The organism is Peribacillus sp. QJM3NY_7 (genome assembly GCF_056173225.1).
The window spans coordinates 650,686-766,028 of record NZ_CM149663.1 but is presented as its reverse complement, the minus strand read 5'-3'; the positions used below and the strand labels follow the sequence as shown (position 1 = coordinate 766,028).

Annotated in this window: 94 protein-coding genes, 2 pseudogenes and 1 riboswitch (1 of these 97 running past the window's edge); of the genes and pseudogenes, 33 read left to right on the top strand and 63 right to left on the bottom strand. The window is 39.5% G+C overall.

Translation table 11 applies throughout. The annotated features are described in order from the left end of the window. Nucleotides 1-11 precede the first annotated feature (11 nt). Entirely contained in the window at nucleotides 12-290 is a 279-nt protein-coding gene (locus tag AC0VX1_RS03610; RefSeq protein WP_214809348.1) for a gamma-type small acid-soluble spore protein, read from the bottom strand. Between the two features lie 82 nt (nucleotides 291-372). Continuing rightward, nucleotides 373-1,122 carry an enoyl-[acyl-carrier-protein] reductase FabL gene (gene fabL, locus AC0VX1_RS03605; protein WP_048685448.1) on the bottom strand — a complete coding sequence of 250 codons (750 nt, stop codon included), beginning with the start codon at nucleotides 1,120-1,122 and terminating at the stop codon, nucleotides 373-375. Nucleotides 1,123-1,188: 66 nt separating this feature from the next. On the opposite strand from fabL, the gene AC0VX1_RS03600 reads away from it, so the two are divergent. Both AC0VX1_RS03600 and AC0VX1_RS03595 read left to right on the top strand, forming a co-directional pair. Next, the gene (locus AC0VX1_RS03600) at nucleotides 1,189-1,413 is read left to right on the top strand and encodes a hypothetical protein (RefSeq protein ID WP_475469919.1); all 225 of its coding nucleotides are present in this window, start codon (nucleotides 1,189-1,191) and stop codon (nucleotides 1,411-1,413) included. 336 nt (nucleotides 1,414-1,749) lie between these two features. Next, a complete protein-coding gene (locus AC0VX1_RS03595) occupies nucleotides 1,750-3,108 on the top strand; it encodes an IS1182 family transposase (RefSeq protein WP_475469917.1) in 1,359 nt (452 codons plus the stop codon). A 163-nt stretch (nucleotides 3,109-3,271) separates the two neighbouring features. Here AC0VX1_RS03595 and mutY read toward each other — a convergent pair whose 3' ends face one another. After that, nucleotides 3,272-4,390: an A/G-specific adenine glycosylase gene (gene mutY, locus AC0VX1_RS03590; protein ID WP_413023116.1), complete on the bottom strand. Its 1,119-nt coding sequence runs from the start codon at nucleotides 4,388-4,390 to the stop codon at nucleotides 3,272-3,274. A gap of 207 nt (nucleotides 4,391-4,597) precedes the next feature. Between mutY and AC0VX1_RS03585 the strand changes: the two genes are divergently transcribed. Continuing rightward, nucleotides 4,598-5,575, top strand: coding sequence for a metal-dependent hydrolase (locus AC0VX1_RS03585; protein WP_475469915.1), 978 nt, complete (start codon nucleotides 4,598-4,600; stop codon nucleotides 5,573-5,575). Between the two features lie 49 nt (nucleotides 5,576-5,624). Here AC0VX1_RS03585 and AC0VX1_RS03580 read toward each other — a convergent pair whose 3' ends face one another. Beyond that, nucleotides 5,625-5,891 carry a YfhJ family protein gene (locus AC0VX1_RS03580; protein WP_034305384.1) on the bottom strand — a complete coding sequence of 89 codons (267 nt, stop codon included), beginning with the start codon at nucleotides 5,889-5,891 and terminating at the stop codon, nucleotides 5,625-5,627. 113 nt (nucleotides 5,892-6,004) lie between these two features. Here AC0VX1_RS03580 and AC0VX1_RS03575 point away from each other — a divergent pair, with 113 nt between their 5' ends. Continuing rightward, nucleotides 6,005-6,160: a small, acid-soluble spore protein K gene (locus tag AC0VX1_RS03575; RefSeq protein ID WP_034305387.1), complete on the top strand. Its 156-nt coding sequence runs from the start codon at nucleotides 6,005-6,007 to the stop codon at nucleotides 6,158-6,160. 41 nt (nucleotides 6,161-6,201) lie between these two features. On the opposite strand, the gene AC0VX1_RS03570 is transcribed toward AC0VX1_RS03575, so the two are convergent. Together AC0VX1_RS03570 and recX are read right to left on the bottom strand one after the other, a co-directional pair. Next, entirely contained in the window at nucleotides 6,202-6,513 is a 312-nt protein-coding gene (locus AC0VX1_RS03570) for a YfhH family protein (RefSeq protein WP_034305394.1), read from the bottom strand. A 76-nt stretch (nucleotides 6,514-6,589) separates the two neighbouring features. After that, a complete protein-coding gene (gene recX, locus AC0VX1_RS03565) occupies nucleotides 6,590-7,387 on the bottom strand; it encodes a recombination regulator RecX (RefSeq protein ID WP_323602302.1) in 798 nt (265 codons plus the stop codon). 126 nt (nucleotides 7,388-7,513) lie between these two features. On the opposite strand from recX, the gene AC0VX1_RS03560 reads away from it, so the two are divergent. The 3 genes from AC0VX1_RS03560 (at nucleotide 7,514) to AC0VX1_RS03550 (ending at nucleotide 8,900) form a co-directional block, all read left to right on the top strand. Next, complete coding sequence (locus AC0VX1_RS03560; RefSeq protein WP_475471691.1) at nucleotides 7,514-8,434, top strand: TIGR01777 family oxidoreductase; 921 nt, start codon at nucleotides 7,514-7,516, stop codon at nucleotides 8,432-8,434. 52 nt (nucleotides 8,435-8,486) lie between these two features. Then, a complete protein-coding gene (locus AC0VX1_RS03555; RefSeq protein ID WP_081088510.1) occupies nucleotides 8,487-8,609 on the top strand; it encodes a YfhE family protein in 123 nt (40 codons plus the stop codon). Nucleotides 8,610-8,717: 108 nt separating this feature from the next. Next, nucleotides 8,718-8,900 carry a YfhD family protein gene (locus AC0VX1_RS03550; RefSeq protein WP_057278714.1) on the top strand — a complete coding sequence of 61 codons (183 nt, stop codon included), beginning with the start codon at nucleotides 8,718-8,720 and terminating at the stop codon, nucleotides 8,898-8,900. 349 nt (nucleotides 8,901-9,249) lie between these two features. Here the strand turns inward: AC0VX1_RS03550 and AC0VX1_RS03545 are convergent, their stop codons facing one another. The 5 genes from AC0VX1_RS03545 to AC0VX1_RS03525 all read right to left on the bottom strand — a co-directional run bounded on the left by AC0VX1_RS03545 (nucleotide 9,250) and on the right by AC0VX1_RS03525 (nucleotide 14,591). Then, a complete protein-coding gene (locus AC0VX1_RS03545) occupies nucleotides 9,250-10,830 on the bottom strand; it encodes a fatty acid--CoA ligase (RefSeq protein ID WP_475469910.1) in 1,581 nt (526 codons plus the stop codon). A gap of 131 nt (nucleotides 10,831-10,961) precedes the next feature. Then, complete coding sequence (locus AC0VX1_RS03540; RefSeq protein ID WP_475469908.1) at nucleotides 10,962-12,113, bottom strand: thiolase family protein; 1,152 nt, start codon at nucleotides 12,111-12,113, stop codon at nucleotides 10,962-10,964. Between the two features lie 25 nt (nucleotides 12,114-12,138). Beyond that, complete coding sequence (locus tag AC0VX1_RS03535) at nucleotides 12,139-13,284, bottom strand: acyl-CoA dehydrogenase family protein (RefSeq protein WP_057278711.1); 1,146 nt, start codon at nucleotides 13,282-13,284, stop codon at nucleotides 12,139-12,141. 70 nt (nucleotides 13,285-13,354) lie between these two features. Next, nucleotides 13,355-14,122, bottom strand: coding sequence for a 3-hydroxyacyl-CoA dehydrogenase (locus AC0VX1_RS03530; RefSeq protein WP_475469906.1), 768 nt, complete (start codon nucleotides 14,120-14,122; stop codon nucleotides 13,355-13,357). 73 nt (nucleotides 14,123-14,195) lie between these two features. Next, nucleotides 14,196-14,591, bottom strand: coding sequence for a MerR family transcriptional regulator (locus tag AC0VX1_RS03525; protein WP_098187153.1), 396 nt, complete (start codon nucleotides 14,589-14,591; stop codon nucleotides 14,196-14,198). Nucleotides 14,592-14,709: 118 nt separating this feature from the next. On the opposite strand from AC0VX1_RS03525, the gene AC0VX1_RS03520 reads away from it, so the two are divergent. From AC0VX1_RS03520 to AC0VX1_RS03510, 3 genes are all read left to right on the top strand, one after another. Further along, nucleotides 14,710-15,183: a universal stress protein gene (locus AC0VX1_RS03520; protein ID WP_475469904.1), complete on the top strand. Its 474-nt coding sequence runs from the start codon at nucleotides 14,710-14,712 to the stop codon at nucleotides 15,181-15,183. A 159-nt stretch (nucleotides 15,184-15,342) separates the two neighbouring features. Beyond that, nucleotides 15,343-16,224: a cidABC operon transcriptional activator CidR gene (gene cidR, locus AC0VX1_RS03515; protein WP_328176573.1), complete on the top strand. Its 882-nt coding sequence runs from the start codon at nucleotides 15,343-15,345 to the stop codon at nucleotides 16,222-16,224. A gap of 162 nt (nucleotides 16,225-16,386) precedes the next feature. Continuing rightward, nucleotides 16,387-16,758 (top strand): hypothetical protein, encoded by a 372-nt coding sequence (locus AC0VX1_RS03510; protein ID WP_034305408.1) that lies wholly within the window; start codon nucleotides 16,387-16,389, stop codon nucleotides 16,756-16,758. A gap of 62 nt (nucleotides 16,759-16,820) precedes the next feature. On the opposite strand, the gene AC0VX1_RS03505 is transcribed toward AC0VX1_RS03510, so the two are convergent. From AC0VX1_RS03505 to AC0VX1_RS03485, 5 genes are all read right to left on the bottom strand, one after another. Beyond that, nucleotides 16,821-17,543: an amino acid ABC transporter ATP-binding protein gene (locus tag AC0VX1_RS03505; protein WP_048685484.1), complete on the bottom strand. Its 723-nt coding sequence runs from the start codon at nucleotides 17,541-17,543 to the stop codon at nucleotides 16,821-16,823. After that, complete coding sequence (locus tag AC0VX1_RS03500; RefSeq protein ID WP_054397812.1) at nucleotides 17,540-18,196, bottom strand: amino acid ABC transporter permease; 657 nt, start codon at nucleotides 18,194-18,196, stop codon at nucleotides 17,540-17,542. The genes AC0VX1_RS03505 and AC0VX1_RS03500 overlap by 4 nt, the downstream gene beginning before the upstream one ends. 78 nt (nucleotides 18,197-18,274) lie before the next feature. After that, nucleotides 18,275-19,096, bottom strand: coding sequence for a basic amino acid ABC transporter substrate-binding protein (locus AC0VX1_RS03495; RefSeq protein ID WP_413009713.1), 822 nt, complete (start codon nucleotides 19,094-19,096; stop codon nucleotides 18,275-18,277). A gap of 338 nt (nucleotides 19,097-19,434) precedes the next feature. Continuing rightward, entirely contained in the window at nucleotides 19,435-20,454 is a 1,020-nt protein-coding gene (locus AC0VX1_RS03490) for an AI-2E family transporter (RefSeq protein ID WP_413009711.1), read from the bottom strand. 998 nt (nucleotides 20,455-21,452) lie between these two features. After that, entirely contained in the window at nucleotides 21,453-21,683 is a 231-nt protein-coding gene (locus AC0VX1_RS03485; RefSeq protein ID WP_034305425.1) for an excisionase family DNA-binding protein, read from the bottom strand. Nucleotides 21,684-21,934: 251 nt separating this feature from the next. Between AC0VX1_RS03485 and AC0VX1_RS03480 the strand changes: the two genes are divergently transcribed. Together AC0VX1_RS03480 and AC0VX1_RS03475 are read left to right on the top strand one after the other, a co-directional pair. Further along, nucleotides 21,935-22,861 carry a glycine-rich domain-containing protein gene (locus AC0VX1_RS03480; RefSeq protein ID WP_475469899.1) on the top strand — a complete coding sequence of 309 codons (927 nt, stop codon included), beginning with the start codon at nucleotides 21,935-21,937 and terminating at the stop codon, nucleotides 22,859-22,861. A gap of 106 nt (nucleotides 22,862-22,967) precedes the next feature. Beyond that, the gene (locus AC0VX1_RS03475; protein ID WP_413023125.1) at nucleotides 22,968-23,216 is read left to right on the top strand and encodes a hypothetical protein; all 249 of its coding nucleotides are present in this window, start codon (nucleotides 22,968-22,970) and stop codon (nucleotides 23,214-23,216) included. A gap of 113 nt (nucleotides 23,217-23,329) precedes the next feature. Here AC0VX1_RS03475 and AC0VX1_RS03470 read toward each other — a convergent pair whose 3' ends face one another. From AC0VX1_RS03470 to AC0VX1_RS03450, 5 genes are all read right to left on the bottom strand, one after another. Continuing rightward, the gene (locus tag AC0VX1_RS03470) at nucleotides 23,330-27,979 is read right to left on the bottom strand and encodes a hypothetical protein (RefSeq protein ID WP_475469897.1); all 4,650 of its coding nucleotides are present in this window, start codon (nucleotides 27,977-27,979) and stop codon (nucleotides 23,330-23,332) included. A 165-nt stretch (nucleotides 27,980-28,144) separates the two neighbouring features. Continuing rightward, nucleotides 28,145-29,341 (bottom strand): MFS transporter, encoded by a 1,197-nt coding sequence (locus AC0VX1_RS03465; protein WP_475469895.1) that lies wholly within the window; start codon nucleotides 29,339-29,341, stop codon nucleotides 28,145-28,147. 477 nt (nucleotides 29,342-29,818) lie between these two features. Further along, the gene (locus AC0VX1_RS03460) at nucleotides 29,819-30,613 is read right to left on the bottom strand and encodes a DUF4097 family beta strand repeat-containing protein (RefSeq protein WP_063595111.1); all 795 of its coding nucleotides are present in this window, start codon (nucleotides 30,611-30,613) and stop codon (nucleotides 29,819-29,821) included. Beyond that, nucleotides 30,606-31,160: an HAAS signaling domain-containing protein gene (locus AC0VX1_RS03455; protein WP_475469893.1), complete on the bottom strand. Its 555-nt coding sequence runs from the start codon at nucleotides 31,158-31,160 to the stop codon at nucleotides 30,606-30,608. The genes AC0VX1_RS03460 and AC0VX1_RS03455 overlap by 8 nt, the downstream gene beginning before the upstream one ends. After that, nucleotides 31,157-31,477 carry a PadR family transcriptional regulator gene (locus AC0VX1_RS03450; RefSeq protein WP_034305446.1) on the bottom strand — a complete coding sequence of 107 codons (321 nt, stop codon included), beginning with the start codon at nucleotides 31,475-31,477 and terminating at the stop codon, nucleotides 31,157-31,159. Before AC0VX1_RS03450 ends, AC0VX1_RS03455 begins: the two co-directional genes overlap by 4 nt. A 232-nt stretch (nucleotides 31,478-31,709) precedes the next feature. Here AC0VX1_RS03450 and AC0VX1_RS03445 point away from each other — a divergent pair, with 232 nt between their 5' ends. Together AC0VX1_RS03445 and AC0VX1_RS03440 are read left to right on the top strand one after the other, a co-directional pair. Further along, nucleotides 31,710-32,768, top strand: coding sequence for a DUF2157 domain-containing protein (locus AC0VX1_RS03445; protein WP_475469890.1), 1,059 nt, complete (start codon nucleotides 31,710-31,712; stop codon nucleotides 32,766-32,768). Continuing rightward, on the top strand, nucleotides 32,761-33,297 hold the full coding sequence (locus tag AC0VX1_RS03440) for a GDYXXLXY domain-containing protein (RefSeq protein ID WP_475469888.1): 537 nt from the start codon (nucleotides 32,761-32,763) through the stop codon (nucleotides 33,295-33,297). The genes AC0VX1_RS03445 and AC0VX1_RS03440 overlap by 8 nt, the downstream gene beginning before the upstream one ends. An 88-nt stretch (nucleotides 33,298-33,385) precedes the next feature. Here the strand turns inward: AC0VX1_RS03440 and AC0VX1_RS03435 are convergent, their stop codons facing one another. The 4 genes from AC0VX1_RS03435 to AC0VX1_RS03420 form a co-directional block, all read right to left on the bottom strand. After that, the gene (locus AC0VX1_RS03435; RefSeq protein WP_034305456.1) at nucleotides 33,386-33,865 is read right to left on the bottom strand and encodes a C40 family peptidase; all 480 of its coding nucleotides are present in this window, start codon (nucleotides 33,863-33,865) and stop codon (nucleotides 33,386-33,388) included. A 186-nt stretch (nucleotides 33,866-34,051) separates the two neighbouring features. Then, a complete protein-coding gene (locus AC0VX1_RS03430; RefSeq protein WP_063577356.1) occupies nucleotides 34,052-34,324 on the bottom strand; it encodes a phage holin in 273 nt (90 codons plus the stop codon). A 281-nt stretch (nucleotides 34,325-34,605) separates the two neighbouring features. Next, a complete protein-coding gene (locus AC0VX1_RS03425; RefSeq protein WP_475469885.1) occupies nucleotides 34,606-35,799 on the bottom strand; it encodes an LL-diaminopimelate aminotransferase in 1,194 nt (397 codons plus the stop codon). A gap of 62 nt (nucleotides 35,800-35,861) precedes the next feature. Continuing rightward, nucleotides 35,862-35,972 carry a DUF1731 domain-containing protein gene (locus tag AC0VX1_RS03420; protein WP_328176583.1) on the bottom strand — a complete coding sequence of 37 codons (111 nt, stop codon included), beginning with the start codon at nucleotides 35,970-35,972 and terminating at the stop codon, nucleotides 35,862-35,864. Between the two features lie 790 nt (nucleotides 35,973-36,762). On the opposite strand from AC0VX1_RS03420, the gene AC0VX1_RS03415 reads away from it, so the two are divergent. The 7 genes from AC0VX1_RS03415 (at nucleotide 36,763) to AC0VX1_RS03385 (ending at nucleotide 42,545) form a co-directional block, all read left to right on the top strand. Then, a complete protein-coding gene (locus AC0VX1_RS03415; protein ID WP_475469883.1) occupies nucleotides 36,763-37,176 on the top strand; it encodes an N-acetyltransferase family protein in 414 nt (137 codons plus the stop codon). Between the two features lie 545 nt (nucleotides 37,177-37,721). Next, the gene (locus AC0VX1_RS03410) at nucleotides 37,722-38,192 is read left to right on the top strand and encodes a DinB family protein (protein WP_095679880.1); all 471 of its coding nucleotides are present in this window, start codon (nucleotides 37,722-37,724) and stop codon (nucleotides 38,190-38,192) included. Nucleotides 38,193-38,809: 617 nt separating this feature from the next. Continuing rightward, the gene (locus AC0VX1_RS03405) at nucleotides 38,810-39,394 is read left to right on the top strand and encodes a YjgB family protein (RefSeq protein ID WP_106027994.1); all 585 of its coding nucleotides are present in this window, start codon (nucleotides 38,810-38,812) and stop codon (nucleotides 39,392-39,394) included. A gap of 233 nt (nucleotides 39,395-39,627) precedes the next feature. Next, nucleotides 39,628-39,990, top strand: a complete 363-nt coding sequence (locus AC0VX1_RS03400) for a hypothetical protein (protein ID WP_413023136.1) — start codon at nucleotides 39,628-39,630, stop codon at nucleotides 39,988-39,990. A 275-nt stretch (nucleotides 39,991-40,265) separates the two neighbouring features. Then, on the top strand, nucleotides 40,266-41,090 hold the full coding sequence (locus tag AC0VX1_RS03395) for an amino acid ABC transporter substrate-binding protein (RefSeq protein ID WP_098370580.1): 825 nt from the start codon (nucleotides 40,266-40,268) through the stop codon (nucleotides 41,088-41,090). After that, a complete protein-coding gene (locus tag AC0VX1_RS03390; protein WP_191929834.1) occupies nucleotides 41,074-41,778 on the top strand; it encodes an amino acid ABC transporter permease in 705 nt (234 codons plus the stop codon). Before AC0VX1_RS03395 ends, AC0VX1_RS03390 begins: the two co-directional genes overlap by 17 nt. A gap of 29 nt (nucleotides 41,779-41,807) precedes the next feature. Then, nucleotides 41,808-42,545: an amino acid ABC transporter ATP-binding protein gene (locus AC0VX1_RS03385; protein ID WP_475469880.1), complete on the top strand. Its 738-nt coding sequence runs from the start codon at nucleotides 41,808-41,810 to the stop codon at nucleotides 42,543-42,545. A gap of 74 nt (nucleotides 42,546-42,619) precedes the next feature. On the opposite strand, the gene AC0VX1_RS03380 is transcribed toward AC0VX1_RS03385, so the two are convergent. Next, the gene (locus AC0VX1_RS03380; protein WP_413009688.1) at nucleotides 42,620-43,795 is read right to left on the bottom strand and encodes an MFS transporter; all 1,176 of its coding nucleotides are present in this window, start codon (nucleotides 43,793-43,795) and stop codon (nucleotides 42,620-42,622) included. Between the two features lie 350 nt (nucleotides 43,796-44,145). On the opposite strand from AC0VX1_RS03380, the gene AC0VX1_RS03375 reads away from it, so the two are divergent. Continuing rightward, nucleotides 44,146-44,856 carry a response regulator transcription factor gene (locus AC0VX1_RS03375; RefSeq protein ID WP_106027989.1) on the top strand — a complete coding sequence of 237 codons (711 nt, stop codon included), beginning with the start codon at nucleotides 44,146-44,148 and terminating at the stop codon, nucleotides 44,854-44,856. After that, entirely contained in the window at nucleotides 44,853-46,241 is a 1,389-nt protein-coding gene (locus AC0VX1_RS03370) for a sensor histidine kinase (protein WP_475469878.1), read from the top strand. The genes AC0VX1_RS03375 and AC0VX1_RS03370 overlap by 4 nt, the downstream gene beginning before the upstream one ends. Before the next feature lie 55 nt (nucleotides 46,242-46,296). Here AC0VX1_RS03370 and AC0VX1_RS03365 read toward each other — a convergent pair whose 3' ends face one another. The 11 genes from AC0VX1_RS03365 to AC0VX1_RS03315 all read right to left on the bottom strand — a co-directional run bounded on the left by AC0VX1_RS03365 (nucleotide 46,297) and on the right by AC0VX1_RS03315 (nucleotide 58,501). Next, nucleotides 46,297-46,650 carry a YxeA family protein gene (locus tag AC0VX1_RS03365; RefSeq protein WP_063577369.1) on the bottom strand — a complete coding sequence of 118 codons (354 nt, stop codon included), beginning with the start codon at nucleotides 46,648-46,650 and terminating at the stop codon, nucleotides 46,297-46,299. A gap of 5 nt (nucleotides 46,651-46,655) precedes the next feature. Beyond that, a complete protein-coding gene (locus tag AC0VX1_RS03360) occupies nucleotides 46,656-48,575 on the bottom strand; it encodes an ABC transporter permease (protein ID WP_413009685.1) in 1,920 nt (639 codons plus the stop codon). Then, nucleotides 48,562-49,329, bottom strand: a complete 768-nt coding sequence (locus AC0VX1_RS03355; protein ID WP_413009683.1) for an ABC transporter ATP-binding protein — start codon at nucleotides 49,327-49,329, stop codon at nucleotides 48,562-48,564. The genes AC0VX1_RS03360 and AC0VX1_RS03355 overlap by 14 nt, the downstream gene beginning before the upstream one ends. A gap of 138 nt (nucleotides 49,330-49,467) precedes the next feature. Beyond that, the gene (locus AC0VX1_RS03350; protein WP_034305497.1) at nucleotides 49,468-49,758 is read right to left on the bottom strand and encodes a DUF3817 domain-containing protein; all 291 of its coding nucleotides are present in this window, start codon (nucleotides 49,756-49,758) and stop codon (nucleotides 49,468-49,470) included. Between the two features lie 239 nt (nucleotides 49,759-49,997). Beyond that, nucleotides 49,998-50,693 carry an RraA family protein gene (locus tag AC0VX1_RS03345; RefSeq protein WP_475469876.1) on the bottom strand — a complete coding sequence of 232 codons (696 nt, stop codon included), beginning with the start codon at nucleotides 50,691-50,693 and terminating at the stop codon, nucleotides 49,998-50,000. Nucleotides 50,694-50,751: 58 nt separating this feature from the next. Then, the gene (locus AC0VX1_RS03340; RefSeq protein WP_106027985.1) at nucleotides 50,752-52,050 is read right to left on the bottom strand and encodes a CitMHS family transporter; all 1,299 of its coding nucleotides are present in this window, start codon (nucleotides 52,048-52,050) and stop codon (nucleotides 50,752-50,754) included. A gap of 75 nt (nucleotides 52,051-52,125) precedes the next feature. Further along, nucleotides 52,126-53,079: a hydroxymethylglutaryl-CoA lyase gene (locus AC0VX1_RS03335; RefSeq protein ID WP_475469873.1), complete on the bottom strand. Its 954-nt coding sequence runs from the start codon at nucleotides 53,077-53,079 to the stop codon at nucleotides 52,126-52,128. Between the two features lies 1 nt (nucleotide 53,080). Continuing rightward, nucleotides 53,081-54,289, bottom strand: a complete 1,209-nt coding sequence (locus AC0VX1_RS03330) for a CaiB/BaiF CoA transferase family protein (RefSeq protein ID WP_106027983.1) — start codon at nucleotides 54,287-54,289, stop codon at nucleotides 53,081-53,083. A 259-nt stretch (nucleotides 54,290-54,548) separates the two neighbouring features. Next, complete coding sequence (locus tag AC0VX1_RS03325) at nucleotides 54,549-55,313, bottom strand: IclR family transcriptional regulator (RefSeq protein ID WP_413023143.1); 765 nt, start codon at nucleotides 55,311-55,313, stop codon at nucleotides 54,549-54,551. Nucleotides 55,314-55,427: 114 nt separating this feature from the next. Next, nucleotides 55,428-56,492 carry a C45 family autoproteolytic acyltransferase/hydolase gene (locus AC0VX1_RS03320; RefSeq protein ID WP_268563734.1) on the bottom strand — a complete coding sequence of 355 codons (1,065 nt, stop codon included), beginning with the start codon at nucleotides 56,490-56,492 and terminating at the stop codon, nucleotides 55,428-55,430. 1,031 nt (nucleotides 56,493-57,523) lie between these two features. Continuing rightward, on the bottom strand, nucleotides 57,524-58,501 hold the full coding sequence (locus AC0VX1_RS03315; RefSeq protein ID WP_475469871.1) for a hypothetical protein: 978 nt from the start codon (nucleotides 58,499-58,501) through the stop codon (nucleotides 57,524-57,526). Nucleotides 58,502-59,343: 842 nt separating this feature from the next. Between AC0VX1_RS03315 and AC0VX1_RS03310 the strand changes: the two genes are divergently transcribed. Further along, a complete protein-coding gene (locus AC0VX1_RS03310; RefSeq protein WP_475469869.1) occupies nucleotides 59,344-60,732 on the top strand; it encodes a hypothetical protein in 1,389 nt (462 codons plus the stop codon). Nucleotides 60,733-61,098: 366 nt separating this feature from the next. On the opposite strand, the gene AC0VX1_RS03305 is transcribed toward AC0VX1_RS03310, so the two are convergent. From AC0VX1_RS03305 to AC0VX1_RS03240, 14 genes are all read right to left on the bottom strand, one after another. Next, nucleotides 61,099-61,830 carry a thioesterase II family protein gene (locus AC0VX1_RS03305; RefSeq protein WP_369316014.1) on the bottom strand — a complete coding sequence of 244 codons (732 nt, stop codon included), beginning with the start codon at nucleotides 61,828-61,830 and terminating at the stop codon, nucleotides 61,099-61,101. 19 nt (nucleotides 61,831-61,849) lie between these two features. Further along, nucleotides 61,850-64,753, bottom strand: a complete 2,904-nt coding sequence (locus tag AC0VX1_RS03300; RefSeq protein ID WP_475469868.1) for a non-ribosomal peptide synthetase — start codon at nucleotides 64,751-64,753, stop codon at nucleotides 61,850-61,852. Continuing rightward, nucleotides 64,750-72,435: an amino acid adenylation domain-containing protein gene (locus tag AC0VX1_RS03295; RefSeq protein WP_475469866.1), complete on the bottom strand. Its 7,686-nt coding sequence runs from the start codon at nucleotides 72,433-72,435 to the stop codon at nucleotides 64,750-64,752. The genes AC0VX1_RS03300 and AC0VX1_RS03295 overlap by 4 nt, the downstream gene beginning before the upstream one ends. A gap of 78 nt (nucleotides 72,436-72,513) precedes the next feature. Then, the gene (locus AC0VX1_RS03290) at nucleotides 72,514-77,232 is read right to left on the bottom strand and encodes an amino acid adenylation domain-containing protein (protein WP_475469864.1); all 4,719 of its coding nucleotides are present in this window, start codon (nucleotides 77,230-77,232) and stop codon (nucleotides 72,514-72,516) included. A gap of 26 nt (nucleotides 77,233-77,258) precedes the next feature. Further along, a complete protein-coding gene (locus AC0VX1_RS03285; protein WP_053533736.1) occupies nucleotides 77,259-77,525 on the bottom strand; it encodes a phosphopantetheine-binding protein in 267 nt (88 codons plus the stop codon). Nucleotides 77,526-77,535: 10 nt separating this feature from the next. Further along, nucleotides 77,536-85,071: an amino acid adenylation domain-containing protein gene (locus AC0VX1_RS03280; protein ID WP_475469862.1), complete on the bottom strand. Its 7,536-nt coding sequence runs from the start codon at nucleotides 85,069-85,071 to the stop codon at nucleotides 77,536-77,538. Between the two features lie 12 nt (nucleotides 85,072-85,083). Further along, the gene (locus AC0VX1_RS03275; RefSeq protein ID WP_475469860.1) at nucleotides 85,084-85,743 is read right to left on the bottom strand and encodes a hypothetical protein; all 660 of its coding nucleotides are present in this window, start codon (nucleotides 85,741-85,743) and stop codon (nucleotides 85,084-85,086) included. Beyond that, nucleotides 85,734-86,444, bottom strand: coding sequence for a 4'-phosphopantetheinyl transferase family protein (locus AC0VX1_RS03270; RefSeq protein WP_475469859.1), 711 nt, complete (start codon nucleotides 86,442-86,444; stop codon nucleotides 85,734-85,736). The genes AC0VX1_RS03275 and AC0VX1_RS03270 overlap by 10 nt, the downstream gene beginning before the upstream one ends. Nucleotides 86,445-86,804: 360 nt before the next feature. Continuing rightward, nucleotides 86,805-87,092, bottom strand: a complete 288-nt coding sequence (locus tag AC0VX1_RS03265) for a transposase (RefSeq protein ID WP_034305533.1) — start codon at nucleotides 87,090-87,092, stop codon at nucleotides 86,805-86,807. Nucleotides 87,093-87,180: 88 nt separating this feature from the next. Beyond that, nucleotides 87,181-88,773 (bottom strand): hypothetical protein, encoded by a 1,593-nt coding sequence (locus AC0VX1_RS03260; RefSeq protein WP_475469857.1) that lies wholly within the window; start codon nucleotides 88,771-88,773, stop codon nucleotides 87,181-87,183. Next, the gene (locus tag AC0VX1_RS03255) at nucleotides 88,748-89,464 is read right to left on the bottom strand and encodes an ABC transporter ATP-binding protein (protein ID WP_170946889.1); all 717 of its coding nucleotides are present in this window, start codon (nucleotides 89,462-89,464) and stop codon (nucleotides 88,748-88,750) included. Before AC0VX1_RS03255 ends, AC0VX1_RS03260 begins: the two co-directional genes overlap by 26 nt. Nucleotides 89,465-89,513: 49 nt before the next feature. Then, complete coding sequence (locus tag AC0VX1_RS03250; protein WP_475469855.1) at nucleotides 89,514-90,302, bottom strand: ABC transporter permease; 789 nt, start codon at nucleotides 90,300-90,302, stop codon at nucleotides 89,514-89,516. Next, complete coding sequence (locus tag AC0VX1_RS03245) at nucleotides 90,299-91,204, bottom strand: ABC transporter ATP-binding protein (RefSeq protein WP_475469853.1); 906 nt, start codon at nucleotides 91,202-91,204, stop codon at nucleotides 90,299-90,301. Before AC0VX1_RS03245 ends, AC0VX1_RS03250 begins: the two co-directional genes overlap by 4 nt. After that, complete coding sequence (locus AC0VX1_RS03240) at nucleotides 91,201-91,440, bottom strand: PLD nuclease N-terminal domain-containing protein (protein ID WP_034305547.1); 240 nt, start codon at nucleotides 91,438-91,440, stop codon at nucleotides 91,201-91,203. The genes AC0VX1_RS03245 and AC0VX1_RS03240 overlap by 4 nt, the downstream gene beginning before the upstream one ends. A gap of 403 nt (nucleotides 91,441-91,843) precedes the next feature. Here AC0VX1_RS03240 and AC0VX1_RS03235 point away from each other — a divergent pair, with 403 nt between their 5' ends. Then, the gene (locus AC0VX1_RS03235) at nucleotides 91,844-92,389 is read left to right on the top strand and encodes a helix-turn-helix domain-containing protein (RefSeq protein ID WP_034305549.1); all 546 of its coding nucleotides are present in this window, start codon (nucleotides 91,844-91,846) and stop codon (nucleotides 92,387-92,389) included. Between the two features lie 185 nt (nucleotides 92,390-92,574). On the opposite strand, the gene AC0VX1_RS03230 is transcribed toward AC0VX1_RS03235, so the two are convergent. After that, nucleotides 92,575-93,135 (bottom strand): thioredoxin family protein, encoded by a 561-nt coding sequence (locus tag AC0VX1_RS03230; protein WP_063595196.1) that lies wholly within the window; start codon nucleotides 93,133-93,135, stop codon nucleotides 92,575-92,577. A 210-nt stretch (nucleotides 93,136-93,345) separates the two neighbouring features. Here AC0VX1_RS03230 and AC0VX1_RS03225 point away from each other — a divergent pair, with 210 nt between their 5' ends. Both AC0VX1_RS03225 and AC0VX1_RS03220 read left to right on the top strand, forming a co-directional pair. Further along, a complete protein-coding gene (locus AC0VX1_RS03225) occupies nucleotides 93,346-94,197 on the top strand; it encodes a GRP family sugar transporter (protein WP_063592162.1) in 852 nt (283 codons plus the stop codon). An 18-nt stretch (nucleotides 94,198-94,215) separates the two neighbouring features. Beyond that, entirely contained in the window at nucleotides 94,216-95,001 is a 786-nt protein-coding gene (locus tag AC0VX1_RS03220) for a glucose-1-dehydrogenase (RefSeq protein ID WP_106028103.1), read from the top strand. A gap of 443 nt (nucleotides 95,002-95,444) precedes the next feature. Here AC0VX1_RS03220 and AC0VX1_RS03215 read toward each other — a convergent pair whose 3' ends face one another. Then, nucleotides 95,445-96,833, bottom strand: coding sequence for an amino acid permease (locus AC0VX1_RS03215; RefSeq protein ID WP_063577410.1), 1,389 nt, complete (start codon nucleotides 96,831-96,833; stop codon nucleotides 95,445-95,447). 507 nt (nucleotides 96,834-97,340) lie between these two features. Then, a riboswitch (glycine riboswitch) is annotated at nucleotides 97,341-97,419 on the top strand. Between the two features lie 188 nt (nucleotides 97,420-97,607). Between AC0VX1_RS03215 and AC0VX1_RS03210 the strand changes: the two genes are divergently transcribed. From AC0VX1_RS03210 to AC0VX1_RS03200, 3 genes are all read left to right on the top strand, one after another. After that, nucleotides 97,608-98,948, top strand: coding sequence for an amino acid permease (locus tag AC0VX1_RS03210; protein ID WP_413021839.1), 1,341 nt, complete (start codon nucleotides 97,608-97,610; stop codon nucleotides 98,946-98,948). A gap of 276 nt (nucleotides 98,949-99,224) precedes the next feature. Next, the gene (locus AC0VX1_RS03205) at nucleotides 99,225-99,425 is read left to right on the top strand and encodes a DUF3311 domain-containing protein (protein WP_048685209.1); all 201 of its coding nucleotides are present in this window, start codon (nucleotides 99,225-99,227) and stop codon (nucleotides 99,423-99,425) included. Further along, complete coding sequence (locus AC0VX1_RS03200) at nucleotides 99,422-100,900, top strand: sodium:solute symporter family protein (RefSeq protein WP_475469849.1); 1,479 nt, start codon at nucleotides 99,422-99,424, stop codon at nucleotides 100,898-100,900. The genes AC0VX1_RS03205 and AC0VX1_RS03200 overlap by 4 nt, the downstream gene beginning before the upstream one ends. A gap of 135 nt (nucleotides 100,901-101,035) precedes the next feature. On the opposite strand, the gene AC0VX1_RS03195 is transcribed toward AC0VX1_RS03200, so the two are convergent. The 6 genes from AC0VX1_RS03195 to AC0VX1_RS03170 all read right to left on the bottom strand — a co-directional run bounded on the left by AC0VX1_RS03195 (nucleotide 101,036) and on the right by AC0VX1_RS03170 (nucleotide 108,183). Continuing rightward, nucleotides 101,036-101,242, bottom strand: coding sequence for a hypothetical protein (locus AC0VX1_RS03195; protein ID WP_250161119.1), 207 nt, complete (start codon nucleotides 101,240-101,242; stop codon nucleotides 101,036-101,038). Nucleotides 101,243-101,564: 322 nt separating this feature from the next. Continuing rightward, nucleotides 101,565-103,049, bottom strand: coding sequence for an argininosuccinate lyase (gene argH / locus AC0VX1_RS03190; RefSeq protein ID WP_336059757.1), 1,485 nt, complete (start codon nucleotides 103,047-103,049; stop codon nucleotides 101,565-101,567). 15 nt (nucleotides 103,050-103,064) lie between these two features. After that, on the bottom strand, nucleotides 103,065-104,753 hold the full coding sequence (locus AC0VX1_RS03185) for an ABC transporter permease (protein ID WP_475469846.1): 1,689 nt from the start codon (nucleotides 104,751-104,753) through the stop codon (nucleotides 103,065-103,067). Next, nucleotides 104,750-105,862 (bottom strand): ABC transporter ATP-binding protein, encoded by a 1,113-nt coding sequence (locus tag AC0VX1_RS03180; protein ID WP_475469844.1) that lies wholly within the window; start codon nucleotides 105,860-105,862, stop codon nucleotides 104,750-104,752. The genes AC0VX1_RS03185 and AC0VX1_RS03180 overlap by 4 nt, the downstream gene beginning before the upstream one ends. A 15-nt stretch (nucleotides 105,863-105,877) precedes the next feature. Next, nucleotides 105,878-106,957 (bottom strand): extracellular solute-binding protein, encoded by a 1,080-nt coding sequence (locus AC0VX1_RS03175; protein ID WP_475469842.1) that lies wholly within the window; start codon nucleotides 106,955-106,957, stop codon nucleotides 105,878-105,880. Continuing rightward, entirely contained in the window at nucleotides 106,957-108,183 is a 1,227-nt protein-coding gene (locus tag AC0VX1_RS03170; RefSeq protein ID WP_063577417.1) for an ROK family transcriptional regulator, read from the bottom strand. The genes AC0VX1_RS03175 and AC0VX1_RS03170 overlap by 1 nt, the downstream gene beginning before the upstream one ends. A gap of 244 nt (nucleotides 108,184-108,427) precedes the next feature. Between AC0VX1_RS03170 and AC0VX1_RS03165 the strand changes: the two genes are divergently transcribed. After that, the gene (locus AC0VX1_RS03165) at nucleotides 108,428-110,935 is read left to right on the top strand and encodes an NEW3 domain-containing protein (protein ID WP_475469840.1); all 2,508 of its coding nucleotides are present in this window, start codon (nucleotides 108,428-108,430) and stop codon (nucleotides 110,933-110,935) included. A 244-nt stretch (nucleotides 110,936-111,179) separates the two neighbouring features. Here AC0VX1_RS03165 and AC0VX1_RS03160 read toward each other — a convergent pair whose 3' ends face one another. The 4 genes and pseudogenes from AC0VX1_RS03160 to AC0VX1_RS03145 all read right to left on the bottom strand — a co-directional run. Then, nucleotides 111,180-111,914, bottom strand: coding sequence for an amino acid ABC transporter ATP-binding protein (locus tag AC0VX1_RS03160; RefSeq protein ID WP_475469839.1), 735 nt, complete (start codon nucleotides 111,912-111,914; stop codon nucleotides 111,180-111,182). After that, nucleotides 111,911-112,555 carry an amino acid ABC transporter permease gene (locus tag AC0VX1_RS03155; protein WP_034305627.1) on the bottom strand — a complete coding sequence of 215 codons (645 nt, stop codon included), beginning with the start codon at nucleotides 112,553-112,555 and terminating at the stop codon, nucleotides 111,911-111,913. Before AC0VX1_RS03155 ends, AC0VX1_RS03160 begins: the two co-directional genes overlap by 4 nt. Before the next feature lie 73 nt (nucleotides 112,556-112,628). Then, the gene (locus tag AC0VX1_RS03150; protein WP_413009623.1) at nucleotides 112,629-113,405 is read right to left on the bottom strand and encodes a transporter substrate-binding domain-containing protein; all 777 of its coding nucleotides are present in this window, start codon (nucleotides 113,403-113,405) and stop codon (nucleotides 112,629-112,631) included. Nucleotides 113,406-113,903: 498 nt separating this feature from the next. Then, nucleotides 113,904-114,696: pseudogene (locus AC0VX1_RS03145) on the bottom strand (YjiH family protein); the annotation flags it as partial. A 17-nt stretch (nucleotides 114,697-114,713) separates the two neighbouring features. Here AC0VX1_RS03145 and AC0VX1_RS03140 point away from each other — a divergent pair. Together AC0VX1_RS03140 and AC0VX1_RS03135 are read left to right on the top strand one after the other, a co-directional pair. Next, nucleotides 114,714-114,877: pseudogene (locus AC0VX1_RS03140) on the top strand (nucleoside recognition domain-containing protein); the annotation flags it as partial. A gap of 151 nt (nucleotides 114,878-115,028) precedes the next feature. Next, nucleotides 115,029-115,343, top strand: the 5' portion of a protein-coding gene (locus tag AC0VX1_RS03135) for a potassium channel family protein (protein ID WP_475469837.1). Its footprint extends 738 nt past the window's final position; only the first 315 of its 1,053 coding nucleotides appear in the window; the start codon lies at nucleotides 115,029-115,031; the stop codon falls past the right edge of the window.

Here is a 115,343-nt window from a genome sequence, read left to right as displayed (position 1 = left end):
TTCATCGGCAATTAGCCTTGGTTTTTGTTGCTTTGAGATTTTTGGTTTTGTTGTTTCACTTCTTGAACGTTAGTTTCAGAAGCAAACTCTGTACCGAATTGGCCTTGTGCTTGACCTTGGCCTTTTTTCTGTTGAGATTGCGCGTTTTGTTGTCTCACTTCTTGAACGTTAGTTTCAGAAGCAAATTCTGTACCGAATTGGCCTTGACCTTGTTGAGATTGCGCGTTTTGTTGTCTCACTTGTTGAACGTCAGTACCTGCTTGTGATTTATTCATGTTGTTTTTAGCCATTGATATCACCTCCACAAATAATAAGATAACCATTATCCAGGAGTGCTATCCAACAAAAATCATTTAAATTTTTCCAGTTACATTAAACAAGCAATGAAATGCCCCCATCGACTATTACGGTTTGTCCACGTATCATCCTGGCTCCATCGGAAATTAAAAACAGGATGGTATTCACCATATCTTCCACCTCGACCATCCGTCCAGCGGGAGTCTGTTCTGCCGCCTCAGCAAGCATTTCATCCCGATTCGGGAAAGACTTCAGGGCATCCGTATCGATCACACCGCCTGAAACGGCATTGACACAAATATTTTTAGCAGCCAGTTCGACCGCTAAATATCTTGTCAGGGCTTCAAGCGCAGCTTTGGAAACTCCAACAGCTGTATAATTTTTCAAATAGCGAATGGATCCTAGTGAACTGATGCTGACGATTTTCCCTCCGCCGTTCCTCTCCATTAATTTCGCCGCTTCCTGTGCGCAGAAAAGGAGGGCTTTTGTATTGATATCCATGGTCCAGTTCCAATGGGATTCCTCCAGCTCCATCAATGGGCGCTGCACGCCAGAGGCCGCATTATTGATGAAAATATCCAAACGTCCGTAATAAGCATCGATTTCCTCGAACATGCTTTTCACTTTCGCAACATCACCGACATTTGCCTTGACTACAAGGGCTTTTCGCCCCAACGCTTCAATTTCGGCTGCCACTTCTAATGCTTTCGACTTGCTCCGGGCATAATTAATAACGAGGTCGTAACCCTCCTCTGCAAGCCTTATTGCCGTGCTTCTGCCTAAACCTTTACTGCTACCTGTAACGAGTGCCACTTTTTGTTCCATTCGTTTATTCATCCTTTCTGAGTAAACACCGAGTAATAAAAATCTTTTTTAAGGAGTGTTACTGTTATGTATGTTGGACGTGATATGACTGAGTTGTCGATGATGAAAAAATCGGATTGGGAAAATAGTGAACTTGCCTATTTTCATCACTCCCTTCAACAAATGGTACCTTATTTAAACCAAGAAGGACAGAGTATCCATAGCGAAATCGTCAAAGAAGTTGAAAATAGAGGCGGACTTAACAGGCAAGAAGCCGATTATACTCATGGAACGAAAACCAGTTACGAATGATTTTATACGGATATTGCTTTGAAAATCAACAAAAGGAAGAGGATATCTTATCGGATATCCTCTCAGACTGTAGACAAACTCGATGAAAATCGAGTTTGTCTATTTTTATGGCTTGTACAATTTGGACGTTGATTTCCACTCCAGGCACTCGCTTTCCGCGGGCGGTCGGGGAGCCTCCTCGGCTTTCGCCTGCGGGGTCTCCCCTAGACGCGCTTTTCCCGCAGGAGTCTCGTACCTTCCGTTCCAATCAACTTTGTCTTACTTTTTAGATAGAACACTTTTGCCTGGGGTCATTTTTGTTTTAAAATAGAAGTATTAAAACTTGAGGTGATGAGGATGCTTTCTAAACATGATTCTATTCAGCGAGATCAACTTGAAATGATTACTTTAGATCAACTGGTGCCACTGAACCATTTGGTTCGTAAAATGGAGGCTGCCATTGACTTTACTTTCATTTATGACTTGGTGAAAGATATGTATTCAGAGGTAGGACGCCCAAGTATTGATCCAGTTATTTTAGTTAAACTGACTTTCATTCAATATACCTTCGGTATTCGTTCCATGCGTAAAACGATTGAAGAAGTTGAAACCAATATGGCTTACCGTTGGTTCTTAGGCTATGGTTTCCATGATAAAGTACCTCATTTTTCTACGTTCGGGAAAAATTATGAGCGACGCTTTAAAGATACAGACCTGTTTGAACAGATTTTCTATCGCATTTTAATGACAGCTGCTAATAAAAAGTTAATAAGTGCTGAACACGTTTTCGTGGATTCCACACATGTGAAAGCCAGTGCGAATAAACGGAAATTTGAAAAGAAAATCGTTCGTAAAGAAACACGAGCGTATCAAGGACGTCTTCAAGAAGAAATCAATCAAGATCGTGAAAACCATGGAAAAAAGCCTTTTCCACCAGATAAATTTGATAAAGAAGAGACCAAAGAGATTAAAGAAAGTACAACGGATTCTGAGAGTGGCTACTATGTGAAAGATGAACGAACAAAACAGTTTGCCTATTCATTCCACGCGGCCGCAGACCGCAACGGTTTTGTATTGGGAACGATTGTAACACCTGGAAATACACATGACAGTCAGATCTTAGAGCCACTAGTTGAACAAGTGATTGAGAAAGTTGGAAAACCGGAAGCCGTTGCCGCAGATGCAGCTTATAAAACACCAGCGATTACAAGCTACCTATTTAACAAAGAAATCATACCGGCTTTACCTTATACACGTCCTCGCACCAAGGAAGGATTTTTCCGCAAACAGGACTATGTATACGATGAATATTTTGATTGTTACCTTTGCCCTTCGGGCGAAACTTTAAAGTACTCAACAACAAATAAAGAGGGCTATCGCGAGTACAAATCGCCAAAACAAATTTGTACAACATGCTCACTTTTATCTCGGTGTACAGAAAGCAAAGACTGTCAAAAAGTGGTGACACGGCATATCTGGCAAACACATGTGGAAGAAGCAGATCATCTGCGTCATCATCAAGATGTAAAACCTATATATGCTAAACGTAAAGAAACGATTGAGCGTGTATTCGCAGATGCAAAAGAAAAGCATGGTATGCGTTGGACTACTTTAAGGGGACTTAAAAAATTGTCGATGCAGGCGATGCTTACTTTCGCTGCCATTAATTTAAAGAAGATGGCCAATTGGACATGGCGAGGTCCAAAAATAGCCTAACATAGTGGGCTCGTAGAGCCCCAATCTCTAAACTTTAGGCGAAAATTCAAAGGGAATTTCAAAAGGGGTTCGGAATTTTTTAATTCCGAACCCCTTTTGTCTACAAACTGAAAGGATATCTTATCGGATATCCTCTTTTATGCATATATCTGATTTCATTCGCTTATTCAATGTACTCTTTTTCTTTATACGCCTTCATCATTTTTTGGTGGGAGACCGGAAATGCCAACTCCTCCATCTCTGCTTCACTCACCCACTTAAGTTGCTGTTCTTTTAGCGTCTCTTCACCGATGTCCTCTTTGATCACACCGATATACGTGTCCACTTTCCAAACGAGATGAGAGAAAACATGTTCAATTCTCACAAGTGATTCAGTGATTTCCGGTTTGACGCCATACATTTCCTTAAACCGACTCTCGAAGAATTCCCTCTTATGCAAGAGGGATGTATGGTTTTCGAAATTCGGATATTCCCAAAGATTAGCTAGCAATCCTTCTGACGCTCTCTTGTGAATTAAAAATTCACCTTTTTCATTCGTTAAAACGGCGGCTACAATTGGTACATCCCTTGTTTTTTTCTTTTGGATTTTTACCGGCAATTCCGACTGAACCCCTGCTTCAAATGCTAGACAATGACTTTGAACGGGGCATAATAGGCAGGCAGGCTTACCAGGTGTGCAGATTAATGCTCCAAGTTCCATCAAGGCTTGATTGAAGGCAGAGGTATGTTCATGATCGATCAGCTTCCTGACGGCAGCTTCGAATGTTTTTCTTGTCTTTGGCTTTGCTATGTCTTCATATATCATTAATATCCTTGATAAAACACGCATGACGTTTCCATCAACGGCTGGCTCCGGCTTGCCGTATGCGATACTTAGAATCGCACCGGCAGTATATGGGCCTACACCTTTCAATTTGGAGATTTCCTCGGGATCATCCGGTACAATCCCATTGTAGGATGCCTTCACTTCCTGAACGGCACTATGCAGATTCCTTACACGCGAGTAATATCCCAGCCCTTCCCAAGCTTTCAGGACCTTCTCTTCATCTGCATTGGCAAAGTCCTCGAGTGTCGGGAACCATTCGATGAACCGGTTGAAATAAGGAATCACCGTATCCACTCTCGTTTGCTGCAGCATTATTTCAGAAACCCAAACGCGGTAAGGGTCCTTATTTTCCCTCCATGGCAATTCTCTTTGTTCTTCGAGAAACCAGGAAACCAAATCTTTTTGAAATTCATCGATTTTTATTTTTTCTATTGTCGGGATCGTTATTTCTTTCACATCAGTTCCTCCAAAGATGTTACACTCTAATCAAAATTGGGAATACCTATAGTAGGCCATTCTTTTTTTAATATCATGTTCATATCCATTTATTTGTAACGGGTCACTTGAAATAAATCAAAATTATATTCATTTGATGGTTAATATATAAATACGGTATGATGAAAGAAGACCATTTTTTCAAATTGTGGCAGGGAGGTTAGTTTTTTGGATACAGGTACTCACTTTGTCATGGGAATTGCTCTTGGAGGTCTTGCCACATTAGATCCCGTCATTGCGCAGAGCCCAGTTACTGCAAGTGCAGTCATAGCAGGTACGATATTGGGATCACAAGCCCCGGACATTGACACCGTTTTAAAATTAAGGAATAACGCTGTATATATACGTAACCACCGTGGAATCACGCATTCCATTCCCGCTGTTTTACTTTGGCCCTTGATTATCAGCGGAGCAATTTTCGCCATCATACCTGAAGCAAATTACCTTCATCTTTGGCTTTGGACCTTTTTAGCCGTATTCCTTCACGTATTCGTGGATATATTCAATGCTTATGGGACCCAGGCTCTTAGGCCGATTTCGTCAAAATGGGTAGCTTTAGGGGTCATCAATACATTCGATCCATTCATTTTTGGAATACATGTTGCAGGCCTGATATTATGGGGCTTCGGATTTCCTCCAGGCTATTTATTTCTTTCCATTTACGGGATACTCATCATTTATTACATTTCCAGGTTCAGGGAACAGGCTTTTATAAAAAAAGTGGTCAAACAGCAAATTCCTGGAGCAAGGAAAATTCTTTTATCACCGACGATGCGTTTTCACCGCTGGAAAATTGCGGTGATTACCGAAAAGAATTATTATGTGGCACGAGCCGATAATGGATATGTGAAGATTCTTGATACGTTCGATCGGGTGCCATTGCCTGAAAGTGAAATTCTCGAAGCCGCCAAGAAGGATATCAACTTGGCAGCCTTTCTGTCCTTTTCTCCGGTTTACCGATTCGAAATCGAACAGATAAAAGAATATTACGAAGTCCGTTTTATCGATCTAAGATATCGCAGCAATGGATATTACCCGTTTGTGGCAGTGGTCCATTTAGACAGCGAATTGAATATCTTGAATTCTTATACCGGCTGGATCTTTAGTGAAGCGAAGCTGCAGAAGAAATTGAATATTATTTTATAGTATATTGAAAAAGAGCTGATTCCAGGGAACTCCTCTGGAATCAGCTTTTTTAATGCAGTCGATTCTGCTGATTTAATAACTGCTGATATTTAGGGTTCTTTGCAATGAATTCGTGGAATTGCTCACCGTAGTTATCAATCCAGGTCCTTACAACGCGCGATGTCATTTCTTCACCGGCATATTCATGCCCAGCCTTTGCATAGGTCGCTTCGAAATCTTCCCATAATAATTCCACCCAAGTCAAAGCTTGCTCATACGTGATGTGTTCATTTTTCTCAAGCAGTATCTTGGTTAATCTTTCATGGTAATCATTCATTAGAACCACCTCATTGCCAATATTTTTACAGAATGAACTATACTGTCCCATACCCATACTAGTTGTAAGCGGAAACGCTTCTTTCTTAATCTGATGCTTGGAGGAGAAAAAATTTGCGAAATAAACAAAAAGGATTCCCCAACCAAAACAATAACAAATTCCAAGGCGAGCCTCGTGCAAAGGCAAGATATGCTTCAAAGCGTGCAGATGGAAGTATTAATACACACCCTCAAGAAAGAATGAAAGCTTCAAACGAGCGATCGAATTAAAAGGTACATCAGAAGGAACCGGGTACTTCCCCGGTTCCTTTTTATTTCAGCATTGAAATCGGGAGTGCTTCTTCCTTACCGCTACCGCCCAAGCGGTAACCCCAAGCGAATACGCCGTTCATATAATCAATTTTGAAATAGACACCGGGATCTCCGTCAATTTGATATATTTCACCTTTTTTGAAATCATCAGGATTTAACAAATAGGCCTTGGCCATCGTCACTTTTCGTTCCAATACTGAATATTCATTAACCATTCCCAATTGCTCTGCTTTTCTCGCTTTTTCAGTCAACGCTGCGATTTCCTGTTGCAGTTCATAGGCAGACAGCTTGCTGTATCTTACGTCGCTCATATATATGACTCCTCAAATGAAATAATTAATTTACTTATATATTAAACAAAATTTTGTGATTTGGCTATTGATGCACTTAATCACCATCAGGATTGGAAAGATAACGCTCAATCAATTCTATTGGAAAACCTTTTCGGTATAATGCCTGCTTCATTTTTTGTTCATATTCGAAGCCTTCATGGTTTTTATATCGGCGTTGCATTTTTTCGGCATGGTGGCAAAGGGAATCCCATTGTTCATCCTCATCCTTTTCCACCGTCACATCTTCAAGTGCTTCATGGATGATATCTCTTGGGAAACCTTTCCGTAACAAGGTTTGTTCAACCTTCAGCCTTAAAGCTCGTTCGGAAATGTTTTTTTCCTTTTTGACCGCTTTTCCAGCCAGATTCCTTGCATGTTCAATTTGAATGTCATAAGGGTATTCCTTCAATGCCTCGACAATCAACTTATCTTGCACCCCTTTTTCCTTAAGCTCAAGCTTAAGGGTAGTGGGCCCTTTATTCCCTCCATTCACATGGGTCCGCACGTAAGCCTTGGAAAATTCAAGGTCGTCTAAATAGTTAAAACTGTATAGTTTATGTATCGCTTCCTTAATGATCGGCTCTTCCGTTTCCTTCTTTTTTAAATAAAGGCGAATTTCCGATTCCGAGCGCATCCGGTATGATAAATAATTAAGTGCATCGGTAAATGCTTTTTGGATTTCATCATGGAATTGTATTTCGGCCAAAAGCAGGTCATCAAGTTCCATACCCTTTTTCAACTGAAATTTCAATAGTACTTCTTCGTCTACACTGAAGGCATATTTTTCGTCAACGAAGATGTTATAACGATCTTTACGTTTCTTTTGGGTTGTTATTTTTGTTATGTTTGGCATAAATCCACCCCCCACACCTACTTTACCCCTTTACGTTTATCATTTCTATATATAGCATGCCTAAAAATGAAAAAAGAACATGGGCATGTTAAAGTGAAGGAAAGACAGGGAAAGGAAGTGGTTTTCATGAAAATAGCCATTGCTGGTGGAAGCGGTTTTATCGGCACAGCCCTAATTGATGAATTATCAAAAGAAAATCATGATATATATATTTTGACCCGTCATCCCGAAAAATTTAAGAAACAGACTAATTTGACATATATCGGCTGGTTGACCGAGGAGGCAACGCCGGAAATGCACTTGGAGGGGCTCGATGTGTTCATTAACCTTGCTGGTGAATCTCTGAACAGCGGCCGTTGGACACCTGAACGAAAGCGCAGGATTGTCGAAAGCAGGATCGAGGCTTCCAAAGAGATGAACCGGATCATTTCCATACTGCCCTCCAAAGTGTCCGTCATCATTAATGCAAGTGCAATCGGATATTATGGTATTTCGGACGATGAGACCTTTACCGAAACCTCTGAATCCATTGGTGATGATTTCTTGGCCCGTACAGTTCAACTATGGGAAAAGGAAGCGGCTAAATCACGCTCTTACAGTAAAAGGTTAATCTTAACAAGATTCGGGGTGATCCTTGGAGAAAAAGACGGAGCACTGCCAATGATGGCCTTCCCCTATAAACTATTTGGCGGAGGAAAGATTGGCAAAGGGAATCAGTGGCTTTCCTGGATTCATATCCATGACGCGGTCCGTGCAATCATCTTTAGCATGAATGATGCTAGGATAGAAGGTCCAGTCAATTTTACGGCACCGAACCCCGTCCAGATGGATACATTCGGTAAAACGATAGGAACTGTCCTGCACCGGCCCCATTGGTTAACTGTCCCCCCTTTCTTCCTCAAGAAATTGTTGGGGGAAATGAGCATCCTTGTACTTGAAGGGCAAAATGTCCTTCCCACTAAACTTAAAGAAGAAGGATTCACCTTCTCCTTTCCAACCCTTAAAGAAGCCTTACAAAATATCTTAAAAGAAGATTCCCACGTATGAAAGGGTCATTTTAGGAAAAAATAGGGATATTAAGTGAATGGAGATGATCTAATTGCTCAAAAAACACGATAAAGAAAAAAGTAACTTAACTAGTACACAAGCGATTCTTTATGCTCGCGAATTTAAAAAAGCAGATCGAGCTGGTGGATATACCGAGAAGAAATCCCGTCGTTAGGTTTGGAGTTTTTTCCCTTACATTTTGAACAGCCACTCAACACAAAATAAGCTGGAGATGATTAGTGAAATTCATCTCCAGCTTATTTATATTCCAGGGGGCGATAACATGGGACGAAATAACATACACCATAATCGAGATAAGAACACACAGAAACTTCCTCAGGTTCCCAAAAACCTGAAAAGTGACGGACTTGACGTTGAATATTCTTCCGAACTGGCTGACCAGGAAGATATCGAGGCACAAGCCCGTGCAAATGCGGCTGACCGCCGTGCTCATAATCGCCGATAAGCAGAATAAACCAACCCAAGGGGCTGTAAGTTCGCCCCTTGGTCCTCTTTATTTACATAGCTTATCCACAACCCTGTGTATATTGTGGATATATTCTGAAAATACTGACAAAAAACAAGTCCATTAACTCACCTTATCAACATGAAAATAATGTTATTTCTGGATAACCCTGTGGATTATGTGGATAAAGGAGAGATTGGGCTAACCACGCTGCATTTTCGTTGTGGATAACTATTCTCTCTCCTTCATTTGTTCCACAAGGTTATTATTTATAAAATAATTTATCCAAATCTTTTTCCAGCAATTCTAAACCCTATCTTGGTATTTCATCGGCTGCTGCCCCCGGCATTTAAAGAAGGTTCCCCAAACCTTTGCCATCAACATTTTCTTCCAACTGTTTACGAAGCAAGAACTTTTGTATCTTCCCACTTGCGTTCCGAGGCAGCTCATTACAGAAGATATATCTCCTTGGACGTTTATAGTTCGCCAAACTATTACTGTTCTTACACCAAGTTTCTAAATCGCTTTCGGCAAGCATTGGGTCTTTGGCTACGATGAATGCCGTTACCGTTTCCCCCCATTGATCATCTGGCTGACCAAGTACCGCACAGTCGAGGACTCCTTGATTCTCATATAGTGTATCTTCCACTTCACGCGGATAAATATTTTCCCCTCCAGAAATAATCATGTCGTCCACACGGTCCTTGACCCACAGATATCCATCTTCATCTAGGAAACCGATGTCACCGGAATGGTACCAGCCTTTGTAAAGCGCCTTTTCGGTCTCTCTATCTTTTTGAAAGTAACCCTGCATGATACACGGACCCTTTACAAGGATTTCCCCTGTTTCCCCAGGTTCCAGCATATCCTCGGGATCTGATGGCCCATCGTCATTCGGACGGGCAATGATGATTTCATGTTCGGAACATCCCTTGCCGGCAGAACCCGCTTTCCTAATTTGATCTTCCTCCAATAGGAGAGTTATGGCCGGCCCCATTTCAGTCATTCCATAGGCCTGGATGAACTGGATGCCGAGTTTCTCCTGACAGGCACGTACAAGGGATGGAGCCATCGGGGCTGCTCCATAAAGCCCTAACTTCAAGCTCTGGAATTTATACTCCTCCAATTTTTCCTGAATGAGCATGTTCCACATCGTAGGTGCAGCAAAAAACTTGGTGACCCCCTCGGATTCAATCAGTTCCATGACCTTTTTGGGATGAAACTGATGTAATATGACATTAGCTGCACCGACCTGTACACGAGGTAAAAAAGAGCAGTGCAATTCAGCACAATGAAACATCGGTGCAGTAATCAAACCGATATCAGAGCGTTCATACTTCATGGCCTCTATTAAAATCTCGGCTTGTTTGACCATGTCTTTATGAAGGTGAATGACACCTTTGGGACGTCCGGTAGTTCCGCTCGTATACATGATGGCATAAATGTCATCTTCGTGAACTTCAACTTCATCTGGCTTTGAGGAGATACTGGCCAATTTTTGGCGGTAACCTTTGGCATACCCAGGCACATCCTCATCTATATACCAGAAGGCCGTTTCCGGAAATCGCTTTTCAACCGCGGCGACGTTCGTTTCCAATTCGCGTTCGAATAGAACGACCTTTGGAGCAGCGTCGTTCAAAATGAAGGCCAACTCTTCCGGCATTAAACGGAAGTTGATCGGATTGAAGATTGCACCGATTTTTGCACAGGCAAAGAACGCTGTTGCAAGCTCTTCATTGTTGTAAAGGTAAGTAGATACCCTGTCCCCTTTTCGCACCCCTTCCGCTTGAAGGGCCGCCGCCAACCTATTCACCTGTTCATTCCATTGGATGTACGTATAGCGGATATTTCTTCTCACGTCGTAGATAGCTTCTTTAATGGGGAATTTCTGAACCGTCTGATCAAAGATATTTTTAATCGTTACTGACAAATCATTCTCCTCCTCAAGTAACCACCATCAACAGGAAGAATTCAGCAAAGCCTGCCGATGGTCGACTTCATCCCTTTTTCAGCTTTTACTTTCGTGCGAATTACGAATATTCATAAATGGATAGTCCAGCTTCAGTCCATTCTTTCAATGATGGTGGCATTCGCCATGCCGTGGCCTTCACACATCGTTTGCAGCCCATAACGGCCGCCCGTCCTTTCTAATTCATGGATCATGGACACCATCAAACGGGCCCCGCTGCCGCCAAGAGGATGCCCCAATGCAATCGCCCCGCCATTTGGATTCAGCTTCTTTGGGTCTGCCCCCGTTTCTTTTATCCATGCAATCGGTACAGGAGCGAAAGCCTCGTTCACTTCAAAGATATCGATATCATCAATTGTAAGACCCGCTTTTTCCAAAGCTTTTTGGGTGGCGGGAATCGGTCCCGTTAGCATCAGGGTGGGATCCGACCCGACAACAACCCGTGTATGCACTTTAAAGCGCGGTTTCAATCCAAGTTCTTCTGCTTTACTGCGTTCCATCAATAATAAAGCGGCAGCACCGTCACTGATCTGACTAGAATTCCCTGCATGGATTAAACCGCCTTCTTGAAATGCCGGTTTCAATCCAGCCAGCACTTCAAGCGTAGTTCCGCCCCTTGGGCCTTGATCTTCCGTAACTTCGATTTGATTTCCTTCTTTATCAGTACCCATTACTGATATCAGTTCACGGTTAAAATGTCCTTCTTTTTGAGCACGTATTGCCTTGGCATGACTTTCAACGGAAAACCGATCACAATCTTCACGTGTTATTCCCCACTTGTCTGCGATTCTTTCAGCTGATAAACCTTGGTTGATCACCTCGTAAAGGTCCATATACTTTTGGCTTGTTACAGCACCTTGAAGATTTGACCCCATGGGAACTCGTGACATGTTTTCCACTCCACCTGCCACTACCACATCCATATCACCCGACAGGATAGCCTGGGAAGCAAAATGGACTGCCTGCTGACTTGATCCGCATTGACGGTCAATCGTCGTTCCCGGCACTTCAATCGGAAATCCGGCTATCAGTGCGGCAACCCTTGCTATATCACCGGCCTGTTCGCCCGACTGTGAAACACAACCTAAAATGACATCATCGACAATAGCAGGATCGATGCCCGCCTTTTCAATCAGCTTCTTCAATACTTCTCCTGCCAGATCATCAGGGCGAACGTCTTTCAAGACACCGTTCCTTCTGCCTACCGGCGTGCGAATTCCTTCAACGATAACCACTTCCCGCATATACTCTCTTCCCTTCTCATCTTTACTATAGGCCCAGATTCTTAGCGATGATTTTCTTCATGATTTCATTTGTGCCGGCATAGATGCTTGCTACCGGAACATCCCGATACCTTCTGGCAATTTTGTATTCCTCCATATATCCATAGCCGCCATGGAGCTGCATGCATTCAATGGATATTTTTCTGGCAGTCTCCGTCAAACGCCATTTCGCCATCGAAACTTCCGTTACAACCTGTTCACCAGCCATATGTTTGGTGATCAATTGATCTAGAAAAGCACGCCCCATTTTTATCTCCGTAGCCATTTCCGCGATTTTGAATTGAGTATTTTGAAACTGACTTACAGACTTTCCGAACGCTTCCCTGCCCTTCACATACTCAATCGTATCGGCCAGCATATCCTCAGACGCGGTTTGAGCACAAATTGCCACCACAAGGCGTTCCTGCTGCAGTTTTTCCATTAAATAAATAAACCCCTTGCCTTCTTCACCAAGCAGGTTTTCCTTTGGAACACGGCAATCCTCGAAGATTAGTTCTGCTGTATCCTGACTGTGCAAGCCAAGTTTCTTCAGTTTTCTCCCCCTGGAAAATCCGGGTGTATCCCTTTCGACCACGACTAAGCTAACGCCTTTATGTTTCGGAACGGCGCTGGGATCCGTTTTACAGGCAACAATGATCAAATCCGAATGAATGCCATTTGTGATGAATGTCTTTTGACCATTTAATATGTAATGATCTCCATCCAAAATGGCAGTCGTTTTAATATTGGCCAAATCCGAACCTGTACCAGGCTCTGTCATGGCAATGGCAGTAATGATTTCCCCTGTCGTACATTTTCGAAGCCAGCGCTGTTTCTGCGACTCATTTCCGTAGGCGGAAATATACGGTACGGTGATATCACTGTGAAGTCCGAAACCAATGAACCCAGAACCAACTCTTTCCAATTCTTCATTAATGATAACGGCAAAGCCCCAATCTACCCCGGAACCCCCATAATCTTCTTCAAGGTCCGGACATAAAAAACCCTGTTCCCCCATTTTCACCCAAAAAGACCGGGGAATGATCCTCTCTTCTTCCCAACGTTCATAGTGGGGAACTGCTTCTTTCTCTAAAAACTTTCGGAAGGACATACGGAAAATTTCATGTTCTTCACTTAGGTACGGATGCTTCATCTGTTTTATCTCCTCTCCATTCCTTTGTCGGAGGCTCTTTTTCTAGATTTACAATGGTTTGATTGACAACTTACCTTGGTGACATTCTAATGGCCCCATCCAGTCTGATTGTTTCCCCATTCAGCATTGGATTCGTTATGATGCTTTCCGTTAGTTTAGCGTACTCTTCTGGATACCCGAGCCTTGATGGGAATGGCACGGTTTTCCCTAATGACGTCCTGGCTTCTTCAGGTAATGAATCGAACATCGGTGTATGGAATAGACCCGGTGCAATCGATACGACACGTATCCCTTTGATGGCAAGCTCCCTTGCGATTGGCAGAGTCATACCGACAATCCCTCCCTTGGAGGCACTATATGCGGCTTGTCCGATTTGTCCTTCAAAGGCAGCGACCGAAGCTGTATTGATGATGACTCCACGCTCCCCCTCTTGATTCGGTTCATTTTCGACCATTTTTTCAGCCGCAAGCCGGATTACGTTAAATGTACCGACCAAATTGATTTGCACGACTTTTGAGAACGCTTTCAATTCATGTATGCCTTTCCTGCCTATGACCTTCTCTGCAATGGCAATGCCTGCACAGTTGATGACAGTATTGATGCTGCCGAATTTTTTTAATCCTTCATCCAATGCTACAGATACGCTATCTTCACTAGTTACATCCGTTTTAATAAACAGGACCGAATCGCCCAACTCCTGAGCCATTTTATCGCCATTTTCTTCCGAGAGGTCGAATATGACCGCTTTTCCACCTTTTTTATTGATGTTTCTTACTGTCGCCGCTCCCAGACCTGAAGCCCCGCCTGTCACAACTGCAATGGTTTCTTGAATTTCCAAATTCTCACCCCATCTGTTTCTAGAATATATATTCATCTTTCACTATCATCAAAACCTATTTTCAAGATTAATTTCACCGCTTGCCTGTTTTATCGTTCATTTTCAACTCAAGAAGGGTTTCGGTAAAGCCTTTGATTACCTGTTCAAAATCCTGCTTCAACCCATCCAGCTCTTTAATTCGTTCATTAAGTTCGTTTAACTTCTGTCCTGCAGTTTCAATCGTTTTTTCCAATTGCTTAATGCCTGTCCTATCCTTATCGAATAAAAGGACTATATCCTTTATTTCCACTAACGAAAAACCATACTTCTTACCGCGCATTATGATTTTGAGCTGTGCATATTCTTTCTTTCCATAAACTCTTTTTCCCGTTTCGGTACGCATTGGCCTAAGCATACCCAGTTCCTCATAATAACGGAGGGTCCTTGTCGTCAATTCGAATTCTTTTGCTAACTCAGAAATGGTGTACATGTTAAAACCACACTTTGCAAAGGGATTATTTACCTTTATTCTAACATTAACGTTAACGTAAACTTCAATGAAATATTCACAAAATTTATAATATATGAATCTGCATGGAAGATTTATATTGATATACTACGGGTATATTCTTTTTATAGAAGGGAATGATCGATCAATGCTATGTTCAAAAATATTAGTTGCTTATGATGAATCTGAGTTGGCACTAAAGTCTTTAGAAAAAGCGATTGAATTAGCAAAACTGGATCCCGCTATCGAAATCCAGGTGCTTCACGCTGTTACACTGCCAATCAAGCCAAATATATATGGCAGTGCTTTTCAGGAAATTGAAGAATCCATGCTTAAGCATGGCAAGGAAGTGATTAAAAAAGCGGAAGCCCTTTTATCCGAAATCCCGAATGCATCCCAACCATTTGTCGTAGAAGGTTCAGCCATCACGACTTTATTGGAACATGCAAAATCCGAGAATTGTGACCTTATTATCATGGGCAGCCGCGGATTGAGCGGCTTCAAGGAATTCCTGGGCAGCGTGAGCCACTATATCGTTCAACATTCTCCAGTTCCTGTCTTGTTGGTCAAATGAAATTTACGGCAGATATGGCCAGCCCCTTCATAGGCTGGGTTCCCCTTTGGAATCCAGCTTATTTATGCGTGCATGAACTCCAAACTTATCATGTTTTACAAACACTTCCGTTTACGGGTAAAATGAAACTAATTTCAAACGAGGATAACAGGTGACGCAATGGATATTAAACATTTGCAATACTTTATAGAGGTTGCCAATTTCAATAGCTTCACTCGGGCTGCCGATCATTTATTCATTACACAGCCGACCATCAGCAAGATGATTAAAAACCTGGAAACCGAGCTAGGTGTTGAGCTTTTTGATCGTTCACGTAAGCAACTGATCTTGACCGATGCAGGCAGGGTTGTCTTAGACCAGGCAAAATTGATCGATAAGGCCTTTCACAATTTAGAAACGGAAATGGACAATTTATTAGGTTTAAAAAAGGGACATATACGCATCGGGCTGCCGCCGATCATCGACGCTTCTTTCTTCCCCCGAATTCTTAGCCGTTTTCACCAGGACTATCCCAATATCACCTTTCAATTAGTGGAGGATGGTTCAAAGAAAATAGAAGAATCCGTCCAAAATGATTTAATCGATATAGGCGTAATAGTCCTGCCAACCAACAACGCGCTTTTTCACCATTTTGCTTTTTTGGAAGAAGACATCAACTTGATAGTTCATCCCTCCCATCCCCATGCTTGTGGGGAAGAAATTGATTTGGCCGACTTGGAAAATGAATCTTTCATCTTATTTAATAAAGATTACGTCCTTCGAGATCTCATCGTTTCATCCTGTAATGAAGCTGGTTTTACTCCACATATCGTAACTGAAAGCTCACGCTGGGACTTTATTGAGGAAATGGTTTACTGTAAACTTGGCGTTGCTCTGTTACCGGAAAGCTTATGCCGTCATGATGAACGCGTAAAGACAATCAAGGTTAGAAACCCCTCCATTAGCTGGAATTTAGGATTTATATGGAGTAAGGACCATTACCTTTCATACGCTGCAAAAGAATGGCTGAAATATACTAGGGAAGCATTGTCCCATAAGTAGTGGATTATCAAGCAAGATTGATGAAAGCACTATCATAGATTTGGGTTATGCACGCGATAACATCTAACCATTTTACAATGAGTTACGGCGGGGGTAGACTAGTATGAGTAAAAAGCACGTTGAATGCTGATGGATTCCATATGTTCTAAAAAGGAGATATTCATGATCACTTTATCTAATGTCGATGAGTTACAGGCATCAGAAGCAGCTCTGGAGAAAATTAAATATTCATACCCCGAATTATTTAATAAACTGCTCCATGTCGTTGCCTTAACACGGGCTCTCCAATTTAAATATCAATTTATGGGCACATTAATCATGGATGAAAACCCTAACGAATACACCCCTGAATTCGTTATGCCCTCCGTTATCGAATTATATATTGAGGAAGTTCAAAAGTTAAAGGATGATCCGAATATCCAGGTATTACTTCAGACCTTCTCCCAAAGTAAAAATATTGGATATGCAAAAATCAGTATGCTTGTGCTCGGTAAAAGCCCTGAATCGCTTTTAGGAGCTTCATGCATAAAATGAAGCCCCCTGATATGCCCCGAAAAAAAACCTCCCATATGGAAGGTTTTTTTCTTTACGTGTAATTAAAGGACTTTACTCAAAAAGGCTTTAGTTCTTTCCTGCTGGGGATTATTAAAAATCTCACTAGGAATATTTTCTTCAATAATATAACCTTCGTCCATGAAGATCACGCGATCTCCAACTTCTTTTGCAAATCCCATCTCATGGGTCACAACTACCATGGTCATGCCTTCCTTGGCCAGTTGCTTCATGACCTCAAGGACTTCACCGACCATTTCCGGATCCAGGGCGGAAGTGGGCTCGTCGAATAGCATGATTTTGGGTTCCATCGCCAACGCCCTGGCAATTGCGACGCGTTGCTTTTGTCCACCTGATAATGAATCCGGATATGCGTTCGCTTTCTCTGCAAGTCCCACTTTCTTAAGCAGTTCCATCCCTCTTTGGGAAGCCTGCTCTTTGGATATCTTACGGACCTTTATAGGCGCCAGCATTATATTCTCAAGAACAGTCTTATGCGGAAATAAGTTAAAATGCTGAAATACCATGCCAACTTCCGTCCGGACTTTATTGATATTGACCTTCTTGTCTGTCGTATCAAGCCCTTCAATGAAAATATGGCCTCCCGTAATCGTTTCAAGTTGATTGATGCATCTGAGAAAAGTGGATTTACCCGATCCAGAAGGACCAATTACCACGACTACTTCCCGAGGGGAAACGATTGCATTGATATTTTTCAATACATCATTTTCGCCAAATGACTTCTTTAGATTCTCCACCTTTATCATTCTGTTTTCAACCTTCTTTCGAGTCTATTTAATACGAAACTTAAAATGAGGGTCAGGAATAGATAGATGAAGGCACAAGCCAAGTATGGCTCCCACACTTTAAAGTACTGACTCCCCATCGCTTTCCCCCAGTACATTAATTCCGGGGCAGCAATGACACAAAGCAGGGATGAATCCTTCAATAATACGATGAATTCATTTCCTAACGGTGGAATCATTCGTTTGAAAGCTTGTGGCAATACAACATGTATCATTGTTTGGGCATGGGTCATCCCTAATGAACGCGCCCCTTCCATTTGCCCTTTATCGATGGATTGAATGCCCGCCCGGAATATTTCTGCGATATACGCGGCTGCATTTAACGATAAAGCAATGACACCGGCGGTTACTGCATTCGTTTCCCCGGTAAAAAAGGGCACGATTCCAAAATGGATTAAAAAGATTTGAACTAAAAGCGGTGTTCCGCGAAAAACCGTGACATAACCGTAAAATGGAAAGGCAAGCACCTTGTTTTTCATGATTTTCCCTAAACCGATCAATAACCCCAAAAAGGTTCCGATCAGGATGGAGGAAACCGAAAGCCCAATAGTAAGCAATGTCCCTTTTAATAAGAAAGGAGCATACTCAAAAATAATATCCCAGCGAAAACTCATTTCGTTCCCCTCCTAAAGGCCAAAAAAACTGCGTAACTTCACACGTAAAGTTACGCAATCTTTTACTATCCATTTGTTTTATTGTTGTGCTTTCAACGTTTCAATATCTGGTTCAGTACCAAACCACTCTTTATAAATTTCTGCATATTTCCCATTTTCATAAATTGCATTAACGGCTTTATCGAACTCCGATTTCAATTCACTGCCTTTTGGGAACATAAGACCATAAAACTCCTCATTGAAACTTTTGCTGTCTTCAACGACTTTCAGTTTTTGATCGGGGTTATTTTTCACATATTCTTCAACAACCGTATTATCAGCTACGACAGCCGATGCTCCGCCTTTCAGTAATTCCTGAATGGCCAGGTTATTATTTTCGAATTTTTTAATATCCTTGTGATTCTTTCCAAGGAGTTTCTCTACCGCTTCCTGTCCAGTAGTACCGGTCTGAACGGCAATGACTTTTCCTTTCAATTCATCTCCAGATTTTATATCACTATCCTCAGGAACGAGAATTTTGTTTGTGGATAAGAAATACGGAACCGAGAAGTCATAAGATTGTTTTCTTTCGTCATTCACTGTAATCGCAGATATGGCGACATCCGCTCTCTTACCTTCGATTTCAACAAAAATCGGATCCCAGCCAACACTTTCCAATTTAACTTCATATCCCGCTTCTTTTGCAACGGCATTGATGAAATCAACATCGAATCCTACAATCTTATCGCCTTCAAGATATTCAAATGGAGCATAGTTGGCGTCAGTCACGATCCTGAGTGTTTTCCCATTAGACTCTTCTTCTTTACCAGTTGTCGAGACTTCCTTATCCTTCCCGCATCCTGTCATGACTAGTAACAAAGAAGCAACCATGGCAAACACTAAAAAAGAAACCTTTTTCAAAATAATCCCCTCTTCTCTCTCGTAAACTCTCTTTTTTTTAAAAAAACAGATAAATCTAACTTTAGAGAACTTTCAGTATATTCTTTTAAGAATATTATACGTTTATTTGTTTTTTTATGCAATAAAAAGTCGATAAATAACTTTAGTAAAATAAAATTTTAATCAATTAACTCGGTAAATTAAAAACGCAACGGTGCTCTAATGGGGAAAAAGGCAACTTTCTCCCCTTCACTCGAATTAATGGATATTATATTGAAATCAGATAGTGCCACCGTTCAAAAGGTTTAAGGAACAAAAATAAGCAGCGGCCATATTAGCGGCCGCTGCTCAAATGATTATTATGGTACTTCCGTGTTCCCCTCTTCAATATCCAACATATCCAACAGGAAGATGAAGATCGGTATTCCGATGATCAATCCCCATATCCCAAGGAAATGCTCGGAAAACAATAGAATGATGAAGGTGAAAAATGTTGGAAGATTCGTTTTTGCCGACATGAATTTCGGATTTAAAATATAGCTTTCAATTGAATGGATCACAACAACCATGATTAATACAGCAATCACTTTGGGCATGCCGCCGATACTATAGGCAATCATGCTAAGCGGGATGAGGGAGATGATGACCCCTGCAACCGGGATCAAACCAAGGAAGAAAATCATGATCCCTAGGCCGAGTAACTGCGGGAAGCCAAGAATCCATAAGAAAGTTACAGATAGGACAGCATTCGTAATGGCTATCAAGAACTGGACCTCGATCACCTTTCCGAATGAATTGATGAATTTGACGCCAAAGTGGCTTAAGTTTATAAAAAAAGACTTGAATTTGGCACGCTTGAATTTAGAAGTGAAGCGAATGATCTTATCTTTTTCCAATAAGAAAAATAGACTGAGCAACATGGAAATGAAAATTTGAAATGCCAGTTTACCGAAATCGGATATATAAAGATAGAGTGTATTCATCTGTGTTTGAAGATCGAGCGGAGACTTCAGCTCGTTCATTACATTAATGGCATATTGAATGACCCTGCTATCTGGTGGATGTTGAAAGAAGAAAACGATCTGTGTCACTAATTCCGTGAATTGCAGCGTAATGACCGGTAAATATTTATAAAGAACGATGGCTAAACAAGAAATGACGACTGCATATAAAAAGCTTATAACAACCTTGGAGTTGATATGCATCACTTTATTCAGCCGAATCATGATAATTTGCTCCAGCCTTCCCATCAAGAAAGTGAAAACAAATGTGAATAACACGATATTAACCATACTTCCGATGCTAATTAAAAAGAGGACTAACACAATTAATGTAATTAACCTTGAAAAACCTTCGCTTTGCAAATACTCTTTTACCACTTACCTATCTCCTAACTACCATTCTGCCGTGATAATTCCTTTACCTTTCATTTTACACGTAATTGAGGAATTCTACTACAATTACCTTCCATTGACAACAAAATTATTTGAATGATCAGTAAGGCCCATGATGCAGACGTATTTAAAGACCTTTTTCGGAAATTCGACCATTACTTTCACAGCCATTTCTGCATGAAAAAACATCTGACAAATCGGCAGATGCCTGACCTTGGACAAACTCAATGAAAATCGAGTATGTCTAAGGTTTTTTATTGGTTTGTACTATTTGGACGTTGATTTCCGCTCCAGGCACTCGCTTTCCGCGGGCGGTCGGGGAGCCTCCTCGGCTTGCGCCTGTGGGGTCTCCCCTAGACACGCTTTTCTAAGCAGGATTCTCGTACCTTTCACTTCAATCAACTCTGTTCTTAAATTTAGAAAGAACCTACCTATGGAGTTGAAGGTGTTGTTTTGGGGCAAATGATTCGGGAACTTCTTTTGATGAAAGTACGTTATGTTTTCCGACCCCCATTTGCCTCCGCTTTGGCTTGTACGATTCGAACGTTGATTTATGCTGGCACTCGCTGCGGGCGGTCGCGGAGCCTCCTCGGCTTGCGCCTGCGGGGTCTTCCCCTAGACGCGCTTTTCTAAGCAGGATTCTCGTACCTTTTGCTCCAATCAACTCTGAATAAAATTTAGATAGAACCATACCTATGGAATTGAAGGTGTTACTTTGGGTCAATTGGTTCGGGAACTTCAATGAAAGATATGTTTTCCGGGCCCCCTTCTATCTACAAACAAAAGCTGAGGCTATGGCCTCAGCTTTGTTATGGCTGTACAATTTGGGCGTTGATTTCCGCTCCAGGCACACACTTTCCATGAGCGGTCGCGGAGCCTCCCCGGCTTGCGCCTGCGGTATCTTCCCCTAGACGCGCTTTTCTAAGCAGGATTCTCGTACCTTCCTCCTTTTTGAAACTCAGCATCTGCTAAATGGACAGATGCTAATCTTCATCCTTCACATCGATATCTTCGGGGATGGGTTCGTTATAATAATCCGCTAAATCCTTCTTATATTTCTCCATCTGTTCAAGATGCATATTAAACTGATCTTTAAAAATCAAATGCTGCTCACCATCATGAACGGTGCGAATTTTATTTTGAATGATCAAACCTTCTATATAAGATTCCGGCATCGATAGATATTCCGCAGTCTCTTTTACTGTCAAGTACATGCCTTCACCCCTTTTCCCCTCTAACTATACTAGATATGAGGCATTATTTGAAGCGCTTGATTTTTAAATGAAAATCCCTTACATGCCAAGGAAAGGACGATACCCGATTCAGGGTATTGTCCTGCAACCTCACGATATTAATCAATTTCCGCCAATGGAACATTTTAGATAAAATAACTCACAATCCCTTCCATTAACATGTAAAATAATGTTAAAGTAATATATCCATAGATTAAGAGGAGTGGACAAAAATGACCTTCTTTTATGTCATTCTTGCGGCAATTTTTGCTGTTTTACTTGTCAATTTCGTTAAAGGGCTAAGTGAACCGGCTAAAATGGAACGCTATCAAAATGAATTCCGTAAATACCGTGAAGAAACTTTAGATCTTCATGCAACTGAAGTCGTTTCAGAAGCATTGATAGAAAAGCTTAATAAAGCACTGGATTTCGATTATATGGAAAAGGTCAATACTGAATTCCGCCTGAAGCATCCACGGTACTCACAGTTAAAGGTCAATCAGGCCTGGCGTGAATTGAAACGCTATTTGATTATGGCTGCAGTGTTTGGAAAAGTTGAAATGTTTAATTCAGTCATCGATGAGTTATGGCATATCATGCTGAACTATAGTCAGGAATATGATGAGTTTTGCCAGGTTTTCATCGGTAGGACCATTCAGCACCATCCTCATTCAAAACCTGTTTTCAAACCCGATGAGCGCACTCTTTTTGATTTTTACTATGTACAGCTATTTACGGTGGACTCCCATTCCATTCAAAAATGGGGCAAATTTTTCAAACATGATAAAGGGCTAACACTTCTCCGTGATTTTGAAACGTTGGAGCTGGAGCAGTTAAAAGAGAAATATATGAGGAAACCGACCAGTTTACAGGCGGAACGGACCTTTGAAGCCTTCACTTCACAATTTAAAGAAAATCGCACCATGACAGAATTGAATTGGCGGAAAACGTACGATCAGACTGACTACGCAGCTCCTGCCTATTTCACTTATGCAAGCACCGATGATTTTGACAGCGAATTTAAAGATATATTCGGGAATGAACCGAACACAGTTTCCTCCGGATCCGGCCATGCCGATCATGGTGGCCATACCGGTTCCCATGACAGCAGTTCTGATTCCTCTTCCAGCTGTTCTTCATGCAGTTCTTGTTCATCTTGAGCTTTTCGCTTGGAGAAATCCAAGCGTTTTTGTATACACTAGCATTAGATGAACTGATTGATTGTGCTTAGTTTTTCACTCAATTTTAAAAGGAGTTACAACTGATATGCATGATAATGAGATACGAAAATTCAGGCCAGTTTTTGTATATGCAAATTTGGAAAGCAAAAAAAAATTAGTACAAGGTTTAACTGAAGATCGAGTGAAATTGATTCAAGAACTGGAAAAATACAGAAATGTCCTATCACCATTTTTAATTAATGTTTTGCAAACTAATTTAGATCAGTGGGAAATAGAAATTCATGATTGGCAAGAAGAAATTAATAAAATAGAAGCAGAGAAAGAGAGCTTTTAAGTGCTCTCGGTTTACAGGCAAAAGGGGTTCGGAATTTATAAATTCCGAACCCCTTTGAATTTTCGTCCAAGGTTTTGAGCTTGGGTATCTGACGCAATCCATTTCCTTCTTCATTAATTCCACCGATTGAACCAATTCTTGATCCTTTGTTTATTTTTCTCAAGAACCTCCTTCGATGTCCGGTTGTCTTTTTGTTTTTTCCATTCAAAGAAAGATGCAATTCCGATAAGCAGCCCTCCGCCGATGATTAAATACAGCCACCATGGCATCTCGCTCCACATCGAATTGGTATTCATATAGACATTGAATAAAATCGTCCCAGTTCCAGCGATGAAATAGGATTTGTATTTCATCATGAATCCAAAGAGCATTGCTGCCAATGACACGGTTCCGATAATGAGGGCATCATATAAGGTGTTTCCTGCCATTGCATCAATGATCAGGGCTAAAAACAATAGGAAAACAATGCCGCTTTCGATATATTGTGTGATTTTGCCTTTAACAAATATTTTCCTCAGCAGAGTGGTGCTGACAATGAACAGCGGCAGAATATTCACCTCCTCCTCAAATACAGGAGGGATCGTGAGCTGATCGACAATGACCCAATACGGATATAGGCTGAACAAAATCGCTGCTGCCATCTGGAATTTTCTTTCCAACATGCCTGTCGTCGTGCTTCTCATCAAAATGAAATAGGCCGGAATCAGAAGTGCCGCGATGATTTCCAAAATGAAATGTGTCGGTCCCCCCGTCAAAACATCCATGTTCATGGCAATAAGAAACAGCAGACCATAGACTCTGTAAAAATCCAATTGAAGTCCTGCCCCGCCTTTATCAAGCAAGCCTTTAAAGTATTTCTTGCTTAGCAAGACCATTATGGCCGTACATCCAAGAAGGACTGCCGTTCCAACGAAAGGCTGTAATGTGTCCGCGTAAATGATGATGATCCAATACGGATACAAACTGAGAACTCCCGTCAGCCAAACGTAGATGCCCTTTTCTTTTACATCCTTTGAGAAACTTCCAATCAAGATGAAGTAAACCGTAATCAAGAGCGAGACGAAAACCTGAAGTAACTGGCTTGATGTTTCAGTTGCTAGGATTCCCCTATTCATGGCCAGTAAAAACAGCAGGCCATATATCCTGTATGCATCGAAGGTAATTCCTGTTTCTTCCTTTTTGATTAAACCATCGAAATAACGCCAGCTTAAAAGCAGCATCCCTGACATACAGCCAAAAAAGAATAGCAAGCCCATTACAACAGATAAGCTGTCGGCATAGCCAACTATGATCAGGAAGGGATACAGACTGACTAGTGCAGCAATATTGGAATAGATCTTCCTTTCTAGCTTTTCCGCTGTCAAGCTTCTCAGGAAAATGAAATAAGCGGTTAACAGCAGCGATACAAAGACTTGGAGTAACTGATGTTTAGTATCATTAAAAATTTCTGCATTCATATCGATCAAAAAGAATAAACCATAAATCCTGAAAGGATCAAAGCTGATGATGCCTGATCCGCTTTTCTTGAGTAATCCGCTGGAATACAGCCTGCTTAACAACAACATTCCTGCCATACAGCCAAAAAGAACAGCCAAACTCATGACGATTGGGAGTGTATGGGCATAATCTATGATATTGATGAACGGGAAAAGGCCGATGATTGCAGCTATTCCCAAGTAAATGCTTTTTTCTTTCTTATAGATTGTGAATCTTCCTATCAGGATGAAGTAGCTAGGCAACAGCAGGGAAACAAAAATCCCCAAAATCACAGAATCTGAGTCACTCGTAAACACTTCCAGATTCAGAGTACATAGATATAGCAAGCCAAAAATCCGATAATAATCAATGACTCTCTTCGTTCCCTCTTGGTTGAGCAATCCTTTGAAAAGGCGTCTGCTAGCCATCATCATCACAACCATACATACAAGCAATACGATAAACGCCATAACCAGAGACAATGTATTTACATACAAATTATAGAAGATGAACGCCAGGCTTAGAGGAGCGGCAACATAGTTCCGCCAATTCCTTTGCATGAGCAGATACCAGGCAAACAAGAGCTGTACAGTCATCACTCCTACCCAGACTAACTCGCGGTTAAGTGGAAAGTCCCGGATCGCCGTTTCCAAAATGGATATGCTTATCCCTAAATGAATGAATGGAATAAGGTAATACTCCATGATGCCTTTCCAATTCTTATTGGATAACCCCCATAGAATGGTTATGAGTCCTGCTGTAATCATCATGCATATTGATGTAATGAATACTATTTGCTCGAAGTTTACCACAAATAAATGGACCTGTAGGAAAAGGGTCGAAAACCCTAGGTAAGTAAAAACGTATTTTTCCCATTTCACATGTGCCCTTAAAGCACTCAAAATATAAATCAAGAGTTGTGCAACATATAGGAACGGAGAACTTTCCGTATGGATGATGAGCAAATAGCCAACGGGAATCGCCAGTAAATTGGCAAGGTGACTCGTATATTGGAAGTACAATTTCCCATTTTTTGAATATTTCCCAAGCCATTCTCCTAATAGGAAAAAGATAATGGGGCCGAGCAACACGAACGCAATCCTCAGCTCCATTGAAGCAAAATCAAAAACATCGTAGAGTGAGGCATATAGGCTGGCACTTGTAATCACGACAGGCACCCAGAATATTTGCTTCCGATGTATATGGACGGACCAGCTGTTTATTGCAGTAGCTACGGCAATCACTCCGCTTGCCTCCAAAGGATTCATTGAATCGAAGGGAATCGAAATCAAGGAAAGGAAGGAAAGAATCTGTCCGTTATACGCAAAAACTGGAAACAATTTATGGTATCCCTTTTTAAATGTGTAAGCTGCACCGATGGAAATCAGTGAAACACCCATTAAATAGACGCTGAGCGGGATATTTGATTGGACCCAACCTCCGCTTTCCAGCAAATATGGATAGAAAGCAACCAAAGCCAGTATGAAAGTGATCGGAAATCCGTATATGGCGTTTTCCTTCATATGCTTTGATTCGTCTTTTATATAGGTGATGAAGAAAAGCCCAGAAATCATGGCGAGCTCTGCACTAACAGCAAGCCAAGCCATTTCGCTAAATTTACTGGTCAGTATCACTAGCATGATCATTGGGGAGATAAGTAAGATACTCTTCTTAAATAGGCTGTACCTTGGGTGACGGTTATATAGATATACTCCAAGATATTGAATGACCTGAACAACAAATAACAGATTTAAAATGGTAGAAAAAGAGATTGGCAAGGCAAAGAAAAGATATAGGAACGCTAAGTCGAAAACAACAACAGCCGGGTACGTGAAGCTTGAATTTCCCGAATGAAGGGAAACATAAGCAAGCTGGGCGGATACTAACATGAGCGCGATGAATATTTGCGCATAGTTATCCTGGTACACCATCGCGTTACTATATAAGAAAACGATCCCGCTCTCAATCAAACTGGTAATCATGAAGTTCTTCGAAAGGTTAGTCCTTTTGGCTTTAGCCAGATATTTCGATAGCATAGTAAAAATGATTGGTACAAATGCAAATGCAATGGTCATGTACTCACTTAAAAACGAGTTATAAACAAGATGGATATATCCATACGTGAAAACGGCGCTAAAAGCCATTTCATAATATTTTTTTTGGAATTTGACCGAAAAAATCAAAAACAAAACAGAAAAGACCATCAACGTTAGTGAATACACCAAGTTGCTTGAAAATAACGTCAGGATCACAAAGGCTTCCACGATGAGCTTAAACTGGATGAATTGAAAAATGAATGGTTTGAATAGCGTTAAGGCTTTTTGATTTTTCAATTGCTCCATATTCCATACTAGTATTAAATTAAGAATGCCAATCGCCAAAAACATCCACTCGATAGTTGGCGTCACAAAAGCCACCCCGAAATAGCAGGTAATGGCAAAAGTGAATATTGAAATGAAAATGAATGTTTTTGACTTGAAGTAGTCAGCAATCTTACAATAAATGGCTAAGCAAAGTAATCCCCCAAGAAACCCCAGAAGCCCCCGCCCATCACCATTAAGTGAAAGGTACTCTCCAAAAATCCGATAATATGAAGCTGATAATATCGTAATCGGAATGAACAGCCCCGCTAGCGTCAGGAATGCAAAAGCGGTTTGTTTAATTTTCAGTTTTGACGCGATGAAGGCCATCCCTGCAAAAGTGACGGAAACCATTCCAATGAAGAGAACTTTCAAGACCGCATTCAGATCCCCCCATGAAGTGGTTGCTAAAATCAACCCGCCAAACAGAAGCAATATGACCCCAGTGAGCAGGATGACAGAAATATTCCGTTCCCTGATTTGTTCAGGTGTTTTCTTCGGCTTTGCCGGTTTTACCGGTTTTACCGGTTTCTCCCGCTTGATGGCCTGCTTTTGAATAACCGGTTTCCTATCATTGATCTCCTTGACAGGTTCAAGTCTCTCCTCGAAACCAGATTCAGTAGGCGCTTCATTCAATCCACTGGATTCCCGTAATTGGAATGAAGATTCTTCGATCAGGCTATCCTGAATCCTCTTATCGGCACTTTCACCGATTATCGTTTCAGTTCCATGGATGGATTTCTTCTTTTCTTGCTCTAAGCGCTTTTTTTTATGGAGGGCTAATTGGAAATGCCGATTGTAAGCCCTGCTAATCCGGATATATTCTGATTTAGGGATGAGCCGCCTTTCCCATAAAACATCCAGCTCTTCTTGGAAAATACGCTTCCTTCTTTCTAATGTCATTTCTTCGTTTGAAGAGTCATTCATTCCAAGCTTCCCCTTCCTTCAAATAGACCTTCTATCATCTTATGTATAATCTCTTTTCGATAATAACAAAGTTTTTCCATTTTTAAAATATTTAGGATAATGCACCAAGGGTGTTCCTGCTGACTCAAAAAAAAGAATGACTTCCATTGAAGCCATTCAACATCCTTATATTGATTTTCCTTTATCCTCGCTCCTGATGATGAATAAATAAACGATCATCGAAATGAAAATCGAGGCGGCCGCCGTGATATAGATGCTCCTATATCCGAAGAGGAAGCCAATCTGCCCGAACACGATGGCACCTATGCCCACTCCAAGATCGAAAAATGAAAAGTATGTGGCATTCGCCATCGCCTTCCGATTGGGTGCCGTCTTTTCAATCGACCATGCCTGCAGTGCCGGCTGAACAGAACCGAATCCAAATCCATAAAGCACTGCCGCAATGTAAAGTACTGCTTCACTCGGCATCCATGCAAGCAGCAGCATTCCAGCCATGATGAGTACCGTTGAAGGCACGAATACGGCTCGATGTCCCCTTCTGTCATATAGTCGGCCCGCGAATAATCTCGTGACCATAAGGGCCATTGCATATACTAAAAAGTACCACTGAATTCCAGCTACACCTTTTTCCGCTGTATACAGAGGAAGGAAGGTTGCAATTCCACCAAATGTAACGGAGATGAAGAAAATGAGCAAAGATGGCTGAAGGGCACTTTTTTCATAAATATCAAACCTTTTGGCTCTGACAGCCGCCGAAGGATCACTTTCCACTTTTTGATACCGAATAAGTGATGCTGCAATGATGGCAAGCAATCCTAATAAAGAGCAGATTAAAAACAACTCTTGGAACGGAAGTACCGTAACTAGGAAAAGACCCAATGATGGCCCGAATGCCAGTGCTAAGTTACCCGATAATCCGTAATACCCCATCCCCTCACCCCGCCGTTTCGCAGGGATTATATCGGAAGCAATCGTTCCTGAAGCCGTTGAAGAAAATCCCCAGCCGACGCCCTGTACAATCCGCATCATGAATAACAAGCCGATGCTCCCCATGAAACCGAAGGAACCCACTGACAATGCAAAAATGGCTAACCCAGCAAGAAAAACGATGCGCCTTCCTTTCGTCTCCAATAATCTTCCGGCAATTGGCCGGACAAGCAAGGCCGAAAAAGTGAAGATTCCAAGGACAGCCCCCACAAGACGATCATCACCGCCAAGCTGTTCCACAAACAACGGGAGGGTCGGCATCGTCATTTGAAAACCCATGAAGATGCACATATTTGCCAAACAGATCATGATGAAATCACGTGTCCAGATTTTATCAGTCCCTCTTACCCGTTCATCCGCTAAGGTTTCCCTCATATTCCTTCACCTTCTAATTATAATAGTCATTGCCAGTTTACTAAAATTGGTTAAAATAAGCGAATGATTTATTTCGTGTACCTAAATATATATATATAAATAAAAGCCCAATATGACATAGGGCTCCCCCTTTAACATTCATGATCATTTCCGTCCACTTACCTTCCGTATGCGAACCAATAATTTAGATTCTCCATGCTGTAATGCATTAAACCATTGCCTCTATTCATCCGTAACGGCTCTTAGCTGAAACGCATCCCTCCAGCATAATGGATTTTCCTTACATTCAAATTTTCATAAAACATCCCCTGAAACAACCATTCTGCAAGTGAAGGATGGTTCTACACCCTATCTTATTAAATTCCAAAAACATCTAAAAGGAAAAACTTTAAATGTTTTTCCTTATCTCCTTAAGAAAAGGGGATGCATAACTGAAAAAAGCCGATCCCAATTGGATCGGCTTTTCATGCTTCACGACTATTTCGTTATCTCGATTTTCCCATTATTCGTTTCCAATTTAACTAGATTTTCACCTTTGCCAATGACAGTATCGCCCTCATACTTACCAAGGATATCCACTCTCCCATTGTCAACATGTACATCGAAAGTTGTATTCGTCGGTTCATTCTCCGTTTTGATCATGATTTTACCATTATTACTTTCGAGTTCGATCTCCCTATCCAAGTCTTTCGTGACTAATGTGATTTTACCGTTATTCGATGAACCAACTAGTTTTCCTTCCACATTATTAAGCTCTACTTTTCCATTAGCAGATTTCACTTCAACTTTTTCGGTTATTATATCATTTAATTCTACCCGGCCATTTTGAGATTTCACATTTAGATTTTCACTTTTCAATCCTGTTATTTGCAATTTTCCATTATCGGATTCGGCGACAAAGGATTTATAAGATTCATCAGGCACATACACCTTTAAATGTAAGGATTGAATATGAAAACCAAAGCTAAACGTACGTCGATCCTTTAATTGTACCGAAAGCTTCTTCCCTTCCACATCTGCAGTGAAATCCAACTTGGAAACATCCATCCCTTTTGAAACCAACTCTATCCTGGTCTCCTTATCCTTCGTTGGCACGATCTCTACAGCTGCATTGTCAGCGTCGATCTGAATGTCCGTCACGATTTCCGAAATCGTTTTTTCCTCTGTAGTCGTTTCCTTATTCGTCATTTGGGAAAACGTAAACAGACTTCCTATTACCCCGATCAATAACAATACAAGTGCAATGATCGATAATTTTTTTACATTAATCATTTTTCAAACCGCCTTTCACAAGGGAAGCGTTAAATTTTAAATAGCGAATGAATCCTTTAGTTAAAGCACTCGTAGCGACAAACATTCCCATGGCAATGAAAATGCCAATCCCGCATAGTCCCAATGCGAAGAAAAGATCGAATAATTGAAAGTTACCTAACACAAGGTTAAACAGAGCGCCCAGCGGAGCAAGAATGAACGCTATCGCCGAAACCCACCCTGCAATGACAACTCCGATCAAGGCTATAAATGGTCCCAAAACGATTACCAAATTAAAGAATCCCAAACCAATGACTGCCCAAACTGCCCGCATAACATTACCTGCAGAAGTCGTTTGTTCTACCAGACCAAGATGATAGGTTGCCATCAGTTCCTTGGAAATCTGTTTAGGATTCCCAAGGGATTTGGAGATTTCCTGCTCTGACTTCCCTTCTTCCATTCCAATTTCGAAATACTCTTCGTAATCTTGAAGGATATCTTCCCGTTCCTCTAAGGAAAGTCTGGTTAAAGAGGCATTCAATTGTTTTAAAAATTGTTCTTTATTCATTGGTTCACACCTTCCTTGATTAATTGGTTGACCCCATTGGAAAATTCATTCCATTCCATCAGCAGTTCTTGAAGGTATCTCCGTCCTTTTTCGGTTAATGTATAATATTTGCGCGGAGGCCCTTCTGTTGATTCTTGCAAATATGTCGTAAAATACTCTTCCTTCGTCAATCGTCTTAAAAGTGGATATACCGACCCTTCCGATATTTCAATTTGATCCGAAATCTTCTGTACAAGTTCATACCCATAGCGATCCTGCTTATCCAGTAACACCAGAACACACAGTTCCAGGACACCTTTCTTAAATTGTACATTCATAGCACCTTCACTCCTTTCAAAAGTTTTTCAGTATAGTTCAATAAACAGTACTGAACACAGAACAATACATCTTATGTGAATAATTTACCACATGGTACTGTTCATTGCAAGGTACTATAAATATTTTTATGTCTTACACGCATTCCAATAAAGGTAGAAGAAAATCAGCATTATATTCAAAGCTGCAAGAGAATACGATGTATAATAGTAAAATGTGGAAGGAGGAGTTACTTTGGCCAACAAAGCAATAACAAAGAAGCAATTCGATTTTCTTGAACATGAATTTAATTACCTTGAAAAGGAAGGAGTCATCTCCCGGCAAGAGAAAGTGAGGATGTTAGGTTCCTATGATGTAAAAGGCAATTTGAACTTCATCACGATTCTATTATCCATTGGGGCACTTCTTTTAGGTTTAGGCGTATTGACCTTCGTAGCCAGCAACTGGATCTATTTAAGTAAAGCGGTTAAATTCCTGCTTATCATTGCATGCCTACTCGGAGTGAACTTTGCTGGCGTGAAGGTGCAGGCTCGCTTTCCCAAAACGTCACGAAGTCTGCATTATGCAGGTATCCTGATCTTTGGTGCAGGGATATTTCTAGTCGAGCAGATGTTTAACATTAGCATCAATTTCAACAATTCCTTTTTATTATGGGCGATTGGAACGGTATTCATTGGATACTATTTGAAGGATGTTTTCATCCTCCTTTTTACATCTTTCCTGCTTTTCATTTATTTGAACGGAAGTATATTCGTTGATGAAACATCTTATCCGCTTGCCATTCTTGTGTTTCTACCGGCTTTATACATTCTGTTAAAGAAATTCGATTACCCTAATTATCTGACCTTTTTCATTAACGCTTTAGCCATCAATACAATTGCCTTATTTCTTATGGAATTCGTGCCGAAACTAGGGTTTGAAAATTCGAATACGATTGTCCTTTCCATCTTGTTTGTACTGGGTATCGTGCTTGCCTATATTCCGGTAAGAGCCAAATTACAAAACATCACACACATACAAGGGCATATCTTACATGGTTTAACCGCACTCTTCCTTACCTTTGATTTTTCAATCTGGTTTCCTATAGCTTATTTCGTTTTTCTGCTTTATCTGATTCTAAAAGGCAGTTTGACCAGCATCGTAATAATATGTGCACTGATTTTCAGATATTACATCTACTCCTTTGACTTCCTGCCAAAATCGCTTACATTCATCATCGGTGGAATCATGCTCATCGGTTTTGGCTTCTTCTTTGAAAACCAACGAAAAAAAGGAGGGGAACTCAATGAGTAATCCATCATTCCGGCCACTCATCGTATTTTCCATTCCAGTCTTGATTTTGTTAATCTTGGCATTTCCTGCGGTCTGGACAACAATGACAGGAGATGTAATCAAAATCAAAACAGCCCCGGTCGACCCGACTGATTTGTTTAGGGGAAGCTATGTGGCTTTGAAATACGAAATTGAATCAGTAAAGCCGTCGCAAGTCGATGACTCGATTAAAACCGAGTTCAATATAAGGAATATGGGTGATTATAAAAAGGTATATGTACGTTTAAAACAAAATAAGGATGGACTATATGTTGTCGATTACGTAACGAAAGAAAAACCCGGCGAAGGCGTGTACCTAAAAGGGGAACTGGAAGTCCCTTATGACCTGCAAAATGCTAAAACCATTCAGATCAGATACGGTCTGGACAATTATTTCGCATCCGAAGAAAAGGCAAAGGAAATGGAGAAGGAAGCATTGGCCAATCCTTCAGTGGCCGTCGTAAAAGTTCGTAATGGCCATGTTGTTTTAACCGATATCATCATTGAATGAATGGCCCCCGGATATGACTAGCAAAAAGAGCATCGGTTTTTCGATGCTCTTTTGTTTTCTGGACTATTATCATGTGGAATTCAGATTGTTACTTAATGACCCGTTTTGCCCCTATATATTTTTCTTTCCAATATTCATCACTCATTTTGACCACTTTGACCCCTTTGGTGGTGGTCCCGACAAATGTGCCATTTCCATAATAGATTCCTACAAAAGAGACCTGCCCTTTCTTACCTGTCGCATAGAAGACCAAATCGCCCGCTTTCAAATCTTTTTGCTTCACGGCCTTTCCGGTTTTATACTGGTCCGCACTCGTTCTTGGAATCTTCATTTCTGTGGCGGCATTTTTATATACATATTGGGTAAGACCGCTAGCATCAAACCCTTTAGGGGTCGTCCCCCCATATTTATATTTGCTTCCCACCTGCTTCTTTGCCAAAGCGGCAACTTCATCACCATAATTGATAGAGGCTGAAGCATTAGCCGGACTGAATATGAATGCCGTCAATAATGCCCCTACTAAAACTATGGCTGCAAACCATTTTGAAACTGGTAAACGATAACTCATCCTTTTTCCTCCCCAAACTGAAAATGAACCACAATTTTAAATGTATGTTACATTTCGGTTTTTAGACCAAATCATTTTCGGCGACCGTCATCCCTGCAAAAAAAATAACCAGATAACGCCGTTGTCTAGCTAATACGGTGCTATCTGGTATACTCTACTTTTCAGTAGCTGAAAGAATAGTGTCCATTACTTAGGTTCCTTGTATTGTCGTGCATTTTCACTGTCACTTAAACCTTTAGTTGTATGATCGACCACACCGCCGACCCCAAAGAATGTAAGCGCTATGAAGTTAATGATGCCTAAAGCGCCGTTCAATGCATCATCAGTAATGGTAAAGCCTATAGGAGTAATGAAATTGTTTATGAACGCGGCAACCATCTGCGCCAATATTAAAAGCCCAGGAAGGAGTACAGTGAATATAAACGTAGGGTTCTTAAGACGCACTTTCCAGTTGATCATTGCTTTTCCCCCTCTCTATCCTATTAAGTCCGCTTCATGAAGATTGTCGCGGACCTGCTATATTTTATGCGGCTTGTCCTTCTTACGTTCGGAAATTCCATTCATAATCTATCACGCTAGTTTCCCATAAACATAAAAAAAGCCCATCAGAGGATGGACCTTCAAAGTAGTTCTTAAAAACACTAGAGAGCGCCTCACTTTAACAAGTAAGTAACAGCTTCCTCGAGCTCTATATACTCCTCGGTGTGCTCGTGATCGAACGTTCTTAAAATCTGAATATATTAAATGCTAGATTTTTCACACTCCATTTTTTCCTGCAAAAACACTCTGATCCGTTCGGCAGCTTCAGTCAATCTCTCGGCCGGCTGGACCAAGGCCATCCGGACATACCCTTCACCCTGCTTCCCAAAAGCATCGCCTGGAACGACCGTTACCCCTGCTTTTTCAATCAATGCATAGGCAAAATCCCGTGATTTCCAGCCAGCAGGAATTTGAGCCCAAATAAACATCGTAGCTGATGTTTTCGGTACATGCCATCCCCCTTCCGCAAGACCTGAAATCAAGGCATCACGTCGGGACTGGTATTCCTTAACCTGTTCGGATAGCAGCGAAAGATTGGAAGTTAGCGCCATTTCGGCAGCTTTTTGAATAGGATAAAAAACCCCATAATCGATGTGTGATTTCAGCGTTCCCAGGATGTTCAGCGCCTCTTGATTGCCCACTGCATACCCAATGCGACAGCCGGCCATATTAAAAGTTTTGGAAAGCGAGTTAAATTCAATCCCCACTTCCTTTGCACCAGGAATGGACATAAAACTAATTTGCGGATGATCATCAAAAATCAATTCCGAATAAGCAAAATCGTGAACCACCATTATTTCATTCTTTTTCGCAAACGATATAACGTCCGAAAAGAAAGTCTCATCAGCAAGGGCCGTGACAGGATTTCCTGGATAACTGATGATCATCATTTTCGTCTTTTTCAGTATTTCATCCGGAATTTCGTTGAGCTGCGGCAGGAATCCATTTTCGGCAGTAAGCGGCATCGGATGAATGATTCCGCCGGCAAGTTCCACACTCGCTTCATAAATTGGATATCCCGGATCTGGCACCAGCACATAATCTCCAGGGTTTATCATCGCCGTTGCCAAGTGTGCAAGGCCATCCTGTGACCCCATCAGTTGGAGGACTTCCCTTTCTGCATCCAGCTCCACTCCATAGCGCATCCGATAAAAATAACGGACTGCCTCATGGAATTCAGGCGTGCCTTTTAACGTATACCCGTAGGAATTGCGATCCTGCGTATACTTCACAAGCGTATCCACTACAAAGTCAGGCGGTGGTAGATCCGGACTTCCAACACTCAAATCGATAACATCCAGCCCCCGTTTCATTGCATCCTGCTTGCGGGCCGCCAACTCTGAAAATATCCCTGTTGTGAATCTTCCGACTTTTTCAGATGGAGTCATATTCATTCTGTCTTTCCCCTCCATTAATGATTTTCTATCTATCATTATAGCAATCTTTCACGAGTATTTTAAGACTTCATCAGTATCTGTTCGAGAGCCTCATCAAGATGATCGAATTTAAATGCATACCCCGCCTTTTCCAATCTCTCAGGTATGACCCACCGGCTTTTTAATATCAATTCCGTTTCGTTCCCATAAGGAAAGCCCCGATTTCAAGCATGGGAGTTGGACAGGGAAGTCTATTCGAATATTCATGAGCTTTCTCAAATGAGCCATCAATTCACGATTTGTAACTGGATGCAGCGATGAACAGTTGAACACCCCGCTCAGCTCCTGATTCTTTCTTAGAAAATGGACCACTGAATTTCTGATTTCCTGACCTTTATGGCCTTAACCAAATTCCTATATGGGGTCATCACTCCCCCATCTCGCATATAACCAACCACTTTCGTTTATGAGTTAATAGTATGAATAATAATGAGCGCCTTCTATGTGAAGTAATTCACATAAATCATACCATGTTATTACATTAAATGGTAGCAACTCCTGCCGCTGTGCAATAAATGGTGAACTTGTCCAAGCAAAAGGGAAAATTACACATAAATTAGTAATGTGGAAATTTATAAAACAAAGGGGATGATTTCAGTGTCAAACAAAAAGCTAAGAAGAGCTGTTAATTCTGGAACTGGTAATTCCGGAACTGGCAATAGCAGCCTTAGGTCTGCCTTGAGAAGAGTCTTACAAAATTTATTAAACAATAATAGAGGTACTTCAATTAAGGAACCTACTTCCATCAAGCAACCCACTTCTGTCAAGGAATTTGAAAATTAGAAGGTTGCTTTTTTGAGATTAACATGGAATCCCTTTGGACTATCTAAAGGGATTCCGTGTTATGTATTTACATGTACCAGCTATATATGTCTAGTGAATAACTGTTATATATCTAATAGAGATAAAGGAGAAGTTATGATGTATTTTTTTCGAGACTGGAAACCTAAAAAGGATATAAAGAAATTAACGGATATCACCGTAAAAAATTTTCGGGTCTCTTCCGATAAAGTGAATGAAATTCTGCAAAAGTCACACAAGGTACTTGTAATTTGTAATGATAAAGGTAAAGTAGTGGGATTCATTTGTTATAATCTTTATTTATATAAAGTGGCTCATATTAATTATGTAGTCATTGACAAAAAATATAGAGGAAAGGGAATTCTGCAAGCCCTTTTACCCGAATTGGTAGAATATGTGAGAAATAAAGGAATCCTTGTAGTGTCCGGTTTCGTGAACAAAAATAACCATGAGGCATTGCAAAAGTTTAGAGCCCTTGGTTTTAAACCGATTTTTATTTATCATGATGACATTCTAATTGAATCACTGATTTAAGAAGGTTCTCTTGAAGCTTATAGCGTAAATTAGAAGAAAGATCGATCAAAATACATTCTGTTTCACCCCCTATTAACTGGAATTTCATTCCTGATACCAATACAAATAAGCGGGAATAGGATTATAGGGATATATGAATTCCCTGTTCCTCCATGCAATGAATAACTAGGGAAGGAAAGCCTGTAAATTCTACACGGATTCATAGGCATTTTCCCTGTAGTCTCTTCAACATTACTTATAATCTAACTTCACTCTCCGATGCTTCTTTTTCATGCAACATTTCATATATTCAAGGCAATTCTATTAAAAAAAACAGTTTGCAACGTTTGTCATTCCTAGGCTTGATCGTAGAGTTCCCATTAAAAAGGTCAACCAGTAAACACTAGTGAACCTATCATATGTTTATCTTTTTGAATAAAACTGGAGCGGAACTATATTGGAAGGAATCGCCATAATTCATTACCCTAGTCATAATATTTTTCTATATTTTCAAAATAAACCCATTCCTGTATAGTGAGTGTATACCTTCTAAAAGGGGAGATATAATGAAATCGATAGAACTAATCATCTTAAATCTGGAAGAGGTTAGAAGAAGAAACATTAAACTATGGACTTCAATACCTAAAGGCACACTCCATTGGAAACCGGACGACAAGGCAATGAGCTGTTTAGAAATGGTTAGACATGTCCTTGATAGTGAGCATTATTATCATTTATCCATTAAAAATCAAGGCAGCTTACCAGTTTATGAATCACCATATGAAAAACAGCCGCTTATCTCCGTGGAAGCGGAATTAAACTTTGCTGAACCATACAGGCGTGATTTTTTGGAAACAATCATGTCCTTCAGCGAAGACGACTTATCTACTATTAAAATTGATCGATCTGATGTAGGATATATCAGGGATTTAGGAGACATGTTGCTAAGAATCGCTTATCATGAGTCTGTACATACTGGTCAATTATTGGACTATTTAAGAACTGCTGGAGTCCCTAGAATAAGCGTTTGGGATTAATCAAATCATTTTCAAAGGTGTTTCATCATCCTGAAGCACCACACTGTAGGCAACTCGATGAAAATCGTGTTTGTCTGCAGTTTTTTTATTGCTTGTACGATTTGGATGTTGATTTCTGCTTCAGGCACTCGCTTTCCGCGGGCGGTCGGCCCTCGGCTTAAGCCTGCGGGGTCTCCCCCAGACACGCTTTTCCCGCAGGAGTCTCGTACCTTCCGCACCAAGCAACTTTGTATTAGCATTTAGTTAGAAACCATACCCGGGAGTTGAAGGTTGGTTTGAGAACATCATTTGATCAAAGATATGTTTTCCGCCTACAAGCTGCGGGGACCGGTCTGCATGGCCTGCAGTTTTTTTGCTGGTACGATTTGGATGGTGATTTCCGCTTCAGGCACTCTTTATTGTTTTAAATGGAAGTATTTAAACTTGTGGTGATGAGGATGCTTGCTAAGCATGATACTAGAGATCAACTTGATATGTTTACTTTAAATCAACTGTTGCCGCAGATGCAGCTTATACATCTCATGATGCTCCACCATAATCAAACAATCCAATTATCTTCAAGAAAATGTTTCATGCAAGAAAATTGTGGAAAGGTAATGATATAGGAGGGATAAGAAATGTTATCAAAAAAACCGGCGGCCAGAATGGTCAGCGCCTTTATTCTGACCGGTTCTCTTTTAGGGGCAGGTGCATCGTTTTCAACAGAACCTGTTGAGGCTGCATCCACAATGGATTCCGCTTCTGCCATAGCTAAGGATCACGCTCTTACCACCTTACATGAAATCTACAACAAAGCTTTTTCAGGAGAAATGCCTTATACTGCCATGGGTTTGAAAATTAATGAAAATACCCAAAAAGAAGTATATGAGACATTTGGTTCTCCCCCAGAACCAGGTAACACAGATGAAACTTTTGACTATTACCATGCAGAAATGGGGCATCCAGGTTTTGCATTTGCCTATAACGCCGACAAGACCATCTCACAAATCCGATATTTCGGGACAAATGTGGAACGGGACCATAATCTAGGAAGCATCACACCTAAAGTATTAGGAAATCAACTCGGCAGTGCTGACGAAATACGCCATATTTCCAGTACGAATGAAATCAACTACATTTACAAGACAGGGAATTATGAACTTCAATTCATTGTCGGTGAAAATCAAACTGTAGATCATATCAATCTACTCGAAGCTAAATAAAATGTACAATAAAATGGTTGTCGAAGGTTGCAGAGAATGAAAAGTATCTCTGCAACCTTTTTTGTTTCAAGCCCCTCCCCTTCTTTCCCTTTCAACTTCAAAGCCGTGTACTGCCAAAATCAGATAATGGAAGCAAAACGGTCATTTCATTTACATAAACCATACTTACCCCAAACGTCCGATTTAAGAGCCCCGAAAAAAACAATAACGGGGACCCCGTCAAGGTAGATCACGTGGATCTGATTTCCGGTGAAGTAACCGGGAAAGCAGAGCCTGGAACACCTGCTTATAATAAAGCCACCAATGATACGACAAAAGTGGTTAAACGCTTTGCAAGTAAAGACTGGAAAACCGATTGCGATGGTTTTCATGCCATCACTTACAAAGTCAAAGCCGAGAAGGATCAATATTTCCGTTTGCGCGGCACGAATCTAGGGGAAAATGTCTCTGGAGAAACGATGGACGGTGAACCGCTGATCGATAAAAAGACTGAAATCGAGGATAACGAAATGCGTTTTTCAGAAATAAACAATCGTAACTATAAAGACCTTTGGTTCTATTCAAACCCTATATTCGTCAGCGTAGAGGATAAATAATCATGGTAAACACTAAGTTAAAAAGAATACTGCAATAGTTCTGGACCAAAAAGTCCCTCTCCCAATTAGCGGAAGAGGGGCTTTTTGCCCCTTAGAATTTTAATGTACACTTCCCTTCCCTTTCGTTTTATTTCACTTCCTTGCATGAAAAACCGTATAATTCACCAAGTTTCATTAACACTAATGATATAAGTTATTTTCATTGACTTTTTTCCTTTTCTTGTATAGTATCACAGAGTATCAATCCCTATCAGATTACTAGGAGGTTTACCCAAATGAAAAAAATGGTTGCACTTTTATCGCTATTGTTAGCTTTCACGGTCGTACTAACCGCTTGTGGTACCAATACCAAAAATGAGGCAAACGATACCGACAATAAATCTTCATCACAAGAAAGTCTTTATGATAAAGTCAAAAAAGATGGCGTATTAACTGTTGGAACTGAAGGTACATATCCTCCTTTCACATTCCACGATGATTCAGATAAACTAACGGGGTTTGATGTTGAAATTGCTAAAGAAGTGGCAAAACGCCTTGGAGTGAAAGCTGAATTCAAGGAAACACAATGGGACGGCATGTTTGCAGGCTTGGATGCTAAACGTTTTGATATGATCGCAAACCAAGTGGGCATCGATGAAGACCGTCAAAAGAAATATGATTTCTCTGACCCATATATTCAATCAGGGGCCGTATTGCTTGTACACAAAGATAATTCGGATATTAAATCCTTCGATGATTTGAAAGGCAAGACCTCTGCACAATCTTTAACGAGTAATTACAATGATCTAGCCAAATCTCATGGTGCTGAAGTTACAGGCATTGAAGGATTTTCTCAATCCGTACAGCTTATTGGTTCTAAACGTGTAGATGCAACGATCAATGACAAATTATCTTACCTTGATTATAAAAAGCAACACCCGGATGCACCTATCAAAGTCGCTGATGAGGAAGAAAGCGGTGTCGCAAGTGGTTTAATGTTCAGAAAAGACAGCGGCAAATTAGTGGAAGAAGTAAACAAAGCACTTAAAGCAATGAAAGACGACGGCACGTACGCGAAAATCTCGGATAAATGGTTTGGTGAAGATGTTTCTCCTAAGTAATATTTTCACCGACCCCGAGCGTATGAACCAGCTTGTTTCCATCGCTCAAACCTCCCTCTATCCGATGATAGAGGGAGCTATTCAATATACGATTCCACTAACATTGATCACATTCGTTCTCGGCCTTATTCTCGCTGTACTCACAGCATTGGCTAGATTATCTTCCATGAGAATTCTTCAAATAATTGCGCGTGTATATGTGTCAATCATCCGCGGGACACCATTACTTGTGCAATTATTTATCATTTTCTATGGACTTCCAAATTTAGGTGTAACTATCGATCCTTTCATTTCGGCTATTATAGGATTCTCTTTAAATGTAGGAGCATATGCTTCGGAAATTATACGAGCAGCCATTTTATCGATACCAAAAGGGCAATGGGAAGCAGGCTATTCAATCGGGATGACATATACCCAAGCGTTAAAGCGCATCATTTTGCCTCAAGCAGCCAGGGTATCCATTCCCCCATTATCCAATACGTTCATTAGCCTATTAAAAGATACATCGCTTGCATCACTCATTCTTGTAACGGAATTATTCCGTAAAGCCCAGGAAATCGCTGCAAAAAACTATGAATTTTTACTACTTTACATGGAAGCAGCTGCTTTATATTGGATTTTGTGTACGATTCTATCTTTCATTCAAGGAAGTTTAGAGGAGAGACTTAATCGTTATGTAGCAAAATAAGAACCGCAGTAGTTAAAGGAGATTTTAAAATGATCAACATTAAGAATCTTCATAAATCGTTTGGTGACCTTGAAGTATTAAAGGGCATCGATTTGGAAGTGGAGCAAGGCAAAGTCATTGTATTGATCGGTCCTTCCGGTTCAGGTAAAACGACCTTTCTTCGGTGTTTGAATCTCCTTGAGGTGCCCACGGACGGGACGATTGAAATCGATGAAACGGTAATGGACTTCAAAAAACCCGTTAGAAAAAATTCGATTACATCTTTTCGCAGTTTGACAGGGATGGTTTTCCAAAGCTATAACCTCTTCCCCCACAAAACAGCTTTGGAAAATGTAATGGAAGGCCCCATCATTGTAAAAAACATCGCCAAAAATCACGCGAAAGAAACGGCGGCTGCCCTGCTTACAAAGGTGGGCTTAGGTGAAAAAATCGATTTTTATCCGTTTCAATTGTCCGGCGGTCAGCAGCAACGGGTCGGAATTGCAAGGGCCCTGGCCATGGAGCCTAAGGTGATGCTATTCGATGAACCCACTTCCGCTTTGGATCCCGAACTAGTGGGAGACGTCCTGCAGGTCATGAAAGACCTGGCGAAAGATGAAGGCATGACAATGATCGTGGTAACCCATGAAATGCGTTTCGCCCGCGAAGTCGCCGATGAAGTCATTTTCATGGATGAAGGAAAAATAATGGAGCGGGGAACACCCGAGCAGATTTTTACAAACCCTAAAGAAGCACGTACACGAAAATTCCTCAATATGATTCAATAAAAAAACGGTGCTATTCAAGCACCGCTCGCAAAACCCCCCATTTTTAGAAATGGGGGGTTTTGCCCATCATTATATCAATGAGATGCTTGGACCTGTTTAGTCTGTGTCCGTGCATGGTATAGCTGAAAAAGAATCAAAGCAAAAACGGAAAGGATGGCACCCGATATAAATGGTAAATCAATCGAAATCGAAAATAACCAACCGCCGATCGGAGGACCGGCAATCCTGCCGAACGAGTCGAAGGAAGATAGCAATCCCGTGACACTGCCATGGCCCGACATGGAACTTTTGGTAAGCAGTGCCGAAATGGCAGGCCGGATGAACCCATTACCCACTCCGAAAATCGTCAGGAAGACCGCCGATGTCCAGAAGCCGGAAGAAAACAAGATGAGAATGAAACCGACTCCCGAGACGATGATTCCCATTCGTATGACCGAACCTTCCCCATATTTCTTTGTCATCCTGCCCACTAATCCACCTTGAACGATCGCACTCCCAAACCCCATGATCATAAAGATATAGCCTAATTGCACAAGACTTATATCAGCCTTTTTGGCTGCAAAATAGGCGAAAGTCGTTTCTAGTCCTGCCATTGAAAGGGTGACGATCATTTGCAAAAAGAACATGGTTTTAAGAGGCCCTCTAAAGGCTTTCCACATGGACTCTTTATTTTTTGACTGTTGGGCCCTCTTCTCTACTGTATGTGATTCCTTCAGTATTGCAATCACTAAGAATAAAGTAATCAAAGAGGATATTCCAGCAATGTAAAACGGCAAGTTCAAACTTGATTTGGAGAATACCCCGCCAATCGCCGGTCCAAAGATGAATCCAAGCCCTGTGGCGGCCCCGATGATTCCCATCCCTTTTCCCCGATCTTCCGGCGTCGTGATGTCAGCCACATATGCCATTGCGGTTGGCATGTTTGCCGATGACAAAATCCCGCCAATGATTCTGGCTGCAAATAATACCCATAAGGAATCTGCCGAAGCCTGGATGAAAAACGAAAGGGCCAGTCCAGCAATCCCGATAATCATGACAGGCTTACGCCCTATCCGGTCAGATATACGTCCCCATATCGGGGCAAAAAATAATTGCATCAGTGAATAAACAGCCATTAAAAGGCCTAGCTCTGTAGGACTGCCACCAACCTTTTCAGCAAGGAACGGAATGACGGGAATGATGATCCCAAATCCGACCATGACTAAAAACATCACTAAAAAAAGTACGGGTAACACCTTTTTTGTTTCCATTATATATTTCTCCTTTTATTCTTCCACATTCGCTACGTACATTGGAACGAATTCCGAAAATCCCATTACTTAGCATAATCTTCCTAGCAATTCTTTAAACAGTTTATCATACAACCTTTACCAAATCAGTATGAAGCACGATCTTCTTTCGGAAACTCCCTTAAATAAATAAGAACCAGCATAAATATCCTCAACTCTACAGTCATTTCTCCTGTAATGGCACTTCGTTATTTTCACTGTGTTTCGTGAAATCAATGGCATGAGTTCGTTAAAAATCTTTTCCTCCCCTTATTTTTTCTTAAGGGGTACTCTATACTGTAGGGTATGATTGATGTTTGGGAGGTAGAAGAATGTCTAATGATCAGTGGATTTTAATTATTGACGATGAAGAAGATTTGGCACGTCTCATGGAGACAGTTTTACATAAAGAAGGTATCCCCAATATTATTACGGCGGGGACGATTGCGGATGGGTGGGCAAAGTTTCAGAAGTTCGATCCATCACTAGTCTTGCTGGATATCATGCTGCCAGATGGTGAAGGCTATGACTTATGCAAGCAAATTCGTGAAGTGTCGAATGTGCCGATTTTATTTTTGTCGGCAAAGGATGAGGAAATTGATAAGCTTTTGGGGTTGGCGATTGGCGGGGATGATTATATTACCAAACCATTCAGTCCGAAAGAAGTTGCCTATCGAGTAAAGGCGCAGCTTAGGCGGGCGGGCTATACAGAGGAGAAAACATCACCGAAAAAATTGCAAATTGGTCCATTTGAGCTTAGTTCAAATGAAAATGAAGTGAAAAAGGATGGCAAAACCCTTGAGCTGACAGCTAAAGAAATCGGTCTGATGAGCTGTTTTATGCATCATCCGAATCAGATCTTGAGCAAGGAAACTTTGTTTGAACATGTGTGGGGCGATGATTTCTTTGGCTCTGATAATACAGTGATGGTCCATATTCGCCGTTTACGCGAAAAAATCGAAGCAGATCCTTCAAAGCCATCTTTTCTAATAACCGTTAAAGGGCTTGGTTACAAATTACAGACCAAGGGTGAAACAAGATGAAGTGGAAATTGACACGGCGCTTTTTAGGATCCGTTGTGACAATTGTTGTAATCGTAGGAATCGTAAATACAATTTTACTTTTATGCTTACTCTTTGTTCATTTCGATACGGAAGAGGAATCTGCGGAGAACTTTAGCCGATCTTTTTCACAATATGTTGAACTAATAGATGACAAACCAAAGGTAAATGAAGAAGGACTGGAAAAACTGCGGAACACGAACGCCTGGATACAATTTTTGAATGATAAGGGTGAACAAGTAGCAGCCTATTACACACCTCAAAAATTGCAAACCGTATATTCTCCAGTTGAAATCGTCCAAATGTATAAGTATAAAGAAATTGATGCAGAGACGACTGTTTTTGCCGGCGAAGCTCGTGATTTCAGCTATTTTGTAGGGGTTAAAGATCGAGGAATAGGCCGATATGTACTGTCCTATAATTATGTTCACATTTTAAAGTACTTCAACATCATACTTTTACTGTTTTTAACGGTGGATATCATTATTGCCCTAGTCATTGGACTATTATTTGGTAAAAGATTAACGACACCACTTAACACTTTAATTGAGGGAATTCAGCAGCTTCGTGAAAGACGTTTTAAAAAGATGAGTATACCAAAAGGCGTCTATGAAGATGTATTTCACAATATGAATGAACTATCGGTAAAGTTAGATCAGTATGAAAAAGAACGTGATCAACTCGACCAAATGCGTGAGGAATGGATTAGCAATGTTTCTCATGACATGAAGACACCGCTTGCATCCATCCATGGTTATACAGAATTGATGAAAGACAATGCCACTGAATTAACACCACAAGAATTGTATGAGTTTACATCCATTATTAATAGACAGTCCGTATATATGAAAAATCTGTTGGATGATCTCAATTTAACGATGCGTTTACGCAACCAACGACTTCCCTTGCAATTTGAAGATGTAGATATCGTTGGGTTTATAAGAGAAATGACGATAGAGCTCTTAAATGATTCACAATTTGGTGATCGACAGGTCGAATTCGAGGCAAATGTGGATAAAGCAATGAATAAAGTCGATAAAAATTTACTGAAACGGGCAATTTTTAACTTTATCTACAATGCGCTCGTACATAATGATGAAAATGTCGTCGTGAAAATACAAATTGATGATATTCATCTACAATCAGAACATCATACCCAGATTACCATTGCCGATAATGGCCGCGGTATTCCCTCCAAAGATTTGGATCAGGTTTTTGAACGCTACTATCGAGGTACGAATACTGCCAGTAAACATGGGACCGGCTTAGGAATGGCCATTGCAAGGGACATTATCCTGGCTCATAAAGGTAAACTGGATTTGACTAGCATTGAAAATAAGGGAACAACCATCACGATACTTATATAATTTATTTTTCCTGCAGAGAAAGGGCTGTCCATAACAGACAGCCCTTCTTTCCTATTTATTTTGGTTGTGCCTTTTTTGGAATATCTTCAAACTTCACTTCATCATATGACGAAACTTCATCACCATTTTTCACGTACATCTTTAAGTAAGCATCTTTTCGAAGATTTTTTTGTGCCGTGAATTCAAGCGGTATCGTTTCACCATCTGCATTTTTGGCGTCAAGTTTATAAGAATAGGAAGTCATCACTGTACCATCATCCAGTTTGGTTTCATGCTGGACCCCATCCTCTGTAATTTGCAAATAATAATTATCGGCATTCATGCGATTAAAGTCAATTTTAGTAAGCGCGAATACTCCTGCCGCTCCAAGTATGAACAATATGCCAACTACCATAAAAAATTTCTTCATTTAGATCATCCTTCTGTTTTATTATTTTGTGTGATAATACGATTATAAGAAGCTACCGTTAAGATATAATACAGACCGTAAATAATCGTATAAGCGATCATCCAGATTAATACAGGTTTTGCCAAATTCATCATCAATAACCCCGAGAAGGCTTTTAACGCAACCGCACTGTGCAATAGCCCGACTGCCAGCGGGACGAAAAAGATTACAAACACTTGGGATGCAATGGATTTCCGCATTTCTTTTGCGTTAACGCCCATTTTATGAAGCATATTGTATTGTGATTTATCTTCCTCAGCTTCCGTTAGAACTTTAAAGTAAATGATACTGCCTGTTGCCGCTAAAAAAACCAGACCAAGAAAACTGCCGATAAAGAGCAATGATCCTACACTTTCAATGCTTGCTTGAAAATCTTGAGGCGCACTGGAAAATAGAGCTTCTTCAGGTATTTGTTTTGATATTTTTTCAGATAAATCCACGGAGGCTTGATCAACACCGATAGCACGATAGTTCAGGGCTTCCCCTTCTTTTTGCAATGATTTAAATTGATCATTCGATACAACCACTGCAATGCCTGCTGTTTTGGCATTTAAAACCGTTTGTGTTTTAAAACTTTGGAATGTTATCGCCGTGTTGTCTTCTGTCTTTATCGTCTTGTCCTTGTATTCAGGTGAGAATCTTTTGTCATATCCAATATCTAAAATGACTGCTTTTCCATGATTCACATGCAATGCTTCCTTACCTTGTACATCTGCCAATTTGTTATATGTTCTTTCATCGATTACCGTGTAAATCCTTTTATCCGAGTTATCGAATGCTGATTCCTCGCTTAGTTCTTTCGTATTAAATGTGATAGATAGTGCTTCAACATTTTCATCATACTTTGTATCTGGCAATATGGCGGTGACTTGATGATCGCTTTTTACATCCGTTTGCTGATACATGAAGGTATTCGGATCAACGGTCATAACTTGGTCATTCGCGTTGTAATAAAGACCATAGACCGCACCTCCAGCCGTTACCGTTGTAGCACTTAACACCGCAATTACGGTCAATGTCCTTGCATTCCCCCGAATGCGATAAAGCAATTGCGAGACCGTCATCAGATGCAGGCCTTTCCATAGCCATTTTTCATTTTTCTTGATCACGGCTAACACAAAGCCTGTCACGCTATGAAACAATAAAAATGTACCGGCAATAACAGTTGTCAAAATAATGAGTGCCGTCATCAAAAAGCCAATCTTTTCCCACACTTTAGAAGTAAAAAGATCTTGCATCGCCAACCAATATCCGATGACAATCAGAAAAATTCCCAGAAAGGCTACAATCATAGATGGCTTCGGAGCCGCTTCCCCCTTTTTCGATGCATGGAAAAGATCAATTAGTTTAAATTGGTAAATTAAACGATAGCCCTGGAATGATGTCACCAAGAAAATAATAAGAAATACGATAGAGGTGTTCAAAGCTGCAGATCCTGAAAATGTAAAAGGTGCGATGACATCATAGCCCATTAAATAGATCAAGATCGTCATGAACCCTTTTGAACATAGAAATCCAAGTAAAATCCCTACAACTAATGAAACCAAGCCTAGCAATAGATTTTCAAAGAAGAGCATAAAGCCAATCTGGCGATTACGTACGCCAAGCAATGCATATAATGCCACTTCTTTTTTACGCTTTTTCATGAAAAATGAATTGGAATAGGCAATAAAAATGGCAACGAAAAAAATCAGGATGACGGCCGCACCACTCATTAATGAACCTAATTTCTGTGATGAAGCCGTTTGTTCTGCAACTGCATCACTATACTTCAATGTTACAAATGTGAAGTAGATGATAATGCTAAATACCATGGATGCGATATATAAAAAATATTGGGAAAGGTTCCGGGCAATATTTTTTCTCGCCAGACTAAATAACGTCATCTACCTCACCTCCAATTGTTGCAAGGACATCCATGATTTCTTGGAAGAAAGCTTTACGTGATTGGCCACGACGATAAATTTCTGTTGAAAGTGTACCATCCTTGATGAAAATGATCCGCCGGCAGAAGCTTGCGGCATATGCATCATGTGTCACCATCATGATGGTGGAATTATTATTTTCATTTAGTTCACTTAAGCTTTCCAGCAGACCTGTTGCAGATTTTGAATCAAGTGCACCTGTTGGCTCATCTGCCAGGATCAATGCCGGCTCTGTCACAAGCGCTCTGGCTGCAGCTGTTCTTTGCTTTTGCCCACCGGAGATTTGGTATGGATATTTAGCTAATAAATCTTCAATCCCAAATACTTTAGCAATACGATTCACCAATGCAGTAATTTCTTTCGCTGGAATTTTCGAAATCGCCAGTGGCAATAATATATTTTCCTTCACAGTCAATGAGTCTAGCAAATTGTAGTCCTGGAAGATGAAACCCAGATTTTCACGTCTGAAATCCGTTAAGTCCGCCCCTTTCATATCGTGAATGCTCGTATCATTCATATAAATTTTCCCCTCAGTCGGCGAGTCGATAGTTGCCAACATATTGAGCAAAGTCGATTTCCCCGCTCCAGAAGGTCCCATGATTCCTACAAACTCCCCTGCATGAATGTCAAAAGATATATTTTCCAACGCCGTATAGGCAGCGCTTGATTTACCATATGTTTTTTTTATATTTTCCACTTTTAATAATGGTTCCATTTGTTTCACCTCTTCAGTATGGTTGATACATTTATCTTACATGCTCATTCTTACAGCATCTTTGTGCCAACCTTACAGCAAGCTTAAATCCATCAAAAAAACGCCTTCCACTTATGGAAGACGTTAAAGTAAAAGTATTTAACTTTGCTTCAGAAGCCTGCGGTCGATAACAAAATTACCAAATGGAATGAATGAAACGATGAAAATCATCGCCATTTTTAAAAAGGACCATTTTGATATGATGCTCACATAAAGTAATAAAAGCCCAAACACGACAAACAGGAAACCATGGATGCTGCCTAAAATGAGTGTTGCTTCCCCAATATCCAATATGTACTTAATGGGCATACCAATGGCAAGCAATAAAACATATGAGATTCCCTCAATTATTGTAATAAACCGAAACCATCCAATAGCTGTCGAAAACATTCTCTCATCCCCTTATTGTACAAGTATGGCATACAAATCCAGCTTCCTGTCCCAATCCAAAGCCCGTTACTCTATCATATAATATTACGGTGACACCCACTAATAAATAGTACCAGGTTTTCCTAAAAGTAGAACAACAAAAGAAGCCCAATCAAAGGATTGGGCCTGAATTTAAAAAGTGACTCTTTTTCCAATGACCGCCTACCAAGGAGCGGAAGTTAGCACAATAGCTTATTACGTCACATATTGAATTTCCCTATTTTATTTTTTAACCAGGAAGGTTCAATATTTCCTGTCGTAACACCTTTTTTACGTTCACTTCCATATTCCGCTATTTCTTCGAGACGCTTTTGTTCATAAGCTAACTTTTTCTCCGCTTTGGAAAATACATCTTCAATTTTAATCTGTGAAACAACTACTACCCCATCCTCATCTCCTATGACTAAATCACCAGGGTTAACAGTCACACCGCCACATGTGATCGTCGTATTAACTTCTCCCGGTCGCTCTTTACACGGTCCCTTTGGCGTGAATCCCTTTGCAAAAATCGGAAATCCCAATTCACAAAGAGCCTCTTTGTCACGAACAAACCCGTCTATGATAATCCCCTCAAGTCCTACTGCGTGCGCAGCTCCAGCCATTAACTCTCCTAGGTAGGCGTTTTCTTTGTGACCTTTCCCATCCGCAATTAACACATAGCCTTCACTTCCACCATAGATGGCTTGATGAAGAATTAAATTATCTCCCGCCCTCATATCAACTGTCATGGCTGTTGCTATCACTTTCATTCCGGATGACACAGGCTTTATCTTATAATCCATTACACCAGTATTAGAATCATGCAAAGCATCTGCTATAAGGGTCGTATTTAATTTTTTCGCTCTCTCAATGATGGACTTGGATATTAAAGGAGGCTTTGGTTTTAATCTATTCAATTGAAAACACCTCTTTTTATTTTTTATTGATCGTTTCAATTCTGCATGGATAATATGGCTAAATTGATAATGCACCGAAAAGGATAGCTGTAATTATCATAACCAATGCTGTTCCGACAGCGTATTTTAGTGAAAATTTTATATGCTCCCTAAACTCTATGCCGACAAGTCCAATCAATACGTATACCGACCCGACCAATGGACTTAATAAATGTAATGGCTGTCCTAATAGAGAGGCTTGTGCTATCTCCAGTTTATCGATACCGAACCCCGAAGCAGTTTCAGCAATGATTGGAATAATACCGAAATAATAAGGGTCATTTGCCATTACAAACGTAAATGGCATACTGGTCAGTCCCACAATTACAGGCAATTGTGGACCTAGGAAGTCAGGTATGATATGCACTAATGTTGAAGCCATGGCATCAACCATTTCTGTTCCCTCTAAAATCCCTGCGAAAATACCTGCAGCAAAGATCAGGGAAGTGACAGTTAGAATGTTTCCTGCATGCGCTTCGACTCTTCTCTGTTGCTCTTTTAAATTCGGGTAGTTTACAACCATGACTATGACAAATGCAATCATAAATAGAGCGGGTAATGGCAAAATGGCTTTAACTAGGGCAAAAATCAATAATAGTGTAAGAACGATGTTGAACCAATACAACTTAGGCCTTTTTAATGATAGGTCGGAAGTGCCCTCAAATGATACGGCTATTTCATCTTCGGTTTCTGTATAATGACCATATACACCTAATCTTTTCCGTTCTCTTAAACCAAAAAATACGCCTAGTCCAATGATATATAATGCCCCAGCAATTATAGATGGGATAATTGGTCCTAGGAGTTCCATGGCGTCGTATCCAAAGATGGACATTACCCTTGCAGTTGGTCCTCCCCAAGGAAGAACATTCATGATTCCCATCGACATTGCTGGGAGACAAGCCAATATTAACTTGTTCATCCCTAACTTCTCGTATAATGGTAATAATGCTGTCACGACAATAAGATAAGTAATCGTTCCATCCCCGTCCAAGCCTACCAATAAAGACAATACTGCAGTAGTAACGGAAATCTTTAATGGATCCCCTTTTGATATCTTCACCATTCTTGTGACCAAAGGATCAAACATGCCTGCGTCTATTAGTATCCCAAAATATAAAATGGCAAATATCACCATGATTGCAGTTGGTGCTATTGTTTCGATTCCACTCATCATCATAGGTCCTAAATCCGTGAATCCGCCTATCAGAGCAAAAATTACAGGAATGATAATCAGGGCATTAAGGGCACTTAATCTCTTACTCATAATTAAATACATAAAAACAACAATCATCATGAATCCTAAAATGGATAACATATATACCCCCCTTATTTTGTATCCGTTTTCATTCAGAATTACTTTTAAGGGATTCACCTGAATCCCTTTTAGTTATCAACCTAGCTTTTTTTGACCTTTGGGTTTAGAATGCAGCCTGTTGTTCGGCCCTGCCTTTAGAATATAGCTTCCACCATCGTGCCCAATTGTACTTTTGATACTACTGGCGATATCGAGTAATGAGACAAGATTAATGTCAGTCTGAATTCCCATTTCATGAAAGCCATGTACTATATCTTCTGTGGGAATATTTCCAGCAGCATTAGGTGCATAGGGGCATCCACCCAACCCGGTCGTGGAACTATCAAAATCAGTGACCCCTTGCTGCAAGGCAGCTACCGCATTTGCAAATGCCATTCCCCTTGTATTGTGCAAATGTAAAGTGAACTTGAAACTTGGGAATAATCCTCTAATGATCCCTAACATTTCGGATACTTGCTTTGGGTTTCCCATTCCAGCCGTATCTGCCAAAGAAACTTCGTTTACGCCCATAGCCTTGTATCCTTCAAGAATGGATACTATCTTTTCCAGAGGTACCGTCCCTTCAAATGGACAGCCAAATGCTACCGCAATTGAGCCTCCCACTTCTACACCATATTTTCCAGCTAGTTCCACTATTGGCAGGTGATCCAATTGTGCTTCTTTAACTATACAGTTGGAATTGGATAGGCTATGTGAATCTGTTGCCGATAGTAATATCTTTATTTTTTTCATTCCCGCATTAATTGCACGTTCCGCGCCACGCAAGTTTGGAACCAGCGCTCGGAATTTTACTCCATCCAAGTCCTGAACCCCCTTTACCACCTCTTCAGCATCTTTTAATTGAGGTATTGCTCGAGGATGTACAAAAGACGTAACTTCAATGTGTTTGATCCCTGTACTTGCCAGACCACGGATAATGCGAATCTTTTCTTCTGTAGGTATCCATCTATCTTCCATTTGAAAACCATCTCGCGGGAGAACTTCCCATATATTCACTTTATTAGGTACGATCATTTGTTCATTTTTCATGTTAGATGACCCCTTTGGCTTTTAGATTCGTTAATGCCTCTTCAGATAAACCAAGTTCTTCGCCATAAATCTGTTTGTTATGCTCTCCCAGCTCTGGTGCACGATGACGGATACGCCCCGGTGTTTCTGAAAACTTCGGAACAATACCGGGAACTTTAATTTTTCCTAACCGGGGATGATCAACTTCCAAAATATTTTCCCTTGCTTGATAATGAGGGTCTTCAAAAATATCTTTTATGTTCAATATAGGTGAAATGGGAACACCAAACTCATCCATTTTCTTCACAAGTTCTTGTTTATTAAGAGAATTCATAAAGGACATAACAAGTTCTTGAAGTAAGCTATCGTTATTCATTCGTTCTTTATTTGTTAGATAATCAGGATTTTCTATCAAATCCGAACGCCCCATAGCTTGAGCCAGACGTTCCCATGTTTTTTGTGTACTGCATACCATAACAACCCAATGTCCGTCTTTTGTTTGGTAAGTACCGGAAGGACTTGAATGACCATGAAGCATAGGTGCTCTCTCACGTACTTTACCGAGCTGGTCATGTTCAGCAATTAGGAAATCCATCATCCTGAACATTCCTTCATATAGTCCCATCTCAACGATTTGACCTTTGTCTGCGTTAGAAGTTTCACGATGAAAGAGAGCGCTTACAGTTCCAAAAGCAATATAAATGCCTGAAATATAATCGAGTAGTGAAAATGAAGGACTTACTGGGTGGCGGTCTTGAAATCCTTGTAAATAGGTATATCCAGAAAAAGCGGTACTAGGCGTTCCAAACCCTGCCTTTTCTGCATATGGCCCCGTTTGCCCGTAACCCGATTGCCTAGTCATAATGAGACGGGGATTCACTTCCCTCAGCTCTTCATAGCCTAATCCCCATTTTTCCATTGTTCCAGGCCTGAAATTTTCTATCAACACATCTGCGGTGCTAATTAATTTTTTAAATAACTCCCTCCCATCAGTAGTGCGAATATCCAAAGTTATAGACTGCTTATTACGTGCAAGACCCGGCCACCTCAATGGTTCGGAACCCTTCCATGGTCCAAGGCCCCTTAAAGGATCCCCTTTATCCGGAAGTTCCACTTTTAACACTTCAGCTCCCAAGTCCGCTAATAAGGTAGCTGCAAACGGAGCAGCAATCACAGTCGATGCATCGATAACACGAATTCCAGTCAAAGGTCCATTTGTTGGATTATCCATAATTATTTACTTCCTCCTTGAAGTTATGAGTCTGGTATTTTTGCTAAAAAAATTGAAATGAGAACATTTATATAAATCGCCATACTTTTTTTGTTCCATCTAGCGGAATATAAAATTTCATTAAACGGAACTTTATGAATGAATTATAACAAAGCCACTTTTATCTGTCACTATAAAAGTTGAAAAATTCTGTTTTTTATAATTAAAATAAAAAAAGCGCCCAGTAAAAAGGCGCTGTAAAATCTTGTCCAAAATGTGGCTATTCTTTTGGGTCATTAAAACTTTCCGAAATCCTTAAAGCATTCATTTTCACTTCATTTTTTATTGAATCCATTAATACTTGAGTAAATCTTGTACTTGGACCAGAAACGCACAGACAAAAATTCACTTCTTGATCCAGCCCGAAAATAGGTGATGCGACTGAATTAACTCCGGCTCCTCTTTCGTCTAAACTGATAGCAATAGATTCTTTTTGAATGATTGGTAATTCGTTTGATAGACTGAATCGTAATGCTTCGGAATCTAGGTTTTTTAGAATTGATTCAACAAACGCCGGAGACTGAAAAGCCAATAATGCTTTCCCGCCTGAACCCTTCTCCAATGGAAGTGCCTCTCCGATACTTACTACATGACGAATAGATTGATTACTGCCGTATCGTGCAATACACCTTCGTTCTTTATTTTCAAGCATATATAAACTCACTGATTCTCCAATTTCATTTCTTAGTTTCTTCATAAACGGTTTTGCAAGTTCCATTATTTCAAAAGAAATGGTATTTTCCGCAATACGACCAAACTGATACATTTTATAGCCAAAATGATACTTTGAATTGGAGAAGTTTTTTTGCAGAAGACCGTTTTGTACTAGTGTTTCTAATAGTCTGGAAGTTGTTGATTTCGCCAAATTTATCTTATTCGAGATTTCCGTTAAGGATAATTCTGACTCTTCTATAGTGAAACAGTTCATTATATTAATTGACCGTTGAACAGTTCTTGACCCTTTCAATCTTTCATTATCATCCATTAAATGCTCCCCCTTTACAATTATTCACCAACTGATTCCTTGGCCATTTAAATGTACTTCATTAATAAAACGCGTGGTTATTCCAACATCCTAATTATGGTTTTCCTAAGACGCTCAATTCCGAAACCAATTCGCTCCCTCATCCATGTGCACGAAGGGAATATCCGTATCAATTACACCTTTGATTCGTTCTAAATCAACATCTTCCCCTTCGAGCCATTTCGCAAAATCTACGGAAGTCGGCTCTTGGTTCCCTCCCAAGGCAATCCAAGCTTTCATCTCTTTAGGTAAATAAGCGGATGTATGAATCGTTCCCGCCCAGCTGCTATATAAATCCGAGAAGACACCTTGATTGGTATCATTAAACAACCGATAAGCATCGTAGGCTGAAGAAAGTTTCCCTTCATGATCTTGGATGATCTCCAATCGGCGTTTCGAATCGATAAGATGGTTACGGTTTTCATTTTTCATGATTTCAAAGTGATTGGTACAGGCATTTGACGTGCGCACCTCTACATTTCTTGGGGAGGTCTCCACAATATAGGTACTTCCGCTTTTATCATAGACGACGTAAGTGAAAGAATGACGATGCGGGATTTCCTTCAGCATCGCCACCGCTTCCTGAACGTCCGCACAAGATTCAACAATCAGTCTTCCAATCATGCAGCAGATGAAACCATCACCAGGGTTCTTGCGATTCATGAAGTTATAGCCTATCACCAACCCTTTTTCGTTCATTCCATCCATTCGGCCAGTCCCTCGCTGACTAGGGCCGATACTTGAATACCCTTGATCGGTTGGCTGGAATAAGACATAGCGTCCTTCATAAGTCTTCGGGTGGTAATCATAATTGCGAATGAGATAATCATTGCCTGTCATGATTGAACAGCCCGACCGGACATAATCCAATCGGTATCCACCGAACTCTTGCAGCACGCGGTCCATTGGCCATTTCAACGCTTCTTGCAATCCGAGTAATTCTTCCCAAACTCCAGGGGCGAATTGTGTAATGGCTCTCTTGACCTCTTCTTCTTCAACCGTAAACCTCGGCTGCCTGATCTTCCACTGATCTTCACGGTTCTTTACCGTTAGTGAATCTTTTAATTCCTCCCCTTGCATGTATCCAAACTCATAATGTGTACCCCGAAATTGTATGACATCACTATATATTTGCTTCACGGCTTATCCCTCATTTACAGTAGTTGCTATTCAAATTAAGGATACTTGAACTATTGTTGAAAATAAAGAAGATAAGCCTTGAACCTTGAATCATGTCATTAGTTGAGAAGTATTTTCCCGTTATCTTACTATTGATGGAGACACGAATAAAGGCAGTGTAACGGTAAAAAGCATCTTCATAAATTAGGAAAATAAGCGGTTTTTTCGTGCTATATTAGTTATAATTTAAATTTTTGAATTAAAGGAGGGTCTTACTTTGAAGGTACTCATTGGAACAATACTTTTATCAATTAGCCTTTTATTTTGGTCTTTTTCTAATTTTGACAATTACTATCCAACAAGGGAATTTATACTTGTACATATAATAGTTAGTATCGTTGCCATTTTTATATTACTTTCATCATTAATACAATATATTAAAAATCCAAATGAAAAAATATAAAAATCATGCCCCACCTTATACAATTGGGGGATATCTCCCCACCCTGTTTAAACCATCTGAGTATTTCTGTACACTGATAGTCAATTCCTCACAACAAACTTCTTACTTACGGAATAAACTAAATTTATTTAATTTGTTATAATTTAGCCCCTACTCTAGATGAGTAAGGGCTCAGACTATTGAAAACGTATAAATAAAAAAGGCGAACTTTTCAGTTCACCTTTCAATCTACTTTTTCTTCTTTAATTTTCTACTGACTGTTTTTACGATCTTCACAATAATAAATACCACTACAACAAGAATAATGATATCAATTATACCATTTACTATATTAATACTGTGCAATGTCTTCCACTCCTTAAAATGCGTATTTATTAAATGTACCAGTTTTAGTTTTAGTAGCAACTTGTACATACGCATCGGTATATGTGTATACGACTGCTAATCCAGTATATTTAACTGTTTTATCCATACTAAATTCTTCTTTGTTAATGAATGATGCTATACACGGTGGATAATTGTTTTCGTGCGCATTGAATAAGTTCCTTTTTACTTTAATTTTCTAATTCTATCGACTCTGTAGATAATCTTATTCTCTATCTTGAATAACAACTCTAAAGGAACCAAAAGTTTGTTGACTCTCATAATTATCAGCATTTACTTCATAAGGAAATGGGAAGGCGATGAGCTGGAAATTATTTTCTCCTTCAACGTCGGGTAGATTAAAATCAAAAAGATGTCTAGTTTCTGGTGGAACAGTGGTATATAAGACGTCTGTGTTATCTCTAACTGCAACTTGTTCCCAATCTTTTAAAGCTATGATTGCATATCTGATCTCAGCATTTGTCTCATTTCCGGCAGAGAACTTAAGTTCCTTGCCTTCTTTTTCAGTCATAATTGATTGCAGCTTTTCCTGACTATTTGTGATAGATATATTTTCATTGAATCCATCCTTTACAATAGCATCAGGTTTTACTTGCTTTACTTTTTTTGCATCTTTCCCGCTGTCAGCTTTGTTGATGGAATACCGCATACTTAAAACTTGTTCTAAAATCCCTGCCCTATTTAGGTCGAGCTCCTTCAATTTATACTCTGGCTTTTGAACGATTAAAAAAGTCAATTCACTGGAATCTGAACGAATGGGAACAGAAACTTTGAAGTTTATGGAGGTGTTAGGTTTCGCATCAAAGAAAAATTTATTTACTTCCTGCCCCTTATTTTCAGCTTTGAAATTTACTTGTTTATAATCTTCAAAAATAAGTAAAGCATACTTTCTGTCCTCATCAATGTCATTGTCTACTGAGGCAACAACTGTCACTTCATTGTTTTTACTATTAAGTGCACTTCCTTCATCGATAAGTTTACCATTCAAATCTTTCAAACCATACCCAACCGAACCATACTCAGAACCATACTCAGCCGCATTCGTTTCTTTGCTTTCTTTTTCATTATCATCATTATTAGACGTGCTTAATCTTAATTCTTTAGGTGGAGATGAAGCATAAAACCAGTAAAAAACCCCAAGCAATATCAAAACAGCTAATGCAGCTATGTAGTATTTTTTCATAAAACCAATCTTCCCCGATATGCAATAAGCATATCTCTTCATTATTTTTCTACTACCAATTACCAATAGGCCTTTTTTGACCATTAACAGTTTTATACCCTTTAAAAGTATGAGTCCCAATAGCAAAATCATTCCTGAAGTATATTGAATCGTTCAATATTTTAACTCCAATATAGTCCGTCTTTGTAGAACTTGCCGATTTAGTTTGAATAAAGAACCATCACCATTAAAGGTTTTAGCTCGTGCGTAAATATAGTCCTATATCTTATCAGAAGATGATTTAGCGACTGCATAATTAGTCGATAAAATTGGGTTGTATGTACTTAAACTCATAAGAACTTTATTCTTTGCCTAGGATGGTACTACCTGTACCATCTGGTTCTTGAGTAAAGGATGTTTCTTGTGAATTTACCAGACCTTCAGTTTCAGCTGCACTTGCCCCTGTAGCAGAACCTAGTATTGATAAACCTCATGCTGTAATAATGACCTTTTCAACTTCAATATAATAGCCTCCCCTTCGTTCGATATTTTACTATATAAGTAAATAAAAGTAATTATACCAATGGTTAAATTTAGTAAAATAACATCCTTGGATACAAATTAATCCTATAATGCATAAAGCAAACAGACAAGGAATTGAAGTTAATTAGATGTGGAGAGAATAAGTTGCTCACCACACATGATAAACCAAATAAATACGCTAACCATGTAATCTCCTCTTAAATTCGATATTCACCTCATAAGTAGTAATTAAGATAAGCCTTTAAAATTTATGAAACAACTCACCACCCCATACCTCCTTCATAATCTGTAACTAGGCACATTTATGAGGGGGACGGATCATGGAGATGGAATTAACGGTACTCCATTGGATTTATGTTGTATTTATTGCATTGATAATCGGGTTTATGGTAAAACGTCGTGATACTACCCTCATCTGCATAATTGGTATTTTCCTTTTGGCCTTAGTGGCTACAGGCAGTTTAGCCTCTTCCATAAGCGGGATATTCAACAGCTTCATTTTCGCAATCACGGAATTAATGTCCACGATATTAATCATTTCCATCATCGTTGCCATGAGTACGGTTTTGACGAAGTCGGGCATTAATGATGTCATGATTGCACCATTTGCGAAATTCATTAAGAACCCTACACTCGCCTTTTGGGTAATTGGAATCGTCATGATGGTGATATCCTGGTTTTTCTGGCCATCACCTGCCGTTGCCTTACTTGGTGCAGTCCTGCTCCCAGTTGCCTTACGGGCTGGTTTACCTGCACTTGGGGTGGCGATGGCGATGAACCTTTTTGGTCATGGAATCGCATTATCAGGGGATTTCATCATTCAGGCTGCCCCTAAACTTACGGGTGATGCGGCTTCGATACCAGTCGGTGATGTCATCGCTGCGAGCATACCCCTTGTCATTACAATGGGGGTTGTCACCACCCTCTCCGCCTTTATCCTTTTAAAGCGGGATATGAAGCTTGGAAGAATCAAGGCGGATAATGTGGGATTTGTCCAAGATCAAACAATCAGTGAAAATCTGCTTACACTGGGACAAAAGAAGTTTTTTGCCGTCTTCATTCCGATCGCCTTTCTGTTGGATGTTGTGGCATTGTCGATTTTGAAGTTGCAAGGCGGAGATGCCACCGCGTTGGTTGGCGGTACAGCCGTTTTCATTTTGCTGATTTTATCCCTTGTCGCACATAAACAGCAAGGGCTTGAAAAATCAACGGCCTATTTGATCCAAGGTTTTCAATTTGGCTTCAAAGTATTCGGACCCGTCATTCCGATCGCCGCATTCTTCTATTTAGGTGATTCTGGATTCAATCAGATCATCGGTGACTACTTACCGAAAACATCCCTCGGCATCGTCAATGACCTCGGTGCCGCATTGGCGGCCTCCGTTCCTTTAACGAAAGAAATAGCCGCCGTCACATTAACCGGCATCGGTGCCATCACCGGCTTGGATGGATCGGGCTTCTCAGGCATTTCTTTAGCGGGATCTGTCGCTAAACTCTTTGGCACGGCAATCGGAGGAGGAACCGCCACCTTGACTGCACTCGGGCAAATAACAGCGATTTGGGTTGGCGGAGGTACCCTCATTCCATGGGCACTGATTCCGGCAGCTGCCATATGTAATGTCAGTCCCTTTGAACTTGCCCGCCGGAATCTGCTTCCGGTAACCATTGGTTTAGCAGTGACTACAATAGTCGCGATGTTTCTCATTTAATCGAATTGCGCCGATTTGTGTGGACTCTAAAACACGGAACGGATCTCCATTTCCGTTCCATTTTTAAAAGAAGGTTCGATTGGTTTTTACTTTTTTATAAGGATTGACCCTCATTGATTGAAGAAATTAGCACATTCCTGCCGAATAACTGACTAGCCGGGACCCCACAGGCGCTTCCGTCGAGGAGGCTTAGCAGACGTCGGCCGTATGGGAGTGGATTTCTGAAAATAACTGGAGCTTTTTAAATTTGTCTACAGTAAAAAGGACTGAAATAAATCAGTCCTTTTTTAGATGAAGAATGGGTTTCATTGGTATCCAAACGGATGCTTACATTAGAGTAAGTTTTGGTCAAGTCAGTCCGCTCTCTTAAATCAAGACTCCACAACGACTATTTAGTACATACTCTTGAATGATTTTTAAAACGATATCCTGGTTTTGCTTTATATAGAAATGATCACCCTTTAATATATGCAAGCCTTCAATATGTTCAATATATTCATTCCAGCTTTCGATACTTTCCTTCGTCACGGTATCATTCGATCCCAATAGCAAAACGGCTTTGTTTCCCACCTTTTTATCGCGTTTTTTTTCATGGTGATAGTTGGATAATACATTCAAGTCGGACTGGATTATCGGAAGGAATATATTCATGAAATCTTCCGTTTCCAGGAGTTCCTTGTTTGTTCCCCCGATTTTTTCAAGCGATTGTTTTAAATGTTTTGTATTAGAGCAATCGATTTGGTCTACTTTATATTCTGGGGATGACTTACTTGAAATGAATAAATGTTCAACTTTATTATCATCTCTCTCTTCTAATTTTGCCGCAATTTCATAGGCTACGATCGCACCCATGCTATGTCCAAACAAAGAGATGTTTTCCAGTGAATTCATTTGATGTTTCGTTTCCATTTCCTTCAATAATATATCCGTCAAATCCGTCATATGTTCACATAATGGTTCACTATATTTACTGCCATGTCCAGGGTATTCCAGCGGGATTACCTCTATCACGTCATCCTCAAATTTCCACTCTCTATAAAAAGATGCACTTCCCCCAGCATAAGGGAAACAAAAAAGTGTTTTCTTCAGTCCTTCCATCCCCTTCTCTTATGATCCATTATTTCAACATGTACTTCATAAAGCTTTCAACATACCTTGAATCGATTTCTGGCATTTTCATTGATAGCAGTTGCATTTCCTTCTTGGTTTTTCCTTGCAGGATTTCCGACTCTTTTAATTTTGTTGATTCATCTATTAACTGGGACAAAGCACTTAATGAATGAATCTCGTTAGATTGTGTCTTATCTTTTAAAGATTGTAACCACTCTTCCAAATCCATATTGGAGTAAGGTATTTCATTCTTTTCGAAGAAGGAGGTCACGAATTCACTTGAAACCCTCTGATCATTGAACATATGATAGATCCCGAGCTTCTGATTCTCTTTCAATCTTGATATTTTGTAAATAAACTCACTTACAAAATCGACTGGCATCAATTCGAAATGAATTTCCTCTTTAAATGGCAATATCCTTTGTTCAATAAATGATTCAAAAACCTTGTACAACATATCCTTCTCGTTCCAAACCCCATTTGAATTAGATGAAATCCTGCCTAATCGGAAAATATCGATTGTCAGTCCGAGTTCCCTTGCTTGAAGAAGCAATTTCTCGGCAACCCATTTGGACTGGCTGTATCCAATCATTAAATCGGGGGAATAAACCAATTCGTCTTCCTCGTCCCATTTCCTTTCTCCGGTCAAGACAGAAAGCGTTGATGCATAATAAATGTTTTTCCGATTGCATGATGAAGCAAACTTAATGACTTCAACTACACCATCCACATTCGATATTTTTGATTTGCTATACGGCTCGAAGAAATTCGTTTCAGCACCGACATGATACACATGAGAAACATCATTGCTTAATTTCTCATATGTCACATCATCCAGACCGAAATGATGTTTACTAAGATCCCCTTCAATGACAACGATTCGACTTACGAATTCATCCTGCCAAAGACCATATTTCATTAAAGTATCTTTCAATCTATTTCTCGAAGGAAATCTAACCAAACAATAGATTTTGACATCTTCCAATTCCAGTAATAATTTGTTTAATAGGTGTGCTCCCAAAAAACCTGTTCCACCTGTAATCATCATATTTTTTTCAATTTGAACGGGTTTAGCGGATATTTCCCTTATTTTCTCCATCAATTCTCGCTCGAGCACGGAATCCTTCTCCATCACTGCTTCCATGCTGCAAGAATAGTCGACTTCAAGTGCCTCAACAAATTTATTCACTGTATTATTTTCCAATAAGATTTGTAAAGTGGCTTCAGGAAGTACCGTTTCCTTCATTACATAGACCAGTTTGGTAGCTAAAATGGAATGGCCTCCATGTTCAAAGAAGTTGTCGTCCAATCCTAGACTTTGATTTCCCAATACATTTCTCCAAATCTCCAATACTTCTTTTTTCTTTCCAGTTTCTTGATTGGCTAAGGAAGTTTTATTTTGCACGATCTCCAATTCCAATAATTTCTCTTTATCGACTTTACCGTTGGCATTAAGCGGGAAATCATCCACCCTGACAAAAAAGTGGGGAATCATATATTTCGGCAATTCATTGTTCAGATAATCTTTAATATCCTTTTCAGCGTTTTCCGCTTTTTCACCTTCATGTTTGTAATAAGCGATCACATAATTTTCATCATTGATGTTTTTAACAGCAACGACTGAACTTTCAATCTTCATGTATTTATCAAGCTTGTCTTGAATTTCATTCAGTTCAATTCTAAAACCTCGAATTTTCACTTGACTGTCTTTCCGACCTTTATACAGAATCTCACCATTTTGTAACCGGATGCCATGATCACCTGTTTTATACCACTTCTTCTGATTCAAATCATCCTTGATCAACGCTTGTTCCGTTAATTGCGGCTGATTTAAATAGCCTCTCATGACCCCTTGACCGCCAATGTAGATTTCGCCTATTTCCCCATCTGCTACCTCGACTAGTCCTTCAGATAGAATCTTGATTTCTACATTGCTCAATGGCTTTCCAATGGGAATAACATCTGCATCTTTGTCTTCGACCCCATGACAAATGGCAAAAGTCGTGCATTCAGTTGGTCCATACCCATTAATCAAGGAGAAGTGACCGATTGTTTGCTTCAATCTTCTCACATGGGAAACCGAGATTTTATCTCCGCCAACCACAATTTTCTTTAATCCTTCAAAAATTAATGGATCCTCATCTACCATTGCATTGAAAAGACCTGTCGTAAAAAAAGCTACATCCACCTTTCCAATCGATATCGCTTCTTTCCAATCATCAAAAGAAGTGAACTCATTCGGCATCAGGAATAAAGTCGCTCCATTCAATAAAGCTCCCCATATCTCAAAGGTTGCGGCGTCAAAGCAGGGGTTGGAAAATTGGGCCACTCTATTATTTTCGTTAATTTCTAGTATTTCAGAGTTCAGTACTAAATTGACTACACTTTTATGCTCTATCATTACACCTTTTGGCTTTCCGGTTGTTCCTGATGTATAGATGACGTATGCGAGACCCTTCTCCGAGGAACGGTTCACGGGAATATGCCCGTCCCTGCTTAGTTCAATCATCTCAAATGGAATTGGTTCAATATTCAATTCCCGTAGCTTCCCTTCTTGACCATTAAACGATAAAAAGAACTTCATATCCGTATCTGCAAGCATATATTCCAATCTTTTTAATGGGTACTTTTCGTCGATTGGAACATAGCAACAGCCTGACTTTATTATGGCAAGCATCCCTATGATCAGTTCGATGGACCTTTTGCTTGGAATACCGATCATTGATTCTTCTTGAATCCCCAGATCTATGATCCTTTTGGCAAGCTTATCTGAAAGAATGTCTAATTCTTTATAAGTAATTTGACGTTCATTTTCGCAAAGTGCCGCTTTTGATTGATTATCTTCCGCGATTTTTTTAAAAGCTTCAGTTATTGACATCAATTTATTCGTCGTCATCGATTTACTTATCATCGGGCCCCAACTTTCAAGTGATTTATTAATTTTCCAATAGGTGGCAGTGTTTCATTTTCTGTTAGTTTTAAGAATATTTCCTGCATGGAATCCATAAAACGTAAAATTTCATTTTCGGAGAATTTACTGTCTTTATAAATGATCTTATAATGCAGCTTGGATTGCATTACAGCCGCAGAAAATGTAAGATCAAAATTGGTCGATTCACTTCCGACTGAATTTTCAATCATGATTCGCGAATCCTCTGCCAGTTCTGTGCTCGGATAATTTTCGAATACAAATATATGTTGGAATAATTCCTTATCCCATGGAATTTCAGTGTATCGCTTTATATCCGTAAGTGAACTGAACTCATACTCTCTCATTTGTAATTGCTTGTTTTGTATCGCAGTAAGATAGGATTGCAAATCATCTTCCCAATCGATTTTCAACGAGAATGGCAGAGTATTGATCAATAAGCCTACAGCTGTTTCAATATGCGGAATGCTGAGGTTCCTTCCTGAGCTTGTCACCCCATAGCATACTGAGTCGCTCTCACTGAGGCACGATAGAACGATGCTCCAAACTCCTTGAACAACGGTATTGATCGTCTTTCTATGCCGCTTGGATAATTCTATTAATCTTTCGGTAAGCTCTTCAGGCAGACTATATTCAATAACTTTATCCGCTGTAAAAGCTACCTTATCCGTTTTCTTACCTACTAGTGCTTTTACTTGTTCAAAATCCCTCAATTCTTCATTCCAAAAAGCTGCTTCATCCTGTTTATTCATATTCCTGACATGATTCATGACTTGCTTATAGGCAATCTTATGTTCATCACTGTCTTTTACCATATTGGATGGATTTCGATAATTATCCAAAAAATGATTAATGACGATTTGCAGGCTCCAGCCATCCATTAAAGCATGATGATGTGTCCATATGAATTTATAGCGATGATCCGATAGCTGGATCAAGGTGATGTTCATGAGCGGACCATTCTCTAAATCCATTTGTCTGTTTTTGCTATGCTCTAAAAGATTTTTTATCTTGGATGCCGATTCGTCCTCACTAAACATCGTTAGATCCACATGATTAAACACATAATAAATGTCATTAAGGATGATTTGGTAACGGTCCCCCAATTGATTGCGCCTGAAAACGGATCTAAGAACGTCGTATTTTCTACAGGTTTCATTCCATGCTTCTTCCAATTTGTCCAAGTCCAGATCACCTATTAAATCAATGGATAGCTGTGAAATATATTCAGGACTTTGAGTTACTTCACTATGGAATAACATCCCTTCTTGAAGTGATGTCACTGGGTAAATCTCTTCAATGTTATTAAACTTATTAATGAAATGGGTGATCGTACTTCCATCGACTATCTTCTCAGCTTGAAAATCCGTTTCGACAATGGAGTCATTCAAATCTGCGCTTCCACTTAAAATATTGTTTAAGTGTACTTCAACTTCTTTACATATCATTTGGTAGTTTTCATTGTTGCTATCGCCAATAATATTCAGCATGAGCCTATTGTTTACGATGCTGGCGACAAAATTGAGCTTATATGGAAATGTATAGTTCAAATCGATATTGCTGCTATTTGTTTGTTCCATATCACCAGTGTTATTAAATTGACCTAGATAGTTGTAACTCACAAGGCTGTCTGGATAGTTATGATTCCGAGTGGAAATATACTTTAGGATTCCAAAGTCAAACCCTTTGTTTGGCACACTTCTTAATCTGTTTTTTGTATTTCTCAAGGTTGAGCCCAAAGACGGCATTCCTTTAATCCTTACTGGATAAATGGAGGTGAACCATCCTACTGTCCTTGATAGATCAATATCATCTTCAATATCCTCTCTGCCATGACCTTCTAAATCAAGCCAAAATTCATCAATTCCCATTATATTGGAAACTGAATGGGCAATAACGGATAATAAAACCTCATCAATCGTCGTTTTATGTTTTCTTAAAGTGTTTTTAATGAGGTTTTGCGTTTGGTCCTCATCCACTTGTATTTTGTACATGTTTTCAAAATCACATGTTTCTCCTAAGCTATGCGTCAGCGGAGAAACTGGAATATTCATTTCCTTTTCCCAATATTGAACGGCATCTTCCGGGAGGCCAGTGTTCTGATACTCGTTCAGTTTCTCGGACCATTGTTTATAAGAAGTCGTTTTTAAAGGCAGTGATGGTTCTTGTCCATTCTTTATCTGTTGATAGCATCTTTCGAAATGGTCAAGAAGTATCCTCCACGAAACACCATCAACCACAAGGTGATGAATCACCCAAAAAATCCTTACGTCCTTTTGATCCCTGAATAGAAGGAACTTCATCATGGGACCGTTGTGTATGTTTAAACTTTGTTGGGCGTTTTCTTCTAGCTCCTTAATTACTTTCAGACTATTTTCATCTGTAAAACTGGAAACATGATACTCATGAAAACCGCATGCCGTATCAGCATTTGATATATTGCCAATATAAGAATCACCATGTTTTTCAAATAATGTCCTTAATATGTCGTGCTGATCAATTAATTTCATGATGATTTGTTTATATTGTTCGGTCGCCAATGCATGATCTTTCATCAAAACGACTGACTGATTCCAATGATGGATATTGTCGTGATTTTCATTAAAAAACCAAGATTGAATAGGCGTCAACGGAACATAACCTGATATTTTTTCTTGGACCACTTGTTTTTGTTCCAGCTCATTTACAATATTCCCTAGCTCACGGACCGTTTGGTATTCAAATAAATCTTTAGGCGTTATAAATAGATCTTTTTCTTTTGCAGCCGAGCATATTTGAATGCTGATGATTGAATCACCGCCACATTCAAAGAAGTTATCTTCCGGTCCTATAGCGGGATCGTTTAATACATCTCTCCATATTGTCAGAAGCTCTGTTTCAGTTTTGGACAGCTCTTGCACATCCGGCACTTTTTTCTTCCTCTCATCCAACTGTTCCGTCCATTTCGGCAGGGATTTCCGATCAACTTTTCCATTCGGCGTCAAAGGGAATTTATCCAGTTGCATAAAATGAGCAGGAATCATGAAAGCAGGCAGTGTTTCTTTCAGTCTTCTTCTGATTGAATCCACCGAAACCTCATCATTCACCGTATAATAAGCAATTAGCCTTTTATTCTCAAATCCATCTTCCATTGCCGTTACATAACTATCTTTGATTTCTGCTAGTTTTCGTAATGAAACATTAACCTCCGATAGTTCAACACGGTATCCTCTTATTTTCACTTGGTCGTCCGCTCTGCCTATATAAACTAATTCCCCAGCTTTATTATGCTTAACTAAATCCCCGGTTCTGTATACTTTTTCAGCAGGATTGAATGGATTGGATATGAATCTTTCATTTGTCAGGCTCTCATTATTCAGATATCCCCTCGCTAACCCAATTCCTCCGACATAAAGTTCACCAACCGCTCCTGCCGGCACTAGTTTCCGGTTTTCATCCAGCACAAGTGCAACCGTGTTAGTCAGTGGCTTCCCAATTGAAACAACGAATTCATCTGTAGCATCCTCATTCGGGGGAAACATTTTAAAACTTGTACACACCGAATATTCAGTAGGCCCGTAGCCATTGAAAAACGATATATGCTTAAACTTCGAAACGAGCTCGACTGGACATTCAGAACCTGCAGATCCCAACACTTTAAGCGTGCTCAAATCATTGATTGGCAGTTCCTTCAACACAGCAGGCGGTAAAATGATATGAGAAATTCCTTCACGCTTAATTTGTTCAACAAGTTTACTCATGTCAAATCGATTTTCTTTATCTACGCTTATATGCAGCTCGGCACCGAACAATAGTGTGCTGAAAATCTCTATGACGGATGAATCAAAATTAAACGTAGCGAATTGCAGCACTTTAGCTGATGTATCTAAACACATCATTTTATTTTGGTTATGAACCAAGTTAATGATTCCTCTATGTTCCAACATGACTCCTTTTGGCCTGCCTGTTGTTCCAGAGGTATAAATGACATATGCTAAGTCCCTCTGATCCGCAATGTGAAGATTCTCTGTCATTGACAAATCCGGTTCATTTTCAATATTTTCAAAATATATTATTTTGGATGGGTCAATCAAAGCATTCTTTCCGAGTTCTTTGTGACTCAAGCAATAGGAAATGGACGAATCTTCAACCATGTAGCTTAATCGTTCATTAGGATAATGAGGATCCAATGGAACATACGCAGCACCTGCTTTAATTACTGCCAACATCCCTATCACCATATCAATTGATCGATTCACATAAATTCCGATTCTTTCTTCTTTAGAAATCCCTTTGCTTAGTAAATAGTGTGAAAGCCGATTGCTCTTATCATTCAATTCGTGATATGTAATGGTTTTGGAACCATCAACAATGGCTATCTTTTCAGGAAATCGCTCAACAACTTTATGGAAGGCTTGTGGGATTGTGTCATTGATCCCCTCAAAGCGAATGGTTTCTCCCTGCCATTCTTCCAATAATACTTTCTCCTGCTTCTTACTCACGACGGATACCTTGTCAATGGATTGTTCAGGCCGATAAGTAATCTTCCTGATCCACTCCAGGAAATTTTCAGCTAATGATTGAATGGTTTGTTCATTGAAGATCCCTGAATTATACTCGAAGGCGAATAATAGCTTATCTTCATATTCTTCTGCAGCTAAACTCAAATCGAATTTTGCTGCCTTTGATTTTAATACTTCAGGCGTTATCTTTATGTATTCACTTTCCAATGCAGCTTTGGCATTATTTTGTAAAATGAAGACGGTTTGAAATAAAGAAGTGCTTGCTAAATTTCTTTCAGGGTTAATGACTTCAACGATCTTCTCCAATGTCATTTGCTGATGATCATAGATTTCGATGATATGGCCTGTATTTCTTTGAAGTATCTCTTCAAATGTTTCCTCATGTCCCAGCTTTAATCTAAAGGGCAGTGTATTGACAAAATAACCTATCGATTTTTCTGTCCCTTCAATCATTCTATTCGCCAAAGGACTACCAACGATGATATCGTTTTGACCTGTATATTTTGCTAGGAAAGACTGGTACATCGTTAGCAGTGTCATGAATAATGTCGAGTTTTTTTCCAGGGACATCCGCTTTAAACCCTGGAGCTCTTCCCTTGATAGTTCTACTATAAAACTACTGCCATCGTTGCGATTTTCTTTTGTACGAACCGTATCTAAAGGAAGCTCCAATTTAGGTAATTCCCCAGATAAGTTTGTTTCCCAAAATTGCGATTCTTCTTTCATGTTATTTTCCAACCAGTTTTTCTGCTCTAATGCAAAATCCTTATATTGTTTAAAGTCATTTCCAAGGATAAGTTCCTTTTCATTCACTTCACTGTCATAAAACGATAACCATTCATCTAAAAATATACTCACTGACCATCCGTCAAAAACGAAATGGTGGAGATTCACAAATAAAACAAAATCCTTTTCACTCAATTTAACAAGTTTCACTGTCAGGAGAGGACCTTTTTCAATTTCAAAGATTTCCGATTGGACATCGTCTTCAATTTGCAGCATACGAGTCTTTTGCTGTTCGGGCTTTAACGCAGAGAGATCGATTTCATCTATTTTTATGTACAAATCTTCCCTGATTTCCTGATAGCCTTTACCGGCTTTTTCACGGACGGTGGTCCTCAAAATCTCATGTCTAGTAACGACATGATTTAAGGCTTTTTCCAGCATTGAAGTATCCACTCTTCCAGTAATTTTATATTTCTGAGGGATATTATAATTGGCTGTCTTACCGTTGAGTTTTTCGTTGAACCATAAAGCCTCTTGGTTACTGGATAAAACATGATTTTCTTGTTGCGCTTCTATGTGCTCTTTGTCATGATCTGAAATTTCATTAATGATGAAGTCTGTCAACGAATCGATTGTTGAATTTTGAAAAATATTTTTCAAAGTTAGAATTTGATTGTATTCTTTGTTTAATTTGGTCAATAACTTCATGGCTAAAATCGAGTGTCCGCCCATTTCAAAAAAATCTGCATCTTTATCGATTTGACTTGTTGATAAGACTTCCAAAAATGTCTTTTCCACGAAAGATGAAACGACCTGCGTTTCATTTCTTGGAGGTGTACTCATTTCCGTAAAGATCTTATGATTTAGCAATTTCAATGTAGGATTTTCAAACAAATCAGCTAATTTCATATTCGCATCAAGTCTTTTATTTATTTTAGACACCATTTTCATGGCTGTTATCGAATGCCCGCCCAATTGAAAGAAATCAGAATCACCATTAATATCGCTGTTCAAGAAAAACTCTTGCCAAATTTCTTTAAGTCCTTGATTAACGGATGTGGATGTGATCGAATGGGCATCCGTTGCTTGATCGTTTTTACTCACATTATTTTTTAGTTTTGAAAAGTCAATATCCACATATATTTCATCAATTTGCTGAGCTTCAGTAATTTGATGGGCAATCTGCATGAAGGCTGATTGGATATCATATACTAGTGAACGCTGTAAGAAGCAGGTATTAAAGTACAATTTGCATGTAATCGTTTCTTTATTATCCTGGGCTTGTAACGATAACGGAAAGCTATGTGACTCTTTTCCGCCTTCGACCTCCCAGTTAATGCTAAAGCCTTCATCTTTCGCTTCCGGATAATTTTCATAAACAAATAAAGTTTCGAAAATCGGATCTTCCTTCTTTAATTTCGTATGCCTTTTGATATCGACTAAAGAAATTTGGGAGTAATCCAGCATATTGTTCAATGTTTCCTGGAATCGTTTCAGTAAATCGGTAATGCTGTCTGTATCGTTTATTTCAGCTATCATAGGAATCGTATTAATGAGCATCCCAACGATTTCTTCCGATTTGAATAAGTTATTCGACCTGCCAGAGCTGACGATTCCAAAGACGATTCGATTTTGATTGGACATTTCCTTTAGGACGATTGACCAAATTAATTGCAGTAATACATTAAGCGTTACATGGTTTTTAGCGGCAAACTCTCTTAAAAGCTTACTTTGTGTTTTATCCAGCTCCCAGAAGAGATCATTGTCCTGGTGGTTATCCTTCACATGTTTCAAGACGGGAAATGTGATCGTCGGCTGCTCAATATCCTTTGCAAGCTCTTTCCAAAAACGATTTAAATCTTCCGCATCTGTTTTATTCATATACCGGATAAAATCTCCATATTGCTTTGGCTTTTCAATAAGTTCTTTGGAGTCTTTTCCTACAATTCGGCTGTAAATAACAAAGAGTTCATCGATGACTATGCTGGTACTCCAGCCATCCAAAATTATATGGTGATGAGTCCAAATCAAGTTAAACTGATTTTCTTCAATTTTCACTAACTGGAGTTTCATCAAATTGGAGTTATTAACATCCATCTCCTGGGATTCGGAAGTCACTCTTTTAATTTCCATTAATTGTTCATGCTCACTCAACTCTGTCATATCGATCAATTCTGGTTGATATTCCATTGTATTGAAGACAACCTGAACATTATTTTCAATATTTTTAGAGATGACCTTCATTCTTAATGCTTCATGTCGTTCTACAACCTGACTCCACGCCTCGAACAATGCATCTACTTCAAGAGCGCCCGTTATCCTGATTCGCATTTGAGAAATGTAAAGGTTCTCTGTTGAATTGTTCATTTCCAGTTCATAAAGGATTCCTTCTTGAAGCGGAGTTAATGAGTAGATATTCTGAATAGATTTCTCCAATTTTGCGCCTCCCGATCCATTATCTTCGTGTCATCCATACCCGCTGACCACAATCATTCTATTAAACCAGTAATCACCTTATTTATTAGAATTCAATATATGAAACAAATCTTCCTCAGTGAGCATCGCATCCGGGAAATCACTTTCTATTAAAGAACCTTGGTCAAATTCAGTTCCCTTGATTTCCATGACAACATCACCAATAGCTTCCATTATTAGATTCATCTTTTCTTCGGCTAATTTTGAAATTATTTTTATGATTAGTTTTCCATCCTGGATAAATGACAGGAAATGCAGTTTTGGTTTATTTTCAAACTCACCAAAGTCCCTGCTATTGGATGATTCAAATTGAGAATCCAATCTTCCTAAGTAATTAAAAGTAACGTAGATATCCGGCTCCTGAATGACCCCAGGCCGTAAATACTTGATGACGCCATAATCAAAACCTTTATTTGGGATTTCCCTTATAGCATTCTTCGTGTTTTTCAAAGTATCGTCAAACGTCCCATCTGAATGCAGCAATATTGGATACATCGCAGTAAACCAGCCAACGGTCCTAGTAACATCGATTGTTTCATCCACCATTTCCCTGCCATGTCCTTCTGCTTCCAACCAGAAGTTCTTCACTTCAAAAGATTGTTTCAAACCCTTTGCGATTAATGACAACAATACTTCTTCCACAGTCGCTTTCGATTGCCTTGATAATTCCTGGATCAAGAATTCAGTTTCTTCCTCACTGAATGATTTCTCCATCGTTCTTTCTTCTTTAGCTATAAAGTCTTCCGCTATCTTAAAATCCGTTATTTCACTTTTTGTTTTTTGTTCCCAATAACGGAGTGTTTCAGGGTCCATCAACGATTCATTGTATTTCTTCAAGAAGTTTGACCAGTCTTTGAATGATGACGTTTTATGAGCAAGCCTTCCTGTTTGATTGTTTAATGCGAGATCATGGAGGGTATTGAAATCCTCAAGTAAAATCCTCCAAGAAACGGCATCAATCAATAAATGGTGGATTACCCAAAAGAAGCGATACTTGTTCGGCTGTTCTTTTAAAACAAGCATTTTCATGATCGGTCCATTACTTATGTCCAATGAACCTTGAGCGTTACTTTCCCATTCATCTCTCACCCTTATTCGCGTTTCCTCATCCAAATGATGTATATCCTTATAGACTAACTCCCATGTTTTGTGTTCGGAATCTATATTCCCGATATATTTATCGTCACGTTTTTCAAATAGGGTTAACAATCCATCATGATGTTCCACGATATGTGATAGAATTTTTTCAATGTCCTCCATTTGAGCACAGGAATCTTTACTAAAAACAATGGACTGGTTCCAATGATTGATGGAAGCAGTGTGCTCCGCAAAGAACCATTCTTGGATGGGGGTCAGTTCCACATTCCCTCTAGTGGCTATAGGTTGAATCATGACCTTGTTTTCAGTTTTCGCTATCGCTGCCAGCTCTGCTACCGTTTGATTTTCAAAAATTGATTTTGGACTGATGATTATACTTTCCTGCCTTGCTAGTGAACATATTTGAATGCTCTGAATGGAATCGCCGCCAAGTTCAAAAAAGTTATCCCGGATACTGATGTCATCCAACCCTAAGACACTTTTGAATATTTGAAGAAGCACTTTCTCATTGAACGTCTCAGGTTCTTCCAATGTATTGCTTCTGGTTACGGGTACCGGAAGAAGTGCTGAATCAATTTTCCCATTTGCATTTAACGGAAATTTGTCCACTTGCATAAAGAATGAAGGAATCATGTAACTTGGTAATCTCTCTTTTAAAAATGCTTTTAAGTGATCGTAATCAACTTGTTGTTTGGATGTGAAATAAGCGATTATTTGTTTATTTAAGTTTGGCTGATCCTGAACCTTAATGAATGAGTCACTTACTTGCGGATACGCATTGAGGTTGACCGAAATCTCATCCACTTCGACACGGAAACCTCTGATTTTCACTTGATTATCTTTACGCCCCAGAAAAATCAACTCACCATCGCTCTTGAATTTTGCTAGGTCACCGCTGCGATACAAATGCTTTCCAGCTTTAAAAGGATGTTCAATGAACTTTTCTTTTGTTAAATCATCATTATTCACATATCCAACAGCTAACCCATCACCACCAATATATATTTCCCCTGCAGCACCGATTGGTACGAGTCTTTGCTCAGGACTCAATAAATAGACGTCAGTATTCAGGATGGGTTTGCCTATCGAGACTTTATTATTGGTAGTCCCATTATTTTCATACGCTTTAAACATTTCAATCGTGGTCCATACTGAATATTCCGTTGGACCGTAGGCATTATAAAAATTTATATTTTGATAGCGATCCAGCAAGGCTATTGGACATTCAGACCCGGCTGAACCGACGAATTTAACATGGGATCCCTCTATATTGAGCTCTTGCAATACTGCAGGCGGCAATACTAGATGTGTTAATTTTTCACTTTTGATTTGATTTTCCAATGCGTATAAATCAAACATTTCCTCCTTATTATTCCCGATATGCAGCTCTGCACCATTTAATAAGCTTCCAAAAATCTCATATATAGAAGCGTCAAAATTAAAAGTGGCAAATTGTAATACCTTTGAGGTCTCATCAAGTTGTAAATACTTGTTTTGGCTTATTATTAAATTCACTACGCCTCTATGGGATAACATGACACCTTTTGGTTTTCCTGTCGTTCCCGAAGTATAGATTATGTAAGCTAGATCGGAAGGTGCAATAGATTCGTTACAGCACTTGGTAGCCACGTAATGTACGGATTCAAGATCAATCACCTTTGCTATTTTTTTAATGGCAGGAGCCTCAATTTGATTCGTAATGCATATATCCATTTTCGAATCATTGACGATATATTCCAATCTTTCAGCTGGCATCATAGGATCAAGCGGAACGTATGCACACCCGGCTTTAATGATTCCCAACATGCCGATTACCATATCAATTGATCTGTTTACATGCAGGCCAACCTTATTAGAACCGTTTTCGGTATGATTTCTGACCAATTTCGCAATCACATTCGATCTTTGATCTAATTCCGAATAAGTAATGGCCTGACCATTATCAGCTACGGCTAATTTGTTTGAATGCTTCTTGACGATTCTTTTGAATATGGAGGTGATCGTCTCATTTTGATGCGCATCCGAAGCCTCACCTTGCCACTCAAATAACAATTGATTCATTTGATTGTCATCTAAATACTCCAAATGACAGATAGGTTTATCCGCATTTCTGCAAATTTGGAATAACCATTTTTTGAAACTCAGCATGAGTCTTTCAATTGTTTCCCGCCTGAAAAGTTCATCGGAATACTCGAATTCCAGGATTAAGTCATGAGAACCCTTCACCTTTATAGTCAGGTCATAATTTGAATAAGGAATTTCGAATTTGTCTTGTTCAAGAGTGAAGAATGCGTTGCTAAAGTTCCCATCAAAGCTTTCTTCCATTGCCAAGGCTGTTTGGAACAATGGGGAATGACTGAGATCCCTGTCTGGATTAATGATTTCAACGATTTTTTCAAATGGAAAAGCCTGATGTTCCAATACATCCAAAATCACTTTACGATTCCGGTTCAATATTTCATGAAATGATTCTGATGGATCAACGGTCAGCTTCAATGGCAGCGTATTGACAAAGCATCCAACTGTCCGGGCAAATTCTTCTTGGCCACGGTTTGCCACGGTACTCCCGACAATGATTTGATTCCTCCCGGTATACCGACTTAAAAACACTTGATAGGCAGTCATCATAAAAGCATATAAAGTCGTACCATTCTCCTTTAAAACCCTGTCAATCAATAAACGAAGTTCATTCGTTATGGCCATTTCCAGTCTTTCGCCTGAGTAAGAAGGTGATTTTGGACGTTGAAAGTCAAACGGAAGTTCTAATGCTTCTTCCTCTTGATCTAAATAACTTTCCCAAAACCTCCTTTGGCTTGGCGTACTTTCCTTGACCCACTCCTTATGCCAGACAGCATAATCTAAATATTGCATGTCCAGAGGGGGAATATCCCCAACCCTGCCTGTTTGAATTCTTTCATAAACCTCCAATAACTCTTCGAAAAAGGTGACAAACGATACTCCATCAAAAATGATATGGTGAAAATTGCTTACCAAATAATGTTTTTCTTCATCAACTCGAAATAGTTTCATATTAAATAAATGATCATTTTCCAGGTCGAAGCATCTTTCCATTTCTTCAGTAAGATGGGAGGTGACCATTATATCGCTGACTTCTGGACCTAATCCCCGACAGTCTTCATAGGCAATCATGTTTCGGCTTTTTTTTGATAAGAATTGAAGGATTTGATGTTCTTCCCCTTTGAAATTAGTTCGCAAAGTTTCATGGCGTTCAATCATGAAATCTAATGCCTGTTGCAGGTCATCAATGTCCACAACGCCATTTAAAATGAATTTAAATGGCATATTATAGAGCATTTTCCTTTCATCCAGGCTGTCGAACAGATACATTCTATCTTGATTATGAGAAAGCATTCCTTCACTTTTCCCACGTTTATAAGGCTTATTTACCTCGTCTTCCCTCATGTCGAGGAGCATGTCCAGAAAACTTGCCAGTTTTTCTATATTCCATTGACTTGAAATGATTTCCGGTGTTAATTGAATACCAAACTCCTGTTTTATCGAAGACAAAAACTCATCTTTTTTTTCATTTGTGCTTAGTGATTCATTCATGTCCTCTACTAGTGATAGTTTTAAAGGTTCAATAACAATTGAAATCAAGTTTAATAGCCTATTTTCCGTTTCACTGATCATCCTGTTCATAGAAAAACACCTCAATTCTTTTCCATTCAACTTAACTTATGCATATCGTCCAATTGTTTGATGAGTACTGATAGTTCCTTTATGGTGGATTGTTCGAACATCACCTTGATTGGTAATCTCACTCCCAGGTTATTCTTCACCATTTGAATAAATTGCATCGCTAAAAGGGAATTCCCACCTAAGTCAAAGAAGTTGGAATCTGTATCTATTGTCTCTTGTTCTAAAATTTCTTTCCAAAATCCGATAAGTTTTTCCTCAATTAACCTTTCCTTCACCGCAATTGTTGTCTCCATATATTTCCCCTCATTTCACTTTCGATTTTTCCAGCATTTCACTTAAGATTTGATTAAATATAGAAAGTACGGATGACCTTAACTTTGGATTGACCGCTGCCTCATTAAATTTAATTTGAACACTTGAACCAGGGATGATGATGATGACGATTGGATAATGGGTCGTTTCCCGTCCTTCTTTCAAACTCACATTGATTTCATCATTATTAGCTAGTTTCATCGGATAGTTTTCAAAAGCATATAATGATTCAAATAGTTGGTTTTCCAAATTAGCCCACCCATAAATCTCTGATAAAGGTGTATTCTCATAGGCACTTAATTCCAAAAATTCATTTTGAACCTCATCCAGTATTTCCATGTAGGTCTTTTCGTGGCTGATATGCTTGATGAACGGCACAGTGTTGATAAATGGACCAACCATTGCCTCAATATTTTGGATAGGAATATTCCTGCCGGATGTCACTACGCCGCAGCATACATTTTCCGTACCTTTTACTTCTTTCAAAGTAGCTAGCCAAACGGTTAGAAAGAAAGTATTCATGGTAATCTTGTATTCCTGACAGAATCGTTGAATGGAATCACTTAATTCCTCATCCAATACTTTCAAATAGCTATTCTCAATGTACCCTTCGCCTTCTTGCACTCCCATTAAACTGGATCCGGAATTTCGAGCACCTTCCAACTTTCCTGCCCAATAGTCCCGCAGTTCCTTATTACTTGTATAATCTTTCATATATTCAACATACTTTTTAAATGAAGGACTCACGGATGATGTTGGTGTTATTGAATGATAAGCAGCAAAAATGTCATTAATCACCATCGAGTAACTCCAGCCATCCATAATAATATGATGGAATGTCCATATTAATTGGTATTGATTTTCCGCAAGCTTAACGATCATGAAGCGATTCAGCTTATTATTCTCGATATCTATGATCTTATATTGATCTGCTAACAGCTTTTCCAACTTCTCTTGATGATCGATCATTTCTTCATATTCAATCTCGGTATCCATGGAACTCATTAACAGTTGGTAGAATACCCCTTTTCTGCTTGAATACAATTTGGTTTTAAAAATGTCATGTTTCCCTGCAGTTGTCACAATGGCATTGATTAATTTTTCTACGTCCAGAAAACCTTTAATATCAAAAATGAGCTGCACTTTATACTGGCTGCTTTCACTATCAAACAAGCTATGGTACAACATCCCTTTTTGCAAAGCCGTCAATTCATAAATATCAATAATGCCTGTTTCATTGTGCAATAGCTGGTTAAGTTCCTCTTCGGGCATATCCACCAATGGAAAGTCTTCCGGACGGTACATCTGTTTTCCCCTTGTTTCTTCTTCCAATGTCCGTAACAATTCCTGCATATTGAGTTGCATATATTGCTCAAAATCTTCTCTTACGAAATGTCTGTTATAGTTTATTTTTATGGTTTGCTCCTCATTCACTACAAGCAATTCGATATCGACTTCATGTTCGGTATAGGAATTATGTTGAATATCTTGTTCACTAAAAAAGGTGACCTCTTTTGCAGCCCATTCATTGTTTTGGTGAAATCTACCTAGATTATTGAAACTGATGATCGGCTTATTTTGTTTCATATGTGTCTCGTTGCATAATTCGGTTATGATCCCATACTCAATCCCTTTATTAGGCAGGGTCCTCAACTTTTTCTTTGTACCTTGAATCGTGTTCGAAATCGATTCTTTATTTTCTATATAAACCGGGCACATGGTCGTAAACCAGCCTACTGTCCTGGACAGATCGACACCTGCAAATAACTCTTCGCGGCCATGTCCCTCCAAAGTAAAATGAATATCTTTTTTATTGAAATATTTCCCGATTAGCGCTGCGAAAATGGATAAGTATATTTCATCGATAGATGCTTTATACGTTTTTGTCATATCATTATAGATTTTGCTTGTAATCTCTTTATTCAGCTTCATTTCAAATGATTTTCCATCGTAAACATTTCCTGTTTTGACCAGGGCGTTTTCATATACCGTTTCATGTTCATTCAGCCAGTACTCTTTAATGCCTAAAGGAATGCGATTTTTATATTCATTGAGGTTATTCGCCCATTCCTTATATGATGTCGTTTTATTATCCAGTTTTAGTTCCTGATTGTTTATATCTTGAAAATATAGCCGGTCAAAATCTTCGATCAAGATTCTCCAGGAAACCCCATCAACAAGTAAATGATGAATGATCCAAATGATTACATGCTCGTTTTGCCCAGTATTGATGCATACTATTTTCATTAGTGGTCCGTTTGAAATGTTGATGCCCTGTTGTGCACCAATCCCGAGTCTAGCTATTTCCCGTCCCTGCTGGTCCTTATTCAGGTTTGGTAGATTCACGTAATTCAAAGTCCAATTTTCAGACGGGCCGATATGCTTTTCCACCTGCGAAAATGATTCTTCTCTATCGAACCGTGATCTGAGCCCATCATGATGTCTGACGATATGGGCCATGATTCTTTGCAGCCGTTTCTCATTCAATTGCGGGTAGCCCTTTAACGTTACAGATTGATTCCAATGATTAAAATTATTTATTTGTTGAGTAAAAAACCAACTTTGAATAGGTGTAAATGGTGCCTTTCCAAAAACATCAGACTGATTTATCGTTACATCGCCCGTCAATTCCACAACCTTTGCCAGCTCTTCGATACTTTGTTTTTCAAAGATGTTTTTTGATGTGATGAGAAGATTTTCTTTCTTGGCAAGTGAACAAATTTGAATGCTTAGGATGGAATCTCCTCCACATTCGAAAAAGTTATCAAAGATGGTTATTTCCTGATTATTCAGTACCTCTTTCCATATCTTTAACAATTTTTGTTCCGTTCCATTCATGACACTTTTACTGTTAGTTCCTTCCGGGTTCATTTTTGTATCCGGCAAGCTCTTCGCATCCACTTTGCCGTTAACGGTTAGCGGAAAAGACTCCATTTTAATGAAATAAGAAGGAATCATATAATGGGGAAGATGATTCTTCATATAATCCCGGATATAATTTTCTTCAAGGTCATTGTCGGAGATATAATAGGCTATGATGAATTTCTTCGATTTAGATTCATCTTTTATCGCTATAAAGCAATCCTTTATACCAGGGCATTTATTTAGAACTGCACTGACCTCCCCAAGTTCGATACGATATCCGCGTATTTTCACTTGGTCATCAGCCCTGCCTGCAAAAAGTAGATTTCCATCCTCGGCATACTTAACCAAATCTCCAGTTTTATATAGTTTCCTTGAGGGATTGAACGGATTTTGAATGAAGCTTTCATCGTTTTTCCCCGGATTATTTATATATCCCCTTGCAATGCCTTTCCCGCCGATATACAGCTCGCCTATTTGACCTTTAGGAACAGGCTTCATCCTGGAATTGAACACGTATGCTTCTGCATTTAAGATTGGCTTTCCGATCGGAATCACTGTATCATCACTTGGAAGTACCTTATATGCTGTTGCAACGACAGTGCCCTCCGTTGGACCATAATTATTATATAAATCAAAGCTCAAACGATCGGGTATCGTTTTTAAACGATCTCCCCCTGTCAAAATAGCTCTGATTGATTCTGGAAATTTCATATCGTTAATAAATAATTGCTCGAGCAGCCCCGTTGAAAAAAACGCGAGTGTGACCTTCTCCTTTTCCATCTTCTCCGAAAGGATCTCTACATCCAATAAATCATAGTAATCCAGTATCAGGAGTTTATTCCCATTCGTCAGATAAGGGAATATCTCCCAAACGGAAGCATCAAAAGATGTATTCGAAACCAGTACTGCTGCATCCTTTCCATCTACTGAATAATAATTGATATGCCAATTACAAAGGTTGGCCAACCCTCCATGTTCAATCATGACCCCTTTAGGTTTTCCCGTTGTTCCTGAAGTGTAGATGATATAGGCCAGATCACTTTCCGATATCTTTGTTGAATCGAATACTGTGCATTCAATTTCTGGTTCTTTTAGTATGTTTTCGATACATAAAAGTTTTCCTTCATCACCGTGATACTTTGGAAGTCCTTCTTCATTGCTTAAACAATATGTGATTTGAGAATCCTCAATCATATGTTTCAACCGTGACACTGGCTGTGAAGGGTCCAAAGGCACATATGCCGCCCCAACTTTCATAATGGCTAAAATGGCCGTAACCATATTGATCGATCGATCCATAAAAATCCCAATTCTATCCTCTACACCTACATGATTTAGGAATAAGCGTTGTGCCACCTGATTTGCCCGGACATTTAATTCGCTATACGTCACTTGATCATCACCATGGACAATGGCAACATCATTGAAATTTGTACTCACTTTATTCTCAAACCTGGTTATTACATCTGCAAAACGATGATCTTCCACTTCTTGAGTTACATTGCCTGTCCCCATTTCGATTAATGATCGCAACTGTGCAGGCTCTAAGTAGGTAATGTCCTTTATCCGCTTGCTTTCCTTGGTTGTAATCTCTAACAGCCAATGCTGAAAATTACTAGCCATTCTTTGAATCGTCGTTTTATTGAATAATGCTTTGTTATATTCAAACGAAATGAGTAATTCATCCTCATCCATTTCTTCTGCCTGAACAACCAAATCAAATTTAGCTTTAAAGGTATTGATTTTTTTCGGTTTTAACTTGAAATTCCTATATGCCAGCTTTTCTTTTTGGTTATTTTGCAGGACGAATACTGTATCGAACAATGGCGTATTTTCCATGGTTCTTTCTGCCGATAAATATTTCAAAATTTCCTTAGTAGGTAAATTTTGATGGTCAAAAACACCTGCAATATTTTTTATGTTTTTTCGCAAAATCCCTTCAAATGAATCTTCCTGGGTTACATGTAATTTAAAGGGCAAGGTGTTGACGAAATATCCTATCAATTGTTCAGTATCCACATGGTTTCTCTTCGCCAAAGGGCTGCCGACGACAACTTCCTCTTCATCAAAGTAAACTGATAAAAAGGTTTGATAGGCAGTAAGTAAACTCATGAACAAAGTCGATTTCGTTTTTTTATGAAGACTTTTAAGGTTGTCTTGAATTTCTTTAGGTAACAAAAAGCTGATAATATCGGACGTGCTTTTACCTTCTCCGGTTTTTTGATGATCATATTGTAAAAAAGACTTTTGCCGTAATGCCGTTATTTCATTACTCCAGAACTCATTATCTTTATCTGTTACATAATTTGGTGAGTTTTTTTGCCATAAAGCATAATCTCCATATTGGATTGATTGGTTATCTCTATCATTTCGGTCGCCATTCTCGATTTCCTCATAAATGGCAAACCAATCATTGATCAATAATGGAATCGACCAACCATCAAAAATAATATGGTGGATGTTACATAATAATTGAGATTCACTTTCATTCCTCTTCACTAACGTCATTGATAGCAGGGGACCATTTACTAAATCAAATTGCCGTTCCGTTTCTTCCTTCACAAAGTGATTCATTTTTTCTTCCTGCATGTCTAAAGGAAGATCCGAAACATCGAAATAATTAATATCATGATGAATCGACTCATCGAAAACCAAGATGCCCGCTCCAGCTTCTTCCCTAATGACACTTTTTAAGATTTGATGTTTATTGCTTAGCTTATCTAACGATAATTCCAGGTTTCCTTCATTCACTTCACCTGCTATTTCATACGAAAAAACGATGTTATATAATGATTTGTCTACATTGGTTTGATGAATGAACCACAAACTTTCTTGCTCATATGTTAAAGGATATGTATTTCTGGCATTGATATGGATAGGTGTATAATCTTGCTTTACCTCTTCTTTTTGACGAGCTTCTATGACTTCGGATAATTTCATAATCGTATCGTTTTCCAATAAAACGGAAGGAGCAATTTCAATATGAAATTGATTTTTAATATTGACAATCAATCTCATTATCGATAATGAGTTCATTCCACTTTCAAGTAGCGACTGATTATTTTTTATAACCCCATTGCCTATGATGCTAACCACTAATTCCCTTACTTTTTCACTTATTGTTTCATCTGCTGGATTCTTGAATTTCGGTGTAGTTTCACGGTCTTTTATTATGAATTTTGGTAATAAAGATTTATCCAGTTTTCCATTTACAGTTAGGGGGATGTTGTCTACCTTGATAAAAAAGCTTGGTATCATATACGCTGGCAATGAGCTTTTTACACTTTCCCTCAAATAATCAGCAGCTAATTCTTCATCAGCAACATAGTATAAAAATAAATGCATATCATCATTAAACGCTTTATCCATCGTAACAACTGCGTTCTTGATGTTTTGCAATTCATTATACGCGCTCTCAATTTCCCCTAATTCAATCCTGAAACCTCTTAGCTGCACTTGCTCATCATTCCTGGAGATATATTGCAGATCACCATCATCCAACAGTTTCACTATATCCCCTGACTTATAGTAGCGGACATTATCGATATCCGTAAATTTCATCTCATTCATCATCGGGTTTTTATAGTAGCCAAGCGATACACCTTTTCCTGAAACGTATAACTCGCCCTCTTCATCTCCAGTTACTTCTTCTCCATTTTGATTCATCACTTTGAACCCAAGATGAGGCAGGACTTTTCCGATATTGGTCATTCCTTTTTCAACATCACCCTTAGCGATTTCTTTGTAGGTTACATGAACGGTGGTTTCAGTTATTCCATACATATTTATTAGCTTTGGCAGCCTGCCATTTCCGGGTGAAAACCACTGCGCCAATTTCTTGAAGTTTAATGCTTCCCCTCCAAAAATAATGTATTTTAAACTTAATTCATTTTGACGATTTATGAGCTCACCACTCACTTCGAAGAAAGCGCTTGGCGTACAATTAAAAACGGTTGTTTGTGTATTTATCAATAATTCAACAAAGGATATTGGATTTCTGCTTTCTTCAAATGAAACCACAACAACTTCTCCGCCATATATCCAAGCCCCCCACATCTCCCATACGGAGAAATCAAATGCGTAGGAATGGAAAAATGTCCATTTATCTTTATTAGTAAACTCGAACAAATCGTCGCAGCCATAAAACAAGTTCATGACGTTTTCATGTGAAACACAAACTCCTTTAGGCTTTCCTGTTGAGCCCGATGTAAAAATGATATAGGCTGGATCTTCTGGTTCAATTAAAGTATGTACATTCTCACCTGTCATACCTTTTGATTTATCCATCACTTCATCAATGGATACATAATTACAACCAATGTCGCTAATCCTGCTTTTATCCCCAATTAATAACTTCAATTCTGAATTCTTGATTATATGCTTTACTCTTTCATCAGGACTTTTAGGGTCGATAGGTACATAAGTAACACCCGATTTAAGCAGGGCTATGATCAAAAATAAAACCTGCTCGGATTTTTCAATATAGATTCCGACATTGTCTCCTTTATTTATCCCTTTGTCCTTTATGTACATTGCCATTTTATTTGCCAAGATATTCGTTTCTTTATATGTAAATTGCATATCCTTATTTCTTACTGCAATATTGTCTCCATATTGCCTGACACTTTCTTCAAATAAATTCGCTAAAGAATTCATATTCATCATTTTCCCCCATTATTTTAAATATGTGCCTGATGCAACTGTCAACATATGAAAAACCAAAGAAACCAAAGCGATTACAATCGTTATGACCCATGCATTTCTTCTCTTAATGAGCGCCAATTTTTCCAGACTATAGCTGAATAGAATTAAACTGACAATGTAAAACAACTCAAACTCAGCCATGAATGTGTGAAGGATGGAGCTTTTATCATGCACCAGTAAGGATAAACTAGTGAATGTCGTTTCCTTGCTCTTAACCAATAATGCGATGATCGCATTAACTCCGGATCCAATCACGATGCATACCCCTGCATTTATGACAGCTTGGCAAACCCCTTTTATATTTACCGGTCTTTCTTTTAAAACTAAAAATAATAGGCACACAATTAATATTTGAATGATGAATGTAACCAATAATCCAAGAGCTCCCATTACAATTGTGTTAATGGCAAAACTAAGGGCTCCGATCTCTGAAATGGACATGCCATTTAATACGTTCATCCCTTTTTGATCTGCAGAATATAACAAAAGCGTCGTTTCGATACCTGCTATTAAACTAAGTATCAATAACGAAATGATTAACTTGTGAACTCTATCCTCTTTTTTAAAAAGATATTGTACTAATTTGTTTTTGTTTTTTAATTCAGCATTTGCTGCCATTTTTAATTCCATTGGTATTCCCCCTCAATTATTTTCGTAGAATTTATCGGAAAGGTAACACTTCTTATTTCATCATTCACGAGTACAACCGTTGATTTATATTGGGTGAAATTTTTATAGAAAAGTGAGATGTTATCATGATCCATGTCAACCTTGGAAATTTCATAGATTTCAAGTGGAGAGGTCAATCCTGTTTTTAGTATCTTTGATAGACTTTCTTTTGCACTAAAGAAAACTTCTTTACTTAAAACACCATCGCTTTCCTTGATCATTTTTTTCTCGGATTCCGTTAAGTAGGTTTCTAAAAATTCAGAATCGGATTTCGTTTTAGTCTCAATATCGATTCCCATTGGATGCAGTTGATCAAAAAGCAATATTCCGAATGTTTTATCCGTATGTGTGATGGATATACCTATGTTCATTAAAAAGAACAAGCTTGTAACAATGACCGGCTGTCCAAAGACTCCTTTCAACAGGGATACATTCTTTATTTCATCCAAACCAATACCAAAAAAATCCATAATTGCTTTTTTTCCAAAGTACAAACTTTTCTTTGCTTCAATGGATCTTTTGGGACCATTTTGCAAATTTAAATAATTCCATTCTTTTTCGTTAAAAATATCATCAATATAGTCCAAATTGACTGAATCCGCTTCATAATACTTGATATAAGATTTATAAATTTTTTCCTTATTCATAAAGTATTCAATCATTTATAATTTCCCCCCCCTCTTTTTTCTAGAAATCCCGTATTTTTTCTCCATTTTTTTCCTCTAAAATTTCTTTTTTTAAACAATTATTTCATTTTCTGGGTTAAATATTACCTATTATCATTATCGATAACACTTTATCACAACAATTTTGCCGAGTCCATTAAAAATTTGTAAATTATCTACATTACATAATAACTTTACCATTTTTCATTATTTTTCTACTTTAGTAGTATTTTCATAGGACTTATCGTGTTAAATTTAGAATGAAAAAATCAACTTGAAATTTTCTAATTAAAAAAGCCATATTTTATTTTTCACTATAATTTGTGAAAAATAAAATATGGCTTTAATACTGTTCAATCATTTTGGTTGTTTAATGAAAATGTGCATGGCCTTTTTTAATATCTCATTCTCTTCTTGTAGATCTTTAATTATTTTATCCTTTTCCTCTTTCATACTGAGCCCTGAAAAACCATTACTGGAGTCCGCCGAGCCAACTTCATTTGTTTCTTTATAGATATTGATCCAATTTCTTAATGTAGGTATGGATATATTAAGTTCTTCGGCCAATTCTCTAGGCTTTCTGCCTTCTTCCAATACTAATCGCGCAGCATAAATTTTAAAATCTTTATCATGGTGCTTCCCCATAATAAGACACTCCTTTTTTAAATTTATTTAGTGCCGATTTTCTGTACTTCCTTTATCAAACGAAAATGTTTTTCTAATATAAAGACTTTCATAAATTTAATTTCAATCTATTAATCAATATGGAATTGATCGCTATTGCGATCACTAAAATCATTAGCGCTCCAATCAGGGGTTGGACACTGAACCAAACCAAGCCAAAATGAATCGCTGTTACCAAGATCAATAATGGCAATCCATAAAGCAGGCTTATTAATACATTGGGGTTGGATTTAATTGCAGCAGATGGGTTCTCCCATTCAATACTAGGATTTTTCATATCATATAATGGTGTTAGAAGATTATAGCAAACCACTAAACAAGAAGTGATTAATAACATGACTGCATTTTCCATTTCCCAATAGCCAAATAGGGCAAATATCAAAAAGCTGATCACCACGGCTATAATACTGATGATTGATGAAAATATCACTTTAGAAAAATAAACATATTTTTCATCAAACGGTACGCTTTTCAGTAAATAATGGTATTTACCTTCTCTTGAATATGGGGTTCCGCTTATATTATTTATACAACATAAGAAAAGGACCGAATAGGAAAAGTATTTATCGAAGACTCCCTCTTTCGTTATATTCAAATTATTCGGGAATACTTCATTCTGAATCAGCAATAACATGACAAGTGAAAAGATCGGAGGCAAAAGAAGACCTAAAGCGATTTGCATCTTAAAATATGCTTCAGACTTAATGATCCATATCTCTCTTTGTAAATAGTTACTCCATTGATTTTTTGATATATTAACCTTTGAGTTTTTCATATTCGTTTTGTTGTTTCCCAATATCCCATTTTTAAAGTAATGAACAGAAATGTTCTCTATAATCATTGAATACAAAAGGAAACCTATTACCATTATCGAAATATAAATAATGAAAAATTGAACGGTTATTTCATTTGATACAAAAGCATCCAATATCCATTTGATCACTGGAATCATATTTGCGGTTTCAAATATATGTCTCATCAACAATTCCAACGAGTTTTTTAGCCCTTCAAAAGAATTCAAATCTATTTCCGAGATGACCTTTGAAATGGCAACTGATGATTTTCCTGCAAAATATACAATGGAAATAATCATAAGCGTTAGGATGATAGCAATGTTAACCATTAAGTATGCTACTTTACTTTTGAATCTATAATAATGCCTATTCATGCACGATAGGATAAAAAGCAGGAACAAGGCCGTTAAACCATTGACAATTGGTAAAAACGTGATTAATTTAATCGCTTCGATAAACTTTAGATCGACTATCAAGAAGCCTAATGTTGGCACTTGGATCATCATTGATAAGATGATCGGGATCCATAAGCTACTTAACACTTTGGCCCTTGATATTTCCTTATAGGTGAGTGGCAGAGGTGCCAATACTTTAAATTCATCATAAGAAAATATTTGTGATGTGGACAAATAGCAAACCAACGCAAAGACCAGAATGCTGGAAATCGTTAAATTATAAAACAGGAAGACCTGGGTATCTCCAAGAAAATAAACAAAGGCGTTAACGACAGTCAGCTGCAAAAACATATAAAAAACGGCTATTATCAGGACAGCCTGCAACATTGTCTGCTTGGGCATTTTATAGAAGGAAGAAACGAAAAATCTAGTTAACTGAAGTTTTTCCTTCATATACCTGAGCCTCCATAAAGGTAGATTCTAATGAACTTTCACCTATTATATTTTGTATCTCATCATGCAGGATGATTTTTCCCTCTTTTAAAATAGCCACTGTATTACAAATTTTCTCTGCCACATCCAGCAGATGCGTCGAGAAAAACACTGTACCGCCCATTTCAACATATTGTTTGATTAACCCCTTAAAAACTAAAACAGCGTTTGGATCTAATCCGTTCAATGGTTCATCCATAATGATGATCGGGGGATTAATGGTAAAAGCCGCTATCAGGGATATCTTATGCATCATTCCATAAGAATAACTTCCCATTGGCTTTTTAATGGACTCCTGCATCCCAAACCGATTGATATATTTCCCCAACCGTTCTTTATCATCATTTCCATATAGGTTCATCAAGAAACGAATCCAATCAAATCCCGAAACATTGTTAAACACATTGATAGTATCAGGAATGAAGAAAAATTGTTTTTTATATTCTATGCCGTCTTCTTTGGTCAGGCCATTTATTTCAACCTTTCCATTTTCTGAATCTAAAATGCCTGTAATGATGTTCAGCGTCGTGGTTTTCCCTGCACCATTTGCTCCTATAAAACCTAAGGTTTCCCCTTTTTTGATTTCTAGATTTACACCATTCAAAATCTTCTTGGCCGAGTAGCTTTTCTCCAAATCTGTGATGCTTAACAAAGTTATCATCCTCCCATCACTTCATGATTAACACATTTCCATCCTCAACTTATTCATTATTGAATTTCTTTTTAGAAATCCATATGTTCGTTATCAATATCGTTACTGCCGTCCATCCAAGTGCAGCTAATGCACCCCAAACCGCTTGTGAATTGACTGTGCCTAAAATCAGTACTTCCATGGCATGCTTACTCATGCTTGCCGGATTCACATTGTCTATTACCGGACTTAATCCAACTATGATTCTGCAGCCGAGGAGAAATACTATCGAAATTAATGCAATGATACCCTGGCTATTAAAAATGGTACTGATCATCGTCGTGAATGAAACGATGAATAGGATCCACAGCAGATAGAACAGTAAAGCCACTATTAAATCCCCAAAATCAACACTCGTAAACAAAAAAACTACATAAAGATATGAAACCAAATATCCCGATGCCACACTGCAGGCAACAAACAGGTAATTGGAAATGATTTTCCCGCTTATATAAGATCCAACCGTCACAGGCCTTGTAAGTATGAAAGCAAGCATCCCATTTGCTTTATCGGATTGAACGACTCCCATCATGGAAACGATGATGATCATGACCCCTAACTGATCAAATTGAGACCCTAAAGTACTGGCAAGAACTTCGCCGCCTTTTTGGGCAGCCATGCTTGGATCAATGGTGATCCCTTGGCCCCCGCCCAGTGCCTCTAATATTGAAGGTAAATAATAGCTTACAACTGGTTGAGTTATTCCTAAAAATATAAATACGAGCGGCAGCCAAATCACTTTAAATTCACGTACCATCTGAATAAATTCCTTTTTAGCTAAAACGGCAAAGTTATTCATTTTTCCACCACCAATTTTAAGAATATCTCTTCCAATGTATCGTTATCTATTTCGAACCTGACAAGATCAACATTATGCTCCAAAGCATTCGCCAGTAACATATTCTTGTTTGACTCAATATCTTCCACTTCTATCTTCAATTTGTTCCCCATTACCTCTACACCTTTGACGAAATTCAAGCTTTTAACGTTTTCAATCCATTTTTGACTTTTAGAGGTTATGTCGACATTGATTTTATTTCCGCTATTCCTGTTCAATAATTCTGACATCGTTGTGTCCTCAATTTTTTTACCGCTTTTTATAATGACAAACCTCTCACATATTTCTTCTGCATCGCTTAATATATGCGTCGATAATAAAATTGTCGTATCTTTCTTTATCTCTTTTATGATATTCAACACTTCTCTCCGGCCGATGGGATCTAATGCCGAAACCGGTTCATCCATGACAATCAATGCCGGTTTATGTAACAGCGCCTGTGCAATACCAAGCCTTTGTTTCATTCCGCCCGAAAAAGTCCGCACCTTTGAATTCTCTTCCCCGCTCAACCCAACTTTCGACAATATCTCTGGGATGCCGTTTAATAATTCTTCCCTCTTGATACCCGAAAGCTGCCCCATGAAAGTAAGGGTTTCTTTGGCTGTCATCCATTGAAAGAAGTTAGGGTATTGTGGTAAGTAGCCTATTTCCTTTTTCATTTTTGAAATTTTCTTACCATCAAGCAATACTTCTCCCGTACTTGGATCTATAATATCTGCAATCACTTTTATCAGTGTCGATTTACCAGCCCCATTTGGCCCAATCAATCCAACACATTCCCCTGATTGCAATTCCATTGAAAAATTATCGACCGCTGTTTTTTCTTTGAATTTTTTTGTAACATTTTTAATTTCTAATTTCATATTCTTTCACTGTCCTTTCTACCGATAACGAAGTACAGAATTGGACCGATAGTATTTGCAAAAATAATGATGAGTGTCCACAATAAAACATTTTTCCTCGTCTTTCGATTTCTGTATAAATCAATTAATGCTATAAGCACTAAAATCATTCCAATTGCAATTACCGGTAAAATGATCGGCAGAATAGACATGAAATCAATATCTTTCAATTCGTTCCATCCATAATGCAATTCCATATATACCACTCCTTTGGTAACGAAATATTATTATCATTATCGATAATGATAACATCTAATTTGGAATTTTGCACCTATTTTTTCTTAACAAAATATTGTTTTAGTTTTTATTGTTATTTATAATGATAATATTATCATAATGAATAATAATAAAAATATAGCGATATTTATTAATTTTCATTAAATGTAGACATTTTTTTAAAAATTAAAATAATTAAAAAATACTTATTATTTACTTAGAAAAAATATTTCGGTACTATTATTTTTCGAACCGTGTCATTTTCATGTAAATGACAATGATTCAAACATTACAATATATGAAGAATTAAACGTATTATTCATGACCAACAGGAAAGTTCACTAAAAATTATCCAGTTATAATTTCCAATGTGAGGAGAATAAGATGATTAATAAAGCTGAAATTTTAATGCACCCAGTAAGAATAAAGATTACCCAAGCTTTAATGAGAAATAGGGAAAATGGTTTAACACCATTAGAAATGTTAAAAATCATTAAAGATGTACCCCAAGCAACATTATATAGACATATACAGGTCCTTTTGGATTCAGGGGTCATTCGCATAGTAAAAGAGAAAAAAGTGAGATCCGTTTCCGAAAAATACTACGTTTTAAATGAAGAAGAAGCACGACTTAGCGGGGAAGAATGGAAAAAATCCTCTAATGAAAAAAAGGTGAACTATTTTTCTTATTATCAATTATCCCTTATGACCCAATATCAAAACTATCTTACTAAATTGGAAGAAAGAGACTGCGCAGAAGATGGTTCAACCTTTTCCCTTTTAGAACTAAAGCTTGATGATGAAAGCTTCCTTAACTTCCAAAATGAATTGAACGATTTAATGTTAAAATACTACAAAGCAACGAATCAAAGTGCCAAACAAGACTCTCCTATTCGAACAATCGGCGTTACAATTATTCCAGAATCATAAAAAAATGAAAAGGCTGTTCCAAAACCTTGGACTCAAAAACGAATATTATAGAAAAAACCGTTAGGAAACATATCTATATATTCACCAACCAGTCAGGTTGCAGTCCATGTTTTGAAACAGCCCAATAAATTCCATAATGGCTTACCACCCGTTATGGGACATGACTAAAAGTGAGGCACCCGCAATCAGCAACTCCCCAATGTTTCCTTGATACTGCTGTATACTTCGTCCCACAGGTGTTTTTCTTCAGCAAAAGCCGCAGTTATCTTTTTAATAACTGCTTTTTGCTCTGCCTCGAAACGTTCATCATCCTTGGCAGGCAGGTCAGACCTTAACTCCATTACGAACTCTTGTACCTTTGGTGCACGAGGTCCCCAAACAGCTTTTTCTTCACCATCCTTATCAATGAATATAAAAATGGGAATCGAACGCGCTGTTCCATTCGTTAAATATTGATCCATCAGTTCAAGATTTTGATCTCGTAAAATCATGCGAGTTTCGATATTTGCCGCTTCAGATATATTCAGCAGAATAGGAATATTCATCATCGCGTCCCCGCACCAGTCTTCAGTAATGACAATAACTCGAAGTTCCTTCTTCTTTAATGCATCAAAAAAGTCTTGGTCCTCTGCAGAAGTGGAAAAACCTTGCTGGATCGATTGTAAGTTTTCTTTATGTACTTTCATCGAAGATACAAATTCTTGAGCAGGAATCCCCTTTTCAAACCATTCATTCAGTGTCGTCATCGTATTTCTCCTAACTATTCTTTAAATTAAAAGTACCATAAACCACTTATTATTTCATTGTTTCCATCCCGAAAAATAAAATGACAAATTGGTAAATTAAATCCATGTTTTCTTTCCCGTGTAAAGGGAAAACTATACATACATTCAATAGCTTACTAACTATTTTATATTGATAAAAACATTGTTTTCTAGTTTAGGAGATGAAATTTTGTGGAAGGCTTTCTCTTTGCGCTACTCCCTGCATTGACATGGGGCAGCTTAGTGCTTGTTTCCGAAAAACTCGGAGGCAACTCTTATAATCAAACACTTGGCATTACAATCGGTTCATTACTGTTCGCCATCATGATGTCTTTCATCAATCCGCCGGAATGGAGCAGTCTAGTGTGGATTGTCGGCATCATTTCCGGGATAGGCTGGGCATTCGGGCAGTTATTTCAATTCAATAGCGTCAAGGAAATCGGGGTATCGAAAACCGTTCCAATCTCAACAGGACTGCAAATTCTAGGAAATACATTTTTTGCGGTCATCATTTTCAGGGAATGGAATGACAAGATGACAATCATCATCGGCATTGTTGCAATCATCTGTTTGATTACAGGTGTCTTGCTGACAAGCTATGGCGATGGTGATAACAAAAAAGAAGGAAGCATGAAAAAAGGGGTTTTTTACCTTGCCATTTCTACGGTGGGTTATGTTACATATGTCATCGTCGTCAGATGGAATGAGGTTGACGGATGGTCGGCGATCCTGCCGCAAGCAATTGGCATGTTCCTGGCTGCCTTGCTCCTTTCCATCAAACATAAACCGTTTAATAAGTATGCCGGACGGAATATCCTTACCGGAATGATGTGGGCTGTCGGCAATATCGGTCTCCTGCTCGCTAATCCCAAAGTGGGCGTGGCCATCGCATTCTCATTTTCCCAAATGGGAATCGTCATTTCCACTTTAGGCGGCATCTTTCTTTTAGGAGAGAAAAAATCCAAAAAGCAAATGGCCTTTGTCATCATCGGGTGTGTACTCGTAATTGCTGGCGGAATCATGATTGGCTTTACAAAAGAATAGTCAAAGGAGAGCTGAACGATGTATGAAGATTTAGAGAAAAAAGTCGTCGTGATCACTGGCGCGGCAAAAGGATTAGGAAAAGCCATGGCCGAAAGGTTCGGTAAAGAAAAAGCACATGTCGTATTAAATTATCACACTGAAAATGGAGACCATAAGGAAATCATCAAAACGATTGAAGCTGCAGGCGGGAAAGCCGCAGCCATTCAAGGTGACGTTTCAAAGGAAGCTGATGTGAAGAAATTGCTTTCTTTCGCTGTGGACACCTTTGGTACAATCGACATCATGATCAACAATGCTGGTATTGAAAATGAAGTGCCCAGCGAAAAATTGACTCTTGAAGATTGGCAGAAAGTCATCGATGTAAATCTAACGGGGATGTTCCTGGCAAGCAGGGAAGCAATCAGTTATATGCTCGATCATGGCATTAAGGGCAATATCATTAATATGTCTTCCGTTCATGACCGGATACCTTGGCCTCATTTTGTCCACTATGCAGCAAGTAAGGGCGGAGTCAAGATGATGACAGAAACCCTTGCACTTGAATATGCTCCTAAAGGGATTCGCATTAATAATATTTCACCTGGTGCAATCGACACACCCATCAATGCCGAAAAATTCGATGACCCGAAAGCTAAACAAGAAGTCATCAACCTGATACCGATGGGATACATCGGAAAACCGGAACAAATTGCCGCTTGTGCCGCTTGGCTCGCTTCCGCTGAATCGAGCTATGTAACGGGCTTGACCTTATATGCTGATGGCGGAATGACCAAATATCCAGGTTTCCAAGCAGGAAAAGGCTGAACTTAACGTATGAAAAGAACCACTCCATCACAAACATGGGGTGGTTCTTTTCATGCCCCTGGACAAGGATGTTGTACAAGCTGAAGAAAAATAATACTTCCTTTACTTGCGGTCTTTTTACTCGGATTGGTTGTCCTATTTGCGATTTCTGCATTGGAACCAACAAATCCTAATCATTCCCCTTGCTGTCCCTCCCTTGTTACGAGGTCAAATTAGCTACACTCGTGAGTTTCGCCGTTTTACTCGTGAATTCAACAACTTCTCGTGAATTTCGCTATTTTACTCGTGAATTCGACGACTTTACTCGTGAATTCCGCTGTTTTACTCGTGAATTCAACGACTTTACTCGTGAGTTTCGCCGTTTTACTCGTGAATTCCACAATTGATCTACAAGGAAAAAAAGGCCCTTCTCGAATTAGAGAAGGGCTTTTTACTAGAATTTCTTATCCTGAAATCTCATCATCGGATTTAACATCCAATGGTGTTCGTTTATCCATTTTCAGCATGTAATAACTTGCTATTACCAAGGCTAGGAAAACGATTCCGACAACCAAGGAAATCCTTGTACTAGGATTGATCCACATACCTACCAGCACCATCAGTAAAAAGGCTATTGTCGCATAGTTACTGTAAGGGGCCAACGGCATTTTGAACGGATGTTTCTCCATTTCAGCGGCATTTACCTTTCTGAACTTAAGCTCACTGATAAGTAAGACAAACCATGGAATCATCCCAGGCAAAACACTCGCACTGTACACATAAAGGAATACTTGCGGCGGTGCAAGGTAATTCAGGATAACCCCGATGCCCAACCCTAATAGTACAGCGATCGTGCAATATGCCGGAACTCCATTTTTAGATACTTTAGCAAAGACTTTCGGAGCTTGGCCATTCAATGCCAGTGTGTAAAGCATACGACCTGCACTGAAAATCCCACTGTTGCATCCAGACATCGCCGCAGTGATGACCACAAAATTAATGATGCCTGCCGCTGCAGTGATACCTATTTTGGCAAAGGTCGAAACAAACGGACTGCCTAAGTCATCCAGTTGATCCCAAGGGAATACTGTCACGATGACGAAAATGGCACCAATGTAGAAAATTAAAATGCGCCATATAATTGATTGAATCGCTTTTGTTACGGTCTTCGTTGGGTCTTTCGCTTCCCCTGCTGTGATGCCGATAAGCTCAACGCCTTGATAGGAAGCCACGACAAGTGAAAGCGCAAAGAAGAATCCTGTCCAGCCTCCCGTAAAGAAGCCGCCATTTTCCCAAAGATTCGATAATCCAATCGCATCCCCGCCATTGCCTATTCCAAAGAAGATAAGGCCCAGGCCGGCAACGATCATCAATATAATCGTTATGATTTTTATAAGTGCAAACCAGAATTCAAATTCCCCGAATGATTTAACGGAAATGAGGTTGGCCGCTCCCAAGATGATCATGGCGACCACACCTGGTATCCAGGCCGGTAACTCCGGGAACCAATATTGCATATACAAGCCAACCGCAATGATTTCGGACATTCCGACGATTACCCATTGAAACCAATTGCTCCAAGCAGTCATATAACCTGCCAAAGGATGTATATAGCTACTCGCAAAGGTTGCAAAAGAACCTGTAGTCGGTTCTAAATAAAGCATCTCACCCATGGAACGCATGATGAAAAATATAAAAATACCTGCAATGGCATAAGCAAGCATTACAGAGGGCCCGGTCCATTTGATCGTGCTCGCAGATCCCATGAATAACCCGACTCCGATGGTTCCGCCCAAAGCTATCATTTGAATGTGACGTGCTTCCAGCCCTCTCTTTAATTCCTTGTTCGACATGATTAACTCCTCCAGATGCAATATCGGTAATGCTTTTCTATCCTTACCATGAACTTATTAATTATTGCAGTTAGAAATGCTCTATCGAAAAAATACCAATAACACTTCATTTATGTTTTCTTATCTTATAATAGTAAATATTCTGTAAAAATACAATTGTATTTTTGAAATAAACAGTTGCCAATAATATCTTGTTGATTTTTCTAATCAGAAAATATCATTTTAAAAAAATGATGTTCAGTATTTTATTATAGTGATCGTTCATAATGAGTAGAAAACAATCACTTCTGCTTAGACCTTAAGTTAAATTCAGACCACTATTAAACTACAGATAATGCCTGTTTCATTTCAAAAAATTTGTTGACCTACCGAAAAATAGATGATAGAATTCCAATATTATTTTATAAGCATAATGAAATGATCAAGCAGTGGAAAATTATCACTGACTGACATTTCTTCACAACCGCATACAAGCAAGCGATGAATGCTATGGATGACACTATAGCAGGAGCAGCTTCTGGAGAGACTGTACAAGATGCAGCGCCGAAGGATTCACAATCTCAGGCAAAAGGACAGAAGAGTAACGAATGATATATTGTTATTCTGAGCCCTTTAAGAGATTGGTATTATCCAATCTCTTTTTTTAATGTCCATTTTGTGATTGGACTAAAACAACAAATGGGAAAGGCAAGCTGGACGACAATCACGTCCCTCTCTCCAAGACCATGCAGGTAAACATTCACTACCAAGACTATAAAAACGGGGGCGTACGAATTGGCTAAACAAGAATTAAAAAGAGATTTAAAAAATCGACATGTACAACTGATTGCAATAGGAGGAACCATTGGCACCGGTTTATTTTTAGGTTCCGGAAAAGCCATACAATTAGCAGGTCCTTCCATATTATTCTCTTATATGATAATAGGGATTGCCTTGTTTTTTGTGATGAGGGCCCTGGGGGAATTGCTTTTATCCAATGCAGGGTACACATCATTCACTGAATTCGCAACTGAATATGTCGGTCCATGGGCCGGCTTCGTGACCGGTTGGACATATTGGTTTTGTTGGATCATGACCGCAATGGCCGATATCATAGCTGTCGGTGTTTATATGCAATATTGGTTTGATGTCCCTCAATGGATTCCGGCTCTGCTTTGTCTGGTCATTCTGTTAGGATTGAACCTATTGACCGTTAAGATCTTTGGCGAATTGGAATTCTGGTTTGCCATCATTAAAGTAATCACGATCATCGCCTTGATCATCGTAGGAGTTTTCCTTCTGATCATCGGCTTCAATACCAATACCGGAACGGTTTCCCTAACGAACCTTTGGAATCATGGCGGCATGTTCCCCAATGGCATTTCCGGATTCCTGTTATCTTTACAGTTGGTCGTCTTCTCATTTGTCGGTGTCGAATTGGTCGGGGTTTCTGCAGCAGAAACGGCGAACCCGCGAAAGAACATTCCATCTGCCATCAATAAAATCCCTGTCCGGATTTTGCTTTTCTACGTTGGTGCACTATTCGTCATTCTCTGCGTCAACCCATGGACACAACTGGATGCCACAAGCAGTCCATTTGTAGAGGTCTTTGCGTTAATCGGCATTCCAGTCGCTGCAGGGATCATCAACTTCGTCGTTTTGACATCCGCTGCTTCTGCATGCAACAGCGGTTTATTTTCAACGAGCCGAATACTTTATACGTTAAGCAGGAATGGCGAAGCCCCTGCTAAACTGGAAAAATTAAATAAACAGGCTGTCCCGGGCAATGCCTTATTCACATCCACAATCGTTGTATCAATAGGGGCATTATTAAGCAAGCTGATACCGGAACAGGCATTTACTGTCGTGACTACCATCAGTGCCATCTGTTTCATATGGGTATGGAGCATTATCTTGATCTCCCATATCAAATATTCGAAAACAAGGCCTGACCTAAGAGCCGAATCGACTTTCAAGGCTCCTTTTACACCTTTTGTCAATTACGTCATTTTAGGCTTATTCCTGTTCATCCTTATTGTTATGCTATTCGCTGAAGCTACACGGCTATCACTGCTCTTGACCCCAATCTGGTTCATCCTCTTGGTGATACTATATAATTATCGAAAAAAAAGATAGCTAAAGGAAATAAAGCCTTAAACTCAATATGAATTCAAGGCTTTATCTGCATATGAACATATTAGGCCTTCGGCTTTCTGCACACTTTTGCTAAAATATATCAGGCAACTGCATTAAATTTTATATCAAAATAGTGTAAGCTAGTATATATTATCGGACCTTTTCCGTCATGTATGAATTTTCCATCCGGTTTGGTTCACCCATCCATCAGTGGCATTGAAGAATAAACCCCCATTGGTGGGCGTTTCACTTTATTTAAAACGGAGGGGTTGTTTAATGAAGATTATATATATTCTTACACTAGTTCCTTTTATAGGCATACTGGGATTTCTACCTTTTGTTAATAAAATAGAACCATATGTATTAGGGATGCCTTTCAATATGTTCTGGATGGCTATGTGGGTGGTCCTTACCTCTGCCATACTCGGCATCATGTATAAGCTGGATCCCAGGAATCGGGAAGGTGACCAGGAATGAATATTGCTCTCTTAATCATTTTAGCATTTTTACTTCTATCGATATTTTTAGGAATACGCTCTTCAAAAGGAAAAGATATGGACTTGGAACAATGGACGGTGGGCGGACGCGGTTTTGGTGCGATATTCGTCTTTCTGCTGATGGCCGGGGAAATCTATACGACCTTCTCCTTCCTTGGCGGCAGCGGCTGGGCTTATGGCAAGGGCGCACCCGCTCTATATGTTCTAATTTACATTACTTTGTCTTACGTATTATCCTATTGGCTCCTGCCGGAAATATGGAGATATGCCAAAGAAAATAAACTGATGTCTCAATCCGATTTCTTTGTAAGCAAATATAAGAGTCCCAGTTTAGGAATTTTGGCTGCACTTGTCGGTGTGGTGTCGATGATCCCAGTGATCGTCGTGCAGCTGAAAGGATTGGGGATCATTGTCTCAGAAGCATCTTATGGTGCCATCTCAATGTCTGAGGCAGTTTGGATGGGGGCGATCAGCCTTACCATTTATGTGATGATCTCCGGTATACACGGTTCAGTTTGGACCGCGGTCATTAAAGATATCATGATGGTCGCCATAATAGGATTTTTGGGGATTTATCTGCCGATACATTACTTTGGCGGATTTCAGCCGATGTTTGAAGCGGTTGATGCCGCCAAGCCTGGTTTTCTAAAGTTCCCTGATCAGGGGCTTAGCGTATCATGGTTCATCTCCACGGTAATATTGCTCGTATTCGGTTTCTATATGTGGCCGCAAGTTTTCAGCGCTGTTTATTCAGCACGCAGCGGCAAGGTATTTCGAAAGAACGCCATCATCAGTCCTTTATATACACTCATGCTGTTATTCGTCTTTTTCGTTGGGTTTACAGCTATATTGAAAGTGCCCGGACTCGTTGGGGCAGATGCGGACCTCTCATTGCTGCGCCTTTCGATCGAGACCTTTGATCCATGGTTTATAGGCATAATCGGCGGCGCTGGATTGTTGACCGCATTGGTGCCGGGATCCATGCTTTTGATGAGCGTCGCTACACTGCTCGCGAAAAACGTTTATAAGGAATTTGCACCTAACGTATCCGATCGCCATATTGTACGATTGGCAAAGTTCCTTGTGCCAATCATTGCCCTTATAGCCGTCTACTTCACCTTAAACGGCGGCGAAACGATGTCGGCATTAATTCTTATGGGATACAGTCTCATCACACAGCTCTTCCCATCCCTTCTCTTTAGTCTGAAAAGGAATAATCCGATCAATAAATTTGGCGCAATCGCCGGCATCATTACCGGATTGGCCATCGTAATCTGCATTACACTCAGTCAATCGACAATAGGGACCTTGTTTCCATCCTTGCCGCAAGCAGCAAAAGATTTGAATGTGGGAATCATTGCATTGGCAGTCAATTTCATTGTGATGATCACGGTGAGTATTGCTTTCAGAAAGCACGCGGTTCAGTTGGAACCTAAATCCGTTAACGATATATGAAGCAAATTTTGAAACTGGTTATGGATCAATAAACATTGGAGGCTCAGTCAAAAGACTGAGCCTTTCTTATTCTCGGCTTCCAAGCATAGTGTCCTTTATCTCAATATTGTTGATGGGAAACCTCATTTTAGACTATTAATCTTTTCTGTTTATAAACAAATCCCCTATTTTAACTAATAAATACAACGAAAAAATAATCATCAAGGTTCTGGATACTACCAGGCCATCCATAGCTAAATCATATCCACCTCTTAATAAGACTTCCGGGTTCAAACAAAAAGTAATCGATATTACGAAAGCTATTAAAATCAGGATAACACCGAACTGAGATCTATTTGACATTAACATTCCGCCTCACATTATATATTCTCCAAATAATAGAATTGCTTTTAGGAATAATCTATATTCATGGTCACTGGGGATGACTCAGTTGCATTAAAAATCCAAAATAAATAGCCACCCTGATAAAGAATGACTATATATCATAAAATATGAAGCTTTCTTAGTGAAATGCATCGTATTGCTTCCGAGCCAACAAAAAATACTCTTTTCAGAAGGTTCGGGCTTTTACTCGTGAGTTTGGAGCAAATACTCGTGAATTTCATGCTTTTACTCGTGTCCATGAAGCAAATACTCGTGAGTTTCATGCCCGTTAAAGCTCATTTCAGTAATCCACTAAAGCCTTCCTGCCATCATTCAATTCTTTGACCACTTTCTTATATTCCTGCAACTCTTGTTCCAGTTTTTGTTTTCTATTTAAAATCATTCTCGTAACCTCTTTCGGGGAGGGCCCGCCTTGAATGCTTCTGATTTCCACAAAATATTCGGGAGAGATTATTTTTTTCCATTCATCTTCTGCTATGTTCACTGATACGAATTCATTGATGATCTTGTTGATTTCTTGTGTGTCCCAATCATATAGCTCTTTCCCTTCACTAATCGACTTTTTTGCAATATGACTGGCTATGGAATGGGCTTTTCTAAAGGATATGTCGTAATCTCTTGAAAGGGTATCCGCTAATTCAGTAATCGTTATACTGGATTTTGCGGCCATTTTCTTTGTATGTTCTTCATTTACTTTCAAAGTCGACATGACGGCATACATTAGTTTCATGACACGGCCTGCATTCGAAAAAGCCCGATATAAATGTGGCTGTAAATCATCTTCCGTATCGACGATATCACCAAATGGTGTATTGTGAATCATATTCATTGCAGCAAGTGCATCACCATACGCACTGCTTGCAATCGAACGGGAATGTTCAATGGAGACAGGATTCCTTTTTTGCGGCATGATGCTGCTCACTTGAACATAAGGGTCCGCCACGTGAAATGTACCAAACTCCCTTGTCACATGCTGCAGGAAATCTTGGATCCACCTTCCGGTATTGACCATGCACGTCATGATGGCAGTTGCGGTTTCCAATAAATAATCTGCCCCGCCAATCGAGTCATAGGAATTTTCAATCACAGAATCAAACCCAAGCAGTTCAGCCGTACGGTTCCGACTGATCGGAAAACCGGTGGTCGTTAACGCGGCTGCACCCAAAGGGGATTGGTTAACCGTTTCATAGGCTGCCCATAACCGGCCAATATCCCTTTGAAGCACATCATAAATGGCTAAAAAGTAATGTCCTATTGTAGTCGGCTGAGCCGGTTGGGTATGTGTGTAACCTGTAATATAGGTTTCTGTATGTTTTTCAGCCTGCACCAAGAATGCTTCACTCAATTGGTTTGCATAGCCAACCAATTGGAGCAGATGACCTCTCAAAACAAGCCGGTACATCGCAACCCCCATATCATTACGACTGCGGCCGATATGAATCTTCCCTGCAAGTTCATGGCCGATTTCCTCACCGATCTTTGCCTCCATCATGAAGAATAGGTCTTCGAATTGGGGCTGATAGGTCAACTGCGCGAGATCTGTTTGGGCCACTTTCCGAATCCCATCAAGCATGGTTTTCGCCTCTTCATCTTTAATGATCTTTTGTTCCGAAAGCATGATGACATGTGCCCGATGAATATCGAACATTGCATCAAATAAGTAATCTCTTTGATCATTAAAAACAGGCATCAGAAGCTCTCTAACATAGGTTTTTCCGGGAAAGACACTACCTTCATTTTTGATAAATTGTTCAAGCCTGCTCATCTTTGAACCTCCGATTTATAAAGCTTTTTCCGCTTTGATTCCAAAAAACTTGTTCGAAATAAAGAGAACGATTACAATCAGCGTGATTTGAATCATCCCATAGGCAGCGGCCTGCCCCATATTGAACATCCGAAGCTGATTCATGATTTCAATGGATATGGGCCTGTTTGAAATCGTGTACAACAGGACCGAGGTCGGGAATTCCCCCACAGATTCGATAAATGCCAATAATGTCCCTGATAAAACACCAGGCATAATAATCGGAAATATTACCCTTCTGAAGGTATAAAACCACTTAGCCCCCAAGTTTCTGGCTGCTTCCTCAATCGAATCATCCAGCTGCTCCAGAACGGCATTAGTCGACCGGACAACGAGTGGAATATGCCTGATGAAATAGGCAAGCGGCAAAATCCAAAATGTGCCTACCAAGATTTGACCGAAAGAAAAAACACTAGGTTCATTGAATGCGAATATCAAGTTCATCCCTATGACCGTTGCAGGCAACGCCCAAGGAATCATGACTAGAATATCGACAAAGCTTTTCCCGACGAATTTCCGTTTGACAAGTACATAGGACGCTATGACCCCAAACACCAGATTTGCCAACGTAGCAATAAACGCCATCAGTAAACTATTTCTTAACGGCTTGAAGATATTAGGGTCTTCAAACAAAAGCCTGTAATTTTCAACATTAAATACTGTGGGATACGTTTGAAATGTCCAGGTTCCATCCGGCACAAGTGAAAGTAAAAGAATCGTAAAGTGCGGTAAAAGCAGAATAATTACGCCGATGACCCCCGTTACGACCATCACCCATTTCATAACCGGGTTCTTCACTTCACTCCTGTGTGCCCCAATCCCTTTCGAGACCATTCGATAATCCTTCCTATTCTGATACCAACGCATGAATAATAGAAATGAAATCGAAACGATGGATAGAATGACCGATTGGGTAGCGGCAATTTCCATATCACCATTGATTTTTGAAAAATAAATTTGCAGGCTTAACACCCTGTATCCGCCAGCTAATAAAAACGGGGCACTGAAAGAAGCCATCGATATCATGAAAACAAGTAAAGAGGCGGCAACGATTGCAGGTGTCAATAATGGAAATGTCACCTTCCAAAAAACCTTTAATTTATTTGCTCCTAAGTTATAAGCGGCTTCTTCAAGTGATGGATCTATTTTATTGATTGCAGCGGATACGGTCATATAAAAATAAACATACATCGTATAGGCATGCACGATAAGAATTCCCGGTACCCCGCCAATCTTGAATGGAACCTTATCGAGACCGAACAGGTCCTTGATGGCATTTGGAATCAATCCCGATTCTCCATATAAAAACATAAAGGCCATTACCCCTACCAATGATGGAAGGACAATCGGCAAAATCGCTGCTGATGAAAAGAAGCTTCTGCCGGGAAAATCGTAACGGTTAAAAATGAATGCGAGCGGAATGCCAATCAAGGCACTGACCAATACACTCAAAAAGGATATATAAACAGAATTCCAAAGAGCCTCTAAGTTCGTTTTCGATTCCTGTACGAAGAAGTCCTGATAATTTCCAAGGGATATCGTTCCGTCTTTTTGCAGACTTTCAATAAAGGTCCTCAATGACGGGTAGAGTACATATGCTATGAGCACCAATACAACTGGTATAAGGAGCCAAACCGTCAATCTCGTATCACGATTTTTAATCATGGCGCATCACCGCTTATGACAGGGATAAGACGCAGCTGTTTCTCGGGAAGCTGGACATACACTTCCTTTCCTTGATAAAAGTATCCAAAATCATGGGTGTTAAATACGTCGACCCTTAGTAACACGTCTTGAACATCCACCATGACATTCACAACAGACCCAAAGAATTGGACGGAATTTATTTTACCTTTAAAGATATTCGTTCCTTCTTCGGTCACATCCAGAATCCTGATTGCTTCAGGACGAATCGAAACAGCAAGGTCAGCATCACTCTGTATGATTGAAATTCCGTCCCTAGCTTGATTTTCCACCTTCAATTTAATCGGTTTTTCACTATTCTTAAGGACAATCTCTATATTATCTTGTTGAACTTTTTCAACTTGAACGGGCAAAAGATTAATCTCGCCTATAAAACTCGCCACAAAATCATTGGCCGGCCGATTATAAATTTCTGTTGGCGTCCCGACCTGGTGACATACACCATAATTGAACACAGCGATTCGATCACTCATGGATAATGCCTCAGCCTGATCATGAGTGACATAAATGGTGGTAATCTTATAATCACGCTGCAGCCTTAAGATTTCCACTCTCATTTCATCACGAAGCTTGGCATCCAGATTACTTAATGGTTCATCCAGCAGTAATATTTCCGGTTCAATGACCAGTGCTCTCGCCAGGGCCACCCGCTGCTGCTGCCCTCCGCTTAACTGGCTCACTTGACGATCCGAGTAGCTCTCCAGCCTGACCTTTTGGAGGGCATCCAGCACTCTCTTCTTTAATTCAGCAGAAGAAACCTTTCTCACACGCAAGCCAAACGCTACATTTTCAAAAACAGTCATATGGGGAAAGAGGGCATAGTTTTGAAAAACCATGCCTGTATTTCTTTTTTCCGGAGGTACACGCGTCATATCTTTGTCGCCAAATCGGACGACACCTTTAGTTGGATAATAAAAACCGGCAATCATCCGAAGTGTTGTCGTTTTACCGCAGCCGCTTGGACCAAGAAAGGTAAAAAACTCACCTTCTTTGATGTCCAGATTTAAATGGTCAACAGCTATCGTTTTCCCGAAGGCTTTTTGGACATTCTCTATTTTTATTGACGCCATCCAAACGACACTTCCTTATTCTTTAATTTCTTTATCTCCGCTTTTAATATTTTCGTCCCAGTATTTCATCCACTCGTCACCTTTTTCCTGGAATGCATTCCAATCAATATCCATCGCTTTAATTTCCGTTTCCGTGATCCATTCAGGTAAACCCTTCACATCACTTCTGGTCGGAATCCTGTAAAATTCTTCTGCCAAAGTTTTTGCGGCTTCTTGTGAATTCACGAACTCATAAAAGGCTTCAGCCGCTTTTGGATGCTTGGCACCTTCAACGATGGCGATACCTTCTGTCAATACTGGCGTTCCGCTTTCTGGAATGACGAACTCAAATGGATAATTTTTATTTTCTTTCAGCATGACGACATCCGGCATTGCCCAAACGGAAAGTGAGCCCTCTCCTTTTGCTACCTTGTTATACATCATTTCCGGATTCGCTGAATATTCCTTCGTGTTTTGGTCGAGCTTCTTTAGCCAGTCATACCCTTCTTTCGGATCATTTGTATCCTTATACGTACGATAGATCATCGCAGAAAAAATTGTCCTCATCGTTCCGGAGGCTAACGGATAGCGGATGATGATTTCGTCTTTCCATTTCGGATCAAGCAGCTCATCCCAATCTTTCGGTACCTCGTCTTTTGATAATTCTTTGCTGTTATACATGATGACTTCCGGTGTCTGGCTCGTTCCTGTCCAATACCATTCCGGATCGCGGAATCCTTCATCGAGACTATCGGAATAGCTAGGCTTATAAGCGGCCAGCAGCCCATCATCCTTTGCTTGATTGAAGTTCGTGGAAGGTGCACCCCACCAAACGTCTGCCTGCGGATTACTTTTCTCTGAACGAACACGGTCAAGGATTTCCTGAGACCCCATATCAAGCCACTCAACATCAATACCATACTTATCTTCGAACTGCTTTTCGAATTTTGATAAAATATCTTTGCCATGCGGTGAATAAACAACGATTTTATCTTCGAGCTCACCCTTTTCGCCATCATCCGAATTCGTTTTCGTATCTGTACCGTTACATCCCGAAATTAATAGTGCTGCCGATAAGGTCAGTACTGAAACAAGCGACTTTTTCCTATTTTTCATTAATATTCCCCCTCATCGCGAAAATTCAAAATGCCATCATGTTCCCTTAAAAATAGGGAAACCGCTCCAAGCACCCCTGCGTCTTCTCCCAGTTGTGAAGTTTTCATTTCTACTAAACTTGGAAGATATCGATCAACGACCTCCCGAATTCTAGGTAAAATGTATTCAGCAGAATTTAATACACCACCTCCTAAAATGATCACTTCCGGATTTAGCAAACTAGCCGCATTGACAATTCCGCAGGCTAAATGTTCGATGGCTTCATTTATGATGGCCATAGCTGCAGTATCTCCTTTTTTTGCTGCCAAAAAAGCATCCTCCCCCGATAGTTCGGAAGATTTGGCCCGTTCGAATAAAAAATGGTGAGGATCCTTGAGGACCTCCCTGGTGAAGTGACCGCCAATCGACTTGCCTCCTGCGACACTTTCCAAATAGCCGTATCTATGGAAAATCGGCTTGAATTCACGTTTTATATCCTCTTTGTCCGTCACCATATATCCCATTTCCCCAGCGGCACTGGAAGCTCCTCTGTATAACTGGTTATTCAAGATGATGCCGCTTCCGATTCCCGTGCCAACCGCAATGAACAGTAAATTCCGCTTATTTTGTGCATTACCCAGCCACTGTTCACCTAGTGCAGCCGCGTTTACATCATTGTCCAGAAAGATGGGGAAATCAAAATAACGCTTCGCTTCTGCTATAAATGGATATTGTACCCAGCCTAAACTCGGTGCCTCTATTACTAATCCGCTTGCCGTTTGCGTAATGCCAGGGATCCCGACTCCCATCCCCAATATCCTTTCCTTCGCAATCTGATTCTTTGCAATTAACCGCTCCGTTTCAATCGCCATTTGTTTAAGCAGCCCTGAATTTAAATAAGTGTTTGTTGAAAAACTAGTGTCAGCAAGGATGTTGCCGCTTAAATCGCTTAAAACGATTTTCACTTTCGTCCCGCCTATATCGACACCGATGATATAGGCAGCCTTTTCATTAAAAAAGAGCTGGATGGGCCTCCTCCCGCCTTGAGATGAGGATACTCCTATTCCTTTCTCGAATACCCATTTCTCCTGTATAAGTTCATCCACAGCCTGAGAAACAGTTGGTTTACTTAGCTGAAGCTTAACGGCGATTTCAGCTCTTGAAATGGGTGAACATTCTTGGATGCATTGAATGATTCTTTTTTTATTTACATATTTTTGATGACTGGGTGTCCTTTTAAAACTCATCACATCACGGCCTTACATTATTTAGTTAGTAAATCTTCCTAATTAAGTAAAAATATAACTTAAATAATTTCAACGCACAAGTTTTTTCGGAACATTTAAAATGTTCGATTTTTAATAGTTACTTCGAATTATTTACATTTATAACCACTAGTGCTATTTATTAGATAGGTTTTTTATCTGGTTAGTTAGAAAACATTACTAACCTACATTTTTTTTATAAAAGTTGAAGGGGGTTAAAAGAAGAATGAAAAAAGCTTTGTTATCGTTGTTTTCCCTTTTGTTGGTTCTTGCATCATTGCCGCTTGGAGGCAGCGCTGCAAATCCTGATGATACCAACGTCGAATTATGGAATGCAGTCAAGCCGCTCGAAACGACTGTGACATTCTTGAACAGCGGTGCCCATCCCGATGATGAACGCAGTGACTTTCTCGCTTATCTATCGAGAGGGTTAGGGGTGAAAACATCCAGCCTGATTGCAAACCGTGGTGAGGGAGGACAAAATGAAATTGGGGATGAACTGGACAACGCTCTTGGAATCATCCGTTCGAGGGAAATGATAGAAGCTGCAAAAATCACCGGGGTTAAAGCCTATCATCTAAGCGAAACCACCTCTGATCCCATTTATGATTTCGGTTTCTCTAAAACACCAGAGGAAACATTACAAAAATGGGGCGAGGAACTCACATATGAACGGCTTATCCGCTTTATTCGGACGTATCAGCCAGATATATTGATGCCATCCTTTCAAAATGATGATACCCAGCATGGACATCATCGAACAATGACAATCCTAAGTGAACGTGCCTTTACGGATGCCGCCGACCCAACTGTGTTTCCACAACAATTGGAACAAGGTCTATCGGTATGGCAAGTGAAAAAGTTATATTTGCCCGTTTCCTCGGCAGATCAAGCAACCACTTCGATAGAAATCGGTAAATATGACCCAATATACAAAATGACTTACCCACAGCTTGGAGAACAATCCCGCTATCTGCACAAAAGCCAAGGCATGGGTTCTGATATCCCTGCAGCACCGCGCCAGATCCATTTGGATTTGAAGCAAAGCGCGGTTGATACAAAAAGCGAGTCGGACCTTTTTGCAGGTGTACCTTACAATTTTACTGAATGGGCTGAAAAACTCCCTCGCTCAGCTTCAAAATTAAAAGGTGAATTTAGGTACCTGCAACGGAATCTGGACGCTGTTATTGAGTCTTATCCCCATGCTAAACGTGTTTTTTCAACATCCCAAAAAGCTCTTTCCAATGTTCGTTCAATGACTGCGCAAGTCAAAAAGGCAAAGCTAAGCCCTGCCATCAAAAACGACTTGATTCATAAGCTCTCATTAAAAGAAGAGCAATTGCAAAACGTCAGTTATGTCTCCTCAGGGCTCGAGGTTCAAGCTGAAGCAGCTTCAAAGATTCTTACTAAAGGTCAAAATACGTACGTAACCATAACCATGAAGAATAACGGGAAACAAACATTGAAAAAAGTCGCTGCTGCATTGAACGTGCCTAAAGGATGGAAGACAAAAATAAAATCAAAAGATGTCAATCTGGCACCTAATAAATCTGCGACAATGACCTACCTGGTTGAAGTCCCTGAAGATGCAGCTTATTACCATGCCTATGATGAATCAACCATTACGACAAGCATTTCTTATAAATACGGGAGCACAAAAACTTCCATCAAAGAAGAATTGGATGGAACGATCGCCGTCCTTCCCGACGTTGCCCTTACCTTATCTCCTGAAGATATCGTCGTAAATACAGCAGATGTAAAAGAGGAAATCCCAGTGGCGGTGACCTTGAAAAACTATACAGAAGGAAAAGCATCTGCAAAGGTAGCTTTAAAAGTCCCTGAAAATTGGGGAGTCCATCCCCAAAATGCCACTGTATCATTTAATGAAAAATCAGAAGAAAAACAAGTGAAGTTCACCCTCAGACCGCCGAAGGCCATCCAAAAAGGCGAATATCAGGTGAAGGCTGCTGCCACTGTCAATGGGAAAACCTTTGATTCGACCATTCAGGAGATTTCCTATGACCATATCGGAACATTCTATTACCAATACCCAGCAGCTATCAATACCGTTGCATTTGAGCTTTTGAAGCCAGCTTCATTAAAAGTGGGGTACATTGAAAGCGGATTCGATAAAGTGGCAGATTATTTAAGCAATGCAGGGCTGGACATTACGAAGTTAACTGAAGCTGATTTAGCTGAAGGTGATTTAAGTCAATATGACACGATCGTTACAGGCATCCGTGCCTATCTATCAAGGGAAGATTTAAAGGCAAATAACGCGCGCTTACTTGAGTATGTGGAAAACGGCGGACATCTCGTCGTGCAATACCATAAACCGGGTGATGGATGGGATGCATTAAAGACGGCTCCATATCCTCTTACCCTCGGGAATCCTTCGATTCGCTGGCGGGTAACCGATGAAAGAGCCACAGTAAACGTGTCGAAACCAGAATCGGCGCTTTTTACCTATCCAAATAAAATAACAAGTGATGACTGGAGCAATTGGGTCCAAGAAAGAGGATTGTATTTCCCAATGGAATGGGATGAACGGTATGAAACATTCATTTCCATGGCTGATCCGAATGAAGAACCATTTGATGGCGGTATCCTTATGGCTAAATACGGTAATGGCACCTACCTCTATACCAACCTTGTCCTATACAGGCAAATTCAAGGCCAGGTTCCAGGCGGATATCGAATCATGACGAACTTGATTAGTTACCGTGCCAAATAAATAAAAAGAAACCTATGCATGTGTTAAATGCATAGGTTTCTTTTCTGTGACGTTTGCCCGATTGAAGCTGATATGAATAAAAACATCTCCTGACTGATAGGTTCCTGCTCTAAAAACAAAAAAAGTTATGCACAAAGATGAGGGAAAGGCTCATGCGTTTGGGGTTTCCCCTCATTTCCCGCATTGCTTTGTCCACACTTTATGCACAACTTCATTCATGATTTACGATCTTAAAAGCATCCCGTTAAAGCACTTTGCTCAAGAATGCTTTGGTTCTTTCGTGCTGAGGGTTACCGAATAATTCATTCGGCTCATTTTCTTCCACGATATACCCTCCATCCATGAATATCACCCGGTCCCCGACTTCCCGGGCAAAGCCCATTTCATGCGTAACGACGACCATTGTCATTCCTTCTTTAGCAAGTTGTTTCATTACCTCCAAAACATCACCGACCATTTCAGGGTCAAGGGCAGAAGTCGGTTCATCAAATAGCATGATCTTCGGATTCATCGCCAATGCCCTTGCGATGGCGACCCGCTGTTTTTGTCCGCCGGAAAGTTCCCCTGGATAGCTATTTGCTTTTTCCTTTAGACCAACCTTATCCAATAACTCAAGCGCTAATCTTCCTGCTTCCGCTTTATCGGTGGCACGAATTTTAATAGGGCCCAAGGTTATGTTCTCCAAAACGGTCTTATGTGGAAATAGATTGAAATGTTGAAAAACCATTCCAACTTCTTGCCGGACTTTGTTTATATTGATTTTCCTTTTAGGATCGGTAATATCATGTCCATTAATGACCACTTCGCCGCCCGTAACTTCCTCAAGGAGGTTCAGGCAACGCAGGAATGTACTCTTTCCAGATCCAGAAGGGCCTATTACGCAAATTACTTCCTTTTCCCGCACTTCTGCATTTATATCTTTTAAAACCTCGACACTTCCAAATGATTTTCTTAGGTTTTTTACTGTAATGATGCTCATCGAACTTGTACCCTCCTTTCTATGAAATTAGCAATTAGGGTTAACAAATAGATGATGATAAAGTAAATTACACCCACGGCCAGCCAAACCTTGAATGCTTCAAAGGTTGCCGAAGCTTGAATCTGACCTTGCTGGGTTAAATCGGCTATACCAATTACGGATAATAGAGAAGTGTCCTTCAAGCTGATGATCGATTGATTCGTAATGGTAGGGAGCATCCTTCTAAAGGCTTGCGGAAGCACGACATATCTCATTGTTTGAGCTCCAGTGAACCCGATGGATCTTGCCGCCTCCGTTTGCCCTTTATCGATTGATTGTATACCAGCCCTTATTATTTCAGCAAAATATGCCCCTGCATTGATTGCAACGGTAATTATTCCAGCTGTTGTACTGTCCAAAGAAATCAAATTCAATGAATTCACACCAAAATAGATAAAAAATAACTGAACGATGAACGGTGTCCCTCGTATTGCATCCACATAAACCTTTGCAATCCAGTTCAAGATTTTGATGGGGGCAAGTCGCAGCAAAGCGACAAGTAGACCAATCAAAAAACCTAGGATAATGGCAATCACAAAGATATAAAGTGTCACCTGAAGTCCTTTTAATAAAAGTGGCAACGCCGCAACAATTATATCCATTTCTTTCACCCCTTTGAAAAAGAAAGCGCGCCATAAGCGCGCCTAATGAGCTTTAATCTATTGTTTATTAACCTTATTCAGCAAGATACGTTTTTATAATTTCATCATATGTGCCGTCTTTTTTAAGATTGGCAAGACCATCATTTATTTTTTTCAATAAATCCCCGTTTTGCCCTTTCAATACAGCAATTCCATATTGGTCACCATTCAAACGTTCACCTACGATTTTCAACCCAAGATCTTTTTGGGCGATTGCATATGAGATGACTGGGTAATCTTCTATAAGGGCATCCGCATTACCGTTGGCCACTTCCTGGAACATCGCTGGACTATCATTGAATTGAACAACCTTGATTCCTAGTTTCGTAGCATTATCCTGTGCATATTTAGCACCTGTTGTTCCTTTTTTCACTGCTATGGTTTTTCCTTTAAGATCCTTAACGGTTTTAGTGCTTGTATTATCTTTCTTAACAACTATTGTTAACCCTGCATCAAAATACGGTGTTGAGAAATCCACTACCTTTTTTCTTTCCTCTGTAATGCTCATTCCTGCAATGGCCACATCAAGCTGATTGGCTTGCATAGCCGGAATGATTCCACCGAAATCCATTGGAGACAATTTGATTTTGAAATCCTGGTCTTTCGCGATTGCATTGATCAATTCGATATCGATACCTTTATAGTCGTTCCCCTCTTTAAATTCAAAAGGAGGATAAGTCGTATCCACACCAACTTTATATACCTTTTCAGGTTTCTTTTCCTCACCTGCATTTTTTCCTTCATTGGTTCCACAAGCCGAGATAAAGATAGTTAAAATCAAAAACATACTCAATAAACCAAGTTTCTTCATTTAAATCACTCCAATTCTTAATTATACGTGATAATAAATAATTCTCCCTATAATATAGCATAAGAATAAAGTATTATAATATGAATTTTTAGAATAAATATTATTTTCTTTAAATAATTTTTATGGACGTTTTTCCTAATATTGTTACAGTGTTGGAAAACACAAAAAGGCTATGGGATCCTTCTCGATAAAAATAGCCGATCATGTCATCAATACCTGTAAAACAAGACCATTGGAGGGTGGTATTCACAAGGGTTCCTTTGGTCATCCCTAATAGGAGATGCCCCATTAGTTGGATAAGAAAAAAACTAAATCAATTAACATTTGGATGCTTTTAAACTAGAATATAGGAATTGTTTTTCAGCCTCCACTCCCCCTGATTCAAATGTCCCGCGCAACCGTGAGTCCTACCATGTCTACTTCTATCAAAAAGGCCAACCAGTAATTTTTACTGGTCGACCTTATAATACGAACGCATCCGTTCGATTTGTGATCGAATTAAGATTCATTGATTTGCACTAGCAGCAATATTGCGATGGGTGCCGTAATAATTAACGTGATGAGTGTCCGTTCAAACCAGATAACAATCAACTTCGTAATGCTGATCGGGATTTCGGTTGATAGGATACAAGGTATCGCCGCTGAAAAGAACAATATGGATGAAACAGAAACCACGGCAATGATGAACTTAGTTACCAGTGGTGCATCAACTACAAAAAGCGCCGGCAGGAACATTTCTGCAATTCCTATAGCTGAAGCTTTTGCAGCCAAAAATGGTTCAGGTATTTGCAATGCCCAGGTAAATGGGTAAAAAAGATAGCCAAGTAAATTAAATACTGAAGTGTACTCCGCTAATACAAGGCTGATGAGACCAACGGATAAAATGGACGGCAGAATGCTCATTGTCATAAGAAAACCGTCCTTTAAGTTTTTCCATAAATTTCTGCCAAGACTTACTTAATTATTTGCTCCTACCATCGCACTGTTCCAGACACTTCGGAAAATTCCTTGTTTGAAAACTTCTTCTGGGTCCGCATTATCCGAATAATATTCGTCGCTCATTTTATTTATTGGACAAAAACGTACGGTAATGGCAAGGTACGTGATCGCTAAAGAAACCCAAAAGAAAAGCGACCATAGGTCCATAAGCCTGAGGGTTTTTTGCTACAACGATCATAAACGACGTTGCTGAAACCGTTGAAAAGGCAGTTACAATAATAGCTGCTTCTTCAAGGGTGTATTTTCCTTCTTTATATAGTCGATTCGTAATAAGCATACCAATGGAATAGCTTATACCTGTAGGTCTTGTCGTTCCTTTTGGCGCTGCTCATTGGATACGGGCTTCTCGAATTTTAGGTGTACTGATGCAGCCGATCATGAGGCCGATATTTAAAACGCCGGGGCGTTCAGCTGTTGATATGGTTGCTGATTTAGCAGGAGTGTTCCTGCCCCTTTTGTGCATAAGAAACAGAGCTAAACGTCACACATCCAACCAAACTTTCTTTTATATGCTTTTTTGCTCCCAACTTGGGAATAAATAGTTCATACACTTACGTTTAATTATCTGTTAAATTGGGGAAATATAATTCAATCGACGATGACTTTATAACTAGGATGGGTATGATGAGAATTAAGGTAAAAAAAATAATATATTACCTGATTAAATTAAGAGGGAAAATCTTTATACCATTTGCCATTTTATACATATTAGTTGCAGCATATATTGCTTTTTCTATAGAGCCACAGACGTTCGAATCATATTTAACTTCAGTTTACTGGGTTCTTACAACGCTTGCTACGGTTGGTTTTGGTGACTATGCACCGGTCACCGATCTTGGAAAAGCATTTACCATCGGTCTATACATAACGGGTATTGGGCTTGTTAGTCTTTTTATTGGAAAAATCATTAAATCTGTATATCTTATCGAAAAACGTAAA

Bases quoted from the DNA above. Each gene is read 5' to 3' on its own strand.
- AC0VX1_RS03610 (WP_214809348.1), bottom strand. From the start codon at position 290: ATGGCTAAAAACAACATGAATAAATCACAAGCAGGTACTGACGTTCAA.
- fabL (WP_048685448.1), bottom strand. From the start codon at position 1,122: ATGGAACAAAAAGTGGCACTCGTTACAGGTAGCAGTAAAGGTTTAGGC.
- AC0VX1_RS03600 (WP_475469919.1), top strand. From the start codon at position 1,189: ATGTATGTTGGACGTGATATGACTGAGTTGTCGATGATGAAAAAATCG.
- AC0VX1_RS03595 (WP_475469917.1), top strand. From the start codon at position 1,750: ATGCTTTCTAAACATGATTCTATTCAGCGAGATCAACTTGAAATGATT.
- AC0VX1_RS03580 (WP_034305384.1), bottom strand. From the start codon at position 5,891: ATGAATGATTACCATGAAAGATTAACCAAGATACTGCTTGAGAAAAAT.
- AC0VX1_RS03570 (WP_034305394.1), bottom strand. From the start codon at position 6,513: ATGAGCGACGTAAGATACAGCAAGCTGTCTGCCTATGAACTGCAACAG.
- recX (WP_323602302.1), bottom strand. From the start codon at position 7,387: ATGCCAAACATAACAAAAATAACAACCCAAAAGAAACGTAAAGATCGT.
- AC0VX1_RS03560 (WP_475471691.1), top strand. From the start codon at position 7,514: ATGAAAATAGCCATTGCTGGTGGAAGCGGTTTTATCGGCACAGCCCTA.
- AC0VX1_RS03550 (WP_057278714.1), top strand. From the start codon at position 8,718: ATGGGACGAAATAACATACACCATAATCGAGATAAGAACACACAGAAA.
- AC0VX1_RS03540 (WP_475469908.1), bottom strand. From the start codon at position 12,113: ATGCGGGAAGTGGTTATCGTTGAAGGAATTCGCACGCCGGTAGGCAGA.
- AC0VX1_RS03535 (WP_057278711.1), bottom strand. From the start codon at position 13,284: ATGAAGCATCCGTACCTAAGTGAAGAACATGAAATTTTCCGTATGTCC.
- AC0VX1_RS03525 (WP_098187153.1), bottom strand. From the start codon at position 14,591: ATGTACACCATTTCTGAGTTAGCAAAAGAATTCGAATTGACGACAAGG.
- cidR (WP_328176573.1), top strand. From the start codon at position 15,343: ATGGATATTAAACATTTGCAATACTTTATAGAGGTTGCCAATTTCAAT.
- AC0VX1_RS03510 (WP_034305408.1), top strand. From the start codon at position 16,387: ATGATCACTTTATCTAATGTCGATGAGTTACAGGCATCAGAAGCAGCT.
- AC0VX1_RS03505 (WP_048685484.1), bottom strand. From the start codon at position 17,543: ATGATAAAGGTGGAGAATCTAAAGAAGTCATTTGGCGAAAATGATGTA.
- AC0VX1_RS03500 (WP_054397812.1), bottom strand. From the start codon at position 18,196: ATGAGTTTTCGCTGGGATATTATTTTTGAGTATGCTCCTTTCTTATTA.
- AC0VX1_RS03485 (WP_034305425.1), bottom strand. From the start codon at position 21,683: ATGTACTTGACAGTAAAAGAGACTGCGGAATATCTATCGATGCCGGAA.
- AC0VX1_RS03480 (WP_475469899.1), top strand. From the start codon at position 21,935: ATGACCTTCTTTTATGTCATTCTTGCGGCAATTTTTGCTGTTTTACTT.
- AC0VX1_RS03475 (WP_413023125.1), top strand. From the start codon at position 22,968: ATGCATGATAATGAGATACGAAAATTCAGGCCAGTTTTTGTATATGCA.
- AC0VX1_RS03470 (WP_475469897.1), bottom strand. From the start codon at position 27,979: ATGAATGACTCTTCAAACGAAGAAATGACATTAGAAAGAAGGAAGCGT.
- AC0VX1_RS03465 (WP_475469895.1), bottom strand. From the start codon at position 29,341: ATGAGGGAAACCTTAGCGGATGAACGGGTAAGAGGGACTGATAAAATC.
- AC0VX1_RS03460 (WP_063595111.1), bottom strand. From the start codon at position 30,613: ATGATTAATGTAAAAAAATTATCGATCATTGCACTTGTATTGTTATTG.
- AC0VX1_RS03455 (WP_475469893.1), bottom strand. From the start codon at position 31,160: ATGAATAAAGAACAATTTTTAAAACAATTGAATGCCTCTTTAACCAGA.
- AC0VX1_RS03450 (WP_034305446.1), bottom strand. From the start codon at position 31,477: ATGAATGTACAATTTAAGAAAGGTGTCCTGGAACTGTGTGTTCTGGTG.
- AC0VX1_RS03440 (WP_475469888.1), top strand. From the start codon at position 32,761: ATGAGTAATCCATCATTCCGGCCACTCATCGTATTTTCCATTCCAGTC.
- AC0VX1_RS03435 (WP_034305456.1), bottom strand. From the start codon at position 33,865: ATGAGTTATCGTTTACCAGTTTCAAAATGGTTTGCAGCCATAGTTTTA.
- AC0VX1_RS03430 (WP_063577356.1), bottom strand. From the start codon at position 34,324: ATGATCAACTGGAAAGTGCGTCTTAAGAACCCTACGTTTATATTCACT.
- AC0VX1_RS03425 (WP_475469885.1), bottom strand. From the start codon at position 35,799: ATGAATATGACTCCATCTGAAAAAGTCGGAAGATTCACAACAGGGATA.
- AC0VX1_RS03415 (WP_475469883.1), top strand. From the start codon at position 36,763: ATGTATTTTTTTCGAGACTGGAAACCTAAAAAGGATATAAAGAAATTA.
- AC0VX1_RS03410 (WP_095679880.1), top strand. From the start codon at position 37,722: ATGAAATCGATAGAACTAATCATCTTAAATCTGGAAGAGGTTAGAAGA.
- AC0VX1_RS03405 (WP_106027994.1), top strand. From the start codon at position 38,810: ATGTTATCAAAAAAACCGGCGGCCAGAATGGTCAGCGCCTTTATTCTG.
- AC0VX1_RS03395 (WP_098370580.1), top strand. From the start codon at position 40,266: ATGAAAAAAATGGTTGCACTTTTATCGCTATTGTTAGCTTTCACGGTC.
- AC0VX1_RS03390 (WP_191929834.1), top strand. From the start codon at position 41,074: ATGTTTCTCCTAAGTAATATTTTCACCGACCCCGAGCGTATGAACCAG.
- AC0VX1_RS03385 (WP_475469880.1), top strand. From the start codon at position 41,808: ATGATCAACATTAAGAATCTTCATAAATCGTTTGGTGACCTTGAAGTA.
- AC0VX1_RS03380 (WP_413009688.1), bottom strand. From the start codon at position 43,795: ATGGAAACAAAAAAGGTGTTACCCGTACTTTTTTTAGTGATGTTTTTA.
- AC0VX1_RS03375 (WP_106027989.1), top strand. From the start codon at position 44,146: ATGTCTAATGATCAGTGGATTTTAATTATTGACGATGAAGAAGATTTG.
- AC0VX1_RS03370 (WP_475469878.1), top strand. From the start codon at position 44,853: ATGAAGTGGAAATTGACACGGCGCTTTTTAGGATCCGTTGTGACAATT.
- AC0VX1_RS03365 (WP_063577369.1), bottom strand. From the start codon at position 46,650: ATGAAGAAATTTTTTATGGTAGTTGGCATATTGTTCATACTTGGAGCG.
- AC0VX1_RS03360 (WP_413009685.1), bottom strand. From the start codon at position 48,575: ATGACGTTATTTAGTCTGGCGAGAAAAAATATTGCCCGGAACCTTTCC.
- AC0VX1_RS03355 (WP_413009683.1), bottom strand. From the start codon at position 49,329: ATGGAACCATTATTAAAAGTGGAAAATATAAAAAAAACATATGGTAAA.
- AC0VX1_RS03350 (WP_034305497.1), bottom strand. From the start codon at position 49,758: ATGTTTTCGACAGCTATTGGATGGTTTCGGTTTATTACAATAATTGAG.
- AC0VX1_RS03340 (WP_106027985.1), bottom strand. From the start codon at position 52,050: ATGTTATCCATTTTAGGATTCATGATGATTGTTGTTTTTATGTATTTA.
- AC0VX1_RS03335 (WP_475469873.1), bottom strand. From the start codon at position 53,079: ATGAAAAATGAACAAATGATCGTACCTAATAAAGTGAATATATGGGAA.
- AC0VX1_RS03330 (WP_106027983.1), bottom strand. From the start codon at position 54,289: ATGGATAATCCAACAAATGGACCTTTGACTGGAATTCGTGTTATCGAT.
- AC0VX1_RS03325 (WP_413023143.1), bottom strand. From the start codon at position 55,313: ATGGATGATAATGAAAGATTGAAAGGGTCAAGAACTGTTCAACGGTCA.
- AC0VX1_RS03315 (WP_475469871.1), bottom strand. From the start codon at position 58,501: ATGAAAAAATACTACATAGCTGCATTAGCTGTTTTGATATTGCTTGGG.
- AC0VX1_RS03310 (WP_475469869.1), top strand. From the start codon at position 59,344: ATGGAGATGGAATTAACGGTACTCCATTGGATTTATGTTGTATTTATT.
- AC0VX1_RS03305 (WP_369316014.1), bottom strand. From the start codon at position 61,830: ATGGAAGGACTGAAGAAAACACTTTTTTGTTTCCCTTATGCTGGGGGA.
- AC0VX1_RS03300 (WP_475469868.1), bottom strand. From the start codon at position 64,753: ATGATAAGTAAATCGATGACGACGAATAAATTGATGTCAATAACTGAA.
- AC0VX1_RS03290 (WP_475469864.1), bottom strand. From the start codon at position 77,232: ATGAACAGGATGATCAGTGAAACGGAAAATAGGCTATTAAACTTGATT.
- AC0VX1_RS03285 (WP_053533736.1), bottom strand. From the start codon at position 77,525: ATGGAGACAACAATTGCGGTGAAGGAAAGGTTAATTGAGGAAAAACTT.
- AC0VX1_RS03280 (WP_475469862.1), bottom strand. From the start codon at position 85,071: ATGAATATGAATTCTTTAGCGAATTTATTTGAAGAAAGTGTCAGGCAA.
- AC0VX1_RS03275 (WP_475469860.1), bottom strand. From the start codon at position 85,743: ATGGAATTAAAAATGGCAGCAAATGCTGAATTAAAAAACAAAAACAAA.
- AC0VX1_RS03270 (WP_475469859.1), bottom strand. From the start codon at position 86,444: ATGATTGAATACTTTATGAATAAGGAAAAAATTTATAAATCTTATATC.
- AC0VX1_RS03265 (WP_034305533.1), bottom strand. From the start codon at position 87,092: ATGGGGAAGCACCATGATAAAGATTTTAAAATTTATGCTGCGCGATTA.
- AC0VX1_RS03260 (WP_475469857.1), bottom strand. From the start codon at position 88,773: ATGAAGGAAAAACTTCAGTTAACTAGATTTTTCGTTTCTTCCTTCTAT.
- AC0VX1_RS03250 (WP_475469855.1), bottom strand. From the start codon at position 90,302: ATGAATAACTTTGCCGTTTTAGCTAAAAAGGAATTTATTCAGATGGTA.
- AC0VX1_RS03245 (WP_475469853.1), bottom strand. From the start codon at position 91,204: ATGAAATTAGAAATTAAAAATGTTACAAAAAAATTCAAAGAAAAAACA.
- AC0VX1_RS03240 (WP_034305547.1), bottom strand. From the start codon at position 91,440: ATGGAATTGCATTATGGATGGAACGAATTGAAAGATATTGATTTCATG.
- AC0VX1_RS03235 (WP_034305549.1), top strand. From the start codon at position 91,844: ATGATTAATAAAGCTGAAATTTTAATGCACCCAGTAAGAATAAAGATT.
- AC0VX1_RS03230 (WP_063595196.1), bottom strand. From the start codon at position 93,135: ATGACGACACTGAATGAATGGTTTGAAAAGGGGATTCCTGCTCAAGAA.
- AC0VX1_RS03220 (WP_106028103.1), top strand. From the start codon at position 94,216: ATGTATGAAGATTTAGAGAAAAAAGTCGTCGTGATCACTGGCGCGGCA.
- AC0VX1_RS03215 (WP_063577410.1), bottom strand. From the start codon at position 96,833: ATGTCGAACAAGGAATTAAAGAGAGGGCTGGAAGCACGTCACATTCAA.
- AC0VX1_RS03205 (WP_048685209.1), top strand. From the start codon at position 99,225: ATGAAGATTATATATATTCTTACACTAGTTCCTTTTATAGGCATACTG.
- AC0VX1_RS03200 (WP_475469849.1), top strand. From the start codon at position 99,422: ATGAATATTGCTCTCTTAATCATTTTAGCATTTTTACTTCTATCGATA.
- AC0VX1_RS03195 (WP_250161119.1), bottom strand. From the start codon at position 101,242: ATGTCAAATAGATCTCAGTTCGGTGTTATCCTGATTTTAATAGCTTTC.
- argH (WP_336059757.1), bottom strand. From the start codon at position 103,049: ATGAGCAGGCTTGAACAATTTATCAAAAATGAAGGTAGTGTCTTTCCC.
- AC0VX1_RS03185 (WP_475469846.1), bottom strand. From the start codon at position 104,753: ATGATTAAAAATCGTGATACGAGATTGACGGTTTGGCTCCTTATACCA.
- AC0VX1_RS03180 (WP_475469844.1), bottom strand. From the start codon at position 105,862: ATGGCGTCAATAAAAATAGAGAATGTCCAAAAAGCCTTCGGGAAAACG.
- AC0VX1_RS03175 (WP_475469842.1), bottom strand. From the start codon at position 106,957: ATGAAAAATAGGAAAAAGTCGCTTGTTTCAGTACTGACCTTATCGGCA.
- AC0VX1_RS03170 (WP_063577417.1), bottom strand. From the start codon at position 108,183: ATGAGTTTTAAAAGGACACCCAGTCATCAAAAATATGTAAATAAAAAA.
- AC0VX1_RS03165 (WP_475469840.1), top strand. From the start codon at position 108,428: ATGAAAAAAGCTTTGTTATCGTTGTTTTCCCTTTTGTTGGTTCTTGCA.
- AC0VX1_RS03160 (WP_475469839.1), bottom strand. From the start codon at position 111,914: ATGAGCATCATTACAGTAAAAAACCTAAGAAAATCATTTGGAAGTGTC.
- AC0VX1_RS03155 (WP_034305627.1), bottom strand. From the start codon at position 112,555: ATGGATATAATTGTTGCGGCGTTGCCACTTTTATTAAAAGGACTTCAG.
- AC0VX1_RS03150 (WP_413009623.1), bottom strand. From the start codon at position 113,405: ATGAAGAAACTTGGTTTATTGAGTATGTTTTTGATTTTAACTATCTTT.